General features: G+C 64.7%; 84 protein-coding genes and 1 tRNA gene. 50 read left to right on the forward strand and 35 right to left on the reverse strand.

What is annotated here, in order from left to right; all coding sequences use genetic code 11:
• The coding region (locus EN857_RS20785; protein WP_210235145.1) for a VCBS domain-containing protein at window positions 1-2,004 on the reverse strand (2,004 nt) is incomplete at its 3' end.
• Window positions 2,005-2,328: 324 nt separating this feature from the next.
• Here EN857_RS20785 and EN857_RS20790 point away from each other — a divergent pair.
• Window positions 2,329-3,318: a transglutaminase-like cysteine peptidase gene (locus EN857_RS20790; protein ID WP_135859140.1), complete on the forward strand. Its 990-nt coding sequence runs from the start codon at window positions 2,329-2,331 to the stop codon at window positions 3,316-3,318.
• A gap of 17 nt (window positions 3,319-3,335) precedes the next feature.
• Here the strand turns inward: EN857_RS20790 and EN857_RS20795 are convergent, their stop codons facing one another.
• Genes EN857_RS20795 through EN857_RS20810 form a run of 4 tightly spaced genes read right to left on the reverse strand, consistent with a single transcriptional unit; the run spans window position 3,336 to window position 8,887 of the window.
• Window positions 3,336-3,974 (reverse strand): ribbon-helix-helix domain-containing protein, encoded by a 639-nt coding sequence (locus tag EN857_RS20795; RefSeq protein ID WP_245478319.1) that lies wholly within the window; start codon window positions 3,972-3,974, stop codon window positions 3,336-3,338.
• Window positions 3,964-5,253, reverse strand: a complete 1,290-nt coding sequence (locus EN857_RS20800; RefSeq protein ID WP_127285477.1) for an HlyD family type I secretion periplasmic adaptor subunit — start codon at window positions 5,251-5,253, stop codon at window positions 3,964-3,966. The genes EN857_RS20795 and EN857_RS20800 overlap by 11 nt, the downstream gene beginning before the upstream one ends.
• Before the next feature lie 14 nt (window positions 5,254-5,267).
• The gene (locus EN857_RS20805; protein ID WP_135859142.1) at window positions 5,268-7,400 is read right to left on the reverse strand and encodes a type I secretion system permease/ATPase; all 2,133 of its coding nucleotides are present in this window, start codon (window positions 7,398-7,400) and stop codon (window positions 5,268-5,270) included.
• A gap of 29 nt (window positions 7,401-7,429) precedes the next feature.
• Window positions 7,430-8,887, reverse strand: a complete 1,458-nt coding sequence (locus tag EN857_RS20810; RefSeq protein ID WP_128273918.1) for a TolC family protein — start codon at window positions 8,885-8,887, stop codon at window positions 7,430-7,432.
• 558 nt (window positions 8,888-9,445) lie between these two features.
• On the opposite strand from EN857_RS20810, the gene EN857_RS20815 reads away from it, so the two are divergent.
• From EN857_RS20815 to EN857_RS20825, 3 genes are all read left to right on the forward strand, one after another.
• Window positions 9,446-10,759 carry an NAD(P)H-dependent oxidoreductase gene (locus EN857_RS20815; RefSeq protein ID WP_135859144.1) on the forward strand — a complete coding sequence of 438 codons (1,314 nt, stop codon included), beginning with the start codon at window positions 9,446-9,448 and terminating at the stop codon, window positions 10,757-10,759.
• A gap of 116 nt (window positions 10,760-10,875) precedes the next feature.
• A complete protein-coding gene (locus EN857_RS20820; protein ID WP_127284521.1) occupies window positions 10,876-11,118 on the forward strand; it encodes a type II toxin-antitoxin system VapB family antitoxin in 243 nt (80 codons plus the stop codon).
• A complete protein-coding gene (locus EN857_RS20825) occupies window positions 11,118-11,510 on the forward strand; it encodes a type II toxin-antitoxin system VapC family toxin (protein ID WP_135859146.1) in 393 nt (130 codons plus the stop codon). Before EN857_RS20820 ends, EN857_RS20825 begins: the two co-directional genes overlap by 1 nt.
• 2 nt (window positions 11,511-11,512) lie before the next feature.
• Here the strand turns inward: EN857_RS20825 and proC are convergent, their stop codons facing one another.
• The 3 genes from proC to EN857_RS20840 form a co-directional block, all read right to left on the reverse strand.
• Window positions 11,513-12,328 carry a pyrroline-5-carboxylate reductase gene (gene proC, locus EN857_RS20830; protein ID WP_135859148.1) on the reverse strand — a complete coding sequence of 272 codons (816 nt, stop codon included), beginning with the start codon at window positions 12,326-12,328 and terminating at the stop codon, window positions 11,513-11,515.
• A 72-nt stretch (window positions 12,329-12,400) separates the two neighbouring features.
• Entirely contained in the window at window positions 12,401-13,720 is a 1,320-nt protein-coding gene (locus tag EN857_RS20835; protein ID WP_127284524.1) for an O-antigen ligase, read from the reverse strand.
• Window positions 13,689-14,687, reverse strand: a complete 999-nt coding sequence (locus tag EN857_RS20840; protein WP_127392855.1) for a glycosyltransferase — start codon at window positions 14,685-14,687, stop codon at window positions 13,689-13,691. The genes EN857_RS20835 and EN857_RS20840 overlap by 32 nt, the downstream gene beginning before the upstream one ends.
• Window positions 14,688-14,858: 171 nt before the next feature.
• Between EN857_RS20840 and EN857_RS20845 the strand changes: the two genes are divergently transcribed.
• The 3 genes from EN857_RS20845 to EN857_RS20855 are packed head-to-tail and all read left to right on the forward strand — an operon-like array spanning window position 14,859 to window position 17,730.
• Window positions 14,859-16,031 carry a glycosyltransferase family 4 protein gene (locus tag EN857_RS20845; protein WP_127284526.1) on the forward strand — a complete coding sequence of 391 codons (1,173 nt, stop codon included), beginning with the start codon at window positions 14,859-14,861 and terminating at the stop codon, window positions 16,029-16,031.
• Entirely contained in the window at window positions 16,028-16,810 is a 783-nt protein-coding gene (locus tag EN857_RS20850; protein ID WP_127284527.1) for a WecB/TagA/CpsF family glycosyltransferase, read from the forward strand. The genes EN857_RS20845 and EN857_RS20850 overlap by 4 nt, the downstream gene beginning before the upstream one ends.
• Window positions 16,807-17,730, forward strand: coding sequence for a DUF6492 family protein (locus tag EN857_RS20855; RefSeq protein WP_135859151.1), 924 nt, complete (start codon window positions 16,807-16,809; stop codon window positions 17,728-17,730). Before EN857_RS20850 ends, EN857_RS20855 begins: the two co-directional genes overlap by 4 nt.
• A 12-nt stretch (window positions 17,731-17,742) precedes the next feature.
• On the opposite strand, the gene EN857_RS20860 is transcribed toward EN857_RS20855, so the two are convergent.
• Window positions 17,743-19,038 (reverse strand): lipopolysaccharide biosynthesis protein, encoded by a 1,296-nt coding sequence (locus EN857_RS20860; RefSeq protein WP_127284529.1) that lies wholly within the window; start codon window positions 19,036-19,038, stop codon window positions 17,743-17,745.
• Between the two features lie 204 nt (window positions 19,039-19,242).
• Between EN857_RS20860 and EN857_RS20865 the strand changes: the two genes are divergently transcribed.
• The 4 genes from EN857_RS20865 (at window position 19,243) to EN857_RS20880 (ending at window position 25,509) form a co-directional block, all read left to right on the forward strand.
• On the forward strand, window positions 19,243-21,606 hold the full coding sequence (locus EN857_RS20865; protein ID WP_135859153.1) for a Wzz/FepE/Etk N-terminal domain-containing protein: 2,364 nt from the start codon (window positions 19,243-19,245) through the stop codon (window positions 21,604-21,606).
• Between the two features lie 209 nt (window positions 21,607-21,815).
• Window positions 21,816-22,715, forward strand: a complete 900-nt coding sequence (folD, locus tag EN857_RS20870) for a bifunctional methylenetetrahydrofolate dehydrogenase/methenyltetrahydrofolate cyclohydrolase FolD (RefSeq protein ID WP_128346721.1) — start codon at window positions 21,816-21,818, stop codon at window positions 22,713-22,715.
• A 16-nt stretch (window positions 22,716-22,731) separates the two neighbouring features.
• Window positions 22,732-23,730 carry a GlxA family transcriptional regulator gene (locus EN857_RS20875; protein WP_126056467.1) on the forward strand — a complete coding sequence of 333 codons (999 nt, stop codon included), beginning with the start codon at window positions 22,732-22,734 and terminating at the stop codon, window positions 23,728-23,730.
• Between the two features lie 114 nt (window positions 23,731-23,844).
• Window positions 23,845-25,509 (forward strand): VWA domain-containing protein, encoded by a 1,665-nt coding sequence (locus EN857_RS20880; RefSeq protein WP_135859155.1) that lies wholly within the window; start codon window positions 23,845-23,847, stop codon window positions 25,507-25,509.
• 69 nt (window positions 25,510-25,578) lie between these two features.
• On the opposite strand, the gene edd is transcribed toward EN857_RS20880, so the two are convergent.
• From edd to zwf, 3 genes are all read right to left on the reverse strand, one after another.
• Window positions 25,579-27,402 (reverse strand): phosphogluconate dehydratase, encoded by a 1,824-nt coding sequence (gene edd / locus EN857_RS20885; protein WP_135859157.1) that lies wholly within the window; start codon window positions 27,400-27,402, stop codon window positions 25,579-25,581.
• A gap of 66 nt (window positions 27,403-27,468) precedes the next feature.
• Window positions 27,469-28,182, reverse strand: coding sequence for a 6-phosphogluconolactonase (gene pgl, locus EN857_RS20890; protein ID WP_135859159.1), 714 nt, complete (start codon window positions 28,180-28,182; stop codon window positions 27,469-27,471).
• Window positions 28,164-29,633, reverse strand: coding sequence for a glucose-6-phosphate dehydrogenase (gene zwf / locus EN857_RS20895; protein ID WP_135859162.1), 1,470 nt, complete (start codon window positions 29,631-29,633; stop codon window positions 28,164-28,166). The genes pgl and zwf overlap by 19 nt, the downstream gene beginning before the upstream one ends.
• Window positions 29,634-29,887: 254 nt before the next feature.
• Here zwf and EN857_RS20900 point away from each other — a divergent pair, with 254 nt between their 5' ends.
• Complete coding sequence (locus EN857_RS20900) at window positions 29,888-30,649, forward strand: SDR family oxidoreductase (RefSeq protein ID WP_135859164.1); 762 nt, start codon at window positions 29,888-29,890, stop codon at window positions 30,647-30,649.
• An 83-nt stretch (window positions 30,650-30,732) separates the two neighbouring features.
• Entirely contained in the window at window positions 30,733-32,037 is a 1,305-nt protein-coding gene (locus EN857_RS20905) for a Mur ligase family protein (RefSeq protein WP_245478195.1), read from the forward strand.
• On the opposite strand, the gene EN857_RS20910 is transcribed toward EN857_RS20905, so the two are convergent.
• From EN857_RS20910 to EN857_RS20925, 4 genes are all read right to left on the reverse strand, one after another.
• Window positions 32,021-32,887, reverse strand: coding sequence for an SH3 domain-containing protein (locus EN857_RS20910; protein WP_135859166.1), 867 nt, complete (start codon window positions 32,885-32,887; stop codon window positions 32,021-32,023). The genes EN857_RS20905 and EN857_RS20910 overlap by 17 nt on opposite strands.
• Before the next feature lie 283 nt (window positions 32,888-33,170).
• Window positions 33,171-34,457 carry an FAD-binding oxidoreductase gene (locus EN857_RS20915; protein ID WP_135859169.1) on the reverse strand — a complete coding sequence of 429 codons (1,287 nt, stop codon included), beginning with the start codon at window positions 34,455-34,457 and terminating at the stop codon, window positions 33,171-33,173.
• Window positions 34,458-34,517: 60 nt separating this feature from the next.
• Window positions 34,518-34,886: a four helix bundle protein gene (locus EN857_RS20920; protein ID WP_135859171.1), complete on the reverse strand. Its 369-nt coding sequence runs from the start codon at window positions 34,884-34,886 to the stop codon at window positions 34,518-34,520.
• Between the two features lie 29 nt (window positions 34,887-34,915).
• A complete protein-coding gene (locus EN857_RS20925) occupies window positions 34,916-36,349 on the reverse strand; it encodes a glutamine synthetase family protein (RefSeq protein ID WP_135859174.1) in 1,434 nt (477 codons plus the stop codon).
• Window positions 36,350-36,512: 163 nt separating this feature from the next.
• Between EN857_RS20925 and EN857_RS20930 the strand changes: the two genes are divergently transcribed.
• Window positions 36,513-37,226, forward strand: a complete 714-nt coding sequence (locus EN857_RS20930; RefSeq protein ID WP_135859176.1) for an HAD family hydrolase — start codon at window positions 36,513-36,515, stop codon at window positions 37,224-37,226.
• 39 nt (window positions 37,227-37,265) lie between these two features.
• Here the strand turns inward: EN857_RS20930 and EN857_RS20935 are convergent, their stop codons facing one another.
• From EN857_RS20935 to aceA, 3 genes are all read right to left on the reverse strand, one after another.
• Window positions 37,266-37,727 (reverse strand): response regulator, encoded by a 462-nt coding sequence (locus EN857_RS20935; protein ID WP_245511342.1) that lies wholly within the window; start codon window positions 37,725-37,727, stop codon window positions 37,266-37,268.
• 281 nt (window positions 37,728-38,008) lie between these two features.
• Window positions 38,009-38,251, reverse strand: a complete 243-nt coding sequence (locus EN857_RS20940; protein WP_127287374.1) for a hypothetical protein — start codon at window positions 38,249-38,251, stop codon at window positions 38,009-38,011.
• Between the two features lie 61 nt (window positions 38,252-38,312).
• Window positions 38,313-39,602: an isocitrate lyase gene (aceA, locus tag EN857_RS20945; protein ID WP_135859178.1), complete on the reverse strand. Its 1,290-nt coding sequence runs from the start codon at window positions 39,600-39,602 to the stop codon at window positions 38,313-38,315.
• Window positions 39,603-39,848: 246 nt separating this feature from the next.
• On the opposite strand from aceA, the gene EN857_RS20950 reads away from it, so the two are divergent.
• From EN857_RS20950 to EN857_RS20980, 7 genes are all read left to right on the forward strand, one after another.
• Complete coding sequence (locus EN857_RS20950) at window positions 39,849-41,294, forward strand: helix-turn-helix domain-containing protein (protein ID WP_135859181.1); 1,446 nt, start codon at window positions 39,849-39,851, stop codon at window positions 41,292-41,294.
• A 149-nt stretch (window positions 41,295-41,443) separates the two neighbouring features.
• Window positions 41,444-42,346, forward strand: coding sequence for a DUF2167 domain-containing protein (locus EN857_RS20955; protein ID WP_135859184.1), 903 nt, complete (start codon window positions 41,444-41,446; stop codon window positions 42,344-42,346).
• A gap of 173 nt (window positions 42,347-42,519) precedes the next feature.
• Window positions 42,520-43,482 carry a DMT family transporter gene (locus EN857_RS20960; protein WP_135859186.1) on the forward strand — a complete coding sequence of 321 codons (963 nt, stop codon included), beginning with the start codon at window positions 42,520-42,522 and terminating at the stop codon, window positions 43,480-43,482.
• Window positions 43,483-43,842: 360 nt separating this feature from the next.
• Window positions 43,843-44,940, forward strand: a complete 1,098-nt coding sequence (locus tag EN857_RS20965; protein ID WP_127392522.1) for a polyamine ABC transporter substrate-binding protein — start codon at window positions 43,843-43,845, stop codon at window positions 44,938-44,940.
• Window positions 44,941-45,018: 78 nt separating this feature from the next.
• The gene (locus tag EN857_RS20970) at window positions 45,019-46,158 is read left to right on the forward strand and encodes an ABC transporter ATP-binding protein (RefSeq protein ID WP_135859189.1); all 1,140 of its coding nucleotides are present in this window, start codon (window positions 45,019-45,021) and stop codon (window positions 46,156-46,158) included.
• Between the two features lie 8 nt (window positions 46,159-46,166).
• On the forward strand, window positions 46,167-47,138 hold the full coding sequence (locus EN857_RS20975; protein ID WP_187331370.1) for an ABC transporter permease subunit: 972 nt from the start codon (window positions 46,167-46,169) through the stop codon (window positions 47,136-47,138).
• Window positions 47,135-47,953 (forward strand): ABC transporter permease subunit, encoded by an 819-nt coding sequence (locus EN857_RS20980; protein WP_127284455.1) that lies wholly within the window; start codon window positions 47,135-47,137, stop codon window positions 47,951-47,953. Before EN857_RS20975 ends, EN857_RS20980 begins: the two co-directional genes overlap by 4 nt.
• Window positions 47,954-47,977: 24 nt before the next feature.
• Here EN857_RS20980 and EN857_RS20985 read toward each other — a convergent pair whose 3' ends face one another.
• A complete protein-coding gene (locus EN857_RS20985; RefSeq protein WP_135859193.1) occupies window positions 47,978-49,852 on the reverse strand; it encodes an AsmA family protein in 1,875 nt (624 codons plus the stop codon).
• A 263-nt stretch (window positions 49,853-50,115) separates the two neighbouring features.
• Here EN857_RS20985 and EN857_RS20990 point away from each other — a divergent pair, with 263 nt between their 5' ends.
• A complete protein-coding gene (locus EN857_RS20990; protein ID WP_135859195.1) occupies window positions 50,116-52,074 on the forward strand; it encodes an acetoacetate--CoA ligase in 1,959 nt (652 codons plus the stop codon).
• Window positions 52,075-52,322: 248 nt separating this feature from the next.
• Here the strand turns inward: EN857_RS20990 and EN857_RS20995 are convergent, their stop codons facing one another.
• Window positions 52,323-56,135, reverse strand: a complete 3,813-nt coding sequence (locus EN857_RS20995) for a PAS domain S-box protein (RefSeq protein ID WP_135859198.1) — start codon at window positions 56,133-56,135, stop codon at window positions 52,323-52,325.
• A 247-nt stretch (window positions 56,136-56,382) separates the two neighbouring features.
• On the opposite strand from EN857_RS20995, the gene EN857_RS21000 reads away from it, so the two are divergent.
• The 5 genes from EN857_RS21000 (at window position 56,383) to EN857_RS21020 (ending at window position 66,739) form a co-directional block, all read left to right on the forward strand.
• Window positions 56,383-56,841, forward strand: coding sequence for a phasin (locus tag EN857_RS21000; protein ID WP_127286863.1), 459 nt, complete (start codon window positions 56,383-56,385; stop codon window positions 56,839-56,841).
• Window positions 56,842-57,188: 347 nt separating this feature from the next.
• Window positions 57,189-57,265: transfer RNA gene (locus EN857_RS21005), tRNA-His, on the forward strand.
• Between the two features lie 478 nt (window positions 57,266-57,743).
• Window positions 57,744-63,458 carry a HAMP domain-containing protein gene (locus EN857_RS21010; protein ID WP_135859251.1) on the forward strand — a complete coding sequence of 1,905 codons (5,715 nt, stop codon included), beginning with the start codon at window positions 57,744-57,746 and terminating at the stop codon, window positions 63,456-63,458.
• Between the two features lie 10 nt (window positions 63,459-63,468).
• Entirely contained in the window at window positions 63,469-65,529 is a 2,061-nt protein-coding gene (locus tag EN857_RS21015; RefSeq protein ID WP_135859200.1) for a response regulator, read from the forward strand.
• A gap of 199 nt (window positions 65,530-65,728) precedes the next feature.
• Complete coding sequence (locus tag EN857_RS21020) at window positions 65,729-66,739, forward strand: GlxA family transcriptional regulator (RefSeq protein ID WP_135859202.1); 1,011 nt, start codon at window positions 65,729-65,731, stop codon at window positions 66,737-66,739.
• 319 nt (window positions 66,740-67,058) lie between these two features.
• On the opposite strand, the gene EN857_RS21025 is transcribed toward EN857_RS21020, so the two are convergent.
• On the reverse strand, window positions 67,059-67,283 hold the full coding sequence (locus EN857_RS21025; protein ID WP_135859204.1) for a hypothetical protein: 225 nt from the start codon (window positions 67,281-67,283) through the stop codon (window positions 67,059-67,061).
• Between the two features lie 316 nt (window positions 67,284-67,599).
• Between EN857_RS21025 and EN857_RS21030 the strand changes: the two genes are divergently transcribed.
• The 10 genes from EN857_RS21030 to EN857_RS21075 all read left to right on the forward strand — a co-directional run bounded on the left by EN857_RS21030 (window position 67,600) and on the right by EN857_RS21075 (window position 76,976).
• Complete coding sequence (locus EN857_RS21030; protein ID WP_245478411.1) at window positions 67,600-67,881, forward strand: acylphosphatase; 282 nt, start codon at window positions 67,600-67,602, stop codon at window positions 67,879-67,881.
• Between the two features lie 149 nt (window positions 67,882-68,030).
• Window positions 68,031-68,681 (forward strand): Rieske 2Fe-2S domain-containing protein, encoded by a 651-nt coding sequence (locus EN857_RS21035; RefSeq protein ID WP_135859206.1) that lies wholly within the window; start codon window positions 68,031-68,033, stop codon window positions 68,679-68,681.
• Window positions 68,678-69,523 carry an aromatic ring-hydroxylating dioxygenase subunit alpha gene (locus EN857_RS21040; RefSeq protein WP_135859208.1) on the forward strand — a complete coding sequence of 282 codons (846 nt, stop codon included), beginning with the start codon at window positions 68,678-68,680 and terminating at the stop codon, window positions 69,521-69,523. The genes EN857_RS21035 and EN857_RS21040 overlap by 4 nt, the downstream gene beginning before the upstream one ends.
• Window positions 69,520-70,179, forward strand: a complete 660-nt coding sequence (locus EN857_RS21045; protein ID WP_135859210.1) for a glutathione S-transferase family protein — start codon at window positions 69,520-69,522, stop codon at window positions 70,177-70,179. The genes EN857_RS21040 and EN857_RS21045 overlap by 4 nt, the downstream gene beginning before the upstream one ends.
• Window position 70,180: 1 nt before the next feature.
• Window positions 70,181-71,560, forward strand: a complete 1,380-nt coding sequence (locus tag EN857_RS21050) for an amidohydrolase (protein ID WP_135859212.1) — start codon at window positions 70,181-70,183, stop codon at window positions 71,558-71,560.
• Between the two features lie 26 nt (window positions 71,561-71,586).
• A complete protein-coding gene (locus EN857_RS21055; protein ID WP_189521661.1) occupies window positions 71,587-72,681 on the forward strand; it encodes a BMP family ABC transporter substrate-binding protein in 1,095 nt (364 codons plus the stop codon).
• 2 nt (window positions 72,682-72,683) lie between these two features.
• Window positions 72,684-74,207 (forward strand): ABC transporter ATP-binding protein, encoded by a 1,524-nt coding sequence (locus EN857_RS21060; RefSeq protein ID WP_135859217.1) that lies wholly within the window; start codon window positions 72,684-72,686, stop codon window positions 74,205-74,207.
• Window positions 74,204-75,304 carry an ABC transporter permease gene (locus tag EN857_RS21065; protein WP_135859220.1) on the forward strand — a complete coding sequence of 367 codons (1,101 nt, stop codon included), beginning with the start codon at window positions 74,204-74,206 and terminating at the stop codon, window positions 75,302-75,304. Before EN857_RS21060 ends, EN857_RS21065 begins: the two co-directional genes overlap by 4 nt.
• A complete protein-coding gene (locus EN857_RS21070; RefSeq protein ID WP_135859224.1) occupies window positions 75,301-76,212 on the forward strand; it encodes an ABC transporter permease in 912 nt (303 codons plus the stop codon). The genes EN857_RS21065 and EN857_RS21070 overlap by 4 nt, the downstream gene beginning before the upstream one ends.
• 512 nt (window positions 76,213-76,724) lie before the next feature.
• Entirely contained in the window at window positions 76,725-76,976 is a 252-nt protein-coding gene (locus EN857_RS21075; protein ID WP_127286754.1) for a DUF768 domain-containing protein, read from the forward strand.
• 38 nt (window positions 76,977-77,014) lie between these two features.
• On the opposite strand, the gene EN857_RS21080 is transcribed toward EN857_RS21075, so the two are convergent.
• Together EN857_RS21080 and xseA are read right to left on the reverse strand one after the other, a co-directional pair.
• A complete protein-coding gene (locus tag EN857_RS21080) occupies window positions 77,015-78,139 on the reverse strand; it encodes a P1 family peptidase (protein ID WP_135859227.1) in 1,125 nt (374 codons plus the stop codon).
• An 8-nt stretch (window positions 78,140-78,147) separates the two neighbouring features.
• On the reverse strand, window positions 78,148-79,710 hold the full coding sequence (xseA, locus tag EN857_RS21085; protein WP_135859230.1) for an exodeoxyribonuclease VII large subunit: 1,563 nt from the start codon (window positions 79,708-79,710) through the stop codon (window positions 78,148-78,150).
• Window positions 79,711-79,832: 122 nt separating this feature from the next.
• Here xseA and EN857_RS21090 point away from each other — a divergent pair, with 122 nt between their 5' ends.
• On the forward strand, window positions 79,833-82,061 hold the full coding sequence (locus EN857_RS21090) for an EAL domain-containing protein (protein ID WP_135859233.1): 2,229 nt from the start codon (window positions 79,833-79,835) through the stop codon (window positions 82,059-82,061).
• 8 nt (window positions 82,062-82,069) lie between these two features.
• Here the strand turns inward: EN857_RS21090 and EN857_RS21095 are convergent, their stop codons facing one another.
• Window positions 82,070-83,026, reverse strand: coding sequence for a LysR substrate-binding domain-containing protein (locus EN857_RS21095; protein WP_127283821.1), 957 nt, complete (start codon window positions 83,024-83,026; stop codon window positions 82,070-82,072).
• 178 nt (window positions 83,027-83,204) lie between these two features.
• Here EN857_RS21095 and EN857_RS21100 point away from each other — a divergent pair, with 178 nt between their 5' ends.
• Window positions 83,205-83,495 carry a DUF1127 domain-containing protein gene (locus tag EN857_RS21100; protein WP_127393045.1) on the forward strand — a complete coding sequence of 97 codons (291 nt, stop codon included), beginning with the start codon at window positions 83,205-83,207 and terminating at the stop codon, window positions 83,493-83,495.
• A gap of 147 nt (window positions 83,496-83,642) precedes the next feature.
• On the opposite strand, the gene EN857_RS21105 is transcribed toward EN857_RS21100, so the two are convergent.
• The 4 genes from EN857_RS21105 to EN857_RS21120 form a co-directional block, all read right to left on the reverse strand.
• Entirely contained in the window at window positions 83,643-84,647 is a 1,005-nt protein-coding gene (locus tag EN857_RS21105) for a DUF937 domain-containing protein (protein ID WP_135859234.1), read from the reverse strand.
• A gap of 103 nt (window positions 84,648-84,750) precedes the next feature.
• Window positions 84,751-86,124, reverse strand: a complete 1,374-nt coding sequence (locus tag EN857_RS21110; protein WP_127283818.1) for a glutamate--cysteine ligase — start codon at window positions 86,122-86,124, stop codon at window positions 84,751-84,753.
• Window positions 86,125-86,228: 104 nt separating this feature from the next.
• On the reverse strand, window positions 86,229-86,963 hold the full coding sequence (locus tag EN857_RS21115; protein WP_135859235.1) for a 16S rRNA (uracil(1498)-N(3))-methyltransferase: 735 nt from the start codon (window positions 86,961-86,963) through the stop codon (window positions 86,229-86,231).
• 31 nt (window positions 86,964-86,994) lie between these two features.
• Window positions 86,995-87,642, reverse strand: a complete 648-nt coding sequence (locus EN857_RS21120) for a hypothetical protein (RefSeq protein WP_135859236.1) — start codon at window positions 87,640-87,642, stop codon at window positions 86,995-86,997.
• 75 nt (window positions 87,643-87,717) lie between these two features.
• On the opposite strand from EN857_RS21120, the gene EN857_RS21125 reads away from it, so the two are divergent.
• Together EN857_RS21125 and EN857_RS21130 are read left to right on the forward strand one after the other, a co-directional pair.
• On the forward strand, window positions 87,718-88,416 hold the full coding sequence (locus tag EN857_RS21125) for a type 1 glutamine amidotransferase (RefSeq protein WP_135859237.1): 699 nt from the start codon (window positions 87,718-87,720) through the stop codon (window positions 88,414-88,416).
• A 425-nt stretch (window positions 88,417-88,841) separates the two neighbouring features.
• On the forward strand, window positions 88,842-88,982 hold the full coding sequence (locus EN857_RS21130) for a hypothetical protein (RefSeq protein WP_006206855.1): 141 nt from the start codon (window positions 88,842-88,844) through the stop codon (window positions 88,980-88,982).
• Window positions 88,983-89,028: 46 nt separating this feature from the next.
• On the opposite strand, the gene EN857_RS21135 is transcribed toward EN857_RS21130, so the two are convergent.
• From EN857_RS21135 to EN857_RS21145, 3 genes are read right to left on the reverse strand one after another with little or no spacing between them, the layout of a single operon-like run.
• Window positions 89,029-89,805: a metallophosphoesterase family protein gene (locus EN857_RS21135; RefSeq protein WP_135859238.1), complete on the reverse strand. Its 777-nt coding sequence runs from the start codon at window positions 89,803-89,805 to the stop codon at window positions 89,029-89,031.
• Between the two features lie 59 nt (window positions 89,806-89,864).
• Entirely contained in the window at window positions 89,865-91,001 is a 1,137-nt protein-coding gene (locus EN857_RS21140) for an alpha-hydroxy acid oxidase (RefSeq protein ID WP_135859239.1), read from the reverse strand.
• A 22-nt stretch (window positions 91,002-91,023) separates the two neighbouring features.
• On the reverse strand, window positions 91,024-91,821 hold the full coding sequence (locus EN857_RS21145; RefSeq protein WP_126056410.1) for an FCD domain-containing protein: 798 nt from the start codon (window positions 91,819-91,821) through the stop codon (window positions 91,024-91,026).
• Window positions 91,822-92,029: 208 nt separating this feature from the next.
• Here EN857_RS21145 and EN857_RS21150 point away from each other — a divergent pair, with 208 nt between their 5' ends.
• From EN857_RS21150 to EN857_RS21180, 7 genes are all read left to right on the forward strand, one after another.
• A complete protein-coding gene (locus EN857_RS21150) occupies window positions 92,030-93,352 on the forward strand; it encodes a DUF3422 family protein (RefSeq protein ID WP_135859240.1) in 1,323 nt (440 codons plus the stop codon).
• Window positions 93,353-93,638: 286 nt separating this feature from the next.
• Window positions 93,639-95,135, forward strand: coding sequence for an FAD-linked oxidase C-terminal domain-containing protein (locus EN857_RS21155; protein WP_127393189.1), 1,497 nt, complete (start codon window positions 93,639-93,641; stop codon window positions 95,133-95,135).
• Entirely contained in the window at window positions 95,135-95,647 is a 513-nt protein-coding gene (locus EN857_RS21160; protein ID WP_135859241.1) for a DUF559 domain-containing protein, read from the forward strand. The genes EN857_RS21155 and EN857_RS21160 overlap by 1 nt, the downstream gene beginning before the upstream one ends.
• Window positions 95,648-95,723: 76 nt before the next feature.
• Window positions 95,724-96,992, forward strand: coding sequence for a glycolate oxidase subunit GlcE (gene glcE / locus EN857_RS21165; protein WP_135859242.1), 1,269 nt, complete (start codon window positions 95,724-95,726; stop codon window positions 96,990-96,992).
• Window positions 96,989-97,378, forward strand: coding sequence for a DUF4870 domain-containing protein (locus EN857_RS21170; protein WP_135859243.1), 390 nt, complete (start codon window positions 96,989-96,991; stop codon window positions 97,376-97,378). The genes glcE and EN857_RS21170 overlap by 4 nt, the downstream gene beginning before the upstream one ends.
• Window positions 97,379-97,386: 8 nt before the next feature.
• On the forward strand, window positions 97,387-98,685 hold the full coding sequence (gene glcF, locus EN857_RS21175; RefSeq protein ID WP_135859244.1) for a glycolate oxidase subunit GlcF: 1,299 nt from the start codon (window positions 97,387-97,389) through the stop codon (window positions 98,683-98,685).
• 31 nt (window positions 98,686-98,716) lie between these two features.
• A complete protein-coding gene (locus EN857_RS21180) occupies window positions 98,717-99,715 on the forward strand; it encodes a hypothetical protein (RefSeq protein WP_135859245.1) in 999 nt (332 codons plus the stop codon).
• A gap of 9 nt (window positions 99,716-99,724) precedes the next feature.
• Here the strand turns inward: EN857_RS21180 and EN857_RS21185 are convergent, their stop codons facing one another.
• Complete coding sequence (locus tag EN857_RS21185; protein ID WP_128275002.1) at window positions 99,725-100,645, reverse strand: bifunctional 5,10-methylenetetrahydrofolate dehydrogenase/5,10-methenyltetrahydrofolate cyclohydrolase; 921 nt, start codon at window positions 100,643-100,645, stop codon at window positions 99,725-99,727.
• Between the two features lie 291 nt (window positions 100,646-100,936).
• On the reverse strand, window positions 100,937-101,677 hold the full coding sequence (locus EN857_RS21190) for a L,D-transpeptidase (protein WP_127310602.1): 741 nt from the start codon (window positions 101,675-101,677) through the stop codon (window positions 100,937-100,939).
• Between the two features lie 213 nt (window positions 101,678-101,890).
• Here EN857_RS21190 and EN857_RS21195 point away from each other — a divergent pair, with 213 nt between their 5' ends.
• Window positions 101,891-102,529, forward strand: coding sequence for a DNA-3-methyladenine glycosylase I (locus EN857_RS21195; RefSeq protein ID WP_127393817.1), 639 nt, complete (start codon window positions 101,891-101,893; stop codon window positions 102,527-102,529).
• Between the two features lie 44 nt (window positions 102,530-102,573).
• Here the strand turns inward: EN857_RS21195 and EN857_RS21200 are convergent, their stop codons facing one another.
• The gene (locus EN857_RS21200) at window positions 102,574-102,822 is read right to left on the reverse strand and encodes a hypothetical protein (RefSeq protein WP_127393818.1); all 249 of its coding nucleotides are present in this window, start codon (window positions 102,820-102,822) and stop codon (window positions 102,574-102,576) included.
• Between the two features lie 311 nt (window positions 102,823-103,133).
• Here EN857_RS21200 and EN857_RS21205 point away from each other — a divergent pair.
• Window positions 103,134-103,307 (forward strand): helix-turn-helix domain-containing protein (locus EN857_RS21205; protein WP_135859246.1); only part of this gene is annotated, 174 nt, incomplete at its 3' end.

Below are 103,307 nucleotides of genomic sequence, written 5' to 3' on the forward strand. Positions count from 1 at the left end.
GCCGGGCGCCGCGCCGTCGGCGCCGAGCACGTCAGGCGTTCCGTCGCTCAGCACATTGCCCGAGACCTGCGCGCCTTCCGAGACGCTGTTGGTGTTGGCATAGGCCGATGGCACGTCGTCGACGATGTTGGCGGAGAGCGTGCCATTGGTGCTCTGGCCGTCCATGTCGGTCAGCGTGACCGTGAAGTTCTCGAACAGGCTGTTGGTGCTCTGCCCGGTGGCATGCGCCTCGTTGTCGTTGAGCGTGTAGGTATAGCTGACCACGCCGGTGCCGGCGTTGTAGCCGGTCACCGTCAGCGTGTTGCCGAGCGCGGTCGTGAACGAGCCGCCGGTGAAGGTGCCGTTGGTAATGAAGGCGTGGCCGTCGATCGCCAGCGAGGCGATGCCGTCGGGCGAATTGATGTTGAAGGTGCCCGCGCCCGTCTCAGCCGCGCTTGCCGGATCGGATCCGGGACCGCCCGGCGTGCCGACGTTCAGCGCCGCTTCATTGACGATCACGTCGCCGCCATTGGCCTCCGGCGTCAGATTGGAGATCTCTGGCGTCGAGTTGCCGATCGAGATCGTCAGCGTCGTGTGCGAGGTGTCGCCGTCGCCGTCCTTGATCGTGTAGGTGAAGACGTCGTTGACGCCGCCGGGCGTGCCGGCGTCGCGCACATAGGTGTAGGAGCCGTCGGCGTGCAGCGTCAGCTTGCCGTATTCGCCCTGGATCGGCGTATTGAGCGTGCCCGTGTTGTCCAGATCGGCATTGGTCGTGCCCTTGGCGACGCCCACAACCGTCGCGCCATCGGCGCCCTGGACGTCGGCAACGCCGTCCGTCGTGTTGGTGTCGGCGGCGTCGGTTCCGCCGGTGAGCACATTGCCGGTCGCCGGACCGAACTGGCCGGCCGCGATGCTGTCGGTGTCGGCGACCGCCGTCGGCACGTCGTCGATGATCGCGACGGCAAAGGTGGTGCTGGCCGTATCGCCGTCGACATCCGTGACGGTGATGCTGAAATTGTCCGGAACCGTATCGTTGGGATCGTATGCGTTGGTGTGATCGGGATGGGTGACCGACTCGGTCACCGTGTAATTGTATTCGATGGCACCGGTGACCGGGTTGAAGGACACGATCGTGATGTAGCCGAACTGACCCTGGATCTGCTGCCCGACGCCACTGACCGTGACGCCGTTGATGACGATCGACCCGATTCCGTCAGGCGCGTCGACGGTGATCGTGCCGATGCTCGACGTTTCGGCGTTGCTCGGCGCGTCGCTGCCGGGCGACTGCGACGGACCGCCGTTAATGCCGGTTTCGCTGGCTGCCTCGTCGGGGGTGAGCAGCGACACCGCCACCACCGAAACGCCTCTGTCCACGACATTGGGGAAGAGTTCGCGCCGCTCGAGCTGGCCGAACTGCAGGGCCGTCGGCGGCAGCAGAGCCGACAGGCCGAAGCCGTCGCCGATGCCGCCGGGGGGAACGGAGAAGTTTCCGCCCGCGCTGTTCGGCGAACCATTCCCGGATCCGGCCGACATCGAGCCGTCGGCGCCGAAGGCGACGTCGACATGGCTTGCTTCCAGCGCCGCGATCAGGGCGACGCGCGGCACCTCGACATCGCCGAGGATGAAGGTCGGCACGTTGAGGGCGCCGTCCTTGATGACGATCTGCGACCCGTCGGGCTGCACGAGCACGAGGTTGTGGCCATCGACCTTGATGTTGTCGATCGAGACATTGGCCGGAAGCCTGACGACGTTGCCGGCATCGGCCACATAGTCATGCGCCGCGCCCGCCGGTGCGTTTGCCGCTGCCGCGCCTGCTGCGGGCGGCTTGGCCGCCGGCGCTTCGGGCTGCACCGGTGCGCCGCTGCCGACGTCGACCGGCACCGGATCCGCCGGCGCGGCCTGCCCCGTCGAGGCTGCCTGCGCGACCTGGATCTCCTGCGCCGGTGTCAGTCCGGCATGTTCGCTGGATGCTCCATGTGCGTCAAAGGAACCTGAAACGTTGTCCAAATCGATATTGGTCGTCATGGCTTGAAACCCCTCCGGTATTTCCCGGAAAGAGACAGGGACGACCTTGTCTTTGCAACCGTCTCTCAATCTGCTTCATATACGCGAATATACGGACTTTTGTATTTTTTACGCATGGTAAACCTTCGAGGTATAACCTGATATGCATGCCGTCTTCTGGAGCCAGCTTGGTCGGCGACGGGCGGCGGGGTTTCATAAATATAAGTATAAATAAGAATAAAATTTTAGATAAAGTAGCTAAAACAGATTTCGCTAAATTTATCCACCTTCATTTCCAATAATTTGAGACGGGATTGATAGCGTCCACAGTCAAAGGTGGGCGTCATGAAAACACAAAAGATCGTCCTGGGGAACGCCGGGCTCAAGATTCTCCTGCTGGCAATGGGGCTCTCCAGCCTGCCGCTGCCGGCATCGGCGAGCGCCATGCCGGGTGATTCGGCCTCGCCCGCCGCGCCGCTCGAAGGGCTCCGGGCGCCGCTCAGCCTGGGCGGTGTTTCGCTGGCCAGATACCAGCCCTGGCAGCCCGCCGCGTCATACCGGATCGAAATGATCTCCGCCGCCTACAGCTTCGCCGAGGTCGACCGCTCGGCGGCCTCGTCGGCGGCGCAAGCCGATGCCGGCATCGACCCGATACAGACGGCCGCGATCATTCCGGGTGTGTTCGGCTCGGTCGCCCTGTCGATGCGCAACTTTCCGGTCGCGGCGCGCTGGGCGCCCGTCTACAAGGCGATCGTCGGCTGTGCGGCCGACACCGGCTGCGAGCGCAAGAACGCCGCCTTTGCCGCGATCGTCGATGCCGCCAAGGCAAAGGGGTTCAGCGACAGGCTGGCCTTCGTCAACACCAGCATCAACCGCCTGATCGCCTACCGCAAGGACAGTGTCGTCTACGGCAAGATGGACTATTGGGCGAAGCCCTCGGAAATCCTCGAGCGCCGGGCCGGCGATTGCGAGGATTTTGCCATTCTCAAGATGACGGCGCTGCTCGAGGCGGGCATTCCGGCGCAGAGCATGTCGCTGGTCGTCCTCCAGGACCGCAAGCGGAAATTCTTCCACGCCGTGCTATCGGTGAGCACTGCCAGCGGCGCCTTCATCCTCGACAGTCTGGGCAACGCCGTCAGGCGCGAGAGCGACCTGCCCGATTATGTCCCGCTCTATTCCTTCAGCATGGACCGGGCCTGGATCCATGGCTCAAGGACCGGCGGCGCCGAGATGGCCGACATCAAGGGCGGCTTTGCCACCGTTGCCCCCGGCGAGGGCCTGGAGCCGGCGATGGTATCCAGGGACTCAGCCCCGACCCGCATGGGCCCGCGCTGAGCAGTCTGCTCGGGCGGTCAGCCGTTGAAGACGAAAGCCATCAGCAATTCCGGCTCCGCCACCGGCGCGCGCACCACGTTGAGCTGGCCCCGGTAGCGCCGCTCGCCGACGCCGATGACGAAGCCGGTGTTGACCGGCGTCTCGCCATTCGCCTCGAGCCTGGCGAAGATATCGGCCACGTTGAGGTCGAGTGCCAGCTTCAGGTCATGCCGCGCATCGTCGTTCGGCGCCGTCGGCAGCTGGCGCTTGACCAGTTGCTGGAACGGCGCGTTGAAGGTCAGGATCTTCTTCGACGAGGACAGCGCGAAGGCCGGCGACGGGCAGGCGACCAGTATGGCGGTGATCGTCCTGATCGAGGCGAGCTTGCGCAGGCTCAGGTTTTCGTCAGCCATTCCGCGCATGCAGGCAACCCTGATCGCCGATGTCAGGTTCCCTTGTTCGGCATGGGCGATCTCGTCGACCAGCATGCCGATGGTGCATTTGCGGCTTTCGGCCATTTGCTTCAGCGTCACCCAGAAGGCGCGCTCGAGGCGGATGCCGCGGCGCACGCCGCCGCGCGCCACGACGCGGAATTCCGGCCCGAAATCCTCGGCCGTCAGCGGCAGGAGCAGCCGCTCGCCCTGGTGGGGGACGGCAGGTATGATGCTATCGCTCACTCATAGCCTCCTCGCGCGCCTTGTTGATCGGCTTCAAGAGATAGGTCAGGATCGTCTTGCGCCCGGTCTTGATGTCGACCGAGCAGATCATGCCGGGGATGATCGAATAGGCCTTGCCGTCCCTTTGCAGCGTCGACTTCTCCGTCGCGACCCGCACCTGGTAGTAGGGTTCGCCGGTCTTCTGATCGACCAGGCTGTCGGCGGTGATGTTCGAGACCTTTCCCTCTATGCCGCCGAAGATCGAGAAGTCGTAGGCCGTGACCTTGATCAGCGCTTCCTGGTCGGGCCGGATGAAGGCGACGTCGCGCGGCGAGACCCGGGCTTCGACCAGCAGGGTTTCCGAGGTCGGCACGATGCCGGCCACCACCGCGCCCGGCTGGACGAAGGCGCCGACGGTGTTCAGGTCCAGCGTGTTGACGATGCCGTCCACCGGCGAGCGGATATCGGTGCGCGCCACCTTGTCGGTGGCGCCGCGAATGGTTTCTTCGACGACTGAAAGATCGGCCAGTGCCTGGGTGAGGTCGTCCAGAGCTTCCTGCTGAAGCTGCAGGCCGAGCTCGTCCACCTGCAGCTGCGCTTCGGTGATCGCCGCCTTGGCCTTCTTGATGGTCTCGCCGGCGAGATTGAGCTGGCCGTTGAGCTCGGTCTGCTCGCGCTCGACGCGGAGCTGCTCGGTCTTGGCCATCAGGCCCTTCTTGACCATGGATTCGACCAGCTTCGCCTCCTGGTCGCTGACGACCAGGTTTTTCGACAGGCGGTCGAAATTGGCGGTCGCCTCGTCCAGTTCCTTCTCGCGCTGTTCGAGGCGGGACTTGAGCACCGACAGCTTGTTGTCGAAATTGCCGCGCCGGGCGACGAGCAGCTTCTGCTCATTGTCGCAGATTTCCGGGGCGACCGACTGGATATCGGCCGGGCACGGGAAGGGACCCGAAATGTTGCCGCCCTGCTCGTATTTGAGCCTGGCGATGCGTGCCTGCAGCGCGCGCGCCTTGGCCTGCTGTTCGCCAAGGCTGGAGGTGTTCATCGTATTGTCGAGGCGAATGATGAGGTCGTTCTTCTTGACGACCTGGCCGATCTTGACGGCGATCTCCTGGACCACGCCGGCCTCGCTGGCCTGGATGATCTGGGTCTTGGACGCGGGTATGACCTTGCCGTCGCCGCGCGCGATCTCGTCGACTTCGGCGAACGAGGCCCAGCCGACGAAAGCGACGAACAGCGCCGCTATGATGTATATCGATGCCGACGCGAAAAACGGCGGACGATCTTCTCTTGCAAGCATCTACCCAGTCCCAATCAGGCGCTCGACTTCTGCAGCGCCTGGATGACTTGTTCCTTCGACCCGTCGGCGACGATCTTGCCCTGGTCGATGACAATGAGGCGGTCGGCGAGCTCCAGCATGCTGAAGCGGTGGGTCGACACGATCAGTGTCGTATTCCGCTCGAAAGCCACTTTGAGCTGCTTGATCAGCTGCCGTTCCGAGGCAAGGTCCATCGACCCCGACGGTTCGTCGAGAAAGACGATCTTCGGCTTGGTCAGCAGCAGGCGCGCGATCGCCACCGCTTGCCTCTGGCCGCCCGACAGATTGGTGCCGCGCTCGCCGACATTCATGTCGTAGCCACGCGGATGACGGGAAACGAATTCGTCGACGCCGGCGGCCTTGGCGGCCTCGATGATCTCCTCGTCGCTCGCCTCCGGCGCCGCCATCAGAAGGTTTTCCTTGATGGTGCCCGAAAACAGGTCGCCGGCCTGGGCGACGATCCCGACCGCGGCGCGCACCTCCGAGGGGTGGTATTGGCGAATGTCGATGCCGTCGACGAGCAGCTCTCCCGAGGTCGGCAGGAAAAGCCGGCCGATCAGGCGTCCCATCGTCGTCTTGCCCGAACCGATGCGGCCGATGATGCCGACCCGCTCGCCCGGCTTGATCGAGATGTTCAGCCCGCTCAGAACCTCGGTATCGGAGCCGGGATAGACGAAGCCGACATTCTTGAACATCATCGCGCCGCTGCGGATCGGGCGGTTGACGAAGCCCACCGTATCCGGCCGGTCCTCCGGCTGCGCCATGATCGAGTTGATGATCCGGAGCGACAGCATGGCCTGGCGGAATCGGGAGAGCGTGATGGCGATCTGGCCGAGCGGCGCCACCGCCCGGCTCGCCAGCATGACCGTGCCGAGGATCGCGCCCGTCGAGACATAGCCCTCGGAGAAGGCATAGGCGCCGGCCACGACCAGGGCGACGGTCACCAGCTGCTGGATGGAGCCGGTGATGTTGCCGGCGGCGGCCGAAAGCTGCTTGATCTTCTCCGAGGTGTTGGCGGCGTTCTTCGAATGCTCGCCCCATTTGCGCAGCAGATAGGCCTCGGCGCGAAGCGACTTGATCGTCTCCAGCGTCGAAATGGACTCGACCAGCAGCGCCTGGCGCTGCGCGGCCTCGTTCATCGAGGCGGCGACGCGCTTGCCGATCCGGCGCTGCGTCACCAGGCCGACGATGACGGAGATCACGAAGGCCAGCGCCGGGATGATCACCAGCCAGCCGCCGATGGCGTAGATGACCAGCAGGAAGACGAAGACGAAGACGGTGTCGATGAAGACGCTGATGGTGTTGGAGGTGAAGAACTCGCGCACGAATTCATACTGGGTGACGCGGTTTGCGTATTCGCCGGTTGAACCGGGACGTGCCGACAGCGAGGAGTTCAGCACCTTCTCGAACAAAAGATAGGATATCCTCAGGTCCGCCTTGCGCCCGGCATAGTCGATCAGCGAGGCGCGCGCCGTCTTCAAGAGCAGGTCGAACAGGATGACGGCGGCGATGCCGAGCGCCAGCACCCAGAGCGTCGCGACCGCCTTGTTCGGTAGGATCCTGTCGTAGACGTTCATGGTGAAGATCGGCGAGGCGATGGCCAGCACGTTGATGAAGATCGCCGACAGCACGACCTTCGAATAGGTGCGCCAGAACGCGCCCATGGTTCCGGTCAGCCAGTGCCGCCTTTCGATCTTCGCCGCCGAGCCGACCTTCATCGCCTCGGTGGTGTTGGCATAGGTGATCGAGAACGACGCGCCGCCGCTGATGTAGCTTTCGGCCAGCTCGGACTTGCTGATCGTGGTGCGTCCGTTTTCCTGCGGCGCGGTGAGATAGTCGCCGCTGTCGATTTCCGCCAGCAGCGCGACCGGCAACTGGCTGACGCGAAACACGATCGCCGGCAGGTCGATGCGTCCACGCATGAAGTCGCGATGGTTGAACTCGCTGACCTCCAGGCCGATGCGTTCGGCAAGGTGCCTGATATCGCCGACCTCGATGCGCGACTCCGCGATCGGAACCCCGGCAAACAGCACGGTTTCCGCGCTCGGCCTGCCGAGATACGCCGCAATCGCCGAGAAGCAGGCCTTGAAAGCCTCCTTGGGCGACAGGATATTGGGCTGCTGATTCACGATCCGCCCCGAAGGACCAGCGATCGATGTTACATCGGCTGCTTCTTCCTCACCGGCGCGAGGATGTCGAACGGCAGATCGTTCTTCTGCTCCGACGGGGTCCGCGCATAGGTTTCGGTATCGGCGGTTTCCGGCACGCCGAACTCGGTTCGGGCATAGGCCGTCGACTGCTTCGCCGGCTGGATGTTCATCGTCTTCAGCAGCTCACCTGTCGCCGCCAGCAGCCGGTACTGGGCGAAAAGCGAGGCATAGGACGCGGTGTCCGCCAGCGTCGCCGTGTTGAAGCGCGTGTTCTGCGCATCGAGCACGTCGAGCAGCGATCTCTGGCCGACCTTGAACTGCTCGCGATAGGACCCGACCAGCCTTTCGTTGGCGGCGGCCTGCTGCTTCAGGGTCTTCGCCAGATCGGCTTGCCGGAAGCGGCGGTCCCAGGAGGTGCGGACCGCTTCCTCGATCTCGCGCAGGACCTGATGCAGGGCAAGGCGCTGCTCGCTGGTGCGGCGGATCTGCTCCTGCTCGTTGGCCTTGTCGATGCCGCCGCGATAGAGGTTCCAGCGCAGCACCACCCGCGCCTGCAGGTCGGTGGTGTCGCCATCGCTGCCGTCAATATCGGAACCGGCGCGGGCGCGGCCCTCGGCGATGATCGACGGTCCGAATTTCGCCCGTGCGGCGTCCACCAGCGAGGCGGCGGCGTCGATATCGCTGTTGGCCATGTGGACGCGCGGATTGTTCTCGCGCGCCAGTCCGATCGCCTCGTCGAGCGACCGCGGCAGCGCGGCGGAGACATCGCCCGGCCGCGAAGCATTGGTCAGCGGCTTGCCAACGGTCTTGAAGAACCGGATCTTGGCCGCCTCCAGTTCCTCCGTGGCCTCCTGCATGCGCGCCTTGGCGGCGAACAGCCGCTCCTCGGCCTGCTGCCGGTCGGCCTCGTTCAGCGCGCCGCCGGCGATGCCTTGCTGGATGTCGCCGAGAATGGCCTGATGGAAGCCGAGGTTCTTTTTCGCCTCGGCAACGATCGAACCCTGCAGCATGTATTCGAGGTAGTCCTGGACCACCGAGAGCCCGATGAATTCGGACCGCTCCAGAACTCGGAACGAGGCGCCGTCGACGCGTGAGGCCTGGCGGTTCAATTCGGCTCGCCGTCCACCGCTGTCGTAGAGCGTCTGCGAGATCGTCAGATCGGTTTCGGCCGGATAGAGCGCGTCATCCTCGATGGAAAGGGCGCGCCGGTCCGGATTGTCGAGACGGCGGACACCGGCCGATGCTTCGGCATCGACACTGGGAAGGTAGAGACCCTTCGCCTGCCGCAACTCGAATTCGATTGCTTCGCGGTTCTGGATGGCCTGGCCGATCTCCGGATTGGATTCGACCGCGACTGCAATGGCTTCCTTGAGTGTGAGCGCGCTGGCAGTCCCACAAGCCAGCATCGAAACTGTGATGGCAAGCGCAATACGCCAGCCAACGGTGACCTTACCCGTCCTGTTCATTTTAACCCCGTGACTTTTATCCCAGCGCCCTTGTTTTTTTGTAGGCGCTTTTTGCCCAAGCCTGCCACCGGAGCTTGGGACGAGTATCTACCAGATTTTTCGAGGATGTGAGCACTTAATGAAATAGGGGCCGCCGAAAGCGGGGATTCCCGTCATTACACACGGCGGTTGTAGCAAAAATGGCACAGAAAGTAGGGGCCGCTGCTCGACATTTGGCGCGAAAGGAACGCCAGTTGCCTTGAAAGGAGCACAAGTACCCGCCCCGCAAGCAAAGTACAAAACCGCGTCCACCTAGAATCGCGACCGGCGCGGATCGATGTTTCGGCTTTGGCAGGGCGGCGCGCTTTCGGGGCACGGCGCGAAGACTTGCCTGGGTCGGTCATCATGATGCCATGTGCTGGCGTAAGAACGCGCCATGCGGACGGAAAACCGCGGCGCGCTTTTCCTGGAATTGCGCTAAATCCCAGAGAAATTGTCGCCGTTTTGCCGGTTTCATTGGCAATGAAGGGCGGTTGCCTGTTATTGCCGCTTCAAATCAAAAAGCATGGACGTTTCCGCATGACCAATGTCGCCCTGACCGGGCTTGCCCGCGATCTCGCCAGACGGACCGCCGAGGGCCGTCCGGTGCGTATCGGCGTCATCGGCTCCGGCGAGATGGGCACCGATCTGGTGACGCAAGGCATGCTTATGCCCGGCATTTCGGTCGCAGCCATCTCGACGCGGCGCCCGCACACCGCCCGCGAGGCGATCCGCATCGCCTATGGCGACGAGGCGATGGCGGCCGAGGCCGACATCGCCTCGAAGGTCAGCCAGGCGATCGAGGGCGGCAAGATCGCCATCACCTCGAATGAGATGCTGGTCACCAATCCACTGATCGACGTCGTCATCGACGCAACAGGGAAACCCGGCGTCGCCGCCGATTTCGACCTGATGGCGATGGAGCACGGCAAGCATCTGGTGATGATGAATGTCGAGGCCGACGTCACCATTGGCTGCTATCTGAAACAGCAGGCCGACCGGCTCGGCGTCGTCTATTCGGTCGGCGCCGGCGACGAGCCGTCGAGCTGCATGGAGCTGATCGAATTCGCCTCGGCGCTCGGCTACACCATCGTCTCGGCCGGCAAGGGCAAGAACAATCCGCTCAACCATGACGCGGTGCCCGACGACTACCGCGAGGAGGCGCTGCGCCGCAACATGAACCCGCGCATGCTGGTCGAGTTCGTCGACGGCTCAAAAACCATGGTCGAGATGTGCGCCATCGCCAACGCCACCGGTCTGGTGCCGGATGTTCCGGGCATGCATGGTCCCAAGGCCGACCGCGACGAACTCGCCAAAGTGCTGATCCCGAAGGAGAATGGCGGCATCCTGTCGAAGAAGGGCGTCGTCGACTACACGATCGGCAAGGGCGTGGCGCCCGGCGTCTTTGTCATCGTCGAGGCGACGCATCCGCGCGTCATCGAGCGCATGGACGACCTGCATGTCGGCCACGGTCCCTATTACAGCTTCTTCCGGCCCTATCACCTGACCTCGCTGGAAGTGCCGCTGACCGCCGCCCGCATCGTGCTCCACGGCCGGCCCGACATGGTGCCGCTGCCGAAACCGGCGGCCGAGGTCTGCGCGGTGGCAAAGCGCGATCTGACAGCGGGCGAGACCTTCGACGCCATCGGCGAGACCTGCTACCGCTCCTGGACGATGACGGTCACCGAAGCCCGCGCCAGCCGCGCCGTGCCGGTCGGCCTGCTCGAGGGCGGCAAGGTGCTGAAGCCGGTCCGAAAGGGCGAATTGCTGACGGCGGACAATGCCGCGCCCGATGAGACGACCAGACTGTACGCTCTGCGCCGCAAGCAGGACGAGATGCTGTACGGGGCTTGAGATCCTCCAAATATCGGGACTCTCACCATGCTGCCTCAGGCGCGTGACGTTACGTGCTGGCCTTGCCATGACAAAGTGACTATACTGTAGTGACAAGGACGCTTTGGAACCGGCAGATGAATCTCCAGATCAGGGATCCGCGCGCACGCGAATTGGCAAGACGGCTTGCCGAGAAGCGCAAGATTTCGATGACTGAGGCGGTTATCGAAGCTCTCGAATCCGAATTGCAGCGTGAACGTCAGCGCATCCCACTCGCCAAACGGCTCGCCGTCATCGCCGAGGACTTCCGGGCCAAGGCAGGCCAGGGCGGCCGGGCTATGAGCAAGGACGAGATCGACGAGATGTGGGGACATTCCTGATGTTCGTCGACACCTCGGTGGTTGTCGCTATTCTATCGGGAGAACAGGACGCCGACGAATGGAGTAACCGGATCGAGCAAGCGCCGAGCAGGATGACCTCAGCACTTATGGTGCTCGAAGCGGCTATGCGTCTGTCTACCAAGCTTTCGGTCGAGCCGCTGGTTGCCGAGACGGTGATCGGGGCGTTCCTGCACGAGGCCAATATCGAGATTGTACCGATCGGCGCCGGCGAAGCCAGACTCGCGGTCAAGGCCTTTTCAGACTATGGCAAGGGGCGTGGGCATCCAGCCCAGCTTAACCTTGCCGACTGCCTCTCCTTTGCCTGCGCGAAAAGTCACGGCATGCCGCTGCTCTACAAGGGCAACGATTTCTCGCGAACCGATCTCGCTTAGTTTCATTTCCCGAGCTCTATCGACCTCAGCCGCGCCGCTTCCACCGCTTCGGTCAAAAGCTTGGTCAGCCGTTCCTCGCCCATCAGCACGGCGAGCGCTGCGGCCGTCGTGCCGTTCGGGCTGGTCACCTGCTGGCGCAGCACGCCGGGATCCTCGTGGCTTTCTGCGGCGAGCGAGGCGGCGCCATAGACCGTCTGCATGGCGAGCAGGCCGGCGGTCCTGGCCGGCAGCCCGGCCTTCTCGGCCGCAGCCGTCAGCGCCTCGATGAAATGGAAGATGTAGGCCGGCCCGGAACCGGACACCGCCGTCACCGCGTCCATCAGGCCCTCGTCGTCGATCTCGGCCACTTGGCCGCTGGCCGACAACAGGTCGGCGACGAAACGCTTCGTCTCGTCCGACACAAGCGGGTTGGAGAACACCACCATCATGCCCTTGCCGATGGCGGCCGGCGTGTTCGGCATGCAGCGCACGATCGGCGCGCTGTCGCCCAATATGCTCGTGAACGTGGCGACCGGTGTGCCGGCGGCAACGCTGAGGAAGGTGGTGCGGCCATCGCCGAAACGCGTGTAGGCGGCGGTCACTTCGCGGATCACTTGCGGCTTTACCGCGATGACGGCGAGGGAAGGCACCGCATCGGCTGGAATTCCGGCGGCATCGGCGGCGACGCCGCAGCCCAGCGCCTCGGCCCGCTTGCGCAGATCGTCATTGGGCTCGACCACGAATACGGATTGCGGTGCAAGCTTGCCGGATTTCAGCCAGCCCGAGAGCATGGCGAAACCCATATTGCCACAGCCGGCGAGAACAAGCCTGATCGTCATTTGGAAGCCTCCGCAGGAACGGCCTTCCCATAGACGCTTGCGGCGTGCCGGGAAAGCCCCGTCGAAGCCAGGTCAGGAAGGGCGGCGCACCGCCAGCGGCCGCAGCGACACCTGCCTCAACCCGAGCACGCTGAGCACGAAGAACAGCCAGACTGGGTCGGCGCGGCGGAAGAAGAAGCTTTCGAGGAAGCCGTTCAGCGCCGCGAACAGCAGCACCATCATGAAGAAATCGCCGAGATAGATGTTCTCCTTGCGCAGCGGGATGCGCATGTAGTCGCGCAGCGGCGCGATCAGGAAGGTGTAGACCGCCACGCAGAGCGCCGGGATCCCCATCAGCACCGCGATGTCGAGATAGCCGTCATGGCCGTGCACGATGGTCCTGATGTCCCAGGGCCGATCGAAGGGCTGATCCTGGTTGAGCAGCAGCGGCGTTCCCCAGAAGCTTTCATAGCCGTAGCCGGTCCATGGCTTCTTCGCCAGCATGTCGCCGGCGAACTCCCACAGCGTCGTGCGCCCGGTATAGGTAAGGTCGGGAAAATAGACAGCCGCCAGGTGCTTCACCGGCGGGATGAAGACGATGCCCAACGTGCCGACCGCCGTGGCGATGATCGCCAGCGCGAACAGGACCGGTGTGCCGAGCCGCATACCGATCAGGCTCGGCAGAACCACGATCAGGATCGAGAACGGCACCAGCCCGACCGTCGTCTTGGAGCCGGTGTGCAGCATGAAGATCATGGCGGCGGCGAAGATGCCGGCGCCCCAGAGCTTGTCGCCGCGCCGGTAGAGGTAGAGGCCAGCGAAGCTGAAGCAGGCCATGATCGGCCCGGCGATGTTCTTGTGGGTGAAGACGCCGCGCCAGAGACCGGCATGTTCGGGTTCCTGCGAGTCGGCCGTGTGCATCGCCTCATGCGGAAAGACGATCAGCCCGACATAGGAGAGGCCGATCACGACGACGGCGGTGAAGATGACGACCTTCGAGAAACTATCGGCGTCGCGCGGCAGCGCCAGGATCGTCGCCATGGTCAGGATGCCGATCAGTGTGAACGAGGCGGCGCGCATCGCCGTCGGCGGGTCGGTCGCCAGCACCACCGACAGCATGAAGCAGCCGAGCATCAGCATCCAGGACGGGCTGAAGAGCGAGCGCGCCACGCGCGGGTCGGCGAAGGCCATCAGCGCGAAGATCGAGATCGCGCCGAGCGAGCTGAAACCCAGCTGATTGACGATGTCGCCGCCCTGGCCCGTCAACTCGGCGCCGGCCGGCTGGAAGGGCCGGAACGACACCAGGATGACGGTGAACAACAGCGCAGCGATCGCGGTCGCCACGCCCGCGCGGGTGAATGCCGCGCTGAGCGGCGCCCGCTCAGTTCTTCTCAGGCTGTCGGTATTGCTCATTGGCATATCCGAATTCGGCCATCACACGGCCAAGCGCGACATGGACGGGGTAGAGCGCCGTCGCCAACGATCCCGTCCGCGCCAGCCTGACGGCGCCGCGCAGCGGCGAGGCGGCAAGCAGCGCCAGGCTCTTGGCGAACACTTTTGCGCCGGCAAGCGGAGTGCCGGCGCGCTTCTTCTTCTCGACCAGCGTCGAGATGACGCCGTTGCGCAGGCTGCGGGCGCGGATCCAGTCTGCCTCGACGCGCCGGGCGGGCACCGTTTCGTGCACTTTGGCCTCGGCGCACCAGCCGAGCACGAAACCCTTGGCGGCCGCACGGCTGAGGAAATCGGAATCGCCGCCGCCCATGAAGTTGAAGCGGAGGTCGAGGAAGGGCGGGCCCATGGCGGTCAGCACATGGCGCCCGACCAGCAGGTTGCCGGACGAATAGAGCGCGGCAACCCGTCCGGTCTCCCGGTGGGGCGGCGCGAACACCGGGTGCTCGGCCCATCTGGCATGCGCCGGCTCAGCGAACACCGGCACCTGCGGGCCGCCGACGATGTCGGCGCCGAGCGTTTCAGCTGCCCTGCACATGCGCTCCAGCCAGTCGGGGTCGGCGATTTCGTCGTCGTCGATGACCAGCAGGTGCCGAAAGTTGGGAAAATGCAGGATCGCCGTTTGCCATCCGGCATTGTAGGCGCTGCAATTGCCGCGCTCATGCGCGACGATGACAAGACCTGACATCTCGCCGCGCTCGAAGGACGGGATCACGGCTTTGGCGCCGTCGCGCGCCTCGGCCTCGTTCTCCATCACGATGACGGCGAAGCGTCTCGCGGTCCGCTGCGCCTTCAGCGACGCCAGCGTCGCCAGCACCTGTTCCGGCCGCTTGAAGGTCGGCAGCGTGACGACCGCCTCGATCGTCTCGGCGGCAAGCCCAGGCGAGCGTCCCGCGATCGATACAGAACCGTCCGATGGCAAGGGGATCATGCGCTCCAGCCGCAAGGGGTGATTTTGGCCCTCGATAGCATCGCGATGATAACGTTTCGTTAATCACCTTTCACGGCGGGGTCCGCGAAACCGAGACTCCCGGTGACGATCGGGTTCACTTAATCAAGGGTTCACCCCGCTTTGCTATCTGGGTTGCACTGGATAGGTGAGATGCATCTGCTGTTCGCCACATCGATCGTGCCCGACGGCGCTCTCGCTTCGGGCTATGAGATTGCCAACGCCGCGATCATCGACGCGTTGCGGCGCGCCGGCGTGCGCGTCACCGTGGTTGGCTTCAATTGGCCGGGAAAGCCCGCGGCCGATCCCGACAACACCATCGTGCTCGGCGCCGTCGACGTGCGTACCGAAAGCGCAGCGCCGCTGCAGAAGCTCGCCTGGGTGGCCAAGGCGATGGTCTCCGGCCTCACCTTCGCCTCGGCCAAGCTGCGTGTCGTTTCCGATGCCGAGGTCCGTGCCGCGATCGGGCGCGCCGGCCCGGTCGACGGCTATGTCCTGAACTCGGTGCAGTTCGCCGGCGCCTTCGAGACGCTCTTCGGCGACCGGCCGTCGATCTTCGTCGCTCATAATGTCGAGCACCGCTCGGCCGAGGAGAACGCCGCCAATGCGCGAAGCCTGCTCCAGCGGTTCCTGTTTCGCCGCGAGGCGAGGCTGCTCAAGGTCATGGAAGAGCGGCTCTGCCGCCAGGCGCGCTTCGTCTTCACCCTGGCCGAGGAAGACCGCGCGGCATTGGGCGTCGCCTCCGCCGATCGCTCGGCCGTGCTGCCGCTGGTGACCCGCACCCTTGCGCCGGCGCCGGCCGGTTCGCGGCGCATCGACTGTGACGCTGCCCTGATCGGCACCTGGACCTGGCAGCCGAACCGCATCGGGCTCGACTGGTTCCTGCAAAAGGTCGTACCGCACCTGAGGCCCGATTTCCGCATCAGGATCGCCGGCGGCATGCCCTCGGGCATCACGTCCACCCATCCCGGCGTCGAATTCGTCGGCCGCGTGCCCGACGCGCAGGACTTCGTGCGCGCCGCCGCCGTCATTCCGCTGATCAGCACCGCCGGCAGCGGCGTGCAGCTCAAGACCATCGAGACTTTCGAGCTCGGCCTGCCGTCCGTCGCCACCAGCCGCTCGCTGCGCGGCATCGGCCATCGCCCGGACAATTGCGTCGTCACCGACGATCCGATCGCCTTTGCCGCCGCGCTCGAGGCCGCCGCCGCGAAGGGCAGGGATGTCGATGGCAGCGCCTTCCATCGCCGGCAGGTCAAGGCGCTCGATGCCGCGATCAGGCTCGGCCTGGAGAAGCTCGGTGCGGTCCGGCAGGAGGCGTTCGCATGAACATGCACGCCACCCGCAAGGCGTTCGGGTCCGACACGTTGAAGACCATCCTCGGCATTCCCGTGCTCGCCATCCGCTGGGACGACGCGATCGCGCTGCTGACGCGGCTGGTCGCCGAGCGGCGCTTCACCAAAGTCAGTTTCCTCAATGCCCACAATGCCAACATCGCCTGCACCGATCCGGTCTTCGCCGAGGCGCTGGACGATTTCCTCATCCTGCCCGACGGCATCGGCGTCGACATGGCGGCCAAGCTGCTCTACGGCGCGCCGTTTCCGGACAACCTCAATGGCACCGACTTCGTGCCTGCCTTCCTGCAGGCCTCGTCGCGGCCGCTGACCGTCGGCCTGCTTGGCGCTACCCGCGTCAACGCCGAGGCGGCATCGGTCAAGCTTGCCGCGCTCGCCGTGCAGCACAGGTTCGTGGTCATCCATGACGGCTATTTCTCCGCCGCCGAGGAGCCGACGATCGTCGACAGGATCGCTGCCTTGCGGCCGGACGTGCTGCTCGTCGCCATGGGCGTGCCGCGCCAGGAATTGTGGATCGCGCGCCACATCGATGCCCGCCACTGCACGTTGCCGATCGCCGTCGGCGCGCTGCTCGATTTCCTGAGCGGCACGGTGCCGCGCGCGCCGCCGTGGATGCGCCGTCTCAGGCTCGAATGGCTGTTCCGGCTGCTGATCGAGCCAGGTCGCCTCTGGCGCCGCTACGTCGTCGGCAATCCGCTGTTCCTGTGGCGCGTCGCCAGGCAGAAACTCTCGGGCGCCGGAGCGCGTCCTTGAACAGCCGCTTCGTCCCGGGTGCAGCGACAGAAGTCCAGCGGCTTCCGCAGGCGCCGACGGCCGCGGTGGTGACCGCCAGCTACGCGCCGGATTTCGAGCGCTGCCGGCTGCTGTGCGAGACGATGGACCGGCAGCTTTCCGGTGTCGCGCGCCACTACATACTGGTCGAGCATCGCGACGTGGCGCTGTTTCGCCAATTGGAGAACGCCCGCCGCATCGTCGTCGACGAGCGCGATCTGCTGCCGCGCTGGCTGCATGTCCTCGACGACCCGCTCAGCCTGTTTCGCCGCCGCGTTTGGCTCAGCCTGAAGACCCAGCCGCTGCGTGGCTGGCATGTGCAGCAGCTCCGCCGCATCGCCATCGCCGCGCACGCGGCGGAGGACGTGCTGATCTTCTGCGATTCCGACGTCGCCTTCCTCCGGCCGTTCGACGCGAACGCCTTCTGGCGCGACGGCAAGGTGCGGCTGTTTCGGCGCGACGGCGTCCTGGCGAATGATGGCCATGACGAACATCGCATCTGGTCGCGCAATGCCGGCGCGACGCTCGGCATCGACGCCTCGAAAGTCTCCGCCCAAGACTACATCTCGACGCTGATCGCCTGGCGCCGCGAAACCGTGACGGCGATGTGCGACCGGATCGAGAAGCTGCATGGCCGCGACTGGGTCGCGGTTCTCGGCTCGGCGCGCCGGTTCTCCGAATGCATGATCTACGGCCGCTATGTCGACGAGGTGCTGGAGGGGGCCGGCCATTTTCACGGTTCGGAAGAATTCTGCCGCGTCCACTGGACCGGCGAGGCGCTGTCGGACGATGACTTCCGCCGTTTCGTTGCCGGCATGGCGCCCGAACAGGTGGCGATCGGCATGCAGTCCTTCATCGGCACCGACATCGGCCGCATCCGCCGCCTGATCGGGCTCGACTAGCCCAGGCAGGAATTAGATGGCCTTGGCCGGCCTGCGCATCGCCGAGTAAGTGAGAAACGCCGAGGCGAGATAGAGCAGCAGGAAGACGACGTTGAGCGACAGCACCAGATTGGAGGTGTCGGCGATCGTCGTCAGCACATAGATCAGGAGCACCGCCTTGAGCCCGGCAAGCAGGCCGAGATTGAGCGCCCGGACGGCGGTCTGGCCGCGCGCGAACAGCAACTCGGCCTGGTATTCGACCAAATTGCGCAGGCCGGGCACGCAAATGGCCAGCGCCACTAGCGGCGCCGCCTCCGCGACGTTCCTGCCCAGCGCGTTGGGGAAGAAATGCAGCACAATGCCGAGCGCGGCGAGCGCCAGCGTCGAGACCAGAAACACGCCGCCCTCGATGCCGCTCTTGACGGCCAGCCGCGACAAGAGCTCCGGTGCCCGCATCATCCGCTGCACCAGCATCATCGAGAAGGTGCGGATCGGGATCGCAGTCAGGTCGACGAGGCGCATGATGATGGCGTAGATGCCGGCGAGATGGGCGCCGCCGATCGACAGCACCAGAAGCTTGTCGAACTCCATCTGCAGGTAGAACAGCACCTCGGCGCCGGCGACATAGACGGAATCGGCGAGCCGCCTGAGATAAAGCTCGATGCGCAGCCGCAGCCGCTGTCGCGGATAGAAGAAGCCGAAGGCGATGACGAGCGAAGCCGCGTTGGCGCCGATATAATACCAGGACCAGACGCCGACGCTGTGCTGCGCCGCCAGCATGAACAGCACCGCGCCGAGCGCCCTTAGCGCCGTCGCCAGGATCGCCAGCACGGCGGCCCGGCCGAACTTGCCGAGCCCGTTGTTGACGATCAGCGCCACCTCGACCGGCCGCCACAGCAGCGCTTCGGCGAAAACGACAGCGGCGAAGACGGGCAGCGGCACGGCGCCGGCGAAGAAAATCAGGTAGACGACGTAGGATGCCGCCGCCAGCACCGGCAGTGAGACGGCGCCGAGCAGCAGGAAGCCGGCGGTGAAGGCGCCGATCAGATTGGGGCGGATCGTGGCGGTGCGGTAGAGCGCCGAGATAAAGCCGAAGGCGAGGATGCGCGACAGCATGACGCCCGCCGCCGAAGCGGTGGCGAACATGCCGAATTCGGCGATCGACAGCGTGTTCGCGAGCGCGATGAAATAGGCGAGCGAGAACACCAGCCGCCCGCCCGCGCCGCTGATCGCCGAGAAATAGTCGAAAACCAGCTTCCGGCGCGCGGCCACGAAGGCGCCGATCCGGGCGAGGCTCCGCCTCTGCTCTATGTCGCTGGCTTGGGTCATAGGTGCGCCGGACCATAGGCCGGAAAGCTTAACGTGCCGTTCTGGAGCGGCTTCGATTGCGCTCGAAAACCATGCAATCAAAGCGCGAAAACTCTCCTCTCCGGGACCGAAAAATTAACCTTTTGTTTTCTATGCCTGTTTAGCGTGGCTTAACGATTGGCCGACCGCCTCTCCCAAGCCGCCGAAGAGTAAAGCTCCAAGACAATGGTCGACAGGGACAACCGTGAGGATTGGAGGCGCGAGCGCTCGCTGCTGGCGCTCGGCGAGGCTATGCGCGGTGAGGACGACGCCTCGCTGGTCGCGATCGGCGACCGCGCGAACCAGTCATGGCGCGAGGATGCGGCGGAGCGCCACCGGCTTGCACGCGCGCAGCGCGAGACGCGCTCGGCACCGCCCGCCGAGACCGAGCCGAGCGGCCTTCAGGCCGATCGCGAACCGATCTCTTACGAGACGCGCATCGAGGATGACTGGACCGCGCGAACTGGTTACGCACACACCCATGCGCGCGAGGAGCCGGAGGAACTTTCGCATGGTCGCGCGCCTCAGGCCGCGCTCGATCCGCGACAGGCCTCGAACGCGCGCCGGCCCGCATTCGAGGATGCCGACGACCAGCAGTGGAAGCCGCTGATCGATCCGATGCAGGTCGTGCGCGGCATTGCCCGCTCGAAGGCGCTGATCCTTTCGACGACGATCCTCGGCGCGGCGCTCGGCGTCGCCATCGCTCTGTCGACGCCGAAGAAATACGAGGCCACCGCCGAGCTCATCGTCGATCCCCGCGACCTCAAGCTCACCGATCGCGATCTCACCCAGAACGTGGTCGCGTCCGACGCGACACTGGCGATCGTCGAGAACCAGGTCCGCGTGCTTACCTCCGGCACGGTCCTCAACAAGGTCGTCGACAAGCTCAACCTCACCAACGATCCCGAGTTCAACGGGCAAGGCTCCGGCGGTCTCGGCGTGATGTCGATGATCCGTTCGATCCTGTCGCGCCATGATGCCGGAGCCGCCGACGAGGGCCGCCGCCGTGCGCTCGCCGTCGGCAATCTGGCGGAAAGCCTGTCGGTCGAGCGCGGCGGCAAGACCTTCGTCATCTCGGTCGGCGCCACCACCCAGAATGGCGAGAAGTCGGCGCTCATCGCCAACACGATGACCGACGTCTTCCTGCAGACCTTCGGCCAGATCCAGTCCGACACCGCCGGCCGCGCCACCGACGAGCTGACGGCGCGGCTCGACGAATTGCGCAAGGGCGTCGAGGCGGCCGAGCGCAAGGTCGAGGATTACCGCGCCACGCACGACCTCGTCGACGCGCAGGGCCATCTGATCAGCGACGACCAGATGCTGAAGCTCAACGAGCAGCTTTCCGTCGCCCGCGCCCGCACGCTGGAACTCAACGCGCGGGCGGCTTCGGCGCGTTCGCTCAGCGTCAATTCGGTCCTCAACGGCACCTTGCCGGAGGAGATCAACTCCAACACCATGGGCGAGCTGCGGGCGCAATATGCGGCGCTGAAGCAGGAAGCCGACCGTGCAGCCGTCAGGCTCGGGCCGCGCCATCCCGAACTGCAGGCGCTCAGCGCCCAGCTTGCCGGCGCGCGCGACCGCATCGCCGGCGAATTGCAGCGCATCGCCTCTTCGCTGCAGGTCGACCTGAAGCGCTCCGTCCAGCTGGAGCAGGATCTTGCCTCCCGCCTGGCGCAGGCCAAGGTGCAGAGCGGCGACGTCAACAACGCCCTGGTCTCGCTGCGCGAGCTGGAACGCGAGGCGGCCGCCAAGCGCTCGGTCTACGAGGCTTTCCTGCTGCGCGCCAAGGAGACCGGCGAGCAGAAAGACATCAACACCGCCAACATCAACGTCATCTCCAAGGCCTTCGCACCGCTGGAGGCCAAGGGGCCGTCGCGCGCCATGCTGGCGCTTGCCGGCCTGCTGCTTGGTTTTGCTGCGGGCGTCGGGCTCGGCGGCATGCGCGGCGCCTATGAGAGCCTGCGCGAAACCGCGACCTCGCGCTCACGTCGCCGCGGAAACGAGGACCACAAGCCGGCGGTCGAAGACAAGGTCTATCGGCCGCCACTTCCTGTTCCGCTGCCACGGTCGCAGCCGCGGGCTCCGTCGCCGCCTGCACCAGCGTCCGCAGCGACCACCGGGGCCGAACGTTCGGGGCCGGTTGGCGCGTTGCTTTCGGCAGTGCGCGGGATGATGCCCGGCAAAAGGCAAAAACCCGTCGATCCCGGCAAGGTCACGGAACGTCCCGCGGCCTATCAGCCGCGTCAATTCCAGCAGGATGAGCCGCCTCGGCGGCCGGCCATGCATCCCGCTCAGCGCGCGCAGGCCTCTGATGACGAGCCCGGCTATCGGCCGGCACGGCCCGAACAGACACCGCCGGCTGGCTACTCTCATCCCTTGCCAGCGCAAGCTGGTGGGCAGGGTGCCAATCCTCGGGACCAGCTGGCGCCGCAGGCGCCGGACACCGACGAGCAGCAAGGCCAGATCGACGAGATCCGCGAAAGCCTGCGCGAATTCCGCGAAGCGGTGCGCGAGCTCACCGAAAGCCGTTCGAACCGCCGCTATTTCTAGATCCTGACCCATCCGATAAAAGCGGCCGGTTTCGAGTTTACGGCATGCGACGGCGTTTTGACGGGATTGCCCGCCGGAATTTTCGTGAAAATGCCGCTCGACATGTCGCCCGAACCGCGCGGGTTTCGGGTCTGTGAAACAATGAGACAAGGCGGTCGCATGAATCCCAAGGATGCGACGTGCTTTGATGGAAGAGTTGAAGGTGGTTCATGGCCGAAGTGATTGACGGAAAGAGCGTCGCCGAAGACGTGGTTGGCAAGGTCAAGGCGCTGACCGCGGAACTGGCGGGCAAGGGCGCGACCAAGCCCGGCCTCGCCGTGGTGATCGTCGGCGAGGATCCGGCGAGCCAGGTCTATGTCGCCTCGAAATCGCGCACCGCCAAGGAATGCGGCTTCCACTCGCTGCAGCACACGCTGCCGGCCGAGACCTCGGAGGCCGAATTGCTCAAGATCATCGGTGACCTCAACGCCGACCCGTCGATCCACGGCATCCTGGTGCAGCTGCCGCTGCCCGGCCACATCGATTCCGGCAAGGTCATCCAGACCATCGCGCCGGAGAAGGATGTCGACGGCTTCCACTTCATCAATGTCGGCAAGCTCGGCACCGGCGAGCTGGAGACGGCCTTCGTGCCCTGCACCCCGGCCGGCTCGATGCTGCTGATCGAGCGCGTGCGCGGCAAGGACCTATCCGGCCTCAACGCCGTCGTCGTTGGCCGCTCCAACATCGTCGGCAAGCCGATGGCCAACCTCCTGCTTGCCGCCAACTGCACCGTCACCATCGCCCACAGCCGCACCAAGGACCTGCCGGCGCTTGCCCGCACCGCCGACATCCTGGTCGCCGCCGTCGGCCGTCCGGAAATGGTCAAGGGCGACTGGGTCAAGCCCGGCGCCACGGTCATCGACGTCGGCATCAACCGCATCCCGGCGCCCGAGAAGGGCGAAGGCAAGAGCCGCCTCGTCGGCGACGTCGCCTATGCCGAAGCGGCCAAGGCGGCCGGCGCCATCACCCCGGTGCCCGGCGGCGTCGGGCCGATGACCATTGCCATGCTGATGGCGAACACTGTAGCTTCCGCCTACCTTGCGGCCGGGTTGAAGCGGCCGTCCTTCTGACCGGGAAGCAGCCTACTTGCCGAACCATTCCATTCCCATCGAACGGCCGGTCGCGAACGATTCCGTTCAGGGTGGTCGTCAGTTCGGGTTCCTGCTGGTCGACAAGTTCTCGATGTTCTCGCTGGCCGCGGCGATCGACTGCTTTCGCTCGGCCAACCGCTTGCTTGGCCGCGATGTCTATGGCTGGACGACGATCTCGGCGGATGGCGACGCCGTCATGGCCTCGAACGGCCTGCCGCTGAAGATCGATTATTCCGTCGCCGATATGCCGCCGGTCGACATCCTGTTCGTGTCGGTCGGCCTCTCCATCGAATTCCCGGGCAAGAGCAAGGTGCTGGCGGCGCTGCGCAGCTGGGGCAGGCGCGGCAACGCGCTCGGTGCGCTCTCGGTCGGCTCCTATCTGCTCGCCGAGGCCGGCCAGCTCGACGGCTATCGCTGCACCATCCATTGGGAGAACCGCGCCGGCTTCATGGAGCGTTTCCCGGACATCAACTGCACCGGCAATGTCTTCGAGATCGACCGCAAGCGTTACACCTGCGCCGGCGGCACCACCTCGATCGACCTGATGCTTGAGATCGTGCGCACCGATTTCGGCTCCAACCTCGCCAACGGCGTCGCCAACCAGTTCCAGCACGAGCGCATCCGTTCGGCCGGCGACCGCCAGCGCGTCGGGCCGGAGCGCGACCTCACCGGCAAGTCGGAGAAGCTCAGGCGCATCGTCGAGCTGATGGCCGATCACCTCGACGAGCCGCTGTCGGCGGTGCAGCTCGCGAAGTCGGCTGGCCTGTCGGTGCGCCAGGTCGAGCGCCTGTTCCTGCGCCATTTGAGCGTCACGCCGGGGCGTTACTACATGCGGCTCAGGCTGGAGCGGGCGCGCGAGCTGCTGCGCCAGACCAACATGCCGATCCTCGACGTGGCGATCGCCACCGGCTTCACCTCGCACTCCTATTTCGCGCAGAGCTACCGGCTGCAGTTCGGCCGCCCGCCGTCGGAAGAGCGACGCACCACCTACTGACCAATGAGCCGCCGTCCGTGGTGCCTGTGCGCAAGGCCGCCTGCGGGCTTGTCTCCAAAGGCCGGGTCAAATACCTTCGCGCCGCGGACCAGAGGGGTTTCCTAGGAGAGTTTCATGATGCGATTGGCGCGGAGCGTCGCCACGGCGATCCTCCTTTTGTCGACGACCACGTTTGGCCTTGCCGCCAACAAGGTCATCATCATTCTCGATGCGTCGGGCTCGATGTGGGCGCAGATCGACGGCAAGCCGAAGCTCGAGATCGCGCGCGAGTCGCTGCGCACCGTGCTGCAGTCGGTGCCGGGCGACGACGAGATCGGCTTCATGGCCTACGGTCATCGCCAGAAGGGCAGCTGCGAGGACATCGAGCTGATCGTGCCGCCGCAGGCGGGTTCGGCGAGCGCCATTTCGGCCGCCGCCGACAGCATGAAATTCCTCGGCAAGACGCCGCTGACCGCAGCCGTCAAGCAGGCGGCCGAGGCGCTGAAATACACCGAGGACAAGGCAACCGTCGTCCTCATCACCGACGGGCTCGAGACCTGCGGCGGCGACCCTTGCGCGCTGGGCAAGGAACTGGAGGCTTCCGGGGTCGACTTCACCGCCGATGTCGTCGGCTTCGGCCTGACCGCCGACGAGGGCAAGCAGATCGCCTGCCTCGCCGAAAACACCGGCGGCAAGTATATCCAGGCCTCGGACGAAAAGGCGCTGCAGGAAGCGCTGGTCGAGACCGTGGCGGCGCCGGCCCCGGCGCCTGCCCCCGAACCTGCTCCGGCTCCCGCGCCGGCGCCCGAGCCCGCCAAGCCGGAATTCAATTTCATGCCGAGCGTCGTCCTGGCCGAAGGCGGCCCGGATGTCAGCGACAACAGCAATGCCTGGGAGATCTACAAGGCCAACGCCGACGGCACGCGCGGTGATCAGGTCATGACCGAGTATGGCGAGCTCAAGACCAGTCTCGAGCCGGGCGACTACATCGTCGTCGGTCGCGCCGACGAGGCCAAGGTCGAGCAGAAGCTCAAGGTCGAGGCCGGCCAGGTCTACAAGCCGCTGTTCACGCTGAATGCCGGCACGCTGATCATCCATCCGCACGCCAGCCAGGGCGCCGAGATCAGCGGCGAGGCCCGCGTCGACTTCGCCTATCCGGGCGGCAGCACCACCCATTATGGCGACGCCAAAGCCACGGTGCCGGCGGGCGAGCAGAAGGTGACGGTGCAGATCGGCGCCGGCACGGTGACCGAGACCGTTCAACTGGCCGCCGGGCAGACCGTCGAAAAGGATATCGTCGTCGGCGTCGGCCATGCCGTGCTCAATGCCTACTACACGGCGGGCGGCGACAAGGCCGACAATTCGGGCATGGGCTTCGAGATCGTCAAGGCCAAGAAGAAGATCGACGGCACGCGCGAAAGCGTCGAGCACTCCTACGGGCCGGACAGCAAGTTCTGGCTGCCGCCGGACGACTATGTCGCGATCACCACATTCGACATCGCCGTCGTCGAGCAGCCCTTCAGCATCAAGGCCGGCGACAACCAGGACGTCAAGGTGACGCTCGATGCCGGCGTGCTCGCCATGTCGGCGCCCGGCGCCTATTCCATCGAGGTGCTGTCGTCGAAGAAGGACATCGAGGGCAAGCGCAAGTCGCTTGGGCTAAGCTATGGCGACAGCTGGCAGCAGACCATTCCGGCCGGCGACTATGTCGTCGTGCGCCACGCCTCCGACCAGGGTCAGGACAAGGAGACGCCGGTGACCGTCAAGGCCGGTGAACGCGCCGAGGTTACCGTCCAGTAGGCACTGCGGCGTCTTCGGGAAACAAAAGGGCGGCCGACGGGCCGCCCTTTTTCATGGACGAATTACCACTCAGGCGTTCCCGAAAGCCGCGGCCCCGTGGTCGGCGCGGCCGACGAGTTGCCGGAACCCGGCGAACAGCTCGCGGCCGAAGCCGAACTCGTTGCCGATGAGATCGGCATCCGCCGTGCGCCGCAGCGCGAATTCCGCGCCCGGCACCAGCACTTCCAGCGTGCCGGCATCGGCGTCGAGCCGGATGATGTCGCCGTCATGGATCCTGGCGATCGGGCCGTCCTCGACCGCTTCCGGCGTGACATGGATCGCCGCCGGCACCTTGCCAGACGCGCCCGACATGCGCCCGTCGGTCACCAGTGCCACCCGCTGGCCGCGATCCTGCAGGATGCCAAGCACGGTGGTCAGCTTGTGCAGTTCCGGCATGCCGTTGGCTTTCGGCCCCTGGAAGCGGATGACGGCGATGAAATCGCCGGTGAGCGTGCCGGCCTTGAAGGCGTCGTTCAGACCTTGCTGGCTGTCGAACACTTTTGCGGGCGCCTCGATGACGCGTCGCTCCGGCTTCACGGCGGAGGTCTTGATGACGGCATGGCCGAGATTGCCGCCAAGCACCTTCAGGCCGCCGGTCGGCTGGAACGCCTTCTTGAAAGGCGCCAGCACCTTCTCGTCGCCGCTTTCCAGCGGCGAGGCCTCACGCACCACGCCGCCATCGGCGCCGAGCCTGGCCTCGACCGCATAGGGGCGCAACCCTTCGCCCCACACCGTCTGCACGTCCTCGTGCAATATGCCCTCGTCGAGCAGTTCGCGGATCAGGAAGCCGAGCCCGCCAGCGGCGTGGAAATGGTTCACGTCGGCAAGCCCGTTCGGATAGACGCGGGCCAGCAGCGGCACCGCTTCCGACAGGTCCGAAATGTCCTGCCAGGTCAGCGCGATCCCGGCGGCGGCGGCCATCGCGATCAGGTGGATCGTGTGGTTGGTCGAGCCGCCGGTCGCATGCAGGCCGACGACGCCGTTGACGATCGAGCGCTCGTCGATCATGCGGCCGACCGGCGTGTAGTCGTTGCCGAGCGCGGTGATCGACAGCGCCCGCCTGGCCGCTTCCCTGGTCAGCGCGTCGCGCAGCGGCGTGCCCGGATTGACGAAGGAGGCGCCCGGCGTATGCAGGCCCATGATCTCCATCAGCATCTGATTGGAATTGGCGGTGCCGTAGAAGGTGCAGGTGCCCGGCCCATGATAGGATTTGGACTCCGCCTCGAGCAGCTCGGCCCGTCCCGCCTTGCCCTCGGCGTAGAGCTGGCGGACCTTGGCCTTCTCGTCGTTTGGCAGGCCGGTGGTCATCGGCCCGGCCGGCACGAACACTGCCGGCAGATGGCCGAAGGTGAGCGCGGCGATCACCAGCCCCGGCACGATCTTGTCGCAGACGCCGAGGAAGACGGCGGCGTCGAACATGTTGTGCGACAGCCCGATCGCCGCCGCCATGGCGATCACGTCGCGCGAGAACAGCGACAGCTCCATGCCGGGTTGGCCCTGGGTGACACCGTCGCACATCGCCGGCACGCCGCCGGCCACCTGCGCGATGCCGCCCGCCTCGCGCGCCGCTTCCTTGATCAGTGCCGGATAGGTCTCGAAGGGCTGATGCGCCGACAGCATGTCGTTGTAGGAGGTGATGATGCCGAGGTTGGGCACCCGGTCGCCGCCGAGCGCGACCTTCTCGGAAGGGCTGCAGACGGCAAAGCCATGCGCAAGGTTGCCGCACGACAGCACCGCCCGGTTGGCGCTGCGGCCGGAGGCTTCTGCGATGCGGCCGAGATAGGCCTCGCGGCCGGCCTTCGAGCGTTGGCGGATGCGCTCGGTGATGGCTTCGATGTCGCGTCTGGCGGTCATGGCAACGGTCCTTTCAGGCGGGGTCCCTGAACTTTCCGGCAGCCGGGACCCTCGGTATGGTCAAAATCAGGGCGCCCAGAAAACCTCGACGGTTCTGGGTGCCGCATCGATCACGGCGCCGATGGGCTTTCGCTTTCCCGGCGCCATCGCATCCTCGAAGGCACTGCGTTTTTCCGCGCCCTCGATGTGCAGGGCGATGAAGCCGGCGGCGATGATCCTTGCCATCGACAGCGTCAGCCGGGGCTCGCCGGCGCTTGCCGCGTGCACCGGCAGCACGATCCTTTGCGAGGACGGATCGAGCAGTCGTGGCAGGTCGTCGGCGTCGGGAAAGAACGAGGCGGTGTGGCCGTCGCCGCCCATCCCGAGCACGACCGCGTCGAGCGGCCAGGGCAGCGATATCAGCGCCTCGTTGTCGGACAGCGCCGCATCCTCGATGCTTGCCGCTTCATGGTAGAGCGGCACGAAGCGGGCGGCAGCCGCGGCGTTCTGCAGGAGATTGGCGGCCACCAGCCCGGCATTCGAGCGCGGCGAGGAGGCCGGCACGAAACGCTCGTCGACCAGCGTCACCGTGACCTTGTCCCAGGCGATCGGGGTCTTCGACAGCGCTGCGAAGAACTTCGCCGGCGTCGTGCCGCCGGAAACGGCAAGCAGCGCCGTGCCGCGCTCGCTGATCGCCTTGGTCAGCCGCGCCGCGACATGGCCGGCAAGCGCTGCCGCCAGCTGCTCGCGATCGGCGAAGCCATTCCAGTTGTAGGCGCCGCTCAATTGCTCTCGTGCCATGTCCGCCCATCGCGTTCGATCAGCGCGATCGAGGCCGACGGCCCCCATGTGCCGGCCGTATAGCCTTGCGCCTCCTGCCTGGCATTTTCCCAGGCGTTCTGGATCGGATCGATCCATTTCCAGGCCGCCTCGACTTCGTCGCGGCGCATGAACAGCGTCTGGTTGCCGCGCACCACGTCCATGATCAGCCGCTCATAGGCATCCGGCGCGCGCCCGTCGAAGGATTGCGCGAAGCTCATGTCGAGCGGGATCTGGCGCAGCCGCATGCCGCCCGGGCCCGGATCCTTGATCATGATGAACTGCTTGACGCCCTCATCCGGCTGCAGCCGGATCACCAGCTGGTTGGCGAAGATCGGTCCGGCGCTGTCGCCGAAGATCGAGTGCGGGATCGGCTTGAACTCGATGACGATTTCCGAGACGCGGGTCGCCAGCCTTTTGCCGGTCCTGAGGTAGAACGGGACGCCGGCCCAGCGCCAGTTGGCGATCTCGGCCTTGATGGCGACGAAGGTCTCGGTGTTGCTGTCCTTGCCGAGTTCCTCGACATAGCCTTTCACCGGGCCGCCGGCGGAGGCGCCGGCGCGATACTGGCCGCGCACCGTGTGCTTCGGTGCCTCGTTGCCGTTGATGCGCTTCAGCGCTCGCAGCACCTTCAGCTTCTCGTCGCGCACGGCGTCCGCGTCCATCGAGGACGGCGCCTCCATGGCGACGAGGCACAGAAGCTGCAGCATGTGGTTCTGCACCATGTCGCGCAGCGCGCCGGCCTTGTCGTAATAGGTGACGCGGTCCTCGAGGCCGACGGTCTCGGCGACCGTGATCTGCACGTGGTCGACATTGGCCGAGTTCCACAGCGGCTCGTAGAGCGCGTTGGCGAAGCGCAGCGCCATCAGGTTCTGCACCGTCTCCTTGCCGAGGTAGTGGTCGATGCGGAAGATCTGGCTTTCGTGGAAGTCGTCGCCGACAAGGTCGTTGAGCGCGCGCGCCGAGGCGAGGTCGCGGCCGATCGGCTTCTCCAGCACGATGCGCGAGTTCGGCGTGATCAGATTGTGTTCCTTGAGCTTGTGCGAGATGTCGCCGAACAGCGCCGGCGCCACGGCCAGGTAGAAGGCGCGGATGCGGTCGCTGTCGCCGATCGCCTTCTTTAGCTTGTCGAAGCCGGCGCCGGTGGTCGCGTCGGCCGAGACATAGGTGAGCCGGGCGAGGAACGTCTCCAGCTCCTTCGGATCGATGTCGGCGGGCTTCACGTGGTCCGAGATCGCCTGCTTGGCGAAGGCCTGGAACTCGGCGTCGGTCATTTTGGAACGCGACGTGCCGATGATCCTGGTCGGCTCGGAAAACTGATGGTCGCGCTGGCGATGATAGAGCGAAGGCAGGAGCTTGCGTTCCGACAGGTCGCCGGTGCCGCCGAAAATGATGAAGTCGAAAGGATCGACGGGGATGATCTGGCTGGTCATGGTCTGTCCGTTTTGACGCCGCGCTCAGGTACGAGGCTGATATATTCTAATCGATTTAAATATTCCAGTGCCATGGTGTCACAGGTGAGAACCGGTCGCTGGTTGTCGATTGGGTTCATGTGTGCCCTTGACACTGACGTAGCCCCGGGGGCTTCTCGGCAAGCGGTGGTTCCGGGGAGCTTTCGCAGGTGCAGCATAGAGCGGGATCGCGGCGAAAGCCAAAGGAGAAATGCCTTGCTTCGGGATGATCTTCAATGAGCGAAAAAGACACGCGTCTGGAAAACAAGGTTGCCATCATCACCGGCGCCGCATCTGGCTTTGGCGAGGGCATGGCCAGGCGCTTTGCCGAGGAGGGCGCCAGGATTGTCGTCGCCGACCTCAATGCCAAGGGCGCCGAGCGCGTGGCTGGCGAGATCGGCGACAAAGCGATCTGGACCCAGACCGACGTGTCGCAGCGCTCCGAATTCGACGAGATGGTCTATGCCGCCACGAGCGCCTTCGGCCGCATCGACATCATGGTCAACAATGCCGGTTATACGCACCGCAACGGCGACATGCTCGACGTCGACGAGACGACCTTCGATCTGATCACGGCCGTCAACATGAAGGCGATCTACCACGCGGCGCGCGCGGTGGTGCCGATCATGGAGCGGCAGGGCGGCGGCGTCATCCTTACCACCGCTTCGACCGCCGGCCTGAGGCCGAGGCCCGGCCTCACCTGGTACAATGCCTCGAAAGGCTGGGCGATCACCGCCACCAAGTCGATGGCGGTCGAGCTGGCGCCGAAAAACATCCGCGTCAACTGCCTCTGCCCGGTCGCCGGCGAGACCGGCATGCTGGAGAAGTTCATGGGCGCCGACACGCCGGAAATCCGCGAGAGGTTCCGCGCCTCGATCCCGCTCGGCCGCCTCTCGACGCCGCTCGACATCGCCAATGCAGCACTTTGGCTCGCCTCCGACGAAGCCGCTTTCATCACCGGCGTGGCGCTGGAGGTCGACGGCGGGCGCTGCATCTGAACGGCGGGCCTGAATTGACGAGCCGCCCGGGAACTGCATAAGGCTTCTCGAGGAGGCAGGGTGGCCATGCGATGAATGCCCGATTGCGCAAGATTCGCCGAAGCCTGTGGCACCGTCACAAGATCTACAGGGCAAGGCGCGCTCGTTCAAAGAGCAAGGCGACCTTCATCGGCGTCACCGGCAGTTCCGGCAAGTCGACGGCGGCGGCGTTGCTCGGCCATATTTTGGCCAGCCATGGCCCGGTCTACACGCAGGTTCTCGCCAACGCCATCGATGCGCTGGCCAGCACGCTCTACAAGCGTATGTGGAAATCGGGCAAGGTCGACCACGTCGTGTTCGAGGCAGGCGCCTATGGCGTCGACACCATCAGGCCGATGGCGGAACTGCTCAAGCCGCATGTGGCTGTCGTCACCATGGTCCGCCTCGAACATTTGGCCAGTTTCAGGACCCTGGAGAACGTCGCCCTGGAAAAGCGCGCCCTGGTCGATGCGCTGCCACCGGGCGGTCTTGCCGTGCTCAACGCCGACGATCCGCACGTGCTCGGCATGGCTTCGGGCACCAGGCATCGCGTCGTCACCTTCGGCCGGACGGAAGATGCGGATTATCGTGTCACCGACACGCAGGCCGCCTATCCTGAAACGCTGAGCCTCAAGGTCCGGTGGCGTGGCGGCACGCTCGACCTGAAGACGCTGTTTCCGGCCGAATATCTATGGCTGCCGACGGCGGCGGCTGTCGCCACCGCGCTGGAGCTCGGCGTGCCGCCCGAAAAAGTCGCGGCGCGCGTGGCGACGTTTCGGCCCTTGGTCAATCGCTGCCAGGTGCTCGTTATCGAGGACGGTCCGCACTTCCTGGTCGACACCGCCAAGGCACCCTGGCATTCGATCAACCTCGCCATCGACATGGTGGCCAAGGCCAAGGTCGCCTCAAAACGCATCGTTCTCGGCCAGATTTCGGATTATGTGGGTTCGACCAGAAAGTACCGTGACGCCTACAACACCGCGCGCGAGGTCGCTGGCCAGGTGATCTATGTCGGCGACAACGCGCATCGCTCGGGCGCCGGCCAGGCCGACCGCGATGGCGGCCGCTTCGTCGAATTGCGAACGCCCAGGGAAGTCTCCGACCACATCAGGAAAACGGCAGTACCGGGCGAACTGATCCTGCTCAAGAGCTCGTCCAACCTTCACCTCGAGAGGGTCGCGCTCGCCTGGACCCACGATGTCAAATGCTGGGTCCCGGTTTGCGGAAAAAGGTCTGGATGCCAGGGATGCGGCCTGTTCGAAGTGCCCTTCGAGCAACATCGCGCCCACGTCAGAAAGCGCAGGCGGGCCCGGCTATGGCAGTGGCTTAGGCTGACCGGCGGCGATGAAGCTCTCAGGCGCCGGTCTTGATGTAGGTCTTGTAGACCCAGCCGCGCTTGCCGTTATAGACGATCTGGCACCACTTCTTGCAGCTTATGACCTGCACCGAGGTCTTCGCGGGCACGGTGACCATGGCCGCCGCTTTCTGTTTCGGGCCGGCCCGCATGGTGACGGTCCGCAGGATGCGTCCGGTACTGGCCGCGCTGGCTTGTTGAGGCTTTGGCTTGGCATCGTCGCCTGCGGATGCCTGCGCTTCCGGCGCCTGCGGGTCCGGCGCGGGAATGGCGGCGGTCTTGGCGCCGTCGGGATCGTCCTTTGCCGGCGCCGCGCTGGGCGCGGCCACCTTGGACAGCAAGGCGGTGGCGTCTGATTGAGGCGCCGGTTCGGCGAATGCCGTGTCGGTTGGCTTGGCGGTCTCTTCGGCCTGTCGGCCTGCCGCCTGATCGGCTGGAGCAGGCGCGGGGTCGTTGGACGCGGCCTTGGTGCCCGGTGCGGTCCAGCGCGGGTCGTTGGACGCCAGCGCCGGTATCTTGGCTTCCTTGGCGGCGACGACGGCCGACACCGCGTCGGCTTTGCCCGCCGCCTGCGGCGCCACTGCGATCGCCGTGGCGTTCGCGCTGACGGGCGCGATCTTGGTTGTCTTGACCGGGATTGTCGGGACGCTTTGCGCCGGGCTGGCAATCGCTTGCCGGTCGCTGGCCGGCAGCGCCAGCCACAACGCAATCCCCGCCACGCCGAGCAGGGCCGCGGTGCCGACAGCGGCAATCACCAGATGCGAATTGGACCGCACGCCCTGCCAGAACGTGGGCCGCCTGTCATAGCCGAACTGCATTGCAAAGTGCCGCCGTTCCGGCGCGCCGAAACTGAAGGGCTCGTTCACTCTAACCACCTCCAATAGGTGGGCCGACGTTCTTTCGATCGGTGCCGGAGGTCCGGCGGTGATCGGCATCGGTCCCAAAAACACAAGCGGGCGGGCCCGCGAAAGTCCCCGTCTTACAGCCCAGAACCCGCATCCTTTGCCGGTGATTGTGGCATCAGTGCGCCCTTGCAACGAATTCTGCACCCTTGTTAAGGATTCCGCAACATGTCGCATCGGCACGAACTGCCGAATGGAATCAGGCAGATAGGCCGGGAGCTCCGTTCCGGCCGGTGCTTCCCTTGCGTCAGATCCTGTCGCGCAGGGCGAACCAACTGAGCGCCAGGAACAGCAAGGGCGCGCGGAAACGCCGGCCGCCGGGGAAGGGCGGGACCTTCAGATCCTCAATCAGCTTCAGCCGGTCGCGGTTGCCGAGCACGGTCTCGGCATAGAGCTTGCCGAAGAAGTTCGACAGCATGACGCCGTGGCCGGAATAGCCGCCGACCGAGATGACATTGGGCATCACTTCGCGCACGAATGGCTTGCGCGGCACGGTGATGCCGACATAGCCGCCCCAGCCGTGCGTGATCTCGACATCCTTCAACTCCGGATAGAGTTCCGCGATCTGGCGGCGGATATGGATGTGGATGTCCTTCGGATCGTTGACCGCGTAGACCTCGCGCCCGCCGAACAGAAGCCGGCCGTCTTTCGACTTGCGGAAGTAGCGCACGACGAAGCGGGAATCGTCGACCGACTCGCCGCCCGGCAGCACGGTCGAGGCCGATCCGAGCGGCACCGTCGCGCCGATGAAGGAGCCGATCGGCATGATGTGCGCGGCGCTCACCGGCTCGAGCGTGCCGCCATAGGCGTTGACGCCGATCAGGCATTTCTCGGCCGTGATCGTGCCTTTCGCCGTCGTCACCCTCACCTTGCCGCCGCCGGAGACGATGCCGGTCGCCGGCGTCCGCTCGAACAACTGCGCGCCGGCCCCGGCCGCTGCTTTCGCCGTGCCGATCACCAGCTTCAGCGGGTGGATGTGCCCGGTGCCGGTGTCGCGCGTGCCGCCGAAATAGCGCGTCGAGCCCAGCCGCTCTGCGGCTTCCTTCGCGTCCATGAAGGAAATGTGCGGGTAGCCGAAGCGGCTCGCCATGATCTCGGCATGCGCCTTGTAGTCGTCGACATAGCGCTGCTTGTGCGCCACCGACAGCTGGCCAGGCATGTAGTCGATCTCGATCCTGTTGACGGCGGCAAATTCGAGCAGATGCGCCTTGGCCTCCTCGGCGAGGTCGAACAGCGCCTTGGCGCGGGAAAGGCCGTATTCCGCCTCCATCTCCTCGGCCCAGGCGCGCTGGCCGGTACCGAGCTGGCCGCCATTGCGCCCCGAAGCGCCGTCGCCGAACCGATGCGCCTCGATGAGCACGACATTGCTGCCGGCCTTCGCCAGATGCGCCGCCGCTGACAGGCCGGTGAAGCCGCCGCCGACGATGACGACATCGCATTGGCGGTCGCCGTCGAGAGCGGGGTATTCGGGCCGTGATCCGGCCGTGTCCTCGTACCAGGAGCGGCCGGGGGATACTGGGGATTGGTAGAGCATGATTGAGTAGGGGAGTAGGAGAGTAGGGGAGTAGGGGATAGGGGATAGGGGATAGGGGAGCTAGTCGGCTGAGAGTTTGCGGATCAGAAGGCGAAGAAGCTTCCCGACACTTTCGGTCCCCTCCAACAATGAAACCGTCGTCGGTTTCGACGCGATACCGGTACGCTCGGCAATCAAGATCTGCGTCTCCAATTCCTTTAGTGACCCTTGGGCGATGCGGAGAAATTGCTGATAGGAACCGCGGATCTCTCTGCCATAACCCTCAGCTATATTCGCGGGTATCGAGCTGGCTGCACGGCGCACCTGGCTGGTCAAACCATAAAGTTCCTCCTTCGGCCAGGATTTCGTTGCGCCATACACTGCCACGGCGAGATCCATGGCTTGCTGCCAGACAATCAGGTCCTTGTAGGAACCCGTTTTCTCATTCATTCGCCCTACTCCCCTACTCCCCTACTCCCCTAAACATTCAGCAACAAATACTCCCGCTCCCACGGGCTGATCACTTCCATGAAGGTCTCGAACTCGGCCCGCTTGATCGCCGCATAGGTCGCGGTGAAGGACTTGCCGAGTATGGAGCCGAGGTCCTCGTCGGCCTCGAACAGGTCGACGGCCTCGAGCAGGCTGCGCGGCAGGTCGATCTCATCGGCGTTCGCGGTGGTCAGCACCGGGGGCTCGGCCTTGACCTTGTTGATCATGCCGATCAGCCCGCAGGCGAGTGACGCGGCGAGCGCCAAATAGGGGTTGGCGTCGGAGGACGGGATGCGGTTTTCGACGCGCCGCGCCGCCGGATCCGAGCGCGGCACGCGGAAGGCGGTGGTGCGGTTGTCGTAGCCCCATTTGTTGTTGACCGGCGCCGAGGCCGCCTGCGTCAGCCGCCGGTAGGAATTGACATATGGCGCGAACATCACCAGCGCGTTCGGCACATGCTTCTGCATGCCGCCGATGAAGTGGAAGAAATCGTCCGTCTCCGAACCGTCCTCGGCCGAGAAGACGTTCCTGCCGGTCTTCCTGTCGACGATCGACTGATGGATGTGCATCGCCGAGCCCGGCTGGCCCTGGATCGGCTTGGCCATGAAGGTGGCGTAGATCTCGTGCTTGAGCGCTGCCTCGCGGATGGTGCGCTTGAACATGAACACCTGGTCGGCGAGCTCGATCGGGTCGCCGTGGCGCAAATTGATCTCGAGCTGGCCGGCGCCTTCCTCGTGGATCAGCGTGTCGATCTCCAGGCCCTGTCCTTCGGAGAAGTGGTAGATGTCGTCGATCAATTCGTCGAACTCGTTGACGCCGGCGATCGAGTAGCCGGCGCCGCCGCCGATCGGCCGTCCCGAGCGCCCGACGGGCGGCGTCAGCGGATAGTCCGGATCCGGGTTCTTGCGCACCAGGTAGAACTCGATCTCGGGCGCCACCACCGGCTTCAGCCCGCGATCGGCGTAGGCGGCGAGCACGCGCTTCAAGACGTTGCGCGGCGTGAACTCGACCGAGCGCCCATCCTGGTGGACGAGGTCGCAGATGACAGCCGCCGTCGGGTCCTCTTCCCACGGCACCACGGTCAGCGTCGAAAGGTCGGGCATCAACTTGAGGTCGCCGTCATCCTCAGGATAGTGGAAGCCGTTGCCGTCTTCCGGATAGCCGCCGGAAATCGTCGTCATGAACACCGCCGAGGGCAGGGCCAGCGAAGTGTTGGAGGTGAATTTCTTCGACGGCATCATCTTGCCGCGGGCAACGCCGGCCTGGTCGGGCGTGATGCACTCGATGTCTTCGATGCCGCGCCATTCGAGCCAGGCGCTGACTTCCTTCCAGTTCTTGACGCCACGTTGGCTTTTCACGAAGGCAGGCGTACGGGCGCGTCCTCCGCGGCTCGACGGACGGACTTCCTTTTTTGCAGGCGGCATCAGTCACCAGATTGGGTTGCGGATGGCGAAGTATAGCCGTGGCCGGCGATGGAAGGGAAGGGGAGCCGCTCGACCGGCCGCCGCTGTTGAAATTCGCGGCGGTGAGCTTAGGTTCGACGCCTCGCGAAATGCGACTACCTTACGCGCCGAACGCAGGACAGCCATGCCCACCCATGAATTGACGACGATCGGCTTCGATGCCGACGACACGCTGTGGCAGAACGAGCAGTTCTTCCGCCTCACGGAAAAGCGCTTCGCAGGGCTGCTTGCCGAGCATGGCGAGGCCGATCATGTTTCGGCAAGGCTGCTCGAGGCCGAGCGGCGCAACCTTGCCGTCTACGGTTTCGGCATCAAGGGCTTCACGCTGTCGATGATCGAAACCGCCATCGAGGTCAGCAGTGGCCGCGTGCCGGGGTCGGTCGTGGCCGAGATCCTTGCCGCCGGACGCGAGATGCTCAGTCATCCGATCGAACCGCTGCCGCATGCGCGCGAGACCGTGGAGAAACTGGCCGGCGCCTATCGTCTCGTGCTCATCACCAAGGGCGACCTTTTCGACCAGGAGCGCAAGCTGGCGCAATCGGGCCTCGGCGATCTGTTCGACGCCGTCGAGATCGTCAGCGACAAGAGCGCGGCCACCTATGCCCGTGTCTTCAGTCGCCACGGCGACGGGCCGGGGAAAAGCATGATGGTCGGCAACTCGCTGAAGTCCGACGTCGTGCCGGCCATCGAGGCCGGCGGCTGGGGCGTCCACGTGCCGCACGAGTTGACCTGGGTGCTCGAGCATGTCGAGGCGCCGACGGCCGCGCCGCGTTTTCGCCAGATCGCCGATCTCGGGCAATTGCCTGCGCTGATCGAAGGCATCGTCACGGCTGACTGAGCCTGTCGAGATTTGCGGCCGGTCGACCCGAATTTTTGGTCAGCCGCGCACGAGCCCGATCAGCCGGTCGATCACCGGTTGCAGCCTTTCGGGAGTGATCGGCTTGGCGACCACGGCATCGATTACGCTGGATAGGCCGAGGCTCTCCGGTGTGCCAGTCTTGGTTGAAAGCAGGATCACCGAAGGCAATGCCTTGCCCGAGATCCGCCTGAGCGCGTCGATGCCGGAGATCAGCGCATCGCAGTCCTTGTTGTCGGCGCCGCCATCGAGCACGACTGCGCCGGGAATGAGGCCCCGCAGCGCCTTCGCGGCCGTTTCAGGCGATTCGGAAATCGGCTTCAGCCCTGATTTCTCGACGATTTTCGCCACGACGACGCGATTGATCGGGGATCGTCCGATGACCAGCACCTGCGAGAAATCCGTCGCCAGGCCGGCATCTGTGCCGCGAGCCGCCGCATTGGCGTGGTCTGCAGTCCTGGTCTCTCGATCAGTGGGGCTCATGGGCGGGCGGGCACTCGTCTCTGTTTCAATGCAGGGTTGAAACCTGAGGAACAATTGGCGTGAGATTGCCACCGGTGTCAAGCTGAAATGGCTAACATCTGGAATATAGCAAGAAAACCTAAAATTTAGTGCAAGTTCTATTCCTGGCAGTAGTGGATCGGCTGTGAAAAACGAGTAGTGGATCGGGCCGTCAAAAACGAAAGTCGCCCGCGCGTTGCGGCGCGGGCGAGACAGAGTTCGGCCTTTGCGCGGTCGCAGTGCGAATGCGCGGTGGAGTTTGACTAGCTGTGGCTTTGCTGGGTCACGATCACCGGGATCAGCAGATCGCCCCAGTTGCCGTCGCCGCCATGATGTCTGGCCGAACGCACCAGTTCCACCGAGACGCCCGCTTCGACCGCCTTCATCACCGACTGGTTGAGCCTGTGCAGGTCATTGGCCAGCATGCGGATGGTTGCCTGCTGGTCGACGCTCATCGCCGAGGATTGCTCTTCGGCTCTTTCCTTGACGCGGCTAATCGATGCCATTGGTCTTCTCCTTTAAGTTGCCCTTCGGGCGTTTCCTCTGTTGGTCGTCTCTTGCGCCGGCTCACTCTGCCGCCGGCTTGAACTGCGCGTGTTCGGTCGATTCATGCATGGCCGTTGTCGAGGACTGGCCGCCGCTGATCGCCATCGACACCGCATCGAAATAGCCGGTGCCGACCTCGCGCTGGTGCTTGGTCGCGGTGTAGCCATGGACCTCGGCCGCGAATTCGGCTTCCTGCAATTCCGAATAGGCTGCCATCTGCCGTGCCTTGTAGCCACGCGCCAGCTCGAACATGCCGAAGTTGAGCTGGTGGAAACCAGCCAGCGTGATGAACTGGAACTTGTAGCCCATGGCGCCGAGTTCCCGCTGGAACTTGGCGATCGTCGCGTCGTCGAGGTTCTTCTTCCAGTTGAACGACGGCGAGCAGTTGTAGGCCAGCAGCTTGCCCGGATGATGCTTGCGCACGCCCTCGGCGAACTTCTTGGCCTGCGCCAGATCCGGCTTCGAGGTCTCGCACCAGATCAGGTCCGCGTGGGGCGCGTAAGCGATGGCGCGCGCGATGCACGGCTCGATGCCGTTCCTGACCTGGTAGAAGCCTTCGACCGTGCGGCCCGCGTCATAGTCGACGAAGGGCCGGTCGCGCTCGTCGATGTCCGAGGTCAGAAGCTTCGCCGCCTCGGCGTCGGTGCGCGCCACGACCAGCGTCGGCGTGCCCATCACGTCGGCCGCGAGACGGGCCGCATTGAGGTTGCGGATATGCGCCGCCGTCGGGATCAGCACCTTGCCGCCGAGATGGCCGCACTTCTTCTCCGACGCCAGCTGGTCCTCGTAGTGGACGCCGGCGGCGCCCGCCTCGATGAATGCCTTCATGATTTCGAAGGCGTTGAGCGGCCCGCCGAAGCCGGCCTCGGCGTCGGCGACGATCGGCGCGAACCAGGTCTCAACCGAAAGTCCCTTGCCTTCGGAGGTCTCGATCTGGTCGGCGCGCTGCAGCGTGCGATTGATGCGCTTGACCAGTTCCGGCGCCGCGTTGGCTGGGTAGAGCGACTGGTCGGGATACATGGCGGACGCGGTGTTGGCGTCGGCCGCGACCTGCCAGCCCGACAGGTAGATCGCCTTCAGCCCGGCTCTGACCTGCTGCATGGCCTGGTTGCCGGACATCGCGCCGAGCGCGTTGACGAAGTCCTCCTCGTGGATGAGCTTCCACAGCCGGTTGGCTCCCATCTCGGCCAGGCTCTGGCGGATCTGGACCGAGCCGCGCAACCGCTTCACATCCTCCAGCGAATAGGGCCGCTCGATGCCGTCGAAGCGGCCTTCGGGCGCGGATGGGACAAGGTTGTAAAAATCGGTCATTGGATACTCCAGTTCATTCGATGCCGGTTTTGGAAACGTCGCCCATGGGAGTTGTGCGCCGCCGATGTGTGACATCATTTACACCGCACTGCGAAAAGCGCGAGGAAAACCGCAACATCGACCGGAAAATAAGGGAAAATCAGTGTTGCGTTTGACTGGTGAGCCTTGTAAATTTGTCACGATTGTAAAAGGGCCGAGAAGGTACTTGCGGCCAAATCGTGTAAATTACTGTCAAGGATGGATGGAGTGGCTGACCAGAAGATCTTTGCCGGGCCGCGCATCCGCCGCATCCGCAACGCCAAGGGCCTGACCCAGACGGCGATGGCCGAAGGGCTCGGTATCTCGCCGTCCTATCTCAACCTCATCGAGCGCAACCAGCGGCCGCTGACGGTGCAGCTGATCCTCAAGCTGGCATCGGTCTACAAGATCGATCCGCATGAATTGCAGGGCGAGGCGAAGGGTTCGATATCGGCGCTCAGGGAAGTGTTCGGCGATCCGCTGCTGTCGGGCGAACTGCCGGGCGACCAGGAGCTGATCGAGCTCGCCGAGGCCGCTCCCAATGCTTCCGCCGCGATGGTGAAGCTGTTTCGCGCCTATCGCGAGCAGGCGGAGCGGCTTTCCGACCTCAACGAGCTTCTGGCGCGCGAAGGCCGCGCCACCGCCCTGTCCGGCGCCCGGCTGCCGGTCGACGAGGTGCACGAAATCTTCGAGCGCCGGCCGAACCATTTCACCGCCCTGGAGGAGGAGGCCGAGGCCTTCACGGCGCTGCTCGATCCTGGCGACGACCTGTTCGGCGCGCTGAAGACCTGGCTGAAGCGCGAATATGGCATCGTCGTCAAGGTGCTGCCGGTCGCCACCATGCCGAACTGGCGCCGCCGCTACGACCGCCATTCGCAGCGCCTGTTCCTGTCCGAACGGCTGTCGCCTTTCGACCAGTTGCGCGAGGTGGCGATGGAAGCCTCGCTGATCCGCATGACGGTCGCGGTCGCCGGCGAGATCCAGGCGCTGAAGCTGACGACGGACGAGGCCCGCCGGCTGGCGCGCTTCGAGCTTGGCCGTTACGCCGCCCACGCGCTGATGATGCCCTATCAGGCGTTTCACGCGGCCGCGCTGCGCTCCCGCTACGACATCGACGTGCTGCGTTCGCGTTTCGGCGTGTCCTTCGAGCAGGCGGCCAACCGCCTGACCATGCTGCAGCGGCCGGGATCGGCGGGCGTGCCGTTCTTCATGCTGGAGGTCGACAATGCCGGCAACCGCTTCCGCAAGGCCGGCAGCCAGGGCTTTCCGCAGAGCCGCTTCGGCGGCGGCTGCCCGAAGCTCGCCGTCCATGCCGCCTTCACTCAGCCCGGGCAGATCCTGGTGGAAGCGGTGGAAATGCCGGACGGCGCCGAATTCCTCTGCATTGCCCGCACGCTGGAAGGTCCACAGGGCGCCTTCTCGGAGCGGCCGCGCCGCACGGCGCTGCTCATCGGCTGCGATATCGGCTTTCGTGACGAGATCGTCTATGGCGGAGCCCTTCCGGGGACGGCGGGCGGCAAGTCGGGGCAGGGCGTCGCCGTTGCCACGCCGGTGGGACCCGCCTGCCGGCTCTGCGAACGCATAGGTTGCCTGGCGCGCGCCGAGCCGCCGGTGACGCGGCCGCTCGGCCTCGACGAGATGGTGACCGGCCTGAGCGCTTTCGATTTCCAGTGACGTCGATTACTGGTCGGCCCGGAGGCTCGTCCTCCGTTGCAACAGCAAGCCATTGCGGTTTCCCCCCGCAATATTGCCGTCGGCAATATTGATTAAGCATTGGCGTCGCGATATCAAAAAAGAATTGCGCAAGGCTGGGGGGTCGGCGAATGAACAGGACAGTTTTTTGGCTTGGGCTGACGCTTGCCCTTTCAGCTTCATCCGCATTTGCGGAGAAATCCTCGGAATTCTTCAAATCGTACCAACAATACAACGATGCCGGTAAGGCCTTCCTCGACAAGATCGAGCCCAGGACCGGAGCGATAGATCTCGCCGAAGGCGTGCACCTCGACCTCAAGGGCAAGTTCTACTTCCTGGACAAGAAGGATTCCGCCTCTGTCCTGACCGAGGCCTGGGGCAATCCGCCAGATGTCGGCACCGGCTCCGTCGGCATGATTTTCCCGGTAAACCACGACCCCATCTCCGAGAACAATTGGGGCATAGAGCTGCGCTGGGAAAAGATCGGCTATGTCGATGACAGCGACGCGGCGTCCATCGACTATGCTGAATTGCTGCGCGGCATGCAGGAAGACACTCGGTCGAGCAACGATCAAAGGGTGAAGGATGGATTTCAGCCCGTCACCTTGATCGGCTGGGCCTCGCCGCCGGTCTACGATGCCGTCAACAAGCGCCTGCACTGGGCCAAGGAGCTGCAGTTCGGAACCGATGCCGTCCACACGCTGAACTACGATGTGCGCTTTCTCGGCCGGGAGGGCGTGTTCGTGATGAGCTACATCGCCACGGTCGATCAACTGCCGGAGATCAGGCAAAGCCTGGACGAGGTGCTCGGCATCGCCGCCTTCAGCCCCGGCAAGAAGTATGTCGATTTCAAGCCAGGCTTCGACACCGTCGCCGCCGTCGGCATCGGTGGCCTCATTGCCGGCAAGCTGGCGGCCAAGGCCGGCCTGCTGGCGGTGGCGCTGATCGCGCTGAAGAAGTTCGGCGTGATCCTGCTGGTTCCGCTGGCGGGCCTTTGGCGGCTCATTCGGCGCAACCGAGACGCCTCCTCCTAAAGTGCGATGACCGGTCTCTGCCGACCGAATGGCCGAGTTGCTGGTCGTCAGTGCGCCAAACGGAATGCGAGGCTGGATCACGCCTCGCGGCCGTCGGTGCGTTACGCCAATGCGGCGCGTTCCTGCCGCCCATCGCGCATCGTGCCGCCCTGAAATCGCCGACAGCCGCAACCATGACCGACGCCGCATCGCCAGCTTCGCCAGCCGTCCCGCCGCGCCCGGCCATCTCGCCCGGCGAGGAGCGCGTCGGCATGCTGCTGGTGTTCCTGTCGGCGCTGATGTGGAGCTTTGGCGGCACCATCGCCCGTTTCATCGACGTCACCGACAACTGGACGATCGTGTTCTGGCGTTCGCTCTGGGCGGTGGCGTTTCTGCTCTGCTTCATGGCCTGGCGCGACGGCTGGCGGGGCACGCTGAGATTGTTTCGCGACATGGGCCTGCCGGGCCTTGCCGTCGCGGTCTGCTTCGCCACCGCGTCGACCTCGTTCATCGTGGCGCTTTCCTACACCACGGTCGCCAACATCCTCTTGATGCAGGCCGGCGTGCCGCTGCTGGCGGCACTGCTTGCCTGGGTGGTGTTTCGAGAGCGGGTGGCGACGGCGACCTGGGTGGCGATCGCCGCCGTAATCACCGGCGTCGCCATTATGGTCTCGGAATCGCTCGATGGCGCGGTGTCTCCCATCGGCGATGGCCTGGCCCTGCTCATCGCCTGCATGTTCTCGATCGCCACCGTGATCACCCGGCGCTTCGCCCATGTGCGCATGACGCCGGCCAACTGCCTCGCCGCGCTGCTCGCCTGCGCCTTTGCCGCATCCCAGGCGTCGCAGTTCGCCGTGTCCAGTCACGATATGGCTTTCCTGTTTGCCTTCGGCGTCCTCAATCTTGGCGTCGGCCTTGCCTTCTTCGCCACCGGCGCCCGTCTCGTTCCGGCAGCGATGGCGGCACTGCTTGGCACGTTCGAGCCGATCCTCGGCCCGATCTGGGTCTGGCTCGTGCATTCCGAGGTGCCATCGGCGCGCACGATTGTCGGCGGCGCGGTCGTCGTCGCCGCGCTCCTCGTCCACATCGCTCTCGAGTTCAAGCGCCAGGCGCGGCCCGAGCGGCCGGGCGTCACCGGCGTGCCGTCTCCGAATTGATGAAGCGCAGGCGCCAAAGCGCGCGATGAGCCATTGACAACGTCGCTGCCGGGCGGGCAGGCTAAGAGCACGGCAACAACAAGACAGGCGTATCTTGCCAAGTCTCAATGCCGGTCCGATCGGGACCGGACCACATCGTCGTATCCCTGCCCGCGCCATGGCGAAAGCCTCTGACGACGTCGGCACACCCCCCAGGCCACGGCAACGGCCCAAAGCTTTTTCCGGCTCCGCATCGCACCGCCCCTATGCCGGCTGTTCGCGCTTGTCGCTCCCCGGAAAGCTCAATAATCTGAAGCAAAAGCCCAGCCGCGCGGACACCGCGACGGATTGGCGACGGAACACTCACCAAAGGAGAACAACATGATCCGCAAAGCGCTCTGGCTTTCGGCGACATCGGTATTTCTGGCGCTTTTGACGCCTGCCGGTCACGCCGAGGACCGCGTCGTCAACGTCTTCAACTGGTCCGATTATATCGACCCGACGATCATCGAAGACTTCACCAAGAAGACCGGCATCAAGGTCGTCTATGACACCTTCGATTCCAACGAAATCCTGGAAACCAAACTGCTGGCCGGCGGCAGCGGCTATGACGTCGTCGTGCCGAGCGGCAATTTCCTTGCCCGCCAGATCCAGGCCGGCGTTTTCCAGAAGCTTGACAAATCGAAACTGCCGAACCTCTCCAACATGTGGGACACAGTTTCGGAAAGAACCGCCAAATACGACCCCGGTAACGAGTACTCCATCAACTACATGTGGGGCACGGTGGGCCTCGGCTACAACATCAAGAAGGTGCAGGCAGCGCTTGGCACCGACAAGATCGACAGCTGGGACGTGTTCTTCAATCCGGACAATCTGGCCAAGCTGAAGGATTGCGGCGTTTATGTGCTGGATTCGCCGGCCGACATCATCCCGGCCGCGCTGAAATATCTCGGCCTCGACCCCAACAGCACCTCTCCCGACGAGATCGCCAAGGCCGAGGAAGCGTTGCTGAAGGTGCGGCCTTATATCCGCAAGTTCCATTCATCGGAGTACATCAATGCGCTCGCCAATGGCGACATCTGCCTGGCTGTGGGCTGGTCGGGCGACGTCTTCCAGGCGCGCAACCGCGCCGTCGAGGCCAAGCAGGGCGTCGAGATAGGCTACTCGGTGCCGAAGGAAGGCGCCCAGATGTGGTTCGATCAGATGGCGATCCCCGCCGACGCGCCGCATGTCGCCGAAGCGCATGAGTTTCTCAACTACATGATGACGCCGGAGGTGATCGCGAAGTCGTCGAATGCGGTGCTCTATGCCAACGGCAACAAGGCCTCGCAGCAGTTCGTCGACAAGGCGCTTCTGGACGACCCGGCGGTCTATCCTGACGCGGCGACCCTGGAGAAGCTCTACACCGTCCAGCCCTACGATCCGAAGACCCAGCGCGTCATCACGCGCACCTGGACCAAGATCGTGACCGGCCAGTAGGCAAATCGGCGCGACCCCGGCGGCAGGGCGCCGGGGTCGTGCTCTTTGGGGGCAAGACAAAAGGACGGAGTGGGGAACATGAAATCGCTTGGCAGCATCCGCAGGGACTTCGCGCCATGGAACGACCCGAACGCCAAGCCATACATCCAGTTCGACAATGTCACCAAGAAGTTCGGTGACTTCACCGCCGTCAACAACCTGTCGCTCACCATCTTCGAGCGCGAGTTCTTCGCGCTGCTCGGCGCCTCCGGCTGCGGAAAGTCGACGCTCTTGAGGATGCTTGCCGGTTTCGAGGAGCCGACCGCCGGGCGCATCCTGCTCGATGGCCAGGACCTGCGCGGCATCCCGCCCTATCGGCGGCCGGTCAACATGATGTTCCAGTCCTATGCGCTGTTCCCGCACATGACGGTCGAGAACAACATCGCCTTCGGCCTCAAGCAGGAAGGTATGCCCAAGTCCGACATCGAAAAGCGCGTCGCCGAGATGCTGAAGCTGGTCAAGCTCGAGCAGTTCGCCAAGCGCAAGCCGCACCAATTGTCGGGTGGCCAGCGCCAGCGTGTCGCGCTCGCCCGCTCGGTCGCCAAGCGCCCCAAGGTTCTGCTGCTGGACGAGCCGCTCGGCGCGCTGGACAAGAAGCTGCGCGAGGAAACGCAATTCGAACTGATGGACCTGCAGCAGGAGCTCGGCCTCACCTTCGTCGTCGTCACCCACGACCAGGAAGAGGCGATGACCATGGCCGACCGCATCGCCATCATGGACAAGGGCGAGGTGATGCAGGTCGCGACGCCGGCGGAAGTCTATGAAGCTCCCACCTCCCGCTTCGTGGCGCATTTCGTCGGCAACGTGAACATGTTCGAGGGCAAGGTCGCCGAGCGGGCGGCGAACACGACGCGCATCACCGGGGCGACCGGAGCCCAGATCGTCGTCGAGAATGGCGGCAATACCGCCGCCGGCGCCGACATCGTCTTCGCCATCAGGCCGGAGAAGATCAAGGTTTCGTCGAAGAAGCCGGTCGATGCGGTCAACGCGCTTGAAGGCGAGGTCTATGACGTCGCCTATCTCGGCGACATGACCGTCTATCACATCCGGCTCGACGACGGACAGATGGTGCGCGCGAGCGCCATGAACGCCTCGCGCGTCAGCGATGATCCGCTGACCTGGAACGATCGCGCCTGGGTCTCCTTCCGGCCCGACGCCGGCGTCGTGCTGGCGCGGTAGAGGCGATCATGTCGAGCGCCGTAACCGCTGAAACAACCTCGCCGGCAGCCGATCTCGCCAAATCCCCGCTGGCCAGACTGGGTTCTGCCTTCGTCAACCGCCTGGTCATCATCGTCCCCTATCTCTGGCTGCTGTTCTTCTTCCTCATCCCGTTCGTCATCGTCTTCAAGATCTCGCTCTCGACGACGGCGATCGCGATGCCGCCCTACACCCCTGTGCTCGATTTCAGCGGCGGCATTTCCGGCTTCTTCGGCCAGCTGAAGCAGCTCGGCGTCGACAACTACACCTGGCTGACCGAGGACGCGCTCTACTTCAACGCCTATGTGACCAGCCTGATCATCGCCGCGATCTCGACGGTGCTGACGCTGATCGTCGGCTATCCGATCGCCTACGGCATGGCGCGCGCGCCGGCGACGATCCGGCCGACCTTGCTGATGCTGGTGATCCTGCCGTTCTGGACCTCGTTCCTGATCCGCGTCTACGCCTGGATCGGTATCCTCAAGCCGGAGGGCCTGCTCAATCAGCTGCTGCTCGCCACCGGCGTCATCAGCCAGCCGCTGATCATCCTCAACACCTACACGGCGATCTTCATCGGCATCGTCTATTCCTACCTGCCGTTCATGGTGCTGCCGCTCTATTCGTCGTTGGAGAAGATGGACTATTCGCTGATCGAGGCCGCCAAGGACCTCGGCTGCCCGCCGACCAGCGCCTTCTGGAAGATCACCTTCCCGCTGTCGCTGCCCGGCGTCATCGCCGGCTGCCTGCTGGTCTTCATCCCGGCGGTCGGCGAGTTCGTCATTCCCGACCTGCTCGGCGGTTCGCAGACTCTGATGATCGGCAAGACCTTGTGGAACGAGTTCTTCGCCAATCGCGACTGGCCGGTTTCGTCGGCCGTCGCCGTCATCCTGCTGCTGCTGCTGATCGTGCCGATCATGCTCTTCCAGCAGGCCCAGGCGCGCGCGCAGGAGCAGGGCAGATGAACGCCACCTGGAGCCGCTTCAACATCACTTCGGTCGTGCTCGGCTTTGCCTTCCTCTATCTGCCGATCGTGCTGCTCATCGTCTTTTCCTTCAACGAATCGAAGCTGGTCACCGTCTGGGGCGGCTTCTCGACCAAATGGTACGTATCGCTGTTCCACAATCAGGGCCTGATGGACGCCACATGGGTGACGGCGCGCGTCGGCGTCATCTCGGCCACCGTGGCCACCGTGCTTGGCACGCTGGCGGCCATCACCTTGACGCGCTACACGCGCTTCAGGGGGCGCATCCTGTTTTCCGGCATGGTCTTTGCGCCGCTGGTCATGCCGGAAGTTATCACCGGCCTGTCGCTGCTCCTGCTCTTCGTCGCCGTCGGCCTCGACCGCGGCTTCCTGACCGTGACGCTCGCCCACATCACCTTCACCATGTGCTTCGTGGCGGTCGTCGTGCAGTCGCGCCTGGTTTCCTTCGACCGGTCGCTTGAAGAGGCGGCGATGGATCTCGGCGCGCCGCCGGTGAAGACATTCTTCCACATCACACTGCCGGTCATCCTGCCGGCGATCATCTCCGGCTGGATGCTGGCCTTCACGCTGTCGCTCGACGATCTGGTCATTGCCTCCTTCACCTCAGGGCCGGGCGCCACCACGCTGCCGATGAAGATTTACAGCCAGGTCCGTCTCGGCGTGACGCCCGAAATCAACGCCGCCTGCACCATCCTGATCGCGGTCGTCGCCGTCGGCGTCATCATCGCCTCTGTCGCCAACAAGCGGCGCGAGGTCCAGCGTCAGCGCGACGAGCAGGCTGCGCAGCGCGGGTAGGGGGCGTCGGGGTCAGGCGCGAACTTACTCGCCGGAAACGCCGCGGCTGATCGGCGAGATGAATGGCGTGCTCCAGGTGCCGCCGACGAAGAACAGCGACTGGTTGGGAGCCTGGGGAGGCTGATTGGTCGGCTGGCCGCTAGGCTGCTGCTGCGCCGGCTGTCCGCTCGGGGTGACACCGCCCGACAGTGCCAGCCCGCGTCCGGCATAGGAGGCGATGCCGGACAGCCAGATCTTGGATTTCGCCGAATTGGCTTCGGCCTTGTCGAGCCGCGCCACGCCCTTGGAGATGCTGGCCTTGATCTCGGCGCCATCGATCGGCAGCGTGCCGTCGGCAACGTCGTCAAGCGCGAAGAAACCGCCCTGCTCGGTATGTTTGAGGAAGGCCGGCAGGTTGAGCCTGGTGAGGGCGCCCGGTCCGACGGTCGCTGAGACCGATCCGTCGGCATTTTCGAAGATGGAATTCCAGGATCTGCCCGGCCCCTTGAGGATGACCGAAACGGTTGCCGTCCCGACAGGCACCAATCGTGTCATTCCCGCCGCGGTGGCGAACGCGCCGCCATCGACGTCGGAAGCCAGAAGCCGGATCTCCACTTGCGTGCCCTCGGGCTTGCGGTCGAAGCGCAGGCTGCTCTGGATGTTGCCGCCGAAGGCGGAGGCGTCGGAAATGTCGAAGACGGCGAGCCCGTTCTTGACCTGCGCCGTGGCGGCAACGTCGGCAAGCTGGACCGGTCCGGCGGTGGCGTGCGCCGCCGACAGGCGGAGGTCGAGATTGATCTTGTCGGCGAAACTGGTGTCGATCTCGCCGGGGCCGGCTTCACCGGTCGGCGTGATCGGGGTGAAGGCGGAGAGGAACGATCTGAGGTCGAGCGTGTCGAAGGCGAGCGTGCCGGAGATGACCGGGAGCGCTTCGCTGAAGGAGAAGTCCAGCGCCCCCATTCCCGGATTGTTGTCGAGCGCCACCGTGGTGTTTTCGAACTTCACCCGGCCGGCCGCCGCCGTCACCTTGCTCGCGACCGAAACCGCGCCGATCGCCGCGCCGGGCGCGATGCCGGCCTGCGACCACTCCAGCACGCGCCGCAGCGAGGGCGCCGCGAACTTTGCCTGGCCGTCGAAATAGGCGTTGTCCGACATCGAAGCGACGCCGTCGAAGGAGAAGCTCGCTGGCGCAGCCTTGAAGGACAGTGTGATCGGCGCTGCGCCTCCGGCGAAAAACACCAGCGGCTTGGCCGACGCGAAGTCGACGGCGACGCTTTCGCCGCGCCAGATCCCCGTCGCCGTCAGTGTCGCATTGCTGTTCATCGCCGCCCAGTTCGCCTGGCCGGACAGGCTGCTGAGGATCTCCTGCTCCTTGCCGCCGATCGAGGCCACCACGCGGCCGTCGCGGAATTCGACGGTGCCGAACGGGTCGGAGGGCAATTTGCCGAGATCGGGTTTCTGCGGGTTGGCGGTGACGAGGCCTCGCGCTGTGTCGATCGAGCGCGTGATGCGGCCGCCGGTCGGAATGGCTGGCAGGAAGAGGCCCTTGGCGGTGCGCTGGACCCTGATCGTCGGCCGCACCAGCCTGGCCGTCGAGAACACGACGTCGCCTTGCAAGGCCGCCATGGCGGAAAGATCGACCTCGACCCGTTCGGCCTCGATCACAGGCGGCGCGTCGGTCTCGGTCCATTGCGAAAGCGTCACGTCGGTCAAGATGGCGCGAAAAGTCGGCCACACCTCGATGCGCGGCGAGCCGTCGATGGTGACCCTGAAACCGCTCCAGGCACTCATCTCCCAGGCGATGCGGTCGCGCACGATGCGGGTCGAGGCAATCAGCGGCAGCGCGGCGACGACCAGCGCGATGACGAGCACGGCAACGCCGACCGCCCATACTCCGCGCCGGATCAAAGATGATGGCATATCGCCCTATATGCTTCCATTGCCGACAAATCGCTCGACGGGTGTAACCCAGCGCCGACGCATTTCAAGTCTTTATGGCCCGGCGATGGCATTTGCGCACACTCTGGAGGTGCTGGCCGAACAAAATCTTGCTCTGCTGCGCTGCGGTATGCATAAGCGTGCCACCGACCGTCGCCGAAATTATGCGCCGGTTTTGGGACAACGACGGTCGCGGCATTGAGCTTAACTGCCGCAAACGCGACGCGTTCTTGGGAGGAACGACCATGGCCGCCGACACCCCCTTGTGGACGCCGACGCAGGACCGGATCGACGCGGCGCCCATGACCGCCTTCATGAAGGCCGCGGCGGCGAAAACGGGCACCGCATTTTCCTCCTATGCCGAGCTTCACCGCTGGTCGATCGACGATCGCGAGGCGTTCTGGGACCTTGTCTGGGATTTCTGCGGCATCGTCGGCGACAAGGGGGAACGCGTGCTGGTCGACGGCGACAGGATGCCGGGCGCCGCCTTCTTTCCCGACGCCAGGCTGAACTTCGCCGAGAACCTGCTGAAGAAAACCGGCTCCGGCGATGCGATCGTCTTTCGCGGCGAGGACAAGGTGGAGCGGCGGCTGTCCTGGAACGAACTCAATGCGCTGACGTCGCGCCTGCAGCAGCTCTTCCTGTCGCTGAAGGTGAAGAAGGGCGACCGCATCGCCGCGATGATGCCCAACATGCCGGAGACCGTCGCCGCCATGCTCGCCGCCGCCTCGATCGGCGCCGTGTGGTCGTCCTGCTCCCCGGATTTCGGCGAGCAGGGCGTTCTCGACCGTTTCGGCCAGATCGAGCCGGTGGTCTTCATCGCGCCCGACGGCTACTGGTACAATGGCAAGGCGATCGAGGTCGCCGACAAGGTCAAGGCGGTGGCGGCCAAGCTTGCGACCGTGCGCAAGGTGCTGATCGTCGATTACCTCGGCACCTCGACCGACGTCGCCGCGACCATCGACAAGGCGGATGCCCTGGAGGCGGCCTTGTCTTCCTTCGCCGTCAAGCCCGTGGCGTTCGAAGGACTGCCGTTCTCGCACCCGCTCTACATCCTGTTTTCCTCCGGAACCACCGGCATTCCGAAATGCATCGTCCATTCGGCCGGCGGCACGCTGATCCAGCATGTCAAGGAAGAGCGGCTTCATGCCGGTCTGCTCGACGGCGACCGCTTCTTCTACTTCACCACCTGCGGCTGGATGATGTGGAACTGGCTGGTCTCCGGCCTCGCCTCGGGCGCGACCTTGCTGCTCTACGACGGTTCGCCCTTCTACCCGGATGGCAATGCGCTGTTCGATTTCGCCGACGCCGAGAAGATGACCTATTTCGGCACCTCGGCGAAATTCATCGATTCGGTGCGCAAGGCCGGCCTCGAGCCGATCAAAACGCATGATCTTTCGACGGTGCGCACCATCTCGTCGACCGGCTCGCCGCTGTCGCCGGAGGATTTCCGCTTCGTCTATGACGGCATCAAGAAGGACGTGCATCTGGCCTCGATCTCCGGCGGCACCGACATCGTCTCCTGCTTCGTGCTCGGCGTGCCGATCGAGCCGGTATGGACCGGCGAGATCCAGGGAGCCGGCCTCGGCCTTGCCGTCGATGTCTGGAACGACGACGGCAGGCCGGTCAGGCAGGAAAAGGGCGAGCTGGTCTGCGCCAAAGCCTTTCCGGCAATGCCGATCGGCTTCTGGAACGACCCCGAGGACAAGAAGTACCGGGCCGCCTATTTCGAGCGCTTCGACAATGTCTGGTGCCATGGCGATTTCGCCGAATGGACGGCGCATGGCGGCATGATCATCCATGGCCGCTCCGACGCGACGCTCAATCCGGGTGGGGTCAGGATCGGCACGGCCGAGATCTACAATCAGGTCGAGCAGATGCCGGAGATCCTCGAGGCGCTGTGCATCGGCCAGGATTTCGACAATGACGTGCGCGTCGTGCTGTTCGTGCGGCTGGCCGCCGGCGTGAAGCTCGACGAGGATCTGGAAAAGCGCATCCGCGCCAAGATCCGCACTGGCGCAAGCCCGCGCCATGTGCCGGCCAGGATCGTCGCCATCACCGACATTCCGCGCACCAAATCTGGCAAGATTACCGAGCTTGCGGTGCGCGACGTGGTGCATGGCCGCGCCATCAAGAACAAGGAGGCGCTTGCCAATCCGGAGGCGCTGGAACTGTTCCGCAATCTGCCGCAGCTTGCCGACTAACCATCTCCGCAATGGTAAACAAAATATGTCGGCCGAATTTACCTAGATTTCATGAGTGGTACACATTCGTAAATTTTCCGCCCGGCGGGTAAGGATTTGTTAAGGGCCGGCGCCGATAGTCGCATGTAACTTGAGGGAGAAATCCCGTTCCTCGTCCCCTGAGGTTCAGATTCGCTCAAGCCCCCGTTGTGACAGCAATCCCATCCTTAAGGCGTCCGGTGGACGCCTTTTCTTTTTCCGGCAGCGCGTTATTCGGCCAGCACCCGCGTCGAGGGGAAGGCGACTTCCACCAGCGTGCCTTCGCCGGGTGTCGAGGTGATGCTGAACCGCGCGCGGTTCGCCTCCACCATCGCCTTGGTCAGCGGCAGCCCAAGGCCGGTGCCGTCGCCGCGTCCGCGCTTCAACGCATTGATCTGCTTGAACGGCTTCAGCGCCTGCTCGATTTCGGCCTGGCTCATGCCGATGCCGGTGTCGCGCACCCGCATGACGACGTCGCCGGAGGTCTCGTAGGCGGTGGACACGATCACCTGGCCGCCGGCCTGCGTGTAGCGGATGGCGTTCGACAGGATGTTGAGGGCGATCTGGCGCACGCTCCTGAGGTCGGCCACCACTTCCGGCAGCCGCGAGGCGAAGCTGGAGCGGATGATGACGCGCTCGCGGTTGGCCTGCGGCTGCATCATCGCCACCGTCTCGGCCAGCGTGTCGTTGAGCGACACCGCCTCGTAGTCCATCTCTTGCTGGCCGGCCTCGATCTTCGAGATGTCGAGCAGGTCGTTGACCAGGTCGAGCACATGATTGCCCGAGCGGTTGATGTCGCGCAGATAGTCGCGATAGCGGTCATTGGCGACGGGGCCGAACTTCTCGTCCACCATCAGCTCCGAAAAGCCGATGATGGCATTCAGCGGCGTGCGGATCTCGTGGCTGATACGGGCCAGGAAATCCGTCTTTTGCGAGGAGGCGCGCTCGGCCACGGCGCGCGCCTGGGTCAAGTCCTCTTCGGCCCGCTTCCATTGCGTGATGTCGCGCACGACGGCGCAGAAGCCGCTGTCGCTGGGCAGCCGGCCGATGGTCATGAACAGCGGAATGAAGCGTCCCTGCGACTCCCGCCCGATCACCTCGCGGCCGTCATTCAGCACGCTCGCCACGCCGGGTTCGGAAAGCCCGCTGAGATAATCGCGCGCCGCGCGCTGGCTCTCGATGGCGAACAGCGAGGCGAAAGGCTTGCCGGCGACCTCGTCGCTGTCGAAGCCGAACAGCGCCTCCGCCGGGCGGCTGATCGAACGGATGTTGCCGTCGCGGCCGATCAGCACCACGCCGTCGGTGGCGGTGTCGATGATGGTGCGCATTTCGGCGATGCGGCTCTTCAGCTCCGAAACGTCCGGCTGCTGGGTGGGCTCGTCATTGGCGGCACTGAAATGCGCGGGTGCTGCGTCCTCTTCGCCGGAGCGGCGCACCACTAGCATCAGCGCCTTGCCGGCGCGCCACGGCACCGCGCGCAGGATGGCATCGATCGGGAATTCCTGCCCGTCGCGCGTCTTCAGCCTGAGGGCGCGATCGCTTTCGTCTGCGGTGCCGTCCTCGGACTGCGCATAGGGATCGGCAAACAGGGCGCCGAGCCCGCCGGCGTCGGTCAGCTCGTCGAGCGTGTCATAGCCGGTCAGATGCAGGAACTCGTCATTGGCATAGTGAAGCGCGTCGCCGGAGTGGATGATGAGCGGCACCGGCAGCTTGCCGAGGATGGACGTATCCGGCGCCCTGGTCTCCTCGCCGGTCGAGAAAGCCGACGGCACGAAGCCGTCGAGCTTGAGCGGCGGAGCAAGGAGGCGCGGCCGCTCGATCGCCGGCGTCTTCGCATCGGCATCGACGTGGGCGGTGGCATCCTCGTCGGATCGCGCCCATTCCTCGCTGTCTTGCGCGTCGCGGAAGTCGTCTGCTGTCATGCTGTCGTCGGCATCTTGCGGCGCCGAAGCCGGCGGAGCTTCGGCGGCCCTGGCCGCTTCAGGCTCGACAGCCGGGGCGCCACCGGCAAGCTGGTCGGTCTGGTCTTCGCGGCCGGCATAGTCGAGCAGCGAGCCCGAGACGGGGGGCGGCGTGACCTGACCGGCGGCAGGCTCTTCGGCGGCTTCGCCCGGCTCGCCGTCGAGGCGCGCCAGATCCTTCTCGTCCTCGGCGTCATCTTCCGGCGGTTCCGCCAATTCGGCCGGCGCTTCCGCGCTCACCGGCTCGTCATCCGCGGCGTTCGCCTGGTCCCGGGTTTCGTCGGCTGCATTGACTGGCGTTGTCGCATCGGCATCAACCGAAGCCTCATGCGCGACAGGCTGCTCAGCCTGCGCGGTCTCGACCGAGCTTGCGGCGGGCGGGTTCGCTTCCCGGGGGGCAGGCGGTGGCTCGGATGGGCCGGAACTGTCCTTCTTCAGCCGCTCGCCGATCTCGCGGAAAGCGCTGCGCTCCAGCGTCGACAGACCCTTGTCGTTGGCCGGCTGCCGGTGCTCGGCCAGCCGGATCACCTTGTCTGCAAAACGCCGCTCCGGCTTCGGCACGATGGTCAGCGCCGGCACCTCGCCCTTGAACGGGTCGGCTGGCTTCGGCGCCTCCGCAACGGGTTCCTTGACGGCCGGCTCGCTCGCCGCCGGCGCCCCGCCATTGGGAACAAGCGCCATGCCGATGGCTTCCGGATCGACGACCGCGTCGCCGGCGCGGGCAACGCCGAAGCCGCGAAAACCCTCGAAGGCGCGGCTGCGGCCGTAGACCGGCAGCGCCGCCAGATCGACCGGTATCTTGAGATCGGTGCCGGCGACCGGCCATAGCACCGAGCGGCCGGACCAGGTGTCGCGGCGTTCGAGCAGGCCGGCGATCTCGCCAGTGGCATCGAGGCCGAAGGTGGTGGCGACGTCCTTGAAGCGGCGTCCGATGACGTCGGCGGCCGGCTTGCCGACGATGTCGGCGAATTCGGGCGACAGCGCGCTGAATTTGCCGTCGGCGTCGGTGCGCCAGACGAAGCGCAGCGGCGGCGCCGAACGATCGATCGTCCGGTCGGCGGCCGGCTCCGCCGCTGGCGCGGCAGCGGCGCCATCCTGTTTAGGCGTTTCGGCTGGAGCCTCGGCCTTGCCGGATGCGGGCTCCCGATGCCGTGCCTCGTCGCCGCCGGCATTGAAATACCAATGATCGTGCTGCGGCTGCGTTTCGCCGGCCACCGCTTTCGGGCGTTGTGCGGCCGGGTCGGCGGCCTTGTCGCCGTGAGCGATGGCAACGTCCTTGGCCACCTCGGGCGCGGCCGTCGCGTCCGGCTTCGCGGGCGCAGGTTCCTGGCTTGCCTCCGGGGCGACGGAAGGCACTTCGACCGGCAATGCTTCGGCTGCCGGACCGTCGGTCTGCGGCTCACCCGGCAACTCGTCGTCGAGCTGCGCTTCGTCAATGACCACCAGGAGGTGGCGCGTGTCGGTCAGCCGTGCCAGGCCGGCAGGATAGGAGTTGGCGCCGCCCGGAACCAGGCGCTTGACGATGCGGTCGCTGTCATCGGCCACGTCGGCGACAAGTGCTGCGAGCGTCTCGGGCAGGATGCCAAGCGCCGCAAAGCCGTCGGATGCGGCCTCCACCTTGCCGGCGGCGTCGATGAAGGCGATGAAATGGCCGTCCTCGGTGAAGCCGCCAATGGCGCGGCTGGCGATCTCTGCGGCGCCGCGCGAGCCGGTCTGCGCCGCGGGCAGCGCCAGCATGATCGCCTTCTCGCCATCCGGCATCGTCACCGCGCTGGCCAGGAAGCCGACGGCGCGACTGCTCAAGCCCGTCGCCAGCCGGAGCGTAATGGCCCGGTCGCTGCCGATCTGCGGAAAACCGCTGGTCGCCATGATCTGGCGCCTGGCGATCAGCGGCAGCCGCGCCGAGGCGCCGATGATGCCTTCGATGTCGTCATGGCCGAACACCGCGGCGCCAGGCCCGTTGGCCCAGATCACCTGTTCGAGGTCGGCCGACAATATGGCGATCGCGTCGCCGGCGGCGAAGCGCTGGCGGACCGCATCGAGCACGGCAACGTCGAGGAAGGAGTAATTTTCAGGCGGCATGCGCTTGGCGAATCCCTCCAGCGGGCAATTTCAGTTAACGCTTTGTTAATAAAAGCGGACGCGGCGAAGGTCCACAAGCCAAGGGGTGCAGCGGTCGAAATCTCTGGGCGCTTGGTTAACGGCGGGGAAGATTTTTATGGTGCACTGCAACAAAGATGTTGCGTCGCACAAAAAAACCTCTATATTGCCATTATACATGAACGAGACGGCTTTCTGTCAAAGCCGCTACCCGCGAAAAGGATGGAAAATGTCCAAGACCAAAACTTCAGAGACGATCGAAAACATCGAATTCCCGAGCTTTGACGCTTCCAAGGCCACCGACCAGATCCGCGCTTTCGCCGAGAAGGGCGTCGAGCAGTCGAAGGAAGCCTACACCAAGCTGAAGACCGGCGCCGAGGAGACCCAGAAGGTTCTGGAGTCGACCTTCGAGACCGCCAAGACCGTTTCCGGCGACCTGTCGCTCAAGACCATTGCCGCGCTGCGCGCCAATGCCGACGCCGGCTTCTCGCATCTCGAAGCCCTGATCGGCGCCAAGTCGCTGTCGGAAGTCGTCGAGCTGCAGACCTCCTTCCTGCGCAAGCGTGCCGAGCTGGCCGTCGAGCAGGCCAAGGAATTCCAGGCCGTCGCGTCCAAGGCTGCCGAGGACGTCGCCAAGCCGATCAAGACCGCTTTCGAGAAGGCCCTGAAGGACATCAAGGCCGCCTGATAAAGACGCACGACTCATCGATGCATCAAAACGTCGCATTTCGTCAGACAAATAGATGTGCGATAGAGTTGTCCAAGTGAATACCCGGTGGGCGGAACCTCCTCCCTCTGCTCTCCGGGGTGACCAGCCAGCACCTCCTCCCGCTGGCTCGTAACAGGAAAAGGCCGGCACCTCCTCCCGCCGGCCTTTTCTTTTGCCTGGCGAAACCCAGCGTCGGTTTGAAGAACCGGCCTTTGCCTCATCAAAGGCCTTGAATTAGACTCCGATAGCCCGTATTGGACGCATCGCCGAACGACAGAGCGGATCCGGGGAGCAGAGCTTCACCTCCATCCCGCTCAGGCAGACGTGCCGTTGTAGCTCAGCTGGTTAGAGCGCCGGATTGTGGATCCGGAGGTCGCTGGTTCGATCCCAGCCAACGGTACCATCGGCTTAAGCATCTGTTATTGCTGATAATTTCATAGGCCAAGCGAACTTGGCCACGCCGACTTATGGCATTCGAATCCTTCCGGCCCTCCTGAGCCTCCGCTCTCCTTCTACCGAAGACACGTTTCACACCTGGTGCAGAACCTTTCTGGCGAAAGGCCGCTCAGAAATCCATGCGGAGAGCGGCGGCGAAGACGCGCCAGGGGGATGGCTTGCGCTTCGCCTGAACCGTCCAGACTGGACTGCCCGCTCTGCCTTCCCCCATTCGGTCAGCGACTGTTCGGCCCAAGCAGGCATCTGTCGAACCATCTGCGCCGACCTGTCGAAGGCCCGGCATCTGCGCGAAATTCTCCTCGGAACCAATTGTCTTATTCCACGTTTTTAGCCTTGCGGTGGATTGTACGTCGCCGCAAGGGGTGGGGATTTCATCGGCATAAGTTCCTTCACAAAACCGCTGGGCTGGGAGTGGCACTGTGAGCGTGCAGGCATCAAGAACGCAACTCGACCGTCGTCAAATTCTCAATTCGTTAAAAGCCTTCAGGCGAGGCGACTTTTCCGTCCGGATCGACAACGTCTATGAGGGTATCGATTCCGATATTGCCGATGCCTTCAACCAGATCGTTGAACTGAACGATCAGGTCACGAAGGAATTTGAGCGACTGAGCAGGGTGGTCGGCAAGGACGGAAGGATCGGCGAGCGGGGCCACGTCCGCAATGCCACCGGTAGCTGGGAATCGAGTGTCAGGTCGGTCAACGACCTCATCGAAGACATGGTCCAACCGACCGCGGAAGTGGCTCGCGTCATTGGCGCGGTGGCAAAAGGCGATCTGTCCCAAACGATGATGGTCGAAATCGACGGCCGACCGTTGCGCGGCGAGTTCCTGCGCATAGGCAAGATCGTCAACACAATGGTGGGACAGCTGGCTTCCTTTGCCTCCGAGGTGACCCGCGTCGCGCGAGAGGTTGGCACGGAGGGAAAGCTTGGCGGACAGGCGCGGGTGAAGGGCGTTGCCGGCACATGGAAGGATCTGACCGACAACGTCAACGCCATGGCCACCAACCTCACGGGTCAGGTGCGCAACATCGCCGAAGTGACCACCGCGGTCGCTTCAGGCGACTTGTCGAAGAAAATCACCGTCGACGTGAAGGGCGAAATCCTCGAGCTCAAGAACACCATCAACACGATGGTCGATCAGCTTAATTCCTTCGCATCGGAAGTGACGCGCGTGGCGCGCGAGGTCGGCACCGAAGGCAAGCTTGGAGGACAGGCCCGTGTCGAAGGCGTCGGCGGCACCTGGAAGGACCTGACGGACAACGTCAACTCCATGGCGGAAAACCTGACCGGCCAGGTCCGCAACATCGCCGAAGTGACCACGGCAGTGGCTCTGGGGGATCTCTCGAAGAAGATCACCGTCGACGTGAAGGGCGAAATCCTCGAGCTCAAGAACACCATCAATACGATGGTCGATCAGTTGAACTCCTTCGCTTCGGAGGTCACGCGTGTCGCGCGCGAAGTCGGCACTGAGGGCAAGCTCGGCGGCCAGGCCCAAGTGCGCGGCGTTGCCGGCACGTGGAAAGATCTGACCGACAATGTCAACTCGATGGCCGAGAACTTGACCGGTCAGGTGCGCAATATCGCGGAAGTCACGACTGCGGTTGCCTCTGGCGATCTGTCGAAAAAGATCACTGTCGCCGTGCAGGGCGAGATTCTCGAACTCAAGGACACCATCAACACGATGGTCGACCAGCTGAATTCGTTCGCCTCGGAAGTGACGCGCGTGGCGCGCGAGGTCGGCACGGAAGGCAAGCTCGGCGGCCAGGCCGAGGTGAAAGGCGTCGCCGGCACCTGGAAGGACCTGACTGACAACGTCAACCTGATGGCGGCCAACCTGACGGGCCAGGTTCGAAACATCGCAGAGGTGACCACGGCCGTTGCCCGGGGCGACCTTTCCAAAAAGATCACCGTCGACGTCAAGGGCGAAATCCTCGAGCTCAAGGACACCGTCAATACGATGGTCGACCAGCTGAACTCCTTTGCCTCCGAGGTGACACGCGTGGCTCGCGAGGTCGGATCGGAAGGCAAGCTTGGCGGCCAGGCCCACGTGGAAGGCGTCGGCGGCACATGGAAAGACCTGACAGACAACGTCAACGCCATGGCCGGAAATCTGACCGTGCAATTGCGCGACGTTTCCAAGGTGGCAACCGCAATCGCCACCGGCGACCTGACTCAGAAGATCACCGTCGATGCATTGGGAGAAATCCTTCAGATCAAGGACGTGATCAACACCATGGTTGATCAGCTGAACTCGTTCGCCTCGGAAGTGACGCGCGTGGCGCGCGAGGTCGGTTCGGACGGCAAGCTCGGCGGCCAGGCGCAGGTTCGAGGCGTGGCCGGCACCTGGAAAGACTTGACCGACAATGTGAACGCCATGGCTGCCAACCTGACCGGCCAGGTGCGCAACATCGCGGATGTGACGACAGCCGTGGCGCTGGGCGACCTTTCCAAGAAGATCACCGTCGACGTGAAGGGCGAAATCCTCGAACTCAAGTCGACCATCAACACCATGGTCGACCAGCTGAATTCCTTCGCAGGCGAGGTGACGCGCGTGGCGCGCGAAGTCGGCACCGAAGGAAAGCTCGGTGGTCAGGCTCAGGTGCGAGGCGTCGCCGGAACCTGGAAGGATCTCACCGACAATGTGAACTCGATGGCCGAGAACCTTACCGGCCAGGTCCGCAACATCGCCGAGGTGACGACGGCGGTCGCGCGAGGCGACCTCTCCAAGAAGATCACCGTCGACGTTAAGGGCGAAATCCTCGAGCTCAAGTCGACCATCAACACCATGGTCGACCAATTGAACTCTTTCGCAGGCGAGGTGACGCGCGTCGCGCGCGAGGTCGGCACGGAAGGCAAGCTCGGCGGCCAGGCCGAGGTGCGAGGCGTAGCAGGCACCTGGAAGGATCTGACCGACAACGTCAATCTGATGGCGACCAATCTGACAAACCAGGTGCGTGGCATCGCCGACGTCGTGACGGCAGTGGCTCAGGGCAATCTCAAGCGCAAGCTGACGGTCGATGCGAAGGGCGAAATCGCCTCCCTCGCGGACACCATCAACGGCATGATCGAGACCCTCGCCACCTTCGCCGACCAGGTGACCAACGTCGCGCGCGAAGTGGGCATCGAGGGCAAGCTCGGAGGGCAGGCGCGGGTGCCTGGTGCAGCCGGTCTCTGGCGCGACCTGACGGACAACGTCAATCAGCTGGCCGCCAATCTGACGACCCAGGTGCGCGCCATCGCAGAAGTCTCAACCGCCGTGACAAAGGGCGATCTGACCCGCTCGATCAGTGTCGAGGCCTCGGGCGAAGTCGCGGCGCTCAAGGACAACATCAATGAGATGATCCGCAACCTCAAGGATCAGACGCTGAAGAACGCAGAGCAGGACTGGCTGAAGACCAATCTGGCTCGCTTCTCCCGGATGCTCCAGGGCGAGCGCGACCTCGCCACGGTTTCGCGATTGATCATGTCCGAACTCGCCCCGCTGGTGAACGCTCAATACGGCGTGTTCTATGTGACCAACCGCGACGAAGATGAGTCCTATCTGGAGCTGGCGGCGTCGTACGGCGCCGAGAGCAAGGCAGCCATCAAGCAACGGCTCGATCTTCGGGAAGGGCTCGTCGGCCAAAGTGCCGCAGACAAGCGTGCGATCATGCTCGACAATGTCCCGCCGGACTTTCTGCGGGTGACGTCCGGACTGGGCAGCTCTTCGCCGGCCAACGTCATCATTCTGCCGGCCCTGTTCGAAGACGAGGTCAAGGCCGTCATCGAACTCGCATCATTCGGCGAGTTCCGCGACACGCACCAATCGTTTCTCAATCAGCTGATGGAGTCCGTCGGCATCGTTCTCAACACCATAGCGGCCACGATGCGGACCGAGGGCCTGCTCAAGCAATCGCAGCTGCTGACGTCCGAATTGCAGGCCCGCCAGACCGAACTGACCAAAAAGCAGGAAGAACTGCACGCCACGAACGAGGAGCTTCAGGAAAAGGCTCAGCTTCTGGAGAACGAGAAGAAACAGGTCGAAAACAAGAATCTCGAGATCGAGATGGCACGGCGGGCGCTTGAGGAGAAGGCAGAGCAGCTTGCTCTCACTTCAAAGTACAAGTCCGAGTTCCTTGCCAACATGAGCCATGAGCTCAGAACGCCGCTCAATTCGCTGCTGATCCTTTCCAACCTGCTCGCCACCAACCAGCAAGGCAACCTCAACGACAAGCAGGTGGAGTTTGCGCGCACCATAAATTCGGCCGGCACAGACCTTCTCAGTCTCATCAACGATATCCTCGATTTGTCGAAGATCGAGTCGGGTACGGTCTCGATCGACATCAATGACATGCCGGTCGCGCATTTGCGCCAGCATATGGAACGCACGTTCCGCCAGCTCGCCGCCGACAAGGGACTTGGCTTTGCCATAAAGGTCGACCCGGCTCTTCCCGAGACCGTGCGTACCGACGAAAAACGCCTGCAGCAGATCGTCCTCAACCTGCTGTCAAATGCCTTCAAGTTCACGTCCGGAGGTCAAGTCAGCCTGAATTTCCGGCTCGAGAAAACTGGACGCCGCAACGGCGCCAGACAGCCCGCCAGGGCCCTGGCCATCGCGGTGACCGACACCGGCATCGGCATTCCGGAAGACAAGCAGAAACTGATTTTCGAGGCTTTCCAGCAGGCGGACGGTACGACCAGCCGCAAGTACGGAGGAACCGGTCTGGGGCTCTCGATCAGCCGTGAGATCGCCCGTCTGCTTGGCGGTGAACTCAGGGTTGAAAGCACTCCGGGCAAAGGATCGACCTTCACGCTCGTCATTCCGATCGACGGTCCAAGGACTACGGCCGCGACGCAGCCGGAATTGCTTCCGGCCACCGAAGCGATTGCCACGACCGCAGCGCCCACCGGTCTGCCGTCTGCGGAATTGATGGACGACCGCGACGCCATTTCGGCGGAAGACAGGGTGGTTTTGATCGTTGAGGATGATCCGACCTTCGGCGGCCTGCTGCTGGGCCTGGCACGATCGGCCGGGCTGAAAGGTGTCCTGTCGACTGCCGGGTCCGGAACCTTGGCCTTGGCCCGCAAGCTGGTTCCGGACGCGATCACGCTGGATCTCGGGCTGGCGGACATCGATGGATGGGTGCTCTTTGACCTGCTGCGCCATGATCCGAAGACCACCGGCATTCCTATCCATGTGATCTCTGGCGCGGACGACATCGAAGGCCTGGCCACCAAGGGCGCATCGAGCATTTCCACCAAGCCCGTGTCGTCCGACGAACTGATGAAGGTGTTTCAGGATATTCATTCGAGAAAGCTTCGTGTCCAGCGCCGGGTGCTTGTCGCAGACGCCGATCCGGAGCGTCGCCTTTCGCTGGTCGAAACCATCCGGGATGGGGTCACCTCGGTCACTGCAATCGGTCGCGCGGCGACTGCAGATGACATTGACCTGGCCGCGTACGATGCCGTGGTTCTCGGTCTCGGAAGGTCTGCCAAGGACAACGCCCAGGCGCTCGATGAGCTTGCCAACCAGCTCTCAGACGGGCTGCCGCCGCTTCTGTTCTTTGCCCCTCATTCCGACGCCATCGAACAGGTGCTGGCGCTCAATCCGGCCTGGATCGATGTCCCGCGGGCCGAGAATTTTGCTCAACTAGCTCTCCACATATCGGCAACACTCCCAGGAGGATTGCGCGAGGACAATGGGGCAGGGCCCGGGCAAGCTGAGAACAGGTCAAACATCGCTGGCGCAAAAGTGCTGATCGTCGATGACGATATCCGAAACATCTACTCGCTGACGAGCGTTCTCGAGACCTACGACATCGAAGTTCTCCACGCCGAGCGGGGCCGCGACGGGATTGCGTTGCTGGAGGAGAACTCCGACGTCGACGCAGCCTTGATCGATATCATGATGCCCGAGATGGACGGCTACGAGACGATGAGGAGAATCCGCAATACGCCCGCCATAGCCCACATTCCACTGATATCGGTGACGGCAAAGGCAATGAAAGGCGATCGGCAGAAGTGCCTGGAAGCCGGCGCGTCCGACTATATAGCAAAGCCCGTCGATCTCGACCTTCTCATGGCGTTGCTCCGGGTCTGGATCGGTCGTTCCAGAGCGAGGGTCGAGACCTCGCAAAATCTGCTCATGTCCGTGAACTGACAGGTGCCCGATGCAAAAGCTGTCGCCTATCCGTTCGAAAAAAATGGAAATCGTGCAGCCGACCGACAGCCCTGCCAAAGCACGCATCCTCGCCGTCGATGATGACGAACGAAATCTGTTGGCGATTGACGAACTCCTCTCTCCGCTGGCGGAGGTCGTCACGGTGCAATCCGGTGAAGAGGCGCTGCGCTGCCTGTTGAAGCAGGATTTCGCCGTCATCCTGCTGGACGTTCTGATGCCGGGTCTCGACGGTTATGAAACAGCCGCGCTGATCCGCCAACGCGAGCAGTCCAAGCGAACGCCTCTCATCTTCCTCACGGCCATCAACAAGGAAGACGCTCATATGCTGCGCGGTTACGACGCCGGCGCGGTAGACTATGTGTTCAAGCCATTCGACCCGGTCATGCTGCGATCCAAAGTGGCCGTATTTGTCGAGCTTCACGAGAAGACGCTCGAAATCCAGCGAAATGCCATTGCCGAGCAGGCGCTGCTGGCGAAGGCCCTGCAGGCCGAAAAACAGAAGCTTGAAGCCGAGCGATCGCTCCGCACCGCGGAGGAGCGACAGGAAGCCATTCTTGGATCATTGCCCGTCTGCTTTCACGCGAGGGCCGCCGAGCCGCCTTTTGCAGCTCGTTTTGTCACCAAAGGTGTCGAACGTCTGACGGGATTTCCTCCCGAGCGACTGACATCCGATCCGCGTTTTGGCCTGAGCCGGGTGCACCCGGACGATTTGCCCAAAGTGCGGGAAGCATTGCTGGCGGCAAAAGCAACAGGCTCCTACACATGCGAGTTCCGCTGGCAGTGCGCCGACGGCAAATATCGCATCTTTCTGGACCAGGGCGTCGTGTCGAAAGGTGCCGACGGGCGCCGTCCCGAAATCCTTGGCACCTTGCTCGACATAACAGAGCGCCGTGAGCTCGAAAATCAACTCCTGAAAACTCAGCGCCTGGACGCGATTGGAAAACTCACCGGAGGGCTGGCCCACGACTTCAACAACCTGCTCGCTGCGATTCTAAGCGGGCTAGGTCTGCTCGAGCGGCATGCCACGCTCGACAATCAGGGGAAGCAGATCGTTGAATTGACCCGCCGCTCCGCCAAACAAGGCGCTGAGCTTGTCACGCGCATGCTCGCCTTTTCACGGCGACAGAACCTGAGGCCTGCCGCGGTCCGTCTTGCGGCGCTGGGGGACACGATGAACGGGCTGGTGGCACCGGTACTGGGAGGCTTGATCCGGTTTGAATGGATGGTCGACAACTCAGTTTGGCCCGCTCATGTCGACGTCGGCCAACTGGAGCTGGCTTTGATGAACCTGGTTTTCAATGCGCGCGATGCCATGGCCTCCGGGGGAACAATTACAGTGCACGCACAGAACCGGACGATCACAGCAGCATCGGAAGATTTGACAGCGGGAGACTACGTCGTCCTTACGGTCAAGGACACCGGCGCAGGCATCCCCCCGGATGTTCTGGCAAGGGTCGTCGAACCCTTTTTCACCACAAAACCGCTCGGCAAGGGGACCGGCTTGGGCCTCAGCACCGTCGACGGCTTCATGAAGCAATCCGGTGGTTCACTCCGCATTATCAGCGCCGTCGGCCGCGGGACATCGATGGAGCTTTGGTTGCCTCGTTCGGCAGAGTTGCCGGCAGATAATGCGGCCGAGTTCGACGCGGAGCCGGTGATGGGCGAGGCTGAAAAGGCGCTTCCGTCCCTGCTTTTGATCGACGACAGCAGCAGCCTGCGGCAACTGACAGCAGAATCTCTTCGGCAACGCGGCTTCGCAGTCACCTGTGCTGCAGGTGGTGCCGAAGCACTGGCGATTATCGAACGGACACCCCACGACTTCGACGTCATTGTCACGGATTTCGCCATGCCTCTCGTGTCGGGCGTCGAGGTAATTCGCTTTGCGCGCAACCTGCGCTCGAATTGGCCAGCGGTGATGATAACGGGATACGCCGACGCCGACGCTATCGCAAACCGTCCTCCGGATGTTCCATTGGTCAACAAGCCCTTTCGCGAAAAGGACCTCATAGAGAACATCCTGCGCGTCAACGCTGCCTACGCGATCAGCTGATAGCAAGCCAACATCCACAGCTATGGTGCGTGCACCACACCGGTTGGGGTCCGCTCGCTTCAGCCTGAGGTCGTCATGTCGTTCATGGAGCATCAGTGCGACTTTTCCGCCAGCATCATGGCCACAGTTTTGCAGGTAGGATAGCAACGCTGGCGACGAGGCTGGAAGCCGCAACTGGCCGAAGCGAAGGAAACGATCGATGAAATCCGCGAACGGAATTGCCGAGGTGAGCCGACTGAAAATCGGCTTTGTGCTCGCGCGTTCGTTCACCCTTTCAGCCTTCGCCCTGTTCGTCGATACGCTGCGTCTGGCCAGTGACGAGGCGGACCGGTCGGGCCGCATCTTTGCCGATTGGCAGGTTCTGGCCAGCACTCGGCACCTGATCACCTCCAGCTGCGGCGTGCAGGTCGCGCCGACATCGGATCTCGTGGACCCCAATCTGTTCGACTATATCGTCGTCGTCGGCGGGCTGTTGAACACCGAGTTCCCGGTCGACGATGAGACGGTGCGCTATCTCAAGAAGGCAGCCGCCAGCAAAGTGCCGTTGATCGGCGTCTGCACGGGGACCTTCGTGCTGGCGGACGCCGGCCTGATGAAGTTTCACCGGACCTGCGTCAGCTGGCTGCACTACCAGGCATTCCGTCAGCGCTTCCCGGATCACGAAGTCAGGTCGGACCGCATCTTCAACCTCGATCGGACCAGGGGATCGTGCGCCGGCGGCAGCAGCGCCGCGGACATGGCTGCATCGATCGTGAGGCGTCACATCAGCGAACGCGCCGAGAGAAACGCGCTCGAGGTCCTGCAGATCGACAAGGCGCGCCCGGCCTTGCACATCCAGCCGCGCCGGCCGCTCTCTATCGAATGCAACGATCCGCGGCTTCAGGCGGCGCTGATTGCGATGGAAAACCATATCGAGAATACAATCTCGATATCCGAGATCGCGGCATCGGTTGGATTGTCGCGAAGGCAGCTGGAACGCTTGTTCATGGAGAACACGAAAACCTCCCCGGCGCTCGTCTACAAGAAGGTGCGCCTCGAGCGGGCAAAGCAGCTTCTCCTCGAGACCAGCGTGCCGATGCTCGACATCGCCATCGAAGTCGGCTTCGAGAACGCGTCGCATTTCTCCAGGGTTTTCCGGGAGACATTTGGAATGCCGCCGAGCAAATTGAGATCGGCAGTTGCCGGCGGCACGAGCCTTGTCGATAGATAGACTCGTGCCACCAGGCGCAGCAGTGCGGCGAGTGACGGCGTCAGGTCACATGTTGCTGCAAGGTCGGATCGGCGGTCGTGGCTTGAACGGAAGAGGCTGGCGCCGGAGGGGAACGTCGGCGAGCGACGACCGGATGGGTTTGACGGCAGCAGTGGGTTGAGCGGCGGCTACACGCCTGGCGAGCAGCCCCGCCGACATTGCGGCGAGCTTGGATGCGATACTCAAGGACGACTCCTCCCAGGAGAACTCCAGCACATCCCAATCTACCACGCCCGCCGCCGCGCCCGCAGTTACATTTGCTAATCCAGGGAGGATACGGTCAACCGATGCGAAGTCTTTCCGTTCTGGCGGACTCGATCTTCCTCAGCCGTGCCCTGGCCTCGCTCACGCGCCGCTGCGCGCCTCTGATCCTGCAGCACAGGGCCAAATTGACGGCGACGTTGCCGTCACCATCCAGGAGTTCTTCCGCCCGTTCCAAGGCCAGTTCCGCTCGGCCGGCACGCTGCCTCGCCTTGTCCATTTCCAAGCTGTAAATTTCAACCATCTTTCCGCTCGCGTTGCGGTCCCTTCAAGATCGAAACCAGTGCCGATTGGATTGGTTCCGACACGGCGCGCGACAGCTTGTCACAATGCGGGGCGCGTTTAACCGGGAAGCCGGTGGTACCGTTGGCTAGGATCGTCAGGTCGTTTGATGGGCGCCCGGCAGGAGCACTAGCTTTCCCGCCTGGAAGCCCCCTGCAGCCGCAAATTGCCTGGCAACGCCTCTGCGAACCCGTTCTTTCGGCACCTTCTTCCGGTATCTTTTGTGCAGCAGTCGAAACAGTCGTATCCTGTCCCGCCGCGACGGTCGCGGACGAAGCATGAAGGTCTCGATGGGCGAGCAAAATCCACGTTCTTCGCGGGAGCGCATGACGATCCTCGGCGATGTCGAGGCGGCATCCTTTGTTCCGTGGATCGAGCGTCATGCCGCCAAGCTCGGGCTCGCGCAGGCAATATGCGCTGCCGGTCCCGACCGGATCGAACTCGACATTGCCGGTCCGGCCGAACTCATCGACATGATGGAGATGGGGTGCTCCCTTGGACCAATCGATGTCTGGGTCGAGGCCATCCGCCGGGCGCCGATCGAGAGCGAATCGGGCTAGGTTTGCAGCCGCTTGCGAAGCGGCGTGCACCTTTTTTAGGCATTATTGCCAGTGAGGAAATGTTGTGCAAACGTAACCGGGCTTATTAGCATGTCCTTGACCGCGAAGCCGCGCTCGGGAAGATGCTGGTGTCGTTTGAAAGTTGATGCATGCCGCCCTATCCGACCGGCTCATGGATGCCTGTTGCCCTCTCCGCGGACCTGCCGGCGGGAACCGTAATGCCGGCGCAATCCCCAGCCGGACCGGTTGCCCTTTGGCGAAGCCGTTCCGGCCGCGCGGCGGCCTTCGCCGACAGATGCCCGCATCGCGGCATGCGGCTTTCCCATGGCTTCGTGCGCGGTGAGACCCTGTCCTGCATCTACCACGGCTGGGGCTATGCCCAGGCGGGAAGCTGCCTGCGCATTCCGGCCCATCCGGCACTGACGCCGCCGGACACGATCCGTGTCGCGACGCAGCCCGTCGAGGATGGCGGCGGCATCATATGGATTTCCGTTGGCGAGCCCGCCGCCGGGCCGCCCCGGTTCGAGGGCCTTGCTCCGCTGCGCTCGATGATGGTGGAAGCGGACATCGCGGCGCTGGAGGCGGTCACGGGCACCAAGGCCGACGGAGACCTGCTCGACTACACCGGGAATGCCCCGACCATCCGCCTGCTGCTTGCTCCGCAAGGGCAAGCGCGCACGCTGGTGCATGTTCTGGTGGCCGAGGGCAGCAGTCAGGCCGAGCGTATCGCCGCATCGAGAGCCGCCGAGGCGCTGCGGCGGGCGGCCGAGGATATTGCGCACGGTGGGATCGCCCGATGACCCGCAACGCGATGATCGACGAATGGTATCCGGTCGGCATTGCCAGCCAGCTTGATGGGCCTGGGCGCAAGACGGCCCTCATGGGCGAGCCGATCGAGGTGGGGCGCGGCGAAGACGGGAACGTGAAGGTCACCGGCGTCGACGGACGTGCCCTGCCTGCCTGCATCCGCTATGGCCATGTCTGGTCGTCGCTCGGCGATCCGCAAAAGCCGCTGTTTGCGATCCCCGAGGCCGATCAGCCCGGCCGCCGGCTCGTCGATGTCGGGGTGGTGCGCGTGCGCTGCTCGCCGCTGCGCGCCGTCGAGAACTTCCTCGACATCGCGCATTTTCCGTTCGTGCACACCGACATATTGGGGGCCGAACCGCACACCGAGGTGCAGAACTACAAGGTCGAGATCCGGGAGGACGAAGACGAGGTTTGGGCGACCCAGGTGAAGTTCTATCAGCCGCAGGCCGCCAAGTCGGCGGAAGGCGGCATAACCACCGAATACATGTATCGCGTGCCCGCGCCGACCTGCTCGATCCTCTACAAGACATGCCCGCCGCGCCCGGGTGAATGGGACGTCATCACGCTTTTCGTGCAGCCGCTTGCCGAGGACCTGTGCGACGTCTGGCCATGGATGGCGCTGTTCGACGACGACACACCGATGACGGACCTGATCCATTTCCAGCAGACGATCTTCGTCCAGGACCGGTCGATCCTCGAAAACCAGATTCCGGGGCTGCTGCCGCTGGATCCCGGCATGGAGATCCCGACGCGAGCGGACCTCACCTCGGTTGCCTACCGGCGCTGGCTGAAACGTCATGGCTACACCTACGGCGCGCAACTGGTGGCGCAATGAAGCTCTTCGACTACGTGCTTTCGCCGAGCTGCTACAAGGTGCGCCTCATGGCTGCGCTGACCGGGGTGACGCTCGACATCCGCCCTGTCGACTTCCATCCCGGTGTCGAGCATCGCGGTCCTGAGCTCATGGCGCTGAACCCGGCGGGTTCGATCCCGATCCTGGAAGATGGCGATCTCGTCCTGACCGAATCCTCGGCCATGCTGGTCTACCTCGCCGCCAAGGCGGCGCCGCAATGGCTGGGCAACGATACGGCCGGGCAGGCGGCGCGCGTCCAGCAATGGCTTTCCTTCTCGCACCGGCTGACCGCCAGTCTGGGAGCCACGCGCCTGCACGAGATGCTGCTGCGTCCGGGCAATATCGCTGTCCTCCAAGGGCAGGGGACAGCGGCCCTGCGGGAGCTGGAGGCTGGCCTTGTCGAACAGCAGATCCGCGGCCAGCGCTTCCTTGCGTCGGACCGGCCGACGATCGCCGACGTCGCCTGCTTTCCTTATGTCGCGCTCGCGCCGGACGGCGGCGTTTCGCTCGATCCCTATCCCGCGATCCGGCTCTGGTCGCGGGCGATCCGCGCCATCGATGGCTTCATCGAGATGCCGGGCATCCACCGGCTGCACGAGTTGAAACCCGAGCCCGTCCCAGAAGTCGGCGAGGCCTGACGTGGCTGGCTATTTGCTGAAGAACTGCGCTGCGGTCATCGTCGACGAGGGCAACGGCCCTCACGTCCGGCGCAATGTCGATGTCCTGACCGATGGCCCGGCGATACGGGCCATCGGCGAGGGCCTCGACAAGGCGGAACTGCCCGCCGGTACCGTCGCGCGCGACGCCGCCGGCTGGTTCGTCTATCCCGGCCTCGTGAACACCCATCACCACTTCTTCCAGTGCTTCGTCCGCAACCGCGCCGATCTGGACTGGACGAAGCTGTCGGTCATCGAATGGCTCGACCGCATCTATCCCGTTTTCTCGCGGCTGACCGAGGAATGCTTCTACCACGCATCGGTGACCGCGATGGCCGAGTTGATAAAGCACGGCTGCACGACGGCATTCGACCATCAGTATTGTTTTCCGCGGCATGCCGGCAAACGGCTGATCGACCGGCAGTTCGAGGCGGCCGAACTCCTCGGCATGCGCTTCCATGCCGGACGCGGCGGCAACACGCTGCCGAAATCGCAAGGCTCGACCATCCCCGACGCCATGCTGGAAACGACGGACGAGTTCATCGCCGACTGTGCCCGGCTGATCGACGCCTATCATGACGCCGGTCCTTTCAGCATGCGCCAGCTCGTCGTCGCGCCCTGCCAGCCGGTCAACTGCTATCGCGAGACCTTCGTGGAATCGGTGGCGCTGGCGCGCGACCGCGGGGTGCGCATGCATACCCATGTCGGCGAGGGCGAAAGCCCGGTCATCGAAGCCCGTCACGGCATGCGCACGGTGGACTATTGCGCCGAGATCGGCTTCTGCGGGCCGGATGCCTTCTATGCCCATTGCTGGGAACTGACCCACGACGAATTGCGCAAGATGGCCGCGAGCGGCACCGGCGTCGCGCACTGCCCGGAGCCGGTCTATCTCGTCGGCGCCGAGATAACCGACATTCCGGCGATGTCGGCCTTCGGGCTCGATGTGGGGCTGGGCTGCGACGGTGCCGCCTCGAACGACAATTCCAACCTGATGCACTGCATCCATTCCGCCTACATGCTGCAATGCCTGGCGGCATCGACACGCGGCCATCCGGTTCCGCCGCCGGCCGATTTTCTCGGCTATGCGACGACCGGGGGCGCGGCGCTGCTCGGGCGCCGCGACATCGGCAGGCTGGCGCCCGGCATGGCCGCCGACCTTTTCGCCATCGACACGCGGCGCATGGACTATGTCGGCACCAGGCACGATCCGCTGAGCCTGCTGGCCAAGGTCGGCATCGGCGCGCCCACCGACATGACCATGATCAACGGCCGCATCGTCTGGGCCAAGGGCGAAATTCCGGGGCTCGACGAGGCCCGGCTCTTCGCGCAAGCCGAGGCGGCGCTCGCGACAGTGGAATTCTAGCAACCAAAACAAGGGGAACCGACATGCTGACAAATCTTACCCGCAGAACATTGATGAAGGGCGCGGCCGCCACCGGGCTGGCCGCAACGCTCGGCGGCCGCGCGCTTGCAGCCGACGAACCTCTGGGCATCGTGCTGGTGGTCCCGTCGCCGGTCGGCGATGTCGGCTGGGGCCGGGCGCTTGCCGACGCGCTCGATCCGGTGAAGGCGGCCTATGGCGACAAGGTGAAGGTGACCATCATCGAGAACATACAGGAAGGACCCGACGCCGACCGGATCATGAACAAGGCGGTCGCCGACGGGAACAAGTTCCTGATCGCCGGCTCCTTCGGCTACCAGAACGGCGCCCTGCAGATCGCGCGCCGCAATCCGGACGTCACCGTTCTGCATGCCTCCGGTTTCCAGGTGGCGCCGAACTTCTCGCCCTTCGCGGCCCAATATTCCCAGGGCACCTACCTGATGGGCATGGCGGCAGCCGCGCTTTCGAAGACCGGCAAGCTCGGTTCGGTTTCCGCCTTCGCCATTCCCGAGCTGATCACTTCGATCAACGCGTTCACGCTCGGAGCGCAGGCGGTGAAGCCCGATGTCGAGGTTTCGGTCGTATGGGTGAACTCCTGGTTCGATCCTGCCAAGGAGCAGGAGGCAGCCAAGGCGCTGCTGGCGCAGAAATGCGACGTGATCTTCTCCAACGCGCAGGACACGCCCTCGGTCATCTCGGCCTGCGAGGAGGCCGGCGTCCCCGCCTTCAACCTCAACTCGTCGATGAAGAAATACGCGCCAAAAACCTATCTCGGCTGTGTTGCGACCGACTGGTCGCCCTTCTTCAAGGCCTCCGTCGACGCCCACATCGCCGGCAACTTCAAGGGCGCCAACGCTTTCCTGGGTGTCGGCGACAAGGTTGTCGAGGTCGTCGACTGGAACCCGGGCATCCCGGCCGACATGATGACCAGGATCAAGGAGGTCGAAGCCAAGATCGCGGCCGGCAGCTTCTCGCCCTTTGCCGGTCCGATCGCCAAGGCCGATGGCAGCGAGGGCGTCCCCGCCGGCAAGACGATGACCGAGGCCGAGATCGTGGCCATGGACTGGCACGTCAAGGGTGTCGCCACGCCGCTGCCCAAGTGACCATGACAGTCCCGCTCCTGTCGCTGCGCGGCATCTCCAAGAGCTACGGCCAGATCCATGCCAATCGAGACATCGATCTGGACGTGGCTCCGCGCTCGATCCACGCGATCCTTGGCGAAAACGGAGCGGGCAAGTCGACGCTGATGAAGCTGATCTACGGCGTCGAGCAGCCCGACGCCGGAACGGTGATCTGGAAAGGCGAACCCCTGGCCCTCGCTTCCCCCGCGGATGCGAGGCGCAAGGGGATCGGCATGGTCTTCCAGCATTTCTCCTTGTTCGAGACGCTGACGGTGGTGGAAAACATCCGCCTGGTCGTGCCCGCAAGCAAATCGGATCTGGCGCAACGCATACGTGCGCTCGGCCGCGACTTCGGACTTCAAGTCGATCCGCTCGCCCATGTGCACGCGCTCTCGGTCGGAGAACGGCAGCGGGTGGAGATCATCCGCTGCCTGATGACCGAACCCCAGCTTCTGATCCTCGACGAGCCGACCTCCGTCCTGCCGCCGCAATCGGTCGACAAGCTGTTCGAGACCTTGCGGCGGCTGCGCGACGGCGGCGTTTCCATCCTCTTCATCTCGCACAAGCTGGAGGAGATCCGCGCGGTCTGCGACCGTGCGACCATCCTGCGCGGCGGGCGCGTCACCGGCAATGTGGACCCGCGCGACCACGACGCGCACGACCTCGCCCGCATGATGATCGGCCGCGACATGCCGCAGCCCATGCCGGCGGTCGCGCATTTCGGCGGCGACAAGTGCCTCGAGATCGTCGGCCTCGACCATCGGCCGGACGATCCCTTCGCGGTGCCGCTTTCCGACGTCAGCCTGACGGTGCGGGCCGGCGAGATCCTCGGCATCGCGGGCATATCGGGCAACGGGCAGAGCGAACTCGCGGCGCTGATCTCGGGCGAGACGGTGCTGCCGCGCGAAAAGTCCGACCGTATCTTCATGATGGGAAAGGATGTCGGCGCGCTCGATGCGGCGGCCCGGCGCCGGCTGGGCTTGGCTTTCGTTCCGGAGGAACGGCTCGGCCGCGGCGCGGTGCCCGAAATGTCGCTTGTCCTCAACAGCCTTCTGACCGCCCATCCGTTCGGCCTGCTGAAGCGCGGCCTCGTCGACACGCTGCGGGCGAAGGCTTTCACCGACGACTGCATCCGCCAATACGACGTGCGCACGCCCGGTTCCGAAGCGGAGGCCGGCGCGCTCTCGGGCGGCAATCTGCAGAAGTTCATCGTCGGCCGCGAGATCATGCTGTCGCCGAAATTGCTGTTCGTGGCGCAGCCGACCTGGGGCGTGGATATCGGCGCGGCCGCCGCCATCCGCCGGCGCCTTGTCGCCCTGCGTAACGAAGGCGTGGGCATCCTCGTCATCTCGGAGGAACTGGAGGAGCTGTTCGAACTCTGCGATTCGATCCAGGTGATCCATCAGGGCCGGCTGAGCCCGCCGCTGGTGACGCGCGACACCAGACCCGAGGAGATCGGCCGCTACATGATCGGCGCCCATTCGACGGCCAGGAAAGTCCCTGCATGATCGCTTCCTCCAGGCCGTTCCTTCCCGTTCTGGTTCGCCGGGAGCATGCCTCGCTTACCGTCAAGCTGGTCGCCCCGCCCGTGGCGCTCGGCCTGGCGACGCTCCTCAATCTCGGGCTCTACGTGCTGATGGGCCGCGATCCCGTAGCCGTTTTCCACGCGATGCTTCTTGAACCCTTCCTGTCCTGGGCCTCGTTCTCGGAAGTCCTGCTCAAGACCGGGCCGCTCCTGCTCATCGCGCAGGGGCTTGCCATCGGCTTTCGCGCGAAGGTCTTCAACATCGGCGCCGAGGGCCAGTTCATCCTCGGCGCGATCTTCGCATCGGCTATCCCAATCTGGTTTCCAGCCGCGACGGGCCAGTGGATCTGGCCCTCCATGCTCGTCATCGGCGCGCTGGGCGGCGCGCTGTGGGCATCGCTCACCGCCTTCTGGCGCGTCAGGCTCAATGCAAACGAGATTCTGGTGTCGCTCATGCTGGCGCTCGTCGCCGCGCAATTGCTCAACTATCTGCTTCTCGGCCCCTGGAAGGATCCGGCCGGCTTCAACTTCCCGCAATCGGTGATGTTCCAGTATGACGCGATGGTGCCGATCCTGATCCCCGGCACCCGGGTCAACGTCTCGCTGCTTGTCGCCTTCGCATTCTCCCTCGCGGCCTGGGTCTTCATGCAGAGGAGTTTCGCTGGCTACAAGCTGCAGGTCGGCGGCCTCGCGCCGCACGCCGCCGGATACGCCGGCTTCAACGAAGGGCGCGCGATCTGGCTTTCGCTGCTCATCGGTGGTTTTGCTGCAGGCCTCGCCGGAGCGGCCGAGGTGGCCGGGCCGCTTGGTCAGTTGCAGCGCTCCATCTCTACCGGCTACGGCTACGCCGCCATCATCGTCGCCTATCTCGGTGGCCTTCACCCGGTCGGCATCGTCTTTTCCGCGCTGCTGATGGCGGCCCTCTATATCGGCGGCGATAATGCCATGGTCTCGGCAAATCTGCCGGTCGCAGCGGTCCGGGTCTTCCAGGGCAGCCTGCTGCTTGCCTATCTCGTCGCCATCGCCTTCGTCCGCTACCGGCTCGCCTGGCGCCATGCCGCCCACGGAAGCACCTCATGAACGCCGTTGAGTTCATAGTCGCCGGGATGCTGGCGGCAGCCACGCCGTTCCTTCTGGCGGCGCTCGGCGAACTGGTGGCCGAGCGGGCCGGCGTCCTCAATCTCGGCGTCGAGGGACTGATGGCCCTCGGTGCCGTGATTGCTTTCATCGTCGTCTATCAGGGCGGCGGGCATCTGCTCGGATTCCTCGCCGCCGGCCTTGCCAGCGCTGCGCTTTCCCTAGTCTTTGCCGTCATCGCGCTGGGATTCCGCGCCAACCAGGTCGCGGTCGGCCTCGCCATAGGCATACTCGGCCAGGGCCTCTCGGCGCTGTTCGGCAAGAGCTTCGAGAGCCTCACGGTCAGGGGGCTGCCGAAGCTGTCATTGCCCTGGCTGTCGGATATCCCGGTCGTCGGCGGCCTGTTCGCTCAGGACATTGTCGTGTGGCTTTCGCTTGCCGCGACCGTCGCCATCTGGGCGACGTTCGCCTACACCAAGACCGGTCTCGTCGTCCGCGCCGTCGGCGAGAACCCCAAGGCGGCGCATGCGCTCGGCTATCCGGTGATCGCCGTGCGCTTTGCCGCCGTCGCCTTCGGCGGCGTGCTGGCGGGTTTTGCCGGCGCCTACGCAGCCGTGGTCTACACGCCGCTGTGGGCCGATGGCATGATCGCCGGGCGCGGCTGGATTGCGATTGCGCTGGTCGTCTTCGGCACCTGGCTCACCAGCCGTATCTTTCTAGGCGCGTGTCTCTTCGGCGCCGTGTCCCTGGCAAGTCTGGCGGCGCAGGCGACCGGGCTGGGCGTTTCCTCGCAACTTCTGTCGAGCCTGCCCTATCTCGTGACAATCATCGTGCTTGGCATCATCTCGTCGAACCGGCGGCTGCTCAAGCTCAACGGCGTTGCTTCGCTGGGAGAGCCTTTCGAGCGCTAGCACCACGGATGCGCCGCAATGCGGCCAATGCCATCTGCCCCGGCGAAACGGCAACGCCGATGGTCGGGCGCCAGTTCGGGGCAGCCGGCCTGCCACGCCGCCGACAGCCCCCGCCAGACCCCTCATTGCGGCGGAAAGAAGCACCGCAACCAGGAGAGTCGACATCGCATGAGGATATCACTATATACCGGCGGCTTCGGCGACGCGCCTTGGGTATGGGGCGGTCGACGGCGTTGCGAATGTGCTGACACCTATTGTGATGCAAATCGGTCTGAAAACCGGAAAAGCAAAATAGAAACAATAGCATGATGCTGGGTATCCCAGCCGCCTCCACCATCATCCTCAACGATCAGAACGTGTCCCTTGACGCTTCCCTCCTCTCGCACGCTGTGGACCTCGGGCAAGATCAACTTGCCGGGAGATGCCGACTCGGCTGGAATGGGTGCATGCATCCTTTGCGGGGTGCCGACGTTTATGATTACCAACCGGCATAGCCGCTAGGGAAAAGCAGTATGAGTGAACATGCGATCGAATTCTTGCGGGGGTGGATTGGCGAGAAGGTCCATTGCCAGCACTCGCCGGTAAAGATCGACACGCAGGCCGAGACCCTCGCCAGGGAATGCGCGGCCAAGGCGGCCGAGGAGGGCATTCTTCTTGAGGACATCCAGGAAGAGGTCGGCGACATCAAGGAATTAATCGCATCGCGCCTCGAAGAGGCCGCCGAGGCCGAGCAAGAAACCCATCCGGACAAGCCGTCCGAGTGAGCTAGACCCGGGCGGGGCGCGCCTGTCCCAGGCAGCGACTACCCTTTCGGGAATTTGGCCTGAAGCCAGGCCTTCGGCAGCGCCGGCACGAAATTGCCGTCCCGCCCTGTCATGTCCTCATTGGCGACCAGCGCGTTGAGGATTGCTTCCTCCACCCCTTGCACCACCGCATCGAAAAACGGATCGATATCGACGTCCGGAACGAAATCGGCATGCGCGATCCGTCCTGACGGTCCGAGCGCAGCCTCCGGGTTGGCGGTCGAGAAGGCAAGAAAAATGTCGCCCGAGCTGTGGTAGCCGTAGCCGCCGGTCATGGTGATGCCGAGCGGCACACGCCTTGCCAGCCGCTTCATCTGATGCGGCAGGAACGGCGCGTCGGTGGCGACGACGGCGATGATCGAACCCTTTTCGGCGCGCGGCGTGCCTTCGCGGATCGCTGGTTCGGCGAGATCCGGCCCGACGCGCTGGCCGCGCAGGGTGAAATTGCGCCGCTTGCCGAAATTCGCCTGCACGAACACCCCGACGGTGTAGCGGCTGTCCTGCCATGCGACGATGCGCGATGCGGTGCCGGACCCGGCCTTGAAGCCGAAGGTGATCATGCCGGTGCCGCCGCCGACGCTGCCTTCCTCGATAGCGCCGATGGCAGCGCTGTCGAGCGCGCCGGCAACATCGTCGAAGCTGACATGATGGCCGTTGATATCGTTGAGGAAGCGGTCAAAGGTCTCCGCCGCCACCGGCAGGCCCCAGCCTGTGTCGAGCGCGGCCGGCAGCACCTTGTGCATCCAGCGCAGCGTGCCGTCGCGGGTGACGCCGCAGGAATGCGTGTTGGTGATGGTGACCGGGAAATTGAAGGCGCCGGTCTCCTCGATGATGTGCGTTCCCGTCAGTTCGCCGTTGCCGTTCTGGCTGAAGACGCCGGCAAAGACCGGCGTCGCGAGTTCAGCAATCGGCCTGGGCAGGATGGCGGTCACGCCGGTGCGCACCGGCCCCTTGCCGACGACCAGCGGCCCGTCGCCCGAGATCAGCGTCGTATAGCCCACCGAAACGCCCGGCACGTCGGTGATGGCATTGAACTCCCCGGCCGTGCCGTCGAAGCCGATGCCGAAAGCGCGGGCGCGCTGCTTTCGGGACGGCGTCAGGAGATGCGGATCATGTCCTGTCATGCCGCGCCTCAGAACAGCGAGCCTTGATTGCCCGGCTCCCTTGGCTTGGCTGGTTTGGCTGACGCCTTGGGCCGCGCGCCGCCGCCGGTGGCGACCACGTCGGCGCTGCCGTCGGCGAATTCCAGCGACAGCGCCGCCCCTGGTACCACGTCCGCCGCCAGCTTGATCACCGCGCCTTCGGCATCCTTGACCAGCGCGAAGCCGCGCGCCAGCACCGCCTTGTGCGACAGCGTCGACAAAAGCCGGTCGGCCTGGGTCAGGCTCGCGCGCAACCGGTCCAGCCGTCGCGCGATGGCATGGTCCTGGCGCCGCGTCAGCCCGGTCAGAGTGTCGCCTTGAGCCTTCTGACGCCTGACGATCGGCGCCGGCGACAGCCTTGCGGCGGTGCGTTTGAAGCGTGCCCGCCTCTCGCGCGCGATGGCAAAGAACGCCGCCTGTGCGCGGGCGAGATCGCGGCCGGTCAGCGTGCGCGCTTCGTTGATGCGGCGCGAGAGTGTGGCGGGCGTCAGCCGCTGCCGCTCCAGCCTTGCGCGCTTGCGCTCGATGCTCACCGTCAGGGCCCGGCCGAGCCGGCTCGTCGCCTCGTCGAAGCGGCGGCGTGGCAGGGCCAACAACTGCTCGGGCGAGGGCAGCGCCCGCGCCGCCGCGCGCACCGCCTGGCGCTTGCGTTCGAGATTGCGCGAGGCGCAAGCTCTGAGCCGTGCTGCGAGGCTTGCCAGCGTCGCTTCGAGGTCGGCCCTGACCGGCACGGCGATCTCGGCCGCGCCGGTCGGCGTCGGCGCCCGCATGTCGGCCGCGAAGTCGATCAGCGTCCAGTCCGTCTCGTGGCCGACGGCGGAGATGACCGGAATGCGCGAGGCGGCGACCGCGCGCGCCAGGCTCTCGTCGTTGAAGCCCCAGAGATCCTCGAGGCTGCCGCCGCCGCGCGCCACGATCAGCACGTCGGGATGAGGGATGGCGCCATCCCGGGCGAGCGCGTTGAAGCCGTTGACCGCGGCGGTCACTTCCGCGCCCGCCGTCTCGCCCTGCACCCTGACCGGCCAGACCAGGACGTGCAGCGGGAAGCGGTCCTTGATGCGGTGGATGATGTCGCGGATCACCGAGCCGGTCGGCGAGGTGACGACGCCGATGACGCCGGGCATGAACGGCAGCCGCCGCTTGCGGCCGGCATCGAACAGGCCCTCGGCCTGCAGCCGGCGCTTGCGTTCCTCGAGCAGTGCCATCAGCGCGCCGGCACCGGCCGGTTCCAGATTGTCGATGACGATCTGGTAGTTGGACTTGCCGGGATAGGTCGTCAGCCTGCCGGTGGCGATCACCTCCATCCCTTCCTCGGGGCGGAATTTCAGCCGGCTCATCGTGGTCTTCCACACCACGGCATCGAGCCGCGCGCGGTCGTCCTTCAATGCGAAATAGGCGTGGCCGGACGAATGCGGGCCGCGGTAGCCGGAAATCTCGCCGCGCACCCGCACATTGCCGAACGCGTCCTCGACCGTGCGCTTCAGCGCGCCGGAGATCTCGCTAACCGTGTATTCGGTGGCATTGCTGCGTGATTCGGATGCCGTATCGCTCATCGGCCGATTGAGGGGTGGTTGCCCGTCCGCGTCAAGGCGGCGCTCAATCCGCGCTAATATTATAACGCGATCTTAAGCCCGATTTGCTTTGACTTGTCGGCAACGCAGCTGGCCAGGAACGCATGAGCGCACGCGCAAGCAACAGCCCATTGACGCATCAGGTCACGCTGACCGTGCTGATGCTCGCCGCCTTCGCGCTGGCCATGGTCGTCGGGTTCGGCTTCTACGCCACTGCCCAGGCCGATCATGTCTCGCTCGAGCGGCAAAAGATATTCTTTGCCAATGGCTTGAAGGATCAGATCGCGGCGGTGGAGCGCGAGCAGGAGAGCGTGACCGTCTGGGATGATTCCATCATCAATGTGAAGGCGGGAAACCAGGCCTGGATAGAGGAGAACCTCAGCGTCTGGATGTACTCCTATTACGGCCACAACCGGGTCTATGTGCTGGATGCCGCAAACCGTCCGGTTCACGCCATGCGGGAAGGCAAGGTGCTCGATCCGTCCGTCTATGGCGAGGACGCGCCCGCATTGCTGCCCACCATCGAAAGTCTGCGCGCCAAGATGGCCGAGCCGCCGAGCGAGGACGCTTCGGCCGCGCCGGCGAAGATGGTCGGCGAGGACCTGGTGGCGCTCGGCGGCAAGCCGGCCATTCTCAGCATCATGCCGCTCGTCCCCAGCACGAACCGGCTCACCCAGGCACCGGGCAGCGAATACCTCCACATCTCGGTCGAGTTCATCAGCGACAAGGTGATCGGCAAGATCGCCGAAAAATATCTGCTGGACGGCGCGCATCTGCTGCCGCTGTCGCAGCCGACCGGCTCGGCGGCCATTCCGCTGCTCGATTCACGCGGTGTCATCCTCGGCTATATCGGCTGGGACCAGGAACGGCCCGGCCTGACGCTGGTGCGCAAGGCGGCCCCGGCCTTGGTAATCGGCCTGCTGCTCGCGGCGAGCGTGCTCGCCTTCCTGCTGCGCCGCCTGCGCCGCGCATCGTCGGCGCTGCAGACCAGCCAGGACGAGGCGCAATACCTCGCTTTCCACGACACGCTCACGGGTCTGCCCAACCGCGCCCTGTTCGAGGATCGGCTCCGGCGGGCCCTGCTCAGGACCACCCACGACACGGCCGGTCACGATATGGGGAAAGTGGCGCTGCTCTACCTCGATCTCGACCGCTTCAAGCATATCAATGACACGCTCGGCCATCCGGCTGGCGACGAACTGGTGCGCCAGACGGCGGCCAGGCTCCAGCATACCGTTCGTGAAGTCGATACCGTGGCGCGCCTGGGCGGCGACGAATTCGCGCTGATCCTCATCGACATCCGCGATATCCGCGCCGCGGAGGATATTGCCGAGCGGCTGCTGCAGAAGCTGCAGGAGCCGTTCAAGCTGATCGACGATCAGGTCTTCATCAGCGCCAGCATCGGCATCGCGCTGTCGGTCGGCGCCGAGATCGATGCCGACGATCTGCTGCGCAAGGCCGACATCGCGCTTTACGAGGCCAAGAAGAATGGCCGCGGCCGGCACCAGGTCTTCGCCGGCGACATGGACGACCTTCTCTTGCGCAAGCGCAAGGTCGAGACCGAGCTTCGCAAGGCCCTCGATGGCGGTACCGGCATCGGGCTCGCCTACCAGCCGGTGTTCGCGGCAAACGGCAAGACGATCCTCGGCGCGGAGGCGCTGATCCGCTGGGGGCATGAGGTGCACGGCGCCTTGCCGGCGGCGCAGTTCATCGCCATTGCCGAGGAGCGCGGCATGATCGGCCAGCTCGGCGCATGGGTGCTGCAGGAAGCCTGCCGCTTCGCCGTGCGCACCGAATTGCCGTGGCTCGCCGTCAATGTGTCGCCGCTGCAGTTGCGTGACGCCGGCTTTGCCGAACAGGTTGCATCGATCCTCGCCGATACCGGCCTGGCGCCGCAGCGCCTGCAGCTCGAGATCACCGAGAGCGTGCTTCTGGAAAACAGCGATGCCTCGCGGGCGGCTCTGACGGCCTTGCGCGAGTCCGGTGTCGGCATCGTGCTCGACGATTTCGGCACCGGCTATTCGTCGCTGAGTTATCTGCGCCGCCACGCCATCGACAAGCTCAAGATCGACCGCTCCTTTGTGCGGCTGCTCGACGGCGAGGCCAATGCGGCGGCGATCGTCAAGGCGCTGATCGACCTCGCCGTCGCGCTCGGCGTCGACGTCACCGCCGAGGGCGTCGAGACCGAGGCACAGAAGATCCTGCTGGTCGCCATGGGCTGCCGGCAGTTCCAGGGCTATTTCCTGTCGCCACCGCTCGAACCGGCCCAGTTGCTCGGCCTTTCCGGCCTGGCTAAGCCGCACGACGTCGTGCCGGCGGCTGCGCGCGCCTAGGAAAGACCCTACCAGCCCGGCATGATCTGGTTCGGCTTGGTCCGCTTCATCTTGGTGAAGGCGAGCGCGGCGAAATCGAAGCTTCCCGTCTCTTCGCCGAGCGGCACCGATATGTTGTCGAGGCTTTCGCAGATGTGGCGGGCAAGCGCGTCGACGATCTCCGGCTGCGAGGTCTGGCCGCGCATGATGCCGATGCGGCAGTCGGGCAGGGTGCCGAAGCCGTCTGCCTCGCCGAGCACGCGCATGCCGGGCCGCAGCGCGCATTCGGGCAGCACCGAGATCGCGAGGCCGGAAAGCACCGCGGCGGTGATGACGGTCGCTGAGAAGCTCGAGAACAGGATGCGGTACTCGCGGTTCTGCCGGTCGAGCACGTCGACGGCGGCGCGGCGCCAGATGCAGTTCGGCCGGCCGAAGGCCATCGGCAGGATTTCCTGCTCATGCGTTGCATGGTTGGCCGAGGTCACCCACAAAAGCGGCTCGCGCCGCACCACTTCCGACTGGCCGCGCGTGTCGTTGTGCGTCACCAGGGCCAGGTCGAGATTGCCGCGCTTGATGTGTTCGACCAGCCCCGGCGTCGGCTCGCAGATGACGGTCAGCTCGACCCGCGGATTGGAGCGCGTGAAGCGCGCCATGATCTCGGGCAGGAAGCGGTCGGCGTAGTCGTCCGGCGTGCCGATGCGGATCGTGCCTTCCAGCCGCTTGTCGTCGAAGGCGGCCAGCGTCTCCCGGTTGAGGAAGATCAGCCGCCTTGCATAGGAAAGCAGCCTGTCGCCTTCCTCGGTCAGCTTGTTGGTGCGGCCGTCCTTTTCGAACAGCGGCTTGCCGATCCGCTCCTCCAGCCGGCGCATCTGCATCGACACCGCCGACTGCGTCCGGTGCACCTCTTCCGCCGCGCGGGTGAAGCTGCCGGTATCGGCGATCGAGATGAAGGTCTGCAACTGATCGAGATCGAGCGGCGCTTTCATCGGTCCAATCCATCATTGATGTTGATGCTAAAGATTAGAAACATTCGTTGGATTAATCAATCGCACGGTGGCACATTCTCCAACATCCACATGAAGGCATGTGAATCGAGACCGGAACGGCGCTCCTCCCAGCGACGTTTGCCCGGCTTCGTCTGCTCGACTCTGAAGGAGGACTGACATGACCACGTTTGATTTCGCCACCGAGACCTCGCGCATCACCACGCGTCCGGCCGTTGCGACGCGCGTGCTCAATGCCGTCGCCGATGCCTACCGAGCCTGGAAAAACCGCCGCGAATTCTATCGCCTCGGCGAGATGTCGGACGCCGAGCTCGCCGACATCGGCCTGACACGCGCCGACCTCCACGTCGCCGTTGCCGTGCCCTTTGGCCGTGATCCGACCGTGAAGCTGCGCGCGATCGCCAGCGATCGGGTCGACACGATCGAGGATCTCGCCCGCAAGGTGGCTTGATCCAGCCGGCTGGCGCATTCGGTCGCCCTGAACCTTTTCAAGGGGCGCGGCGACCAAGGTTCATGCAGGCTCCCCACTCCCTGCCGGTTCCCCCGGCCTGCCTGCACGCTGCCCGGTCCTCCCAAGGACCGGGCCTTTCTTTTCGGGCTATCGTCGATCCATGCCCCGCTTGAACTGATCGAAAATCGTCTCCATGCCCTTCTGATACTCGTCGCGCTGCTGCGCGCCGGTCTCGAACATCTTGCCGAAGATATCGTCGAACGGGTTCCGCGGCCTGCCGCTCGGATTGGTCTGCGGCTGCGGCGCCTGGCGTGGCTGAGACGCCTGCGGTTGCTGCGGCGCCGGCTCGGCCCCGGGCAAGCCGAAACCGCCGCCACCTTGCCGCAGCATCTCCTCGAACATCTTGCCCAGCGGGTTGTCGCCATAGGGGCTTTGGGCCTGCGGCTGCGTCCGGCCTTGCGGCTGTTGCGCGCCGCCGCCGAACATGTCCTGCAGCACCTTGCCGAGCGGGTTGTCGCCATAGGGATTGGGCGCCTGCTGCGGCTGGCTCTGCGGCTGCTGCGCGCCGCCGCCGAACATGTCCTGCAGCACCTTGCCGAGCGGGTTGTCGCCGTAGGGATTGGGCGCCTGTTGCGGCTGCTGCGCGCTGCCGCCCGCCTGTCGCATCATCTGCTCTATGATCTCGCCGAGCGGATTGCCGCCGCCGCCGAAGCCGCCCGCCGCCTGCATCTGGTTGGTGGTCTGCTTGAACAGCCCGCCCATCATCATCGATGCCATCGCCGGCAGCATCTGCTGCAGCACCTGCTGGCTGAGACCGGTCGCTTGCGCGGCCTGGCTGGCGACGGCCCGCGACAGCTCCTTCGAGCCGAACAGATGGCCAAGAATGCCGTTGCCCTCGTTGATGCCTTGCGGCGAGAAGGCCCGGGTCGCGTCCTCGAAATATTTGGCGTGCTGGCCGCTCGCCATCGCCGTCATGAAAGCGCCGAGCCCGTAGGGGTCGGCCGTGTTGCGCTGCAGCCCTTGCGAAAAGGCCGGCAGCAGCGCCTCGACCGCGGCCTGGGTCTGCTGCATCGAAAGCCCGAACTGCTGAGCCAGCGCCTGCATGCCGGCGCCGTTCTGGGCCTGGGCGAATATGTCGAACAGGGAAGGCATTGGGTTCTCCTCCGGGAACATCCTCGTTGGAGAAGCCTAGTTCGTTTCCATCGCTGATTGAAGCGGCTTTTGCCGCCCTCTCCGCCGGGCGGACGGCGAAGGGTCAGTAAGCATATTCCATGAACACCGGCTCGATCGAGCCGCCCCAGCGCGTGTGGTAGGCCGACAGCATTTCCTCGGCGCTGGTCGTGCCGCGCGCCACGACTTCGTCCAGCGTGTTGAGGAACGAGGTCTCGTCATAGCCGTCGCGGTTCTTGCGGGCGCGGTTCTTCAGCCCCGAGCGCGAAATGGCGAGCACGTCGCGGGCGACATCGCGCAAGGTCGTGTTGCGGAACGGCGCCGAAATGCCCAGCTCCGGCACCGCGTTGCGCATTGCCAGCACTTCCTTGTAGGTCCAGCTCGCGGTCAGCGCCTCGGCGGCCTCCAGCGCCGCCTCGTCGTAGAGCAGCCCGACCCAGAAGGCCGGCAGCGCGCAGATGCGCCGCCACGGCCCGCCGTCGGCGCCGCGCATTTCGAGGAAGCGCTTCAGCCTGACGTCGGGGAACAGCGTCGACAGATGGTTCGCCCAGTCGCCCATCGTCGGCAGCCCGTCCGGGACCTCATTGCGGGCGGCCCCTGCCATGAACTGGCGGAAGGTGATGTGCGTCATGTCGTGATAGTGGCCGTCGCGGATGACGAAATACATCGGCACGTCGAGCGCCCATTCTACATAGTCGGCGAAGCCGAAATCGGGCGAGAAGCAGAATTCGAGCAGGCCGGAGCGCTGGTTGTCGGTGTCGCGCCAGATATCGCCGCGCCAGCTCTGCAGTCCGTTCGGCCGGCTTTCGGTGAAGGGCGAGTTGGCGAACAGCGCCGTCGACAGCGGCTGCAGCTTGAGCGAGACCTGCATCTTGCGGCGCATGTCCGCCTCGCTCTCGAAGTCAAGGTTCACCTGGATGGTGCAGGTGCGGTACATCATGTCGAGGCCCCTGGTGCCGACCTTCGGCATGTAGCGCGTCATGATCTCGTAGCGCGACTTCGGCATTTTCGGCGTTTCGGCGAGCGACCATTTCGGGCTGCCGCCGAGGCCGAGGAAGCGGATGCCCAGCGGTTCGGCGATCTCGCGCACCTGGGAGAGGTGCGCGTTGCCCTCGCGGCAGGTCTGGTGGATCGACTCCAGCGGCGCGCCCGACAGTTCGAACTGGCCGCCGGGCTCCAGCGAGATCGCCCCCTGGCCGGTCGGCTCGACCAGGCCGATGATGCGTCCGTCGTCCAGGATCGGGTCCCAGCCGAGTTTTTGCTGCATGCCTTCGAGAATGGCGCGGATGCCGCGCTCGCCGCCATACGGCACCGGCGCGTTGCCGTCGACATAGAACGGAAACTTCTCGTGTTCGGTGCCGATGCGCCATTGCTCGCGCGGCTTGTTGCCTTCGGCAAGATAGGCGACGAGCTCGTCGACGCCCTCGATGGGCCGGAAATCGGTTGTGTCGCGCGCCATGGGAAGCCCTCCGCAGCGGCTATCTCGCCGCCGGGCGCTAAATGGACGAAATGTCAGTAGCCGATCAAGCGAAAAATCCTGAGCCAAGGCTCAACTGGATTTGATCACCAGTCGCCGATCGTCGCCTGCATCACCGCAAGCGCGGCCACGGCGGCGGTGTCGGCGCGCAGGATGCGCGGACCGAGCGGGATGGCGGTGACGAAAGGCAATGCCCTCAGCATCTTGCGCTCGTCGTCGGAAAAGCCGCCCTCCGGCCCGACCAGCAGCGCGAGCTTTGTCTCGCCGACCGCCTGCAGAGCCGGCAGCGGGTTGTTGGTCGAGGCGTCTTCGTCGCAGAAGATCAGCCGCCGTTCCTTGTCCCAGCCTGTCAGCAGGCGCTCGAACTTTTCCGCCTCGCGCACCTCGGGCACGGCGAGAATGCCGCATTGCTCGGCCGCTTCGACGACATTGGCGCGCAGCCGCTCGATGCCCGGTTTTGCAACCTGCGTATGCTGGGTGATCACCGGCTGCAGGATACCGGCGCCCATCTCGACCGCCTTCTGCACCAGATAGTCGAGCCGTCCCTGCTTCAGCGGCGCGAAGCAGTAGACGAGGTCGGGCAGCGGCGGCTGCGGCCGCTGCTGGTCGAGCACCTTCAGCCGCACCGCCTTCTTCGATCTGGCGGCGATCGCCGCCAACCATTCCCCGTCGCGGCCGTTGAAGACCAGGATCTCGGCGCCTTCGGAAAGACGCAGCACATGCATCAGGTAATGGCTCTGCTGCTGCCCGGCGTCGAATTCGATGTCGGCTCCGAGATCGTCCGGCACGAACAGCCGCTGCATCTTGTAATTGGCGCGCATCGCCGAGCAATGGGCGAGGCGGACTTTGCCGTCAAGCCTCGGCCGAAGGGTGCCATGCCGGCGCGTAGCCTTGCCGCAGCACCGAGATGGTGGTCGCCGGTGTCAGCAGGCGAAGCGGCCGGCCAGCCAGGTCGCCAAAAGCGGCCGGTGTGCCATAGCCCGCGAACGACCAGCGCAGCGCCTTGCCGCCACGCAGCGCACAGGCCGTGTTGCCGTCCGCGATCATGCTGCCATCGGGCAGGGCGGCCAGCTCTTCCGGCTTGACCGTTGGCGGCTGGCCGCCCGGGGCCAGCCGCTCCTTGTGCAGCCGCTTGTCGAGCATCGGCGCGCGCGGCTCGGCGATGGCGGAGGCCTCGCCGAACCGGCGGACGAAGTCGCTGGCCCGTTCGCGCCGGCAAAAGAAGCAGGGCCGATGGCCGGCGGCCAGCGCCGTCACCTCGTCGAGGAAGAACAGTTCGGTCCAGCCCGCCTTGCCGCCCGGCCTGTTGCGGCCCATCGGCTCGCGTCGCACATTGCGAAATTGGCACACGCAGATGATCCAGGCCTGAAGCGCCCAGCGCTTCTTCAGCAAGGTCTTCGTGTCGGGGTCGTGGATGATGCCACGATTGCCGGTGAACAGGCCGCGTTCGGACACGGCATGGATGGCGCCGAACGGATCGACCCGGTTCTGCAGTGGCATAGGCGTTCCTTCTTGGCTGCGATGCGGGCGCCATGATATCGCTCGCGGGCTCAATATCATGTCAGCAGGGTTTCGATGCGCGTCCTGGTCGTCCAGAATTTCGACAATGAAGGCCTTGGCCAGATCGGCGCAGCGCTGGTCGAGGCCGGCGCCGATATCGATCTGCGCAAGCCCTACAACGGCGAGGCCTTGCCCGTGCACAGCGGCGAGCATGACGCCATGGTCGTGCTCGGCGGCGCCCAGAACGCGCTCGATGACGAGCTTTGCCCCTATTTCCCCGAACTGCTCGATCTGACCCGCGACTTCGCCGACAGGGACCGCTCGGTGCTCGGCATCTGCCTCGGCAGCCAGCTGCTGGCGCGTGCCTTCGGCGGCGAGAACCAGATCGGCGGTGCCACCGAGTTCGGCTGGCACCAGGTGTCGCTGACGCCGGCGGCGAAGACCGATCCGGTGCTGGCTGCCTTGCCGGAGAATTTCCCGATCTTCGAATGGCACGACGACACCTTCGTGCTGCCGCAGAATGCCGTGCGGCTGGCAGGCAGCGCCGTCGCCGAGAACCAGGCCTTCCGCCTTGGCCGCGCCGTTTACGGCTTCCAGTTCCATTTCGAGGCGGATACGCCGATGGTGCGCGACTGGAGCACATCCTTCGCCTCCCTCATCGCCGAGCGCCATCCCGACTGGAACGGCCGGCTCGACGGCGAAATCACCCGCAACGGTTCCGATGCCGACGCCGCCGGTCTGGCCATTGCCCGTGCCTGGGTGGCGACCATCTGAGGCGTGTCGATATTCGGGTGAGGCCGGCCTGCAAACAATGGCTTCCTGCGCTTCCGCTGCTCACGTACTTCAAAGTGCGCTCCGCTCCGGTTCTCAGAAGCCATAGTTTCGGCTCGGCCTGACCTGAATCTCAACCCACCTTGGCGCACACCGACCTGGGGCGGCGTGACATTATTGGCACGCCACGGCAGTTCCGGCTGGGGAAAACCCTTTTCATCCTTGGTTTGTGTCCGCGCGCCATCCTAGAAGGCGCGCGCTTTGTATCGCCGGTGCAACCGCGATGAACCTTCTGTGTGATCCGCGCGACACACCGGCGATACGGAATCTGCTTAGAAACGCGAAATCGTCGAAACATTGAGACGCATTTTATCGTTTCAACGCATTGGTAACCGGGTCGTGCACAGATGCAGGAAGCTCAACCAGAGATGACGTCCGTGAAAGCAGCGCTTCTGTCCTTTGTCATGCTGTCTGCCATCGTCCTGTGCGGCCTCGGCATCTATTCGGCCGACGCCGCCAACAATCACCAGGCCGTCGACGGCTACGGCGTCACCGCCGCCCTTCGCTAAAGCCTGGTCCTTCCCGACAAACGGAAAGCTGATCCCATAGCCGGGATCATGACTGGAACGGCCGCGCCTCGACCGTCAGGATGCGCTTATCCGCGCCGTCGACGACGAGCGCGCTGAGCGTTCCCGAATGCCATGCGAGCGTGTCGACATTGACGCGGTTGGCCATGATTTCGGCCTCCGGCACCGGTGTGTGCCCATGCACGATCACTTTCGGATAAAGGCCGGGGTGATCGTGAAAGGCGTCGCGAATCCAGATCAGGTCCTGCGGACTCTGGCTTTCGAGCGGTATGCCTGGCCGGATGCCGGCATGGCAGAAGAAGAAGTCGCCGAACGCCACCGAAAACGGCAGTGAGCGCAGGAAGTCGACATGGGCTCGCGGCACGGCCGCGACCAGGGTCGCGTGTCCCTCCCGCAATGCCGTCTCCGCCGTGCCGAACCAGCCACTGGCCGCAGGCAGCGTCACGCCGTAGGACTGCGCCGTTTGGATGCCGCCATAGCGCATGAACAGGCCGTCCGCGTCGGGCTCGGCGAGAAAGTCGAGGAAGCCGACATCGTGGTTGCCGGCAAGCATCAGATGGCGCGGGTCGCGTGCCCTTGCGTCGAACAGGAAATCGATCACGCCCCTGGAATCCGGACCACGGTCGGTATAGTCGCCGAGATGGATGACGCGCCAGTCGGCGGTCGGCTTGTATTCGAGCTCGCTCTCGATCCGGCGGTGCATGGCGGCCAGAAGGTCGAGCCGGCCATGCACGTCGCCGATGGCGTAGAGCCGCAGGCCTTCCGGCCCGCGCGCGTCGAGATAATGGATGCCGGTTTCGGTCACGGCGAGCGTCTTCCCGTATCGATCATCACGGGAAACTAGAGCGCATAGGTGAATAGGCCCTAGCGCCTCAGCTGGTCCTTGCCCATGTCGGTTACCAAACGCTTACCGCACAGCGCCAGCGTGATGTCCATCTCCTTGCGGATAATCTCCAGCGCCTTGGTGACCCCGTCCTTGCCCATGGCGCCGAGGCCGTAGAGGAAGGGCCGGCCGATATAGGTGCCCTTGGCGCCGAGGCAGAGCGCCTTGAGCACGTCCTGGCCCGAGCGGATGCCGCCATCCATGTGCACCTCGATCCTGTCGCCGACGGCGTCGGCGATCTCCTCCAGCACCTCGATCGACGAGGCGGCGCCGTCGAGTTGGCGTCCGCCATGGTTGGAAACGACGATCGCATCGGCGCCGGTCTGGGCCGCCATCAGCGCGTCCTCCTTGTCGAGGATGCCCTTCAGGATCAGCTTGCCGCCCCAGCGTTCCTTGATCCAGGCGACATCCTTCCACGACAGCTGCGGATCGAACTGCTCCGTCGTCCACGACGACAGCGAAGAGACGTCGCCGACCCCCTTGGCGTGTCCGACAATGTTGCGGAAGGTGCGGCGCTTGGTGCCAGCTATGCCCAGACACCAGCGCGGCTTGAGCGCCAGGTCGATGATGTTGGCGAGCGTCATCTTCGGCGGCGCTGAAAGCCCGTTGCGGACATCCTTGTGGCGCTGGCCGAGGATCTGCAGGTCGAGCGTCAGCACCAGAGCCGAGCAATTCGCCGCCTTTGCCCTGTCGATGAGGTTGAGGACAAAGTCCTTGTCGCGCAGCACGTAGAGCTGGAACCAGAACGGCTTCTTCGTCACTGAGGCGACATCCTCGATTGAGCAGATACTCATTGTCGACAGCGTGAACGGCACGCCGAACTCCTCCGCCGCCTGGGCCGCCAGCATCTCGCCATCGGCGTGCTGCATGCCGGTCAGCCCGGTTGGCGCCAGCGCCACCGGCATCGCCACCTTCTCGCCGATCATGGTCGTTTCCAGCGAGCGGTTGCTCATGTCCACCAGCACGCGCTGGCGGAACTTGATTTTGGCGAAATCCTCCTCGTTGGCGCGGTAGGTGCTTTCGGTCCAGGCGCCGGAATCGGCGTAGTCGAAGAACATCTTCGGCACGCGGCGGCGCGCCAGGTCCTTCAGATCGGCAATGGTGAGGATGTCGGTCATGGTCTTTCCCGCTGGGTGTTCGCTAATTCGTTGTCTTGGCGCCGTCGCCGGCGTCGGAGCGCTGTCGCAGCCTCAGCCGTGACACGCGCTGCCAGTCGCCGCTGCGTTCGGCCTCGAGCATCGAGCGCTCGACATAGGAGATGTGGTCCATGGCCGCTTGACGGGCAGCCGCCGGATCGCCGGCCTTGATCGCCGCATAGATCGCCCGGTGCTGGTGAAGCAGCGCCTCGCGCGCGCCGGGCACACTGAACACCAGAAGCCGGTTCTGGAACACACCTTCCGACAACAGCCGGTAGCAGGAGCGCAGCGTATGCAGCAGGATGATGTTGTGCGCGCATTCCGAGATGGCGTGGTGGAACTCGATGTCGATCTCGGCCTCGTCGTCGAAATCGCCGGTGCGGTGCGCCTCGTCCATGCGCGCCATGATGCTGTCGAGCAGCGTGAGGTCTTCCGGCGTGGCGCGCCGCGCCGCATATTCGGCGGCGACCGCCTCGATCTCGCGGCGATACTCCAGATAGTCGGTCACCGCCTTGCGGTGCATCGAGATGAGGTCGGTCACCGGCTTGGTGAACAGCTGGCCGATGACGTCGGCGACATGGGTGCCGCCGCCGGCCTTGGTCGTCAGCAGCCCGCGCCCCTCCAGCGCCTTCAGCGCGTCGCGCAGGATCGGCCGTGACACGTCGAACTGGCGCGCCAGCTCGCGCTCGCCCGGCAGCCGGTCGCCGGTGCGCAGCACGCCTTCGAGGATCAGGCTCTCGATCTGCTGCACCACCTCGTCGGCGGTGCGCGAATGCTCGATCCTGGAGAAAATATCGCTCAACGGGGCGCCTGGGAAAGGGAAGGGTTGTCGTCCAGATTAAAGCCTCTGTCCCCAACTGGTCAAATTATTTATCCAATTCCTCCGGTGTGGCTCGCTACCCCCGCCGCCGTCCTATATGCCCGTCAGCTAAACTTTGCTGTTTGCGTCTCCGGGCGATTGGCCCTAGAGGACGCCGATACACGCAGGGTCAAGAACAGGGGGACCGGCCGTGTCGGACGAGACGTCCAATCTCGAATTCCAGCCACGCGCCCAGGGCAGCGTCATGGGTTTTCCGGCGCATGGAGGCCGCGCCGGCGCGCTTGGCGAGGTCCATGCCCGACCGCATCCGCTGATCGAGAAGTCGCGCGTGCTGATCCAGCTTTCCTTCATGACCGAAGGCGGCTCCGGCGTCGACCACGCGGTGCTTTCGGAGATGTCGCGACGCCTTGGCATCGCCGCCCCCGACCGCCAGGCCCGCCACCATGCCATGAAGTGGGGCAAGGGCTCGTTGCGCTGGGAACGGCACACCGAATTCTCCACCTACCTGTGGGAAGGGCCGCTTGCCGAAAGCGCCGGATCGCAGGAAGATTCGCCTTTTGGCAACGGGTTTTCGCCGCCGGGCACGGTCATATCCGGGATCAGGCTCGAGATCCGTAAATGGACGCAGACCAGCGAAAAGCTCATTGCCGATTTCGACCCGACCAGCCTCTGCTACTCTCTGGTCGGCCGCGGCAACGCAGCCATCGTCACCGACTTCCGCCAGGATGGCGACGGCCTGACGCGCATGCTGGTGCTCGACCGCGGTCTGACGCCGGCCAGCACCGGCGCGCTGTCGCAGCGGCTGCTCGACATCGAGACCTACCGGACGCTGGCCATGCTCGGCCTGCCGCTGGCGCTGACGCTCTCCGGCCGCGCCCGCCGCATCGAGGACCGGCTGGCGCAGACGACGCTGGAAATGAAGGGGGCGGAGACCCGCGACAGCCAGACGCTGCTTGCCGACCTGACCGAGCTGGCCGCCGAATTGGAGGCGGATGCCGCCTCCAGCCTCTATCGCTTCGGCGCCAGCCGCGCCTATGACGGCATTGTCGTCGAGCGGCTTGAGGCATTGGAGGAAGAGCCGGTGTCCGGCTACGACACCTGGGCGGGCTTCCTGCAGCGGCGCATGGCGCCGGCCATGCGCACCTGCCGCTCGGTCGAGGAGCGGCAGGCCAACCTGTCGCGCAAACTCACCCGCGCCACCACGCTCCTGCGCACCTGGGTCGATGTCGAGGTCGAGAAGCAGAACCGCGACCTGCTGGCCTCGATGAACAACCGCGCCCGCCTGCAGCTGCGCCTGCAGCAGACGGTCGAGGGGCTTTCCGTTGCCGCCGTTTCCTATTACGTCGTCGGCCTCATCTCCTATCTCGCCAAGGGCGCCTCGATCTTCGGCCACGCCTTCGCGCCCGAAATCGTCACCGCCGCCGCGGTGCCGGTCGCCGTGCTGCTGGTCTGGTGGGGTGTGCGCCGCGTGCGGCGCATGCATTCCGAGCCGGCGAAGCATCCGGGCGAGTAGTCTCCCGCCTCGAGGGGGAGATGTCGCCGAAGGCGACAGAGGGGGTCGCCTCGCGTGGGACGCCAACCTCGTTCGCGACGGAAGATGCGCTGGCGATCTGTGCGAGACGCCCCCCTCTGACCGCTTCGCGGCCATCTCCCCCTCAAGGGGGGAGAACATCAGCGGCAGATTGCCGCTGCGGAAGCACGGCCTGCACCGATTGTCTCATCCCGACCAACGCAGGGGTTTGCAACAAACGCGCTTCACTGGTAAAAGATTTTGACCAGTCGAGTGGAGGAAAGCGCCGATGTCCGGCCTTGCCATGCCGAAGCCAGATGCCGCCACCATGCGCCGGCGCGCCGAGATCGTCGCCGACATGCGCATCATCGTGCCGGGCGAGGGTGTCGTCGACGCGGCCAATGAAATGCGCGCCTTCGAGAGCGACGGCCTCACCGCCTATCGGCAGTTGCCGCTTGTCGTCGTGCTGCCAGAAACGGTGGCGCAGGTCTCGCGGGTGCTCAAATATTGCAACGATCGCAACATCCGCGTCGTGCCGCGCGGTTCGGGCACTTCGCTGTCGGGCGGTGCGCTGCCGCTCGAGGATGCGGTGCTTCTGGTGATGAGCCGCTTCAATCGCATCCTTGCGATCGACTATCCGAACCGCATTGTCGTTGCCCAGCCCGGTGTCACCAATCTCGGCATCACCACCGCCGTCGAGCAGGAGGGCTTTTACTACGCCCCCGATCCATCCTCCCAGATCGCCTGCTCGATCGGCGGCAATGTCGCGGAGAACTCCGGCGGCGTGCACTGCCTGAAATACGGGCTGACCGCCAACAATGTGCTCGGCATCGAGATGGTGCTGATCAATGGCGAGGTGGTGAGGCTGGGCGGCAGGCATCTCGATGCCGAGGGCTACGACCTGCTCGGCGTCATGACCGGCTCGGAAGGATTGCTCGGCGTCGTCACCGAGGTCACGGTGCGCATCCTGAGGAAGCCGGAGACGGCGCGCGCGCTGCTGATCGGCTTTCCGACCAGCGAGCAGGGCGGCCAGTGCGTCGCCGACATCATCGGCGCCGGTATCATTCCCGGCGGCATGGAGATGATGGACCGGCCGGCGATCCACGCCGCGGAGGATTTCGTCCATGCCGGCTATCCGCTCGACGTCGAGGCGCTGCTGATCGTCGAGCTCGATGGACCAGGCGTCGAGGTCGATCACCTGATCGGCCTCGTCGAGGCGATCGCCTATCGCAACGGCTCGACCACCTGCCGCATCTCGCAGTCGGAGCAGGAGCGGCTGAGCTTCTGGGCCGGCCGCAAGGCGGCCTTCCCGGCGGTCGGCCGCATCTCGCCCGACTATTACTGCATGGACGGCACCATCCCGCGCAAGGAACTGCCCCGCGTGCTCGCCGGCATGCGCGACCTGTCGGAGAAATACGGGCTCGGAGTCGCCAACGTCTTCCATGCCGGCGACGGCAATCTGCATCCGTTGATCCTCTACGACGCCAATGTGCCGGGCGAACTCGACAAGGCCGAGAATTTCGGCGCCGACATTTTGCGCCTCTGCGTCGAGGTTGGCGGCGTGCTGACCGGCGAGCATGGCGTCGGCGTCGAAAAGCGCGACTTGATGCCGGAAATGTTCAACCAGGTCGACCTCGACCAGCAGATGCGCGTCAAATGCGCCTTCGACCCCAACCACCTGCTCAACCCCGGCAAGGTCTTCCCCCAGCTCCGCCGCTGCGCCGAGCTGGGGCGCATGCACGTGCATCGCGGGCAGGTGGCGTTTCCGGACATTCCGAGGTTTTGATGGGGGCCCAGGATCAAAGTTCCTCGCCCCCGCAAAGCGGGGGAGAGGTGGCTCGGGCGAAGCCCGAGACGGAGAGGGGGACACCCTCTCAGCCAAGCCGCCGCTCGCCAGAGAAAATTGCTCGTGCGCGCGAGCTTCGTCATGGTGAGAATCAGGCGGAGGCAACCCTCTGGAACGAACTGAAGGCAAAGAAACTGGGCGGATACAAATTCATTCGCCAAATGCCCGTCGGCTCGTACTTCGCGGATTTTGCTTGCAGAAACCAACGTTTGATCGTGGAGCTGGACGGCAGCCAGCATGCTGAGAGTAGCTACGACAGACGGCGAGACGAGTTCATGCGAGGCGAAGGCTTCTCGGTGTTGCGCTTCTGGAATCTCGACGTGTTGAAGAACAAAAGGAGTGTTTGCGAAACGATCCTTGCAGCGCTTGAAGGGCGGCTCGCCGAAGATGTTGTCGCTCCGGACCTCAGGTTTGTTTTCGCCGCCAAGAAGATCGGAGACAGCGCTCTATGATGGCCCCCTCTCCGTCTCGGGCTTCGCCCGAGCCACCTCTCCCCCGCTTTGCGGGGGCGAGGAAAGGTGCCAAGCCATGACCACCTTCACCCCATCCACCGCCGCCGAAGTCCTCTCCACCGTCCAGTGGGCGGCGGCGGAGGAAGCGCCACTGGAGATCCTCGGCCACGGCTCCAAGCGTGGCATCGGCCGTCCGCAGCAGAGCGAGCACACGCTCGACCTTTCGAAACTTTCCGGCGTCACCCTCTACGAGCCCGCCGAGCTGGTGCTGTCGGCCAGAGCCGGCACGCCGCTCGCCGACATCGACAAGCTGCTCGCCGAAAACGGCCAGCAATTCGCATTCGAGCCGATGGACTATGGCCCGCTGCTCGGCGGCGAGCCGGGCCAAGGGGGCAAGGGCGGCACGATCGGCGGCGCGCTTGCCGCCAACCTGTCAGGCCCGCGCCGGCTCAAGGCGGGGGCCGCGCGGGACCATACTCTCGGAATATCGGCGGTTGCCGGCCGCGGCGAGGCCTTCAAGTCCGGCGGTCGCGTCGTCAAGAACGTCACCGGCTACGATCTGTCGAAGCTGATGGCAGGAAGCTGGGGCACGCTCGCCGTGCTCACCGACGTCACCTTCAAGGTGCTTCCGGCGGCGGAGACCGAGGTGACTTTAGCCATCCGTGGCCTGCTCGACGATGCTGCCGTCGCGGCGATGGCGCTCGCGCTGGGCTCCAGCGCCGAAGTGTCGAGCGCCGCCCACCTGCCGGAGCGCATCACAGCGCGCGTCGCCGGTGGCAAGCATGGCGGCGATGCCGCGACGCTGCTGCGCGTCGAGGGTTTTGGCCCTTCCGTGGTCTATCGCATCGAGGCGCTGAAGAGCCTGCTCGGCAAAGCAGGGCCGCTGGAGGAGATCGCCGGCGAGGCGTCGAAGGCCATCTGGCGCGATATCCGCGATTGCATACCCTTCGCCGATGGCGGCGCGAGACCGGTCTGGCGCGTCTCGATGGCGCCGTCGCAGGCGCATCACATGGTGATGGCCCTGCGCATGCAGGCGGCGGTCGACGCTTTCTACGATTGGCAGGGCGGTCTGGTCTGGCTGTCGATGCGCGAGAACGACCCCGAGGCCGACCTGCTGCGCAGCCTGATCCGCAAGCATGGCGGCGGCCACGCGACGCTGGTGCGCGCCGCGCCCGCGCACCGCGCCGCGCTGCCGGTGTTCGAGCCGCAGCCGCCGCATCTGGCGGCGCTGTCGGCGCGGCTGAAGGCCGAATTCGACCCCAAGCATATCCTCAATCCCGGCCGAATGGCGCCGGGTTCCAGCTCTGCTACTCTGGCACACTCATCGGAAGGAGCAGCACAATGAGCAACATCAATCCAGGCCCGGGCGGCGCACCTCGCCAGACCGATCGCTGGCTGGAGCCGGGTTCGACCAACGCCCTGGTCATCTACATTCTCTATCTCGCCGGCCTCGTCATTGGCGTCACCGGCATTGTCGGCATCGTGCTTGCCTACATCAACCGCGGCAAGGCCGGCGGCTTCGTCGAAAGCCACTACACCTTCCTGATCAGGACCTTCTGGATCGGTTTGCTCTACGCGCTGATCTCCGTGGTCCTGATGATGCTCGTGATCGGCTTCCTGCTGATGTTTGCCGCTGCTGTCTGGTTCATCGCCCGCTGCATCCTCGGGCTGCAGGCGCTGCAGCGCGGCGAGCCGGTCAAGAACCCGCAAAGCTGGCTCCTCGGACAATAGGCCCCCCGGTGCAGACCAAATTCTCAGCCGCCCAGCTTGCCGATCCGCACGTCGCGGAATCGGAGAAGATCCTGCGCAAATGCGTGCATTGCGGCTTCTGCACCGCCACCTGCCCGACCTATGTGACCTTGGGCAATGAGCTGGATTCGCCGCGCGGGCGGATTTATCTCATCAAGGACATGCTCGAGAACGGCCGGCCGGCCGACAAGGAGATCGTCACCCATATCGACCGCTGCCTGTCCTGCCTCGCCTGCATGACGACATGCCCCTCGGGCGTCAACTACATGCATCTGGTCGACCATGCGCGCGTTCACATCCAGAAGACTTACAAGCGGCCGCTGCTCGACCGGCTGACGCGAACCGTGCTGGCTTTCGTGCTGCCCTATCCCTCGCGCTTCCGCGCCGCATTGAAGCTGGCCGGGCTCGGCAGGCCGTTCATCGGCCTGTTCGAAAAGCTGCCGGCGCTAAAGCCTGTCGCCGCCATGCTCAGGCTTGCGCCATCCTCGATCCCGGCGGTGTCGGCAATGGCCTTGCCTGGCGTGCACGCCGGGCAGGGCACGCGCAAGGGCCGCGTTGCCATCCTGACCGGCTGCGCGCAGTCGGTGCTCGATCCGGCCATCAACGAGACGACCATCTCGCTGCTGACAAGGCTCGGCGTCGAGGTGGTGGTGCCGGAAGGCGAGGGCTGCTGCGGCGCGCTCGTCCACCATATGGGCCGCGAGGAGGCAGCCCTTGCCTCGGCGAGGCGGAACGTCGACGCCTGGACGCGCGCCATCGACCAGGGCGGGCTCGATGCCATCGTCATCACCGCATCGGGCTGCGGCACCACGATCAAGGACTACGGCTTCATGCTGCGCCTCGATCCGGCCTATGCCGAAAAGGCCGCGCGGGTCTCGGCGCTGGCCAAAGACATCACCGAATATCTGGCCGGTCTCGACCTGCCCGAACCGCTGCGCAAGCCGGGCACCGTCGTCGCCTATCATTCCGCCTGCTCGATGCAGCACGGCCAGAAGATCACCCGGCAGCCGAAGGAGCTTCTGGCCAGGGCAGGCTTTGTCGTGCGCGAGCCGCGCGAAGGCCATCTGTGCTGTGGGTCGGCCGGCACCTACAACATCCTGCAGCCCGAGATCTCGGCAAAACTGCGCGACCGCAAGGTGAAAAACATCGAGGCGACAGGCGCCGAAATCGTCGCCACCGGCAACATCGGCTGCATCACCCAGATCGCGTCCGCCGCGAAGCTGCCGGTGGTGCACACGATAAAACTGCTCGACTGGGCCTATGGTGGCGAGCCGCCCAAAATGAGTTGACCACGCAGCGTTTGCCGAGGACGATGCGGCGATGTCCAATCCACGACTGCAAGATATTCAAACCGCAGTTCGTCTTCTAACAGACCTGTCGCGTTCGACGTTTCAGGGTCGCTATGCCGACTGCGAAGCCATTATCGCCCAACACTTGAAAGACGGATCGGCGTTCCTGCTTGAGCTGATCAAGGCGGCTGTGGAAGCGGGCGTTCACCAGGTCACTCTGATCGAAGACGCGGTTTCGTTCCTCGACGATGCGGACTTGGCCCGCCTTGCATTTTTCCTCCAAAGCGCAGCAAGCCGCGGGACGGATGTCGAAGACTTGTTGTCTCACGCTTTGCTGCAGGCTCCAGAGTTGTTTCCAGACGCCGCGCTGGCGACCAGTTACGATTTTGCGGACTGGCAGCAGCATACCGATCTGCGGTCAGCCCCAGCGTGCAAACATTTTATCTTCGAAGGGGGTTCTCCGAGCGACTCGCCCTTTCCGACGCACCGCAACCACCCCACTTGGCATCTGCCGACCACCGGCGGACCACTTGCGGTTGGCGGCAGAGGTTCGGCGACATGTCCAGTCTGCCGGCAGAAATTGACTCACTTGGTTACACTGGACAGTTCTGAGGAGAAGTCTGTTCCTGGGCTTTCCATCGAAACCTGCGCGAACTCTCTCGAGCCGACCTATTATTCGCACGATGCCGAGGGCAGGCCGACGCCCATTGGCCCATTTCATTCCGATGATGGTTCCGCAATCGAGCCGGCTTCGCTTGTGAGCACCGTGCGCGTGGCGGCCACGCCGCCACGCTGGCTCAGACAGTCCTATGGAATAAGCAATTCGCGGCAGAACCTGTTTCGGCTCGGCGGACTGCCGTCCTGGGTCCAAGGACCGCAGTTCCCGCTGGTTCCTGGAACGGATCGGGAAATGAAATTTCTGCTGCAGTTCGACTCGCTGGCCGGCTTCTTCTGGGGCAGCGGCGGCATGCTTTACGTCTTCTGGGACGAAGAAAGCCGGATCACATGCCATGTGTCGCAGTGGACCTGACGACAGCAGTTACTCCGCCGCGAGCTTGTCCGCCACGCCGTAGGTCGCCTGGTAGAGGGCGCGCTGGCGGCTGAGCGCCACCATCGTGTTGCGCAGCAGGATGGCCACCGTGATCGGGCCGACGCCGCCCGGCACCGGCGTGATCCAGGAGGCCACATCCTTGACGCTTTCGGTGTCGACGTCGCCGACGATGCGGGTCTCGCCGTCCGGTCCGATCTCGGAATTGATGCCGATGTCGATGACGGCGGCGCCCGGCTTCACCATGTCGGCCTTGATCAGCCGCGGCTTGCCGACGGCGACGAACAGTGCATCGGCGCGCCGCGCATGCGCTGCCACCGAGCGCGTCATGTGGTGGCACACGGTCACCGTCGCGCCCTCGCTCATCAACAGGAAGGCGATCGGCTTGCCGACGATCTCGGAATGGCCGACGACGACCACCTCGAGCCCCTTGAGGTCGAGGCCGGTCTCCTTGAGCAGCTCGACCGAGGCTGCCGCCGTGCAGGGCGCCAGGTCGAGCTGGTTGTAGACGATGTTGCCGATCGACGCCGGATGCATGCCCTCGACGTCCTTTAGCGGATGCACCGCCGCCTGCAGCGTCTTGATCGGGATGTGCACCGGCACCGGCCGCTGGATGATGATGCCGGTGACGCGCGGATCGGCATTGAGGCCGTGGATCGCGGCCTCCAGTTCGCCGGCGGTGATGTCGGCGGCAAAGCGCCGTTCCTCGAAGCCGATGCCGGCCAGTTCCGCCTTGGCGCGCTGGTTGCGCACATAGACATCGACCGCGGCGGTGTCGCCGACGGTGATCGACACCAGCTTCGGCGGAAAACCTTCGGCGGTGGCGATCGCGGCGTCCTCGCGCACGGAGGCGATGATGCGCTGGGCCACCGGCCCACCCTTGAGATAGCGGCTGTCGTCGGACCGGGACATGGTTGACCTTTGGTGTCGGGAATTGTGCGCTGCAATAGCAGAGGCCGTCCGGGAAATCAGCCTCCGAAAACGAAACGCTCTGCCTTCAGCGCGACGCGTTTTGCCTCGAAAGGCGAAAGGGCAGCACGGTTTCCCGTGCTGCCCTTTCGTGACCGGCCGCATCCCCACACGGCCCGTCCCCCGTTAACTCGTTGCCAGTCTAAGCACGTCTCCCGAATATGCGCTATGGCTTGGGAGCAACAGCTGGCGCCAAAATTAGTCGGCGCTGCCTGACCGGCAGATTCGCAGTCCCTAAATCACCACCACCGTCGTTCCGACATTGACGCGCTCATAGAGGTCGACGACGTCCTCGTTGCGCATGCGGATGCAGCCGGAAGATACGGCGCCGCCGATCGTCCATGGCTGGTTGGTGCCGTGGATGCGGTATTCCGTCGTGCCGAGATAAAGCGCACGGGCGCCCAGCGGGTTCTCCTCGCCGCCGGCCAGATAGGTCGGCAGATAGCGGCCCTTGGCGGCCTCGCGCTTGATCATCACCGCCGGCGGGCGCCAGTCGGGCCAGACGCGTTTGTCGGTGATCTTGTGCGTGCCCGACCATTCGAAGCCCGGCTTGCCGGTGCCGACGCCGTAGCGCCTCGCCTTGCCGTCCTTCTCGACCAGATAAAGGAAATTCTGGTGCGTATCGATGACGATGGTGCCTGGCTTCTGCGGCCCGTCGAACGCGACTTCCTGCGGCAGGTAGATCGGGTTGATCTGCGGCCGCATCGCCGTGCGCCGGGCCGGCTGCTGCACCGCCGCCGTGCGCTGCTGGTCGGGCTGGACCTGCAGATAGCGCCGCTGCGGCTGCTGCACCATCTGGCGGGTCTGCCGCACGATACCAGGCGCATGGCCGAGCTGCAGCACCCAGGGCGCCGAAAGGTCGGGGCTCACCATCACCGGCGGCCGGTCGGCATAGCGGTCATCGGCATTGGAGGAGGTGGCGCCGGCGGCAAGAACCGCCGCGGCACCCAGCAGGGAAAACAAGACTGTCTTCATCGGAACGCACCTTGATCGTCGAACGGACGGAGGCACGAAACCGCCCCCGGTTGCGCGATCCTTGGCGCCAAGCGGCAACCGAAACATGAATCGGAATGCGTAAAATGCCGATGTGTCAGTAAACCTTTTGGTGTGGTTACCGGCCGGTTCAGGAATCTGGTAAAGCCACGGTAAAACAGGCGCCGAGGCGCATTAACGAATGGATTTCTGGCAATGGGAACTGAAAATGCCGGCCTGCTCGACGGTCCCGACGGCAAGGCGCGCTGCTTCTGGCACGGCAATCTGCCGGACTATATGCACTACCACGACCGCGAATGGGGCCGCCCGGTAACCGACGACCGGCGGCTGTTCGAGAAGATCTGCCTCGAAGGCTTCCAGTCCGGGCTTTCGTGGCTGACCATCCTGCGCAAGCGCGAGAATTTCCGCGAGGCCTTCGCTGGCTTCGACTTCGACAAGGTGGCTCAGTTCACCGACAAGGATGTCGAGCGCCTGCTCGGCAATGCCGGCATCATCCGCCATCGCGGCAAGATAGTCTCGACCATCAACAACGCCAAACGTGCGCGCGAAATGGTCGACGAGTTCGGCTCGCTGGCCGCCTGGTTCTGGAAGTTCGAGCCGGGGGCCGGCGAACGGCCCGAAATCGTCGACCTCGCCCATCTGCGCGCCAATCCGACGACGGCGGTCTCGGTCCGCATCTCGAAAGAGCTGAAGAAGCGCGGTTGGAGCTTCGTAGGCCCGACCACCGTCTATGCCTTCATGCAGGCGATGGGCCTGGTCAACGACCATCTCGAAGGATGCGTCTGCCGCAAGGAGGTGGAGGCGGAGCGGAAGAGGTTCAAACGGCCGAAGTGATTTCCTTCCCCTTCTCCCACAAGGGAGAAGGTCAGGTCGCGCCCTCAGATGCCGCTGGCGCCGGTCAGGAACAGGCCGGCGACGATCGCCGCCAGCGCGGCGAAGGCCGGGTAGATGACCAGCAGGCCGGTCATCAGCGCATCGCGCATCGACGAGCCCTGGCGCGGCTCCACCTCGAACGGGCCCGCCACCTGGCTCACCGTTACGAGGGCCTGGCCATCGGCCGGACGCAGCCGCGCGGGCAGTTCGCGCGCGCCGCTGTCGATTGTGTCGAATTGTCCCGTGGTGCTCATAGCCCCGAACCCCTTGGTTTCGGTGCGCTTTATCGGCTGCGATTGTGTCGGCACGATGCCGCGCTGATGGCGGAATTGTTTCCTTTTTTGGTGGGGTTGGTTTCAGAAATGCCTCAGGCGTTCCAAACTACTAACCACAGCAATTGGTGCTTACGTCTTCAGCTGCCTGGCGCTGCCCCTCATCGCCCTGCCGGGCACTTCTCCCCGTATAGTGACGGGGAGAAGGGGCTGGTGTCCGAACCGGATAGATAGGTAACAGAATGGACCGATTGCATAGGTGACAGTTTTCTCCCTCGCCGGAGGACCCGGCGATGGTTTGGCGAGAGACTGGCATCATGGACGAGCGGCTTCGTTTTGTAGTGGATTGCCTTTCTGGCGAAGAGACGATGAGCGAGCTTTGTGCGGCCTACGGCATTTCGCGCAAGATCGGCTATAAATGGCTGGGTCGCTACCGGGAGTTTGGCCCGGAGGGTTTGCACGATCGG

Source organism: Mesorhizobium sp. M4B.F.Ca.ET.214.01.1.1 (assembly GCF_004791545.1).
Classification (GTDB): domain Bacteria; phylum Pseudomonadota; class Alphaproteobacteria; order Rhizobiales; family Rhizobiaceae; genus Mesorhizobium; species Mesorhizobium abyssinicae.

Bases quoted from the DNA above. Each gene is read 5' to 3' on its own strand.
- EN857_RS20880 (WP_135859155.1), top strand. From the start codon at position 23,845: ATGATGCGATTGGCGCGGAGCGTCGCCACGGCGATCCTCCTTTTGTCG.
- EN857_RS20935 (WP_245511342.1), bottom strand. From the start codon at position 37,727: ATGAGCCCCACTGATCGAGAGACCAGGACTGCAGACCACGCCAATGCG.
- folD (WP_128346721.1), top strand. From the start codon at position 21,816: ATGGCCGAAGTGATTGACGGAAAGAGCGTCGCCGAAGACGTGGTTGGC.
- EN857_RS21155 (WP_127393189.1), top strand. From the start codon at position 93,639: ATGTCCGGCCTTGCCATGCCGAAGCCAGATGCCGCCACCATGCGCCGG.
- EN857_RS20825 (WP_135859146.1), top strand. From the start codon at position 11,118: ATGTTCGTCGACACCTCGGTGGTTGTCGCTATTCTATCGGGAGAACAG.
- EN857_RS21035 (WP_135859206.1), top strand. From the start codon at position 68,031: ATGCCGCCCTATCCGACCGGCTCATGGATGCCTGTTGCCCTCTCCGCG.
- EN857_RS20940 (WP_127287374.1), bottom strand. From the start codon at position 38,251: ATGGCATCGATTAGCCGCGTCAAGGAAAGAGCCGAAGAGCAATCCTCG.
- zwf (WP_135859162.1), bottom strand. From the start codon at position 29,633: ATGACCAGCCAGATCATCCCCGTCGATCCTTTCGACTTCATCATTTTC.
- EN857_RS20980 (WP_127284455.1), top strand. From the start codon at position 47,135: ATGAACGCCACCTGGAGCCGCTTCAACATCACTTCGGTCGTGCTCGGC.
- aceA (WP_135859178.1), bottom strand. From the start codon at position 39,602: ATGACCGATTTTTACAACCTTGTCCCATCCGCGCCCGAAGGCCGCTTC.
- EN857_RS21025 (WP_135859204.1), bottom strand. From the start codon at position 67,283: ATGGTTGAAATTTACAGCTTGGAAATGGACAAGGCGAGGCAGCGTGCC.
- EN857_RS20845 (WP_127284526.1), top strand. From the start codon at position 14,859: ATGCATCTGCTGTTCGCCACATCGATCGTGCCCGACGGCGCTCTCGCT.
- EN857_RS21140 (WP_135859239.1), bottom strand. From the start codon at position 91,001: ATGACCGACATCCTCACCATTGCCGATCTGAAGGACCTGGCGCGCCGC.
- EN857_RS21030 (WP_245478411.1), top strand. From the start codon at position 67,600: ATGAAGGTCTCGATGGGCGAGCAAAATCCACGTTCTTCGCGGGAGCGC.
- EN857_RS20900 (WP_135859164.1), top strand. From the start codon at position 29,888: ATGAGCGAAAAAGACACGCGTCTGGAAAACAAGGTTGCCATCATCACC.
- EN857_RS20930 (WP_135859176.1), top strand. From the start codon at position 36,513: ATGCCCACCCATGAATTGACGACGATCGGCTTCGATGCCGACGACACG.
- EN857_RS20960 (WP_135859186.1), top strand. From the start codon at position 42,520: ATGACCGACGCCGCATCGCCAGCTTCGCCAGCCGTCCCGCCGCGCCCG.
- EN857_RS20865 (WP_135859153.1), top strand. From the start codon at position 19,243: ATGGTCGACAGGGACAACCGTGAGGATTGGAGGCGCGAGCGCTCGCTG.
- EN857_RS20970 (WP_135859189.1), top strand. From the start codon at position 45,019: ATGAAATCGCTTGGCAGCATCCGCAGGGACTTCGCGCCATGGAACGAC.
- EN857_RS21130 (WP_006206855.1), top strand. From the start codon at position 88,842: ATGACGTCCGTGAAAGCAGCGCTTCTGTCCTTTGTCATGCTGTCTGCC.
- EN857_RS21075 (WP_127286754.1), top strand. From the start codon at position 76,725: ATGAGTGAACATGCGATCGAATTCTTGCGGGGGTGGATTGGCGAGAAG.
- EN857_RS21080 (WP_135859227.1), bottom strand. From the start codon at position 78,139: ATGACAGGACATGATCCGCATCTCCTGACGCCGTCCCGAAAGCAGCGC.
- EN857_RS21045 (WP_135859210.1), top strand. From the start codon at position 69,520: ATGAAGCTCTTCGACTACGTGCTTTCGCCGAGCTGCTACAAGGTGCGC.
- EN857_RS20800 (WP_127285477.1), bottom strand. From the start codon at position 5,253: ATGCTTGCAAGAGAAGATCGTCCGCCGTTTTTCGCGTCGGCATCGATA.
- glcE (WP_135859242.1), top strand. From the start codon at position 95,724: ATGACCACCTTCACCCCATCCACCGCCGCCGAAGTCCTCTCCACCGTC.
- EN857_RS20985 (WP_135859193.1), bottom strand. From the start codon at position 49,852: ATGCCATCATCTTTGATCCGGCGCGGAGTATGGGCGGTCGGCGTTGCC.
- EN857_RS21200 (WP_127393818.1), bottom strand. From the start codon at position 102,822: ATGAGCACCACGGGACAATTCGACACAATCGACAGCGGCGCGCGCGAA.
- EN857_RS20850 (WP_127284527.1), top strand. From the start codon at position 16,028: ATGAACATGCACGCCACCCGCAAGGCGTTCGGGTCCGACACGTTGAAG.
- EN857_RS21170 (WP_135859243.1), top strand. From the start codon at position 96,989: ATGAGCAACATCAATCCAGGCCCGGGCGGCGCACCTCGCCAGACCGAT.
- EN857_RS20990 (WP_135859195.1), top strand. From the start codon at position 50,116: ATGGCCGCCGACACCCCCTTGTGGACGCCGACGCAGGACCGGATCGAC.
- proC (WP_135859148.1), bottom strand. From the start codon at position 12,328: ATGACGATCAGGCTTGTTCTCGCCGGCTGTGGCAATATGGGTTTCGCC.
- EN857_RS21185 (WP_128275002.1), bottom strand. From the start codon at position 100,645: ATGTCCCGGTCCGACGACAGCCGCTATCTCAAGGGTGGGCCGGTGGCC.
- EN857_RS21040 (WP_135859208.1), top strand. From the start codon at position 68,678: ATGACCCGCAACGCGATGATCGACGAATGGTATCCGGTCGGCATTGCC.
- EN857_RS20835 (WP_127284524.1), bottom strand. From the start codon at position 13,720: ATGAGCAATACCGACAGCCTGAGAAGAACTGAGCGGGCGCCGCTCAGC.
- EN857_RS21110 (WP_127283818.1), bottom strand. From the start codon at position 86,124: ATGGCGCGCGACACAACCGATTTCCGGCCCATCGAGGGCGTCGACGAG.
- EN857_RS21060 (WP_135859217.1), top strand. From the start codon at position 72,684: ATGACAGTCCCGCTCCTGTCGCTGCGCGGCATCTCCAAGAGCTACGGC.
- EN857_RS21160 (WP_135859241.1), top strand. From the start codon at position 95,135: ATGGGGGCCCAGGATCAAAGTTCCTCGCCCCCGCAAAGCGGGGGAGAG.
- EN857_RS21190 (WP_127310602.1), bottom strand. From the start codon at position 101,677: ATGAAGACAGTCTTGTTTTCCCTGCTGGGTGCCGCGGCGGTTCTTGCC.
- edd (WP_135859157.1), bottom strand. From the start codon at position 27,402: ATGACCGCCAGACGCGACATCGAAGCCATCACCGAGCGCATCCGCCAA.
- EN857_RS21070 (WP_135859224.1), top strand. From the start codon at position 75,301: ATGAACGCCGTTGAGTTCATAGTCGCCGGGATGCTGGCGGCAGCCACG.
- EN857_RS20925 (WP_135859174.1), bottom strand. From the start codon at position 36,349: ATGCCGCCTGCAAAAAAGGAAGTCCGTCCGTCGAGCCGCGGAGGACGC.
- EN857_RS20820 (WP_127284521.1), top strand. From the start codon at position 10,876: ATGAATCTCCAGATCAGGGATCCGCGCGCACGCGAATTGGCAAGACGG.
- EN857_RS20965 (WP_127392522.1), top strand. From the start codon at position 43,843: ATGATCCGCAAAGCGCTCTGGCTTTCGGCGACATCGGTATTTCTGGCG.
- EN857_RS20955 (WP_135859184.1), top strand. From the start codon at position 41,444: ATGAACAGGACAGTTTTTTGGCTTGGGCTGACGCTTGCCCTTTCAGCT.
- EN857_RS20790 (WP_135859140.1), top strand. From the start codon at position 2,329: ATGAAAACACAAAAGATCGTCCTGGGGAACGCCGGGCTCAAGATTCTC.
- pgl (WP_135859159.1), bottom strand. From the start codon at position 28,182: ATGGCACGAGAGCAATTGAGCGGCGCCTACAACTGGAATGGCTTCGCC.
- EN857_RS21095 (WP_127283821.1), bottom strand. From the start codon at position 83,026: ATGAAAGCGCCGCTCGATCTCGATCAGTTGCAGACCTTCATCTCGATC.
- xseA (WP_135859230.1), bottom strand. From the start codon at position 79,710: ATGAGCGATACGGCATCCGAATCACGCAGCAATGCCACCGAATACACG.
- EN857_RS20920 (WP_135859171.1), bottom strand. From the start codon at position 34,886: ATGAATGAGAAAACGGGTTCCTACAAGGACCTGATTGTCTGGCAGCAA.
- EN857_RS21105 (WP_135859234.1), bottom strand. From the start codon at position 84,647: ATGCCTTCCCTGTTCGACATATTCGCCCAGGCCCAGAACGGCGCCGGC.
- EN857_RS21015 (WP_135859200.1), top strand. From the start codon at position 63,469: ATGCAAAAGCTGTCGCCTATCCGTTCGAAAAAAATGGAAATCGTGCAG.
- EN857_RS20810 (WP_128273918.1), bottom strand. From the start codon at position 8,887: ATGAACAGGACGGGTAAGGTCACCGTTGGCTGGCGTATTGCGCTTGCC.
- EN857_RS21115 (WP_135859235.1), bottom strand. From the start codon at position 86,963: ATGCGCGCCAATTACAAGATGCAGCGGCTGTTCGTGCCGGACGATCTC.
- EN857_RS21090 (WP_135859233.1), top strand. From the start codon at position 79,833: ATGAGCGCACGCGCAAGCAACAGCCCATTGACGCATCAGGTCACGCTG.
- EN857_RS21195 (WP_127393817.1), top strand. From the start codon at position 101,891: ATGGGAACTGAAAATGCCGGCCTGCTCGACGGTCCCGACGGCAAGGCG.
- EN857_RS21180 (WP_135859245.1), top strand. From the start codon at position 98,717: ATGTCCAATCCACGACTGCAAGATATTCAAACCGCAGTTCGTCTTCTA.
- EN857_RS21065 (WP_135859220.1), top strand. From the start codon at position 74,204: ATGATCGCTTCCTCCAGGCCGTTCCTTCCCGTTCTGGTTCGCCGGGAG.
- EN857_RS20860 (WP_127284529.1), bottom strand. From the start codon at position 19,038: ATGACCCAAGCCAGCGACATAGAGCAGAGGCGGAGCCTCGCCCGGATC.
- EN857_RS20815 (WP_135859144.1), top strand. From the start codon at position 9,446: ATGACCAATGTCGCCCTGACCGGGCTTGCCCGCGATCTCGCCAGACGG.
- EN857_RS21100 (WP_127393045.1), top strand. From the start codon at position 83,205: ATGACCACGTTTGATTTCGCCACCGAGACCTCGCGCATCACCACGCGT.
- EN857_RS21125 (WP_135859237.1), top strand. From the start codon at position 87,718: ATGCGCGTCCTGGTCGTCCAGAATTTCGACAATGAAGGCCTTGGCCAG.
- EN857_RS20995 (WP_135859198.1), bottom strand. From the start codon at position 56,135: ATGCCGCCTGAAAATTACTCCTTCCTCGACGTTGCCGTGCTCGATGCG.
- EN857_RS20915 (WP_135859169.1), bottom strand. From the start codon at position 34,457: ATGCTCTACCAATCCCCAGTATCCCCCGGCCGCTCCTGGTACGAGGAC.
- EN857_RS20840 (WP_127392855.1), bottom strand. From the start codon at position 14,687: ATGATCCCCTTGCCATCGGACGGTTCTGTATCGATCGCGGGACGCTCG.
- EN857_RS21000 (WP_127286863.1), top strand. From the start codon at position 56,383: ATGTCCAAGACCAAAACTTCAGAGACGATCGAAAACATCGAATTCCCG.
- EN857_RS21020 (WP_135859202.1), top strand. From the start codon at position 65,729: ATGAAATCCGCGAACGGAATTGCCGAGGTGAGCCGACTGAAAATCGGC.
- EN857_RS21120 (WP_135859236.1), bottom strand. From the start codon at position 87,642: ATGCCACTGCAGAACCGGGTCGATCCGTTCGGCGCCATCCATGCCGTG.
- EN857_RS20975 (WP_187331370.1), top strand. From the start codon at position 46,167: ATGTCGAGCGCCGTAACCGCTGAAACAACCTCGCCGGCAGCCGATCTC.